The organism is Brachybacterium subflavum (assembly GCF_009299795.1).
Taxonomy (GTDB): domain Bacteria; phylum Actinomycetota; class Actinomycetes; order Actinomycetales; family Dermabacteraceae; genus Brachybacterium; species Brachybacterium subflavum.
Genome location: NZ_VIGP01000001.1, coordinates 113,311 through 227,456 on the forward strand (window position 1 = coordinate 113,311; position 114,146 = coordinate 227,456).

The following is a 114,146-nucleotide window of genomic DNA, read 5'->3' on the forward strand; positions in this document are numbered from 1 at the left end:
CAGGATCGTGCTCGACTCCTTGCCCGGCGGCGGCGGCAGCGGCAGGACTCCGAACCTCTTGTCCGGTGCGTTCTGGGTCAGGTTCATGACCTCCCAGACGCCCGACTCCCAGAACGCCGCGTAGCCGGAGGTGAAGGCCGAGACGATGTCGCCGTTGGCGGGGCGGGTGCGGGGCGTGGCGCCGGTGGAGACGGCGCGGCCCCAGAGCTCGAGCGCGGCGCGGGGACCGTCGGCGTCGAAGACCGGACTCTGCGTCTTCGGGTCGATGACGTCCCCGCCGGTCTGCCACACCCACGGGTAGAAGGTGAAGTTCTGGTAGTAGCCGGGGTCCACGTCGAGCACGAGACCGGTCGTGGAGCCCGTGCTGAGGGACGCGGCGAGCTCGAGCAGCTCGTCCCAGTCCTTCGGCAGGTCGCCCTCGGAGATCCCGTTCTTCTCGAGCAGGTCCGGGTCGTAGAAGAGGGCCAGCGGCTCCTGCTCCATGGGCAGTCCGAAGATCCTGTCCCCGTCGCGCCGCGTGGTGAGCGCCTCGGGGAAGTAGTCCGCGATCGCCTCCTCCTCCATGTACGGGGCGAGGTCCACGAGCACCCCTCCGTTGGCGTAGCGCAGATAGTCGCCGGGGGAGATGAGGAAGATGTCCGGGCCGTCGCCCGAGGCGAAGGCGACCGGCATGCGCTGGTTCATCTGGTCGCTCGTCATGTACACGGAGGTGATCTCGTGCTCGCCCGCGTCGTTCCAGCGGTCGATCGCCTTCTGGAACCAGTCGGACTGCGCGACGAGGTTCGGATCCTGCTGGGGCGCCGGGCTGTAGAAGTTCCAGAAGGTCAGCGGTCGGTCCGCGTCAGCGCCGCCGCACGCGCCGAGCAGCGGCACGCTCGCTGCCGCGGCGGCGCCTCCCGCCAGCAGCGAGCGCCGTGGGATCCGCCCGGCCGATCGCTGCGGGCGTCCGGTGGGCGGCGGCTCGAGCCGAGGCCGGGGAGAAGAGCGGCGGTGGGGAAGAGCAGGTGGCACGGGGTTCCTCCTCGAACCGCGTCGATGGTGCGGCGGAGACGGGTCCGCCGACGTGTGCTCCTCGGAGCGCCGCCGGTGCCCGGCACCGATGATGCCCGGGCACCTGCATGCTTCTGCTGCACTGCGCGAAGGGCCTCGAGGGGCCCGGCGCCGTGGGAGCGACTCCGTGAGGAAACGATTACCGGACACCGTACGAATGAGCCCGGGCCGCGTCAACCGTCCTTTCGTCCCGGGTTCGCCGTACCCGACGCGCGCCACCGTTCTCCTGCGGATCCTCGGCGAATCCGGATCGCGTCGGCGCCTTGACCTGCCGGGCGCACCTCCGTACAGTCCGAGTAAACGTTTTTCGCTCGACGGCTCCAGGCGTCGGCCCGCACCGTCCGCACCGCCGTGCGGTCACGAGGGCCCGAGCGCTCGCGAGGCCGTCGACCCCCGGCTCACGAAGGAGTGACCCCGTGTACGACCTCGCTGGTGCTTCCCCCGCTGCGCCTCCCACGACGCCCGCCGCGCCCGCCGCCTCCGCATCGTCGGGGCTCGCACGCCTGCGTCCCGTGCTCACCCGCTCCATCAGCCCGGAGAACTTCGACGGGGCCCCCGGCGGCGGCGCCCGAGCGACCGAGGGGACCGGTGCGGCCAGCGCCCGCGACCTCGGTGTGGGCTGGAAGGTCTCGCCGAGCGTCGACGTGAGGGCGGGGGAGACCTTCGACCTCGCGGACATCGACGGCGCCGGCGTCATCACCCACATCTGGATCACCACGCACACGGACAACTGGCGCACGCTCGTGCTGCGCGCCTACTGGGACGGATCCGACGAGCCCGCCGTCGAGGTCCCCTACGGCGACTTCTTCTGCAGCGGCTGGAGCAGCTTCGCGCAGGTCGACTCCCAGATGATCGCCGCGAACCCCCACGGCGGCTTCAACTCCTACTGGCCGATGCCCTTCCGCGACGGCGCGCGTCTGACCATCGAGAACACCTCCGGGGTCGACGCCCGCGTCTACTACCAGGTGACCTATGAGGTGGGCGGCGACCACAGCGAGGACGCCTACTTCCACGCCCAGTGGCGGCGCTCGAACCCGCTGGCGGACCGCACCCCGCACGTGCTCCTCGAGGGCATCGAGGGGCAGGGGCAGTACGTGGGCACCTACATCGCCTGGGGCGTGAACTCCAACGGCTGGTGGGGCGAGGGCGAGATCAAGTTCTACATGGACGACGACACCGAGCACCCCACCATCTGCGGCACCGGCACCGAGGACTACTTCGGCGGGGCCTGGAACTTCGACATCCCCGGCCAGGGGTACACCGCGTTCTCGACGCCCTATCTGGGCATGCCGCAGATCATCCGGCCCGACGGCCTCTACTCCTCCCAGCAGCGCTTCGGGATGTACCGCTGGCACGTCGCCGACCCGATCCACTTCGCGACGGGCCTGCCCAAGGTCGACATCCAGGCCCTCGGGTGGCGCTCCGGCTGGCGCTACCTGCCGCTGCGCGACGACATCGCCTCCACGGCCCTGTTCTACCTGGACCGGCCGACGACGCACCGTCCGCCGGCTCCCGACTTCGACGCCATGGAGGTGCACCTGGCCTCCGGCCCCGTGCCCGACATCGGCGCCACCCCTCCGCGCGACCCGCAGGACTGAGCACGCCGGCACCGCCCCGCACGCACCTCCGCACCCTGCCCCGAACGCACCCCGGCACCCTCCACTCCCGAAGGAGTCCTCAGATGACTGCCACCGCAGACCCCACCGAGTCCCGCACCTACGCCCTGCCCGAGCGCGCGCAGCGCCCGTCGGCCGCCGAGGGGGAGGTGTGGCTGATCCCGAGCGGTGACCTGCGCGAGAGCGCGAACACCGAGTCGTGGGGCGCGCAGCAGGAGCTCGAGCGGCAGGTCACGGAGGCGTTCGAGGTGGCGGGCGTGGGAGTGCGCCGTGCGTTCCAGGCGGATCCGGCCCTCGGGCACGGTTTCATCCGTTCGCAGCGGATGGGCATGGAGGTGTTCCGGTCGATCCCGGTGGATGCTCCGCTGGTGGTGGCGACGGCGAACTGGCAGTACAGCCATCACGTGCTCGCGGGCCTGCGCACTCACCAGGGGCCGGTGCTGACGGTCGCGAACTTCGCGCCGGAGTGGCCCGGTCTGGTGGGGCTGCTGAACCTCAACGGCGGGCTGACGAAGATGGGTCGGGAGTACTCGAGCATCTGGACGGTCGACGGGAGCGACGACTGGTTCCGCGAGGGCATCGCGACGTGGGCCCGCACCGGGACCCTCGAGCACGATGCCTCGCACGTGAAGGAGCTTCCCGCCCTCGCGGACACCCCGGAGTCGCGGCTCGGGGTGGCGCTCGCGGAGCAGCTGATCGAGGACAAGGCCATCATCGGGATCTTCGATGAGGGCTGCATGGGGATGTACAACGCGATCATCGACGACGAGCTGCTGAACCCGCTGGGGATCTATAAAGAGCGGCTCTCGCAGTCGGCCCTGTGGGCGGAGATGCAGACGGTCCCCGACGAGGAGGCCGATGCGGTGGGCCGCTGGCTCACCGAGGCGGGGATGACGTTCCGCCTGGGCACGGATGAGGCGACGGAGCTCACGGAGAACCAGCTGCGCTGGCAGTACAAGATGTACATCGCCGCCCTGCGCATCAGCGACGACTTCGGTCTGGACGCGGTGGGCATCCAGTACCAGCAGGGACTCAAGGACGTGTGCCCGGCCTCGGACCTCGTCGAGGGGCTGCTGAACAACCTCGAGCGTCCGGAGGTGACCAGCCGCGACGGGAAGCGGGTGCTGTGGGAGGGCAAGGCCCTGCCGAACTTCAACGAGGTCGACGAGGGCGTCGCGGTCGATGCGCTGATCACGAACCGGGTGTGGTCGGCGATGGGCATGGACCCGGCGACCACCCTGCACGACGTGCGCTGGGGAGAGGACTTCGACGGGCAGTACGTGTGGGTCTACGAGATCTCCGGCTCGGTGCCGCCCAGCCACCTGCCCGGCGGGTACGCGGGCGCGGAGGGATGGCGGCAGGGGCCGACGTTCTTCCCCGCGGGCGGGTCCACGATCAACGGGGTCTCGCGGCCCGGGGAGATCGTGTGGTCCCGCGTGTACATCGAGGACGGCGGGCTGCACGCGGACGTGGGCCGCGGCCGGGTCGTGGAGCTGCCGGAGGCCGAGGTCACGCGCCGCAAGGAGTCGACGAACCCCGAGTGGCCGATCGCGAGCGTGGTCCTGGACGGCGTCTCCCGCGACCAGTTCATGGCACGCCACAAGGCCAATCACGCCCAGCTGGTCTACGCTGACAGCGCCGCTGCGGCGGACCGGGCGCTGACCGCGAAGGCCGCCATGTTCGACCGCCTCGGCGTGCAGGTCCACCTCTGCGGCGACGCCACCGTCCTCCAGAGCTGACCGGCTCCGCCGCCCGCCGACCCGACCCGAGAAGAGCCCCGCGATGAACGTGCGCCGACCGACGATCCTGGATGTCGCGAGCGCGGCCGGGGTCTCGACGGCCACGGTCTCGCGCGTCGTGAACGGCGCGCAGAACGTCGACAAGGAGCTCAGCCGGCGGGTGCGATCGGCCGTGCGCTCCACCGGCTACGTGCCCAACGCCGCGGGCCGCTCCCTGCGCAGCGGCGCCTCGGCCCAGGTCGCCGTCGTCACGCCCGACGCCGAGAACCCCTACTTCACGCGGGTGATCAGCGAGGTCGAGCGGATGGCGCGCGGCCAGGGCTACTCGGTGATGGTCGCCCACACCGAGGACGACCTGGAGCGCGAGCGCGAGGTGTTCCCGCAGCTGGTCAGCAGACAGGTCGCCGGGGTCATCCTCACTGTGGTCGACGAGAACCTCTCGGACGTGACGCCCCTGCTCGCGGCCGGGACGCCCCTCGTGCTGGTGGACCGCCGCGTCCACGGGGCCGACGTCGACCTCGTGGTCACCGACAACCTCGATGCCGGCCGCCGCGGCGCCCAGCACCTGGCCGAGCAGGGATTCCGCCGGCCCGTCGTCCTCGCCGGACCCGAGGGCCTCACCTCGACCGAGGACCGCGTGCGCGGCTTCCTGGCCGAGTGGTCGCGGGTGGGAGGAGCCGACGGCGGCCTCGAGGCGCCGCGCGTGACCCGCGGGGATCTGCATCTGGACTCGGGCCGCGAGGCCATGGCGGCCGTGCTCGCCGAGGAATGGGCCGACGCCGTCTACGCGACGAACAATCGCATGTCGGCCGGTGCCTTCGAGGCGATGCGCGGGCTAGGGACCGCGCCGGGCCTGCTCGCCACCGACGACGACCTCTGGACCCGCCTGGTCACGCCCTCCGTGTCCGTGGTCCAGCAGCCCATCCGCGCGACGGGCCGCACGGCCGCGCGCCTGCTCGGCCAGCGCATGCAGGAGCCGGGGGAGGACCCCTCCACGATCCTGCTGCACCCGCGGATCCTCGAGCGCGAGTCCACGCGCCGCCGCGAGGGCTGAGGCGGCAGCGCCGCGACCCACCGAGAAGACGGAACGCGCCGCCGATCGGAACTTGTTCGCCCCATGTTCCGATCGACGGCGCGTGAAGGTCGCGACTGCTGGCGGGTTCCCACCGCGTCAGCGACATCCGTGGCACCTGTGGAGCGACTGCGACACGCTCCGTTCGGTGCGAGCACTACGTTATCCGCGCCGTCTCGGGTTTCGCAAGCCCTGTGTTGCGAAAAGTTCCGCGGGGTGGCCGGGGTTCGTCAGATGGACGCCTCGACCGCGCTCTCACCTGCGGCGTTACCCTTCAGGTATGACAGCGATCACGCGCCGCATCGGCTCCCTCTCCGTCTCGGCCCTCGGGTACGGGGCGATGCCCCTGTCCTACGGCCGCCAGAACCCGCCCACCCATGACGAGGCGATCGCGACGATCCATGCGGCGCTCGACGCCGGGATCACGCTCATCGACACCGCGGACATGTACGCCCCCAGCTGGGACACGATGGGGCACAACGAGAAGCTCGTCGCCGAGGGCGTGCGCACCTGGTCCGGCGACGCGAGCCGGGTCGTGATCGCCTCCAAGGGCGGCATCGTGCGCGGCCCGGGCAAGGATGGCGAGGAGGAGTCCAAGGGCAGGGACGGCTCGCTCGCCTATCTGCGCTCGGCCCTCGAGAAGACGCTGACGAACCTCGGCCAGGACTCGGTGGACCTCTACTACTGGCACCGGCCCGACCGCTCCATCCGCTACGCGGAGGGCGTCGAGGCCCTCGCGACCCTGCAGCAGGAGGGGCTGATCCGCGAGGTCGGCATCTCCAACGCGAACGTCGAGGAGATCGACGTGGCGCTCGAGGTGCTCGGCGAAGGCCGCCTCGCGGCGGTGCAGAACCAGTTCAGCCCGACCTTCTTCCACACGAGCCTCGGCGAGCTGCGCCATTCCCGCGAGATCGGTGCCGCGTTCGTGCCCTGGGGTCCGCTGGGCGGTGCCGGCGGCGGCGCGGCGGCCGTGGGCGAGAGGTTCCCGCAGATCGCGCGTGCGGCCGCGGCGCACGGGGTGAGCCCGCAGCGGGTGGTCCTCGCCTGGGAGCTGAGCCTGGGTCCGCACGTGGTGCCGATCCCCGGCGCGGCCCGCCCCGCCTCGATCATCGACTCGGCGCAGGCGCCGTCCCTGCAGCTGACGACGGCCGAGGTCGAGGATCTGAACTCGATCCTGGGGTGAGCGCGGGCCGCGCCTCCCGCCTCACCGCGCGGCCCAGAAGTACAGCTCGTGCTGCCCGCCTCCGATCCGTGTGGTGAAGCTCCGGGCGTGCGCGGATCCGGCGTCGCCCTTCCCGTGGTGCGAAGGGCGCTCGCGCTCGAGGCGCACGCGGGAGGAGCGGCCGGTGCGCGGATCGATGCGGCGCAGGTGAGCACCCCGCGGCGGCGCCACCTCCACGCGGATCTCCTGGGCGGTCTGCCAGTGCTGGCCGTCGTCGATGCGGGTGCGCTTCATCGTGCTCGGCAGCTGCGCATTTGCGATGAGGCCGTTGACCAGCATGAACGCGCTCGACGGGGCGCTCGTGAACACCCTGTCGAGCTCATGGGCCGTGAGGCCCTCGAGCGGTGAGAACAGCCCGAGCACGACGTCCCCGGGCAGTCCGTCGTTCGCGGTCCCGACGTTCGTCGCGTGCACGTCCGTGATGCCGTGCGCGGAGAGCTCGTCCGCGGAATCGTCGACCGACGCCATGCGGAAGCCGGTCGGAGCCGTCCCTGCGGTCTCCGCCTCGTCCTCCAGGTGCCGTCCCGGGGCGATCGCCAGGTGGTCGTGGTCCAGCGCGGTGAGGAACGGGCTGAGGCCGCGGACGCCGGCGAGGATCTCGGCCATCTCCCAGTAGGAGCGCAGCGGGGCGCCGTCGACGTCGAACAGGGGACTGCCGTCGAAGCGGTTGATCTCCATCCGGAACAGCGACAGCCACTTCATCCCGCTCGCCAGGGAGAGGCTGGTGACCAGGGACTTCTGGGACTGTGAGCCGTTGTGGTCGAAGGTGTCGAGGTACTGGCCGAACAGGATCGGCTCGCTGCCGTCACCGGTCAGGCCCTCGAGGGCGGCCTGGCGCTGGGTCTGCCAGATGCCCGTGGAGAGGATGGAGCGCACTGCCTCATGCGCTTCGGGCCCGCCGCTCCCGAACGCGCCGCCGCCCTGCCAGTAGTAGCGGTCGAAGCTCAGCAGGTCGGGCTGCGCGGTGCGCACGTAGTGGCGCATGTTCTCCAGCTCGTTCCAGGCGGAGCCGTCGTACTGGTTGGCGTGGGTGATCGCTTGCGGATAGGCGTCGCGGGAGAACGCGTACCAGCGGGCGAAGGCGTCCACCTCGGAGCTCGAGTAGCCGCCCTCGTCGCCGTACTGGGCGTCGATGAATCGCGAGGCATAGGGCTCCAGCGCCTCGGGGAGGTACTCATGCGGGTCTCCGGCCTCCTCGACGCCGTTGCTCCCGCCGGGCGCCTTCGCGATCCCCCAGGTGGCCTTCGGGTGGGAGGCGAAGAAGTCCAGGTTGCGGAACGGCGGATCGTAGAACTGCGCGGTGGGCTGCGCGAGGTCGTCGTACTCCCCGGGGTCCAGGGACCCCGCGGCGTAGCCGTCGGACGGGGACCACATGCCGACGACGATCCCGTGGTGCCGGGCGAGCTCCTGGGCTCGGGTCACGTGCGTGCCGCGCGGCACGAAGGCATGGTCCTGCGTGCCGTCCGCCGGGGCGCGGCGACGGGCGGGAGGACGTGTGCCGCGGGGCAGGGCGAAGACCTGCATCTCCTCGACGCCGAAGTCGTCGTCGAGGTCCTCGTCCATGGCGAGCAGGGTGATGCGGATGTAGCGGGAGTCGTAGTAGTCGCTGAGCTCCCAGTACAGGATGTCCTGGTCCTGGCGCAGTGTCGCGTGCTCGGCGGCTCGCGTGAAGTCCTCGCCGTCGACCGAGACGTCGATCGCGACATAGGTCTTCCACTCGTCGGGGTACCACGTCTTCTCGGGGGTGCGGACATGGCCCGCGATCCGGCCGACGCACCTCACCGTGCCGAGGTCCAGCGTGAAGGAGGTGACGCCCTTCTCGTCGCTGTCCCCGGCGACGAGCGGCCCCGCGGGATGCCAGGACGTGCCGCGGTCGCCGTCGCAGATCGCGGAGAGAGGGTGGTCCTCCGTCTCGCCGACCGGTGAGGTGGCGGTGACGCCGGTGACGAGCTCGCGCCCGCGGTGGTCGGTGTCGCGTCGGGTCACGACCACGGTGAAGTGCTGGGTCGTCCTCCCTGCGGTGACCGTGATCCGGATGCGGTTCTTCCCCGTGGAGAGCGGGACGCTCACGCGGTCGTGCTGATCCGGGTCGGGGGCTGCGCCGTTGACCGTGGCCTTCGCGCCCCCGCGGGTGATGGGGCGGATCGTGAGGGTCTCGAGGCTGCGGTACGCCGTGGCCGTGTAGTGGTGGACATCCGGGGAGAAGGCAGGGGTGATCCGCCCGACCTGGTCGAGGATCAGGTCCGCCAGTCCGGACTCCGGAGGCTCGCGCACCGTGTCCGCTCGGGCCGACGGAGGGTTCGTGAAGGCGGCGGCGCCGGAGACGGCGCCCGCGGCGGCGGTGCCGGTGAGCACCGTGCGTCGACGGATCGAGGGGGTGGAGTGGTCAGGGGATCGGGTCACGTCCTGCTCCTTCGCGGGATGGGGCCGTGCGCGGGGTGGGGTCCGCGTCGTGGATCGATCGCTGAGAGATGCTCAGGGTCAGGCCCGCACCCGTAAGAACCTACCTTTGCTGCTCCCGGTGCGGGGGAGTTCCCGAGAATCTCGGCAGGGGTGCAGTTCGAACGCAGGTGAGTGAGGGGTGCGGGGTTGTGCCCGGTGCAGAGATCGGGTGATTCGTCGGCCTCGGGTGTCCCCGTTGTTCGGAGTCGCCGAGCTGCGCGGCCCAGCTGCGTCAGCTCGCGCGGATGACGCGATCGGCGCGGGCGCGCGTCGCGGCGACCAGGCGCGCATTGGCCTCGTCGGGACCGAGCGACCAGGCGCGCGCGGCCTCCGGGGACTTCCCGAAGGTCTCGTGGCGGGCGATCAGCCGCTCGTGGCGCACGTCCTCGTCGACCTCGATGAACCAGCAGGCGTCGAGCATCGCGCCCACGGGGGCGAAGGGGCCCTGGTCGATCAGCAGGTAGTTGCCCTCGGTGATCACGAGCGGGATATCCCCGGGCACCTCGATCGCTCCGGCGAGGGGCTGCTCGAGGTCCCGTGCGAACATCGGCGCCCACACCGGCGGATCCTCGGGCCGGGCGGTCCGCAGGCGCTGCAGCAGGGCGACGTATCCCGCGGCGTCGAAGGTGTCCGGAGCGCCCTTGCGGTCCAGCCTGCCCAGGCGCTCGAGGGCGACGTCGGCCAGGTGGAACCCGTCCATCGGGACCACCACGCAGCTGCCCGCGGGCAGCGCCTGCTCGAGCAGCGCCGTGAGCGTGCTCTTGCCGGCGCCCGGCGCGCCCGCGATGCCGAGCAGGCGGCGACCGCCGCTGCGCCGGGCCTCGTCGAGGAGAACGCGTGCGGCCTGCACCGCCTGCGCTTCCGGGGTGTTCGGTGCGCGCTCAGGCATCCGCGCCGCCCTGCCCGGCGCCGGAACCGGAGACCGAGCGTGAGCCGGTGCGGGAGCCAGAACCGGAGCCGACTGCGGCGGGCTGCCCGTGCAGCTCGACCTCGAGGACCTCGCCGCGCAGCGGCAGGTGGATGAGGATCCGCGCCGGCGCACCGCCCGTGGCCTCCAGGGCCGCCGCGTACGTCGCCATCTGCCCCAGGTAGTGCTCGCGCACGTGGCAGACGGGGTCGGAACCCGGGTAGGTCTTGTGGTCCACGAGCACGCGGGAGCCGTCGGGCAGGGCCAGCAGGGCGTCGATCCAGCCCTCCATGACCTGCTCCTCCTCGTTCCACCAGGCGATCGGCTGCTCGGTGAGCACGCGCGCGCCGGGGAACTCGGCGGCGAGGAACTCCTGCCAGGCACGGCCGGCGGCGAGCAGCGTCTCGGCGCCGACGGCGCGGGAGACCGCCCAGCGCTCGACGAGCCGCAGCGCCGCCTGCTCCTGCAGCGCGGGCGCGAGCTGCGCGAGCGGCAGTGCGAGGAAGGCATGCACCGCCTCGCCCACGCGGTTCCAATCCCGGCCGCCGCCGCTGACCAGGGCGGGACCGATGCTCCGCGGCGCGTGCACGGTGCCCAGCGCATCGTCGGAGGCGACGCCCGAGGCCTGGAAGCGGGCCGCCGTGCCCGGGCCGCGGTGCTCGTCCGCGGTGCGGGGGCCGAGCGGCAGGTCGGTCATGGCCAGCGGGCTGCGAAGGCCACGGCGGGTGGCAGGGTCTGCGGCCTCCCCGGCCTCCCCGGCCCCGTCGATCGCCGTGGTGCGCACTCGCGCGGGCAGATCGCCGTGGCCGGAGACGTGGATGACCTCGGTCCCGTCCTGCCAGGAGAGCAGGGGCGCCTCGCCTTCGACGAGCGCGTCGAGAGCCGACCCGGTGCCGTCGCCGCTGAGCACGGTGACATCGGCCGCGCGGGTGAGCGCCACGTACTGCAGACGCCCCGCCTCCTCGCGCTCCTTGCGGGCGGCGCGCCGAGGATGCTCGGCCTCGGCGAGCTTCTCCTGCAGGGGCGCGTAGCTGTCGAGCACGCGCGGCCAGTAGCGCAGGGAGCGGCCGTCCAGGGGGCGCAGCACGTCGAGGTCCGCGGCGGGCACCACGAACACGCCGCCGGTGTGGGCGCGCTCGGTCGCCTTCGCCGGGAGCATCACGACCACGCGCGACCACTCGAGTCCCTTCGCGCCGTGGATCGTGCCCACCCACACGGTGTCGGGGATTCCGGTGAGGTCGGGGCCCGCCGCTGTCTCGTCGAGCACGGCACGCAGCCCCGTGAGGGTGGTGGGCACCGAGGCCGAGCGCGCCTGGTCGGCGTAGTCGGCCGCGAGACGGCGCAGAGCGTCCAGGGTGCGCAGGCGCTGCTCGGGCAGGGGCCAGGAGCGCAGCCGCTCGGGAAGGTCGAGGGCGTCGATGACGGCGGCGATCATCTCCACGGGGCTGAGGCCGATGCACTCCTCCCGCAGTGCGCGCAGTCCGGCGAGGGAATCGTCCTCCCACCAGGACTGCAGCACCTCCCGCCGCCCGTCGCGATCCTGCGGTGCAGTGAGGTCCCGGAACCAGCTCGCGTTCGCGCCGTGGTCCGGCAGCAGGTCCACGAGCTCGGTGAGCGCGAGGGAATCGGAGACGTCGAGGGTGATCGCGAGCGCGGCCCGCACCAGGCGGCCTTCACGGGTGCCCAGGATCGGGCCGCCCTGCCCGGAGGCGGGGACACCGCGCAACTGGAGGGCGGAGACGACCTCGGCGGCCTGCGCGTTGCTGCGCACCAGCACGGCCACGTCCCCGGGGCCGGCGCCGTCCTCGGCGAGCATGCGCACCACGCCGTCGGCGATGCCGGCGGCGTGCTCGGGGGCGCTCCTGTAGCGGTTGCTGAAGTCGGGGATCCAGGCCTCGATGCGGCCGTCGGTCCGGCCCTGCTCGGCCCGGCGCGCGGCCGCCTCGGGGGCCGCCGTGAGCACCACGCGCTCGCGCGGCAGATGGGGGAAGACCTGTGGGAAGACGGCGCTGACCAGCTCCAGGACCTGCTCCTGGGAGCGCCACGAGTGCTCGAGGTCGCGGATGGTCCCCTCGCCGAGGTCTGTCGTGCCCCCGCTCACCGTGTCGAGCACGCCGAGCATGAGGTCGGGGTCGGCGTCGCGGAACCCGTAGATGGCCTGCTTGGGGTCGCCCACCCAGATCAGGTCCTCAATCTGGCGGCCGAGCTCGAGGAACAGGGCCAGCTGGATGGGGGAGGTGTCCTGGAACTCGTCGACCGCGAGAAGGCGGAAGCGGGCGCCGATCGCGTAGCGGGCGCGCTCGCTCGTGCGCAGCAGGTGCAGGGCGAGCACCTCCTGGTCGATGAAGTCCATCAGGGCGAGCTCGTTCTTGAACTGGGCGTAGGCCTCGAGCGAATCCGCGGCGGTGGTGACGACGAGCTCGATGAGAGCGCGGATGTCGCGCTGCAGGACGGGACTGGCCGGCAGCTCCTCGGCGATCTCGATGGCGAGGCCGACGAGGGCGGTGTCCACGTCCTTGCTGTACACGTACTTGCCGGTGCCATCCGGGTCGCCGGCCTTGCCCGCGGCGACGCGAGCGAGCTTCGCCCAGGCCGACCACGGCGTGCGGGCGCCCTGGCCGAGGGTGCGGCGCAGCTGGTGCAGGGTCTCGAGGCGCTTGGCGATGACGCCCGCGGCCTTCTCCTCCTGCGGCGTCCCGCCGGCGGCTCCGTCGACCTGTGCCTGGAGTCCGTCCAGCACGGTGTCGAGGTGTCCGAGCCAGGCGCGGCGGTGGTCCTCGGCGCCGGGCTCGGGCAGCGCCGCGGCGCGGAAGTCCTCCCAGGAGTCCTCGGTGCTCCCGCGCAGCTGATCGGCGCCCACGTCGTTGGTGCGGGCACGGACGGCGAGGGCCTGCACGTGATCGCGCCAGAACGAGGACGGGGCGAACGGGTTGGCGGCGCTCTTCTCGCTGTCGTGCTCGGTGCGCGCGAGCAGGTCGCTCGCACGGTCGCCCGCGCGTGCGACGGCCTCGTCGATCGCGGCGTCGAAGGACGCGGAGGCGCGCTCCTGGTCGAGGACCTGCACCTCGGGCGAGATGCCTGCGTCCAGTGCGAACTCGCGCACGAGCTCGCCCGCCACGGCGTTGACGGTGCCGATCAGGGCGCTGTCGATGCCGCGGGCGGCCTCGGTCTGCCCGCGCTCGAGCAGCGTGCGGCGCACGCGGTCGGAGAGCTCGTCGGCCGCCTTCACGGTGAAGGTGGTCGCGATGAGCTGGGAGGGCTCGAGACCCGCGCTCATCCGGTCGGCGATCTCCTGGGTGAGCGTATGGGTCTTCCCGGAGCCCGCGGAGGCGTTGATCAGGGTGAAGCTCATCAGTTCCCTCCCGTGAGCATGCACAGCTGGGCGTAGTCGCTGCGGCCGCAGTGGTCCTCGATGAGGATCCGGCCGTCGGCCCGGGCGAGATCGCGCTGGGCGGCCACGGCCTTCTGCCGCGCCCGGTATGGGGCGTCGACGGGGATGCCGGTGTCCTCGAGGAGCTGCCGGCAGCCCAGGGCGACGGTGCCGGCCGCGATCTCGTCGAGTCGGGCCTGCACGCCCTCGACGAGCCGGCGCCATGCGTCGCCCACGTCCATCGGGCTGCGGCGGTGGGCGTCCAGGGCGCGGTTCGCGCTGATGAACTCGCCGCTGCGCAGCAGGAAGTAGCCGACGTCGGCCGGGTGCTGAGCATCGGCCGGGGAACCGGGGTCCTCGGCGAGCGACCAGGCGTAGGACGCCAGCTGGACGGCCGCGCTTGTGTCGAACAGATCGCCGTAGCGGGTGCGGGAGAACGACCACTTGAGGTCGATGACGGTGGGGCTGCCGTCCGCGTCCTCGGCGTCGAGATCACGGCTGCCGACGAAGGAGACCCCGCGCGGTCCGCTGGCCAGCTGCAGCGTCAGCGGTCGCTCGAATCCGGATTCGGTGCCGGTGACACGCAGGCCGGCGTCGGCGAGGCCGGCGAAGAGCTCGCGCAGGCTGCGCACCGCCCGGTCCCGGACCTCGGTGCGCTCGAAGGCGCGGCCGGGCAGGTCCAGCTCGGAGGCGAGCTGGGGGACCAGGGAGTCGAACACCTCGCCGATGCGGCGCGGGTCCGGCGGCTCGAGCGGCGCGCCGCCGAGGCCGGAGTCCATGCGCTCGTCCACGAGGGCCTCGACGACCGCGTGGACGAGGGTGCCGATCATCCGGGGGCCGGTGGGCAGGGAGGCGACGTGCGCGGGGCGGATGCCCAGCGCGTACTCGAGCACCCAGTGGTGCGGGCATTCCAGGAGCGTCTGGGCCTGGGTGAACGACAGCCTCTCGGGAAGCAGGTGGTCCAGGCGGTGACCCGCACTGCGGCGGGTGGTGGGCTCGGTGGACAGGTCCTGCAGGTCGGGGGTGCGCACGGAGAGCGTGCGGCCGGCGAGGGACCAGGAGACCCCGTCGACCAGCTGCGCGGGGGTGAGGCGGTCCCGCGCCGAGCGCCCCGCCCCGGCCTCGAGGTGGGTGAGCAGACCGCTGGGGGTCGGCTCCTTCTCGAGGCGGCGTCCGGGCAGCACGGCGATCAGGCGGCTCGCGCCGCGCAGCGCCCGCAGGGCCGCGCCGACATGCAGCGCCGACTCCTGCGCGGGCGGCAGCAGGCGGGCGCCGAACTCCTCGAGCGTCTGCACTTCGTCCGGGTCCCAGAGCATCGGGGAGGGTAGGGCGTCCTCGGCGGGTCCCCACCACAGCACGGTGCCGCCCTCGGCATGCAGCTGCGCGGGCCGCGTGGCGACCGACCACAGTGCGACCTCGGCGCGCGCGAGCGGGGAGCGGCCGGCGCCGCCGCAGGCGTCGATGATCTGCTGGAGGGTGCGGCGGCTCAGCGGGACGCCCGGCTCGAGCATCCCCAGCACCGTGCGCAGCGACGTCACCTGGGACAGGCTCGCGAGCAGATCGCCCTCGCCGCGGGCGACGGCGCGCAGGCGCTCTGTGAGCAGACCGAGCCGCTCGCCGAGCGCGCCGGGGAGCAGGGCGTCGGCCGACAGCGGGTCGCTGACCAGCCGATCGATCCCGCGGGCCGCCTCGAGCGCTCGGCGCTCCCGGTCGCGGGACTCCGCAGGGGCGGTCGCCGCCCTCTCCTCCAGACGCGCGAGGGCGTCCCGCCAGGCGGGGCCGATGCCGGGCTCGCGGGTGAGGGCGCGCAGCAGCTCGCGGCGCGCGGCGGCGGGGACCAGTCCGATCGGCTCGTCGTCCCGGTGCATCCCCGGCAGCACGCGCAGGTCCAGCAGGGCCGCGAGCTGATGGACGTCCACCGGTGCGGTCGCGACGTCGAGGAAGAGCCCGAGCACCTGATGATGGGCGCGGTCCGTCGAGGGATCGACGGCACCGATCGCGGGCATGCCCCGCCGGTGCAGGGCGCGGTCCAGCACGGTGGTGTCGGTCGTGGCGAGGACGCTCAGCGGCCGGTCGCCGGCTCCCACGGGATCGGCGGCATCGGTCCCGGGGTCCGCGGGAGCGCTGAGGAAGCGGGCGGCGACGTCCGCGGCGCTCCACTCGTCCAGGCACTGCACGACCTCGAGGTCGGGCGCCTCCTGAGGGCCGGTGCCTGCGTGGCGCAGGCGCACCCCTGCGGCGTCGAGGAGCTCGAACAGCCGCGGCCACAGTCCCGGCAGCGCGGTCGGGTACTCGGCGAGGGTGATGACGTCGATCCCCAGCGGCCACGAGGCGTCCAGGGAGTCGAGCTCGGTGAGGGTGTCGACGACCTCGCGCAGGTCATCGGCGGGTCCGGGGGAGAGGGTTGAGGCACGACCGCCGGGGCCGCTGGTCCCGGGCAAGCCGACGACCGCACGGTGCTCGAGGTCCCGCACCGCCGCGAGGCGCTCGGGCAGACGGTGGATCGGCTCCGGCGCGCTCCAGCCGGCCTCGATGCTCGCATCGCGCAGTCGCAGGAGGTGCGCGGCCGTGCTCCAGGGGTCGACGGCGAAGGAGGGCTCGGGCCAGAATCTGCTGCTGCCGCCGCCGCGATCGGTGCCCCCGGTCGCCCGCTCGGCGATGATCTCCCCGATCAGGCGCATGGTCTGGGCGATGCGCACGGCGTGCTCGACGGGGGGATGCGTGAGTGCGAGACGCCCCTGCAGCAGCGCGACGAGACCCCGCGGGCCCAGACGCGCATCCGGTGCACCGCCGTCGCGACCCGCGGCGTCGCGGTCGTCCGCCGGGGTGTCGACGCCGCCTGCCGGGCAGCCGGTCGACGTGCCCCCCGCGCGCCGCGCGGATGCGCTGGCCCAGTCCGCGCCGTCGGCCGTCCATCCGAACTCGATCTCCATGTGCGCCCCCTTCCGCTCACACAGTAGGGGAGCAGGCCGACAATCCGTGCCGCCATGTGCACGAACGAGATGTGGGGAGGACCGGTGACGGCGCGCCCGGCCTCGTCAGCCGCTCGGGGGACTCCTCCCGCCGCTGCGTCCGTGCCGTCACAGCCGCGCGAACTCCTGCACCCAGCTCGCCTCGGACTGCGGGGCGCGCCCGGGGACGAGGCGCCCGTCCTCGACGTACCCCTCCTCCCGGTCCGTGAGGGCCGTGACCAGCAGCCGGCGGTGCCGGGAGAGCTCGTCGGCATGGGAGGGGTCCGCGGCGAGGTCGGTGAGCTCGTGCGGGTCGGCATCGAGGTCGAAGAGCTGCTCGTGGCCGTCGCCGGAGAACCAGATGTACTTGAAGCGCGGCGTGCGGATCCACTGCATCGAATGGCGCCCGAGGGCACTGATCACGTGCTCGCCGTGCAGGTGATCGCGCACGCGCGGTACGGCCGCGGCAGCGCTCGACGGCGCGCCGTCCCCGTCGTCGGCCCCGTCCTCGGTCCCTGCCCGCAGGGACGGCAGCAGGCTCGCGCCGTCGACGTCCTCGGGGATCGGGACGCCCGCGAGGTCCAGCAGCGTGGGCATCAGGTCGCGCAGCTCGACGATCTCGTCGACCTCGCGCGGGGCTCCCGTGCCCTCGCGCAGGGATGCCGGCAGGTGCAGCAGGAAGGGGATGTGCGACGAGCCCTCGTACGCGACGGACTTGCGGTACATGTCGTGGTCGCCGAGCATCTCGCCGTGGTCGGACACGAAGGCGACCACCGTGTTCTCCAGCAGACGCAGATCGTGGAGGGTCTCCTGGAGCCTGTTCATCTGCAGGTCGATGAACTCGATGCTCCCGTAGTAGCCCGCGCGGACGTCGTGGTGCACCGACTCCTTGCGCGCGCCGAACTCGGCCTCGACCTCATGGTCGCGGCGGAAGCCGTCGAAGCGCGAGACCCAGGTGCCCATGGGCCGCTGCGCGTGCGGCTGGGCGCGGTACTTGTCCCACAGCCAGCCGGGCGGATCGAAGGGCGCATGCGGCCGGTGGAAGGACATGTAGAGGAAGAAGGGACGGGTGGGGTCGCGGCGCTGGAGGAAGCGGAAGGACTCGTCGGCGACCCAGCGCGTGGGGTGCAGCCGCTCCTCGCGCTCCCACGGGCGGGCCGTCATCGCGTTGCAGCCGATGCCGGTCTCCTGGTGGTCGGCGCGCGGATCGCCGGTCTCCCGGCGCAGCCAGTCGACGTAGTCGTCGCTCGCGCCCGAGGCACCGCCGGTGGCGCGCCGCGAGACGTGCAGGAAGCCGTCGTGCAGGAGCACGTCGTCGAATCCGCAGCGGGCCCGGTCGGGGAACACGTGCATCTTGCCCACGCCGAACGTCTGGTAGCCGGCCCCGCGCAGCGTCGAGGGCAGGGTCACGGGGTAGGCGGCGGGGAAGTCGATGCCCTCGCGGTATCCGTAGCGCCCGTGGGCCTCCTGGCTCTTCCCCGTCAGCAGGGCGACGCGGGCCGGGACGCAGGTGGGCGTCGCCGAGTAGGCCTTCGTGAAGCGGAAGCCGTCGCGCGCGAGCCGATCGAGGTACGGGGTGTCGATGTGCTCGTTCCCCGAGATGCCCAGGGCATCCGCGCGCATCTGATCGACGCACACCACGATGAGGTTCGGGCGGGAGGGGGAGGAGGACGTCGCTGTCATGTCTCCATTGTGTCGTGCAGGAAAAGATATGAGGGTGGCGAGCCGAGATCCTGCGATCTCTGTTCGCCACCCTCACATCTTCGAGGCGTTCGGCCCGCCCGGGCGGGCCGCCCGCGGGGTCAGCCCTGCTGACCGGGGTGGGCCCACGGCGGCTGCTGGCCGCCGCCCTGGCCCTGCTGGCCCTGCGCCTGGTCGCGTGCCCGCTGGGCACCGCGCTCGGCGTCGGCCTTGGCCTCCTGAGCGCGCTGAGCGGCGGCGCGGCGCGCGGCCTCGGCCCGCTGGCGGCGGCTCTCGTCGGCCTGTGCGGCGTCCGCGCCGTCGCCCGCATCGGACGCCTCCTGGGCGGCCTGCGCCTGGAGCATCGCGGTGCGGATCTCCTCGCCCATCGAGCCGACGGTGCCGGGGTTCGAGGGCAGGAACAGCACGTTGGAGCGGCCGTTGCGGGCCACGTCCTGCATCGTGTCGAAGTACTGCGTCATCAGCAGCAGCTGCTCGGCGCTGGACTCGATGCCCACCTTGCGCAGCATCTCGTACTGCTCGGCGATGCCCATGGCGATCGCCTTGCGCTGCGCTGCCACGCCCTCGCCCTGCAGGCGCTTGGACTCGGCCTCCGCCTCGGCCTGGGTGACGCGCTTGATCTTGTCGGCCTCGGCGAGGGACTGCGCGGCGACGCGGTCGCGCTGGGCGGCGTTGATCGAGTTCATCGAGTCGCGCACGCGCTGGTCCGGGGAGATGTCCTGGACCAGGGTGTTGACGATGTTGAAGCCGAACTCGCGCATGCGCTCGCTCAGCGTGTTCTCGACGCTGCGGGCGATGTCGTCCTTCGACTCGAACGCCTCGTCGAGCTCGAGGCCCGACAGCGCCGAGCGCACCGTGTCGAAGACGTAGGAGCGGATCTGGTTCTCAGGGTTCGACAGCCGGTAGTAGGCGTCGACGACCTGGTCCTCCTTGATGACGTACTGCACCGCGACCGGCACCGTGACGAACACGTTGTCCTTGGTCTTGGACTCGATGTTGACCTCGAGCTGCTGGATGCGCAGCGAGATCGGACGCGTGGTGCTGTCCACGAACGGCGCCTTGACGTTCAGGCCGGGCGTGGCGACGCGCTTGAACTTCCCAAAGCGCTCGACGATCACGTTCTCCTGCGTGTGCACCGTGAACATGATGCTGGTGCGCAGGCCCCCGAACAGAAGCGCCGCCAGGATGGCCAGGACGACCACCAGGACGACGATCACGATGAGGACGGCGATGGCCCCCTCCATGGGATCCCCTCTCGTTGTGCGTGTGCATCCCTGTGCGGGCGCACGGGATGGGACTCAGGTCACGCTATCAGTGCGGAGGAGGTCGCCCCGGGGCGCGTCCGGGCCGGTCGGGAGCGGTACGGACGCCGCAGCGGGGGCGTGGGAGGCGCGCTCGCGGGCTCAGGCCGCGTCGGCCCCGAGCTCCTCGCGGACCCTGCGCTCGATGCGCGAGGGCGGCACGGGCGGCGCATAGCGCCGCAGCACCCGACCTTCGGGGGAGACCAGGAACTTCGTGAAGTTCCAGCTGATGCGGCCCCCGATGAGTCCGCCCTTCTGCGTCTGCAGCCACGACCACACGGGGTGCGCCTCGGGGCCGTTGACCTTCACGGCGGAGAACATCGGGAAGGTGACGTCGAAGTTGTCGGTGCAGAACTCTTCGATCTGCTCGTCCTCCTCGAGCTCCTGATGGAACTGGTCCGAGGGGAAGCCGAGGACGGAGAAGCCCTGGTGGTGGTACCTGCGGTGCAGGTCCTCGAGGTCCTGCAGCTGCCGGGTGAACAGGCAGCGCGAGGCCGTGTTGACCACGAGCACGAGCTGCCCGCGGAACTGGTCGAGGGAGACCTCGTCGCCGGTGATCGAGGTGGCGGTGAAGTCGTGCAGGGTGAGGGTGCGCGGGGACGACGCATGGAGGTCGGGCTGTGTCGCCATGAATGCTCCTCCTCGATGGCGTGGTGGGGCGATAGCTCGGTGGGCGGGCCGATGGTGCGTCCGCGGCGGCGGGCGCCGCGTCGGCGCGCGAGGGCCGACGACGCGAGGGCGCCGCGGAGGATGTCGAAGGTGGGGGCTGCCGACGCGTGCGTCCGCGATCGGGCTACGCCATCGTAACGTGTCCCACTCCACAGATCCTGAGTGCGTCCGGCGGGCGGGACCGCGGATCGGCCGACGCGCTCAGCCGGGATCGCTCTGCCCACTCGCGCGCCCACTCGCACGCCCGCTCGCGCGAGGCTCACGCGAGGAAGGCGTCGACCTCCGCGCGGGTGGGGGCGGTCACGGGGCCGCGCCGGGTCACCTTGATCGCGGCGGCCGCGTTCGCGCGGGTCGCGGCGGTCTCCCAGTCCGCGCCGAGGGCCCGCTCCGCGAGCAGCACGCCGGTGTGGGTGTCGCCCGCGCCGTTGGTGTCGACGGCGGTCTGGGGGAAGCCCGGCAGCGAGGTGCCGCGGCCGTGGTGGAAGACGGTGCAGCCGCGCTCGCCGTCGCGCACGATCACGACGCCACCCGGGCGGATCCGCCGGTGGAGGGCCTCCGGGGTGTCCTCCAGGCCGTCGCGGTCGGTGAGCGCGAGCGCCTCATCGGCGTTCGAGGTCCACACGGTCACCCGGCGGAGCACGCGCTCGCGCAGCTCCTCGTCGAAGGTCGCGAACGGCGCCCCGGGATCGAGCACCACCTCGACGCCGTCGGCCACCTGCTCCAGCCATGCCAGGAGCGGGTCCCGGGTGGGCTCGAAGAAGCTGTAACCCGAGAGGCACAGCAGATCTCCGGGCCGGGGGTCCAGGCGGGAGAGCGAGTCGACGCTGATCCGGCGTTCGGCGCCGTACCCGGTGACGAAGGTGCGCTCGGCGCTCGGCTCGACCAGGACGATGCACTCGGCGGTGTCCTCGTCCGCGATCGGCTCGGTCGCGAGAGCGACCCCGTCGCCCGCGAGGGCCTCGCGCACCAGGTCCCCGTTCGGCCCGGTGCCGTGGGCGCCGCCGTGGACGGCCTCGGCGCCGGCGCGGGCGGCGGCGACCAGGATGTTCACGGCGCCGCCGGCGAAGCGGCGGGAGTCGGCGGCGTTCACGTTGCCGCCGCGCGGAGGCAGCGCGGGCACCTCGACGACGAGGTCCACGAGGGCCTGGGCGGTGTGCAGCACACGGGGCATGGCCCGAGTCTAGGGCGAGGGCCCCACGGGTGAGGGAAGAGCGCTCGCTAGCGGCGAGGGCCCGGGGTGATCTGCCGCAGGTGCGGCGGAGGAGGTATCAGGCCGAGGATCGTGAGCTCGTGGGAGAAGGCGATCATCAGCAATCGGCACATGATCGGCACCGCGAACGCGAGCCCCATCAGGACGAGCAGCATCGAGTTGGTCGCCGTCCCGGGGCCGAGCACCGGTGCGGGCACCAGGGAGAGGAGCCCGAGGACGGGAGTCGTGACGATCCCGCAGGCGCCGAGCAGGGCGAACAGCAGCCGGCGGCCTCCGCGCACCACGGCTCCGAGGCGTCCGGTGGTCAGTTCGAGGGAGCGCACCGCGACCAGGATGTCGAGCACGAGCGCCGCGATCGCGAGGAGAGCCGCGAGGACCAGGGCCAGCAGGTTCACGGCGACCCAGCCGAGGAGCACGTCGAATCCGTCGTAGGCCGATCCGGTGGAGTCTCCGGACAGCCGATCACCCCAGATGTCGAGCACGAGGGTCGCGGCCACAGGCACCGCGAGGACGAGGGTGAGCGCGATCCCCACCAGCGCGTCGGCCAGCACCAGCCGGCGGGTCCCGACGATCGCGCGCGCCGCCACCGCCGCGGGCGCTGCCCCGGCGGCGCCCGGCCCCGCCGTCGCGCGGCCGGCGGGCCCGGAAATCGGGCGGCCGGCGGGCCCGAGGGGCGGCAGGTGGTCGCTCACGCCCCCAACCTATCCGCCGGACCGTGCAGGTCCTGTGCATCTGTGGACGGATCCCAGCAGGGTGCAGGACGATGGGGCGCATGGCGCCTGCTTCCTCCCCCTCCGACCCCACCCGCACCCGACGTCGTCGCGGGCCGATCATCGCGGGGATCTCCGCCGTGGTGGTCCTCGCCCTGATCGCCGCCTTCTTCGTCATCCGCGATCGCGCGGGCGACGGTGGGAGGGAGGCGAAGGCGCTGGCCGCGGCCCTCGCGAGCGGCGACTTCAGCGGCGTGACGCTGACGGGCACCGATGCCGCGGCGGCGAAGAAGGAGCGCGAGAAGGCCCTCGGCGACCTCCAGGACGCCTCCGGGAAGGCGCCCAGCGTGGAGGTCGCGAAGGTCGAGAAGGCGGACGACGGCACGCGCACGGCGACCCTCGACTGGAGCTGGGCCCTCCCGCACGACGCCGGGATTTGGGACTACACCACCACCGCGTCCCTCACGAAGGACGGCGACACCTGGGCCGCGGAGCTCGACCCCGCCGAGCTCGCCCCGGACCTCACGGCCGACGAGACCGTCTCCCTGCGCACCGTGCAGGGGGACCTCGGCTCGATCACCGACCGCGACGGCGACGACCTCTACGGCCCGCGCGAGGTGCGCGTGCTCGGCATCGACAAGACGCAGGTCGACGCCGACCAGCAGCAGGACGCCGCGAGGAAGCTCGCCGACCTCCTCGGCATCGACGCCGACACCTTCGCCGACTCCGTGAAGAGCGCGGGGGAGAAGGCCTTCGTCCCCGCGCTCACGATCCGCGAGAGCGCGATCGACGACTACCCGCTCGACAAGGCGGCCGACGTCCCCGGGTACCACGAGCAGAAGGAGACCCAGCCGCTCGCGGTCACGAAGGACTTCGCCCCCGGCGTCCTCGGCTCCCTGCGCGAGGCGACCGCAGAGGACATCGAGAAGTCCGACGGGGACGTCGTCGAGGGGGACATGGTGGGCAGCGGCGGGGTCGCCGCCGCCGAGCGCGACACCCTGGTGGGCACCCCGGGCGTGCAGGTCGTCGCCTCGGACGCGAAGACCGGCAAGGAGCGCACCCTGCACGAGACCGACGCGACCGGCGGCAAGGACGTGGAGACCACGCTCGACACGGCCCTGCAGAAGAAGGCCACCGCGGCCATCGCCGACCAGGACTCCGCGAGCGCCGTCATGGTCATGCAGCCCTCGACCGGGGACGTCCTGGCCTCCGCGCTCGGGCCGACGGGCCAGTCCTACCCGGTGGGCCTCGTGGGCCAGTACGCGCCCGGGTCGACCTTCAAGACCGTGACCGCGCTGTCGCTGCTGCGCGCGGGCGACACCCCCGACACGAGCGTGGAGTGCCCGGCGACCGCGAGCGTCGAGGGCCGCTCCTTCAAGAACGCCGACTCGATGGACAAGAGCCTGTTCGGGAAGATGTCCCTGGCCACCGCGATCGCGCACTCCTGCAACACCGCGATGCTGCTGCAGTACGACACGGTCTCCCAGAAGAAGCTGGCCGACGCCGCGACCACGCTGGGCATCGGCCAGGACGCCCCCGAGGGCCTCAGCAGCGCCTTCATGGGGACCGTCGACCCCGACGACTCGGGCGTCGAGCACGCCGCGGACATGATGGGCCAGGGCCGCGTCCTCACCTCGCCCCTGAGCATGGCGACCGTGCTCTCGAGCATCCAGAACGGCTCGACCGTGCGGCCCCGGATCCTCGCCGACGACGACTCGAAGGCCCCAGAGGCCGACAGCCCGCTGACCGAGGACGAGACCTCCCAGCTCCAGAGCATGCTCCACGGCGTGGTCACCGAGGGCACGCTGAAGAGCACCTTCGGGGACGTCGGCGGCGACGAGATCATCGGCAAGACCGGCACCGCCGAGTGGACCGACGAGAACGGGGACGACAAGCTCCACTCGTGGGTCGTCGTCGCCCAGGGCGATGTGGTCGTCGTGGCCTTCGTCGAGGACGGCGGCTACGGCGCGACGACCGCCGGGCCCATCGCCAAGGAGGTCCTGGCCGCCGCCCAGAAGGACGGCTGAGCGCTGAGACGCGGCGACGAGCCCGGCCGCCCGCTCAGCCGAGGTCGGCGACGACCGCGGCGAGGTTGTCCGGGGCGCCCGCCTCGAGCGTCCGACGGGCCAGGTCCTGGGCCGTCTGCTCGGGGGCGGAGCCGGCGAGCAGCGCCTCGCCGAGCTCCTCCGCGGTGAGGACAGCGTGGATGCCGTCGCTCGTGAGCACGAGCCGGTCGTCCGCGGCGAGCGTGCGCACGATGAGGTCCGGCGCCGTCGGCGCGCCGGCCGCGAGCGCGCGGTTGAGCACGGCGCGCCGGGGATCGGCGGCGGCCTCCTCCTCCGTGAGGCGGCCCGCCGCGACCAGCGAGGCGACGTGCGTGTGATCCCTGGTCAGCGGCTCCACGTGTCCCTCGCGCACGAGCAGGGCGCGGCCGTCCCCGAGGTGGGCGAGCACGAGACGCTCGCCCTCGAGGACCGCCGCGATCAGGGCCGCGCCGGAGGCACCGTCGGCCGGGAGCAGGTCCGGCAGCGCGGCCCACGCGGATTCGAGCGCGGTGAGGACATCGGGGTCGTCGCTCCCGCCGAGCGCCGTGCCGAGGCTCGTGCCGAGCGCGTCGAGCAGGCGGCCGGCGAGCTCGTCGTCGCGGCCGAAGCCGTCGGCGATCGCGAGCAGCATGCGCTCGCCCGGCAGGTCCATTACGCGGACGGCGTCCTGCTGGCTCGCGCGCACGGCGCCCTGCTCGAGCACGTGCGCGACGCTCACGTGGCCGGATGCGGTCGACGTGTGGGTGGTGGGGTCGGTGGTCATGGGACTCTCCTTGGTCGGGAGCGTCCGGAGATCCGTGAGCAGTGAGGCCACCTCGGTGCTGCGGGTGCGGGCGTCGGCCTGCTCCTGCAGCCACCAGGAGCGCAGCTCCTGGCCGGCGGCGTCGGAGGGGAGGTCGCAGATCACGCGGATCCGCTCGAGCCCCATGCCGATCCCCCGCAGACGGGCGATGAGCAGGGCGCGCCCCACCTGGTCGGCGCCGTAGCGGCGGTACCCCGTGAAGGGGTCCACGTGCCGCGGCGGGATCAGGTCGGAGGCGTCGTAGAGGCGCAGCGCCTTCGGGCTGAGTCCGCTGCGGCGGGCCAGCTCTCCGATGCCGAGCATCTGCGCGGGCGCGGTGCGCCCGCGTGCGTCCTGTCCGTCGGTCCCGTCCATCGTGCGACTCCTCGTCGTCCCGGGCGGTGCGCCCGAGCATGATGCCCCGGATTCTCCGGTGCGGGGATCTCCCGCACCCCGCACGCTGGTCCCTGCCCCGAGGGGAGGGTCAAGGCGCTGCCCGAGCGCGGGAGCGGCAGCGGTCGCGCCCGGGAATGGTGTCGCGCACGAGGCCCCCGCACGGAGCGTGCACTACGCGTAGCAGGAGGTCGGGTGACCTCCATATATGCACGCCGCCCGACCTCTGACTACGCGTGGCGCACGGGGTCGCCTTCGCCGCCGCGGGCTTCGCCGCGCCGCATCATCCGGCCCACGGTGGTCGCGACCAGGCGGGTGGGCAGCACGCGGCGGGTCAGCTGCGCCATGGCCGTGTTCGCCATCCCGGGCACGACGGTCGAGGGCGGATTCCGCCGCTCCAGAGCCTTGAGGGCGGCTTCGACGACCTCGTCCGGCTCCATGCGCGGCAGGCCGGCCGCGGCCGCTTCTCCTGCGACCTCGAAGAACTCGGTCTTCGCGGGGCCGGGGCAGAGGGCGAGCACCCGCAGGCCGGCGGAGCGCGACTCCTCCCAGAGCGCCTGGGTGAAGTTCAGGACGAAGGCCTTGGAGGCGCCGTAGGCGGCGAGCCCGGGGTTGGGCTGGAAGGCGGCGAGGCTCGCGAGGTTCACGAGGATCCCGTTCCCGCTCGCGCGCAGGTCCGGGAGGAAGGTCGTGGTGAGGTCCACGAGCGCGTCGACGTTCAGGCGCACCATCTCCAGGGTGCGCTCGCGATCGACGTGGTGCAGGGCGCCGGAGTACCCGAAGCCCGCGTTGTTCACGAGCCCGGTGAGCGTGATGCCGCGCTCGCCGAGGTCGCGGCGCAGGGTCTCCGCGGCGCCCTCGCGGGCGAGGTCCATGGTCAGAGTGGTGACGGTGACGCCGTGGGCGGAGCCGATCTGCGAGGCGACCTCGGCGAGGCGGTCTGCCCGGCGGGCGACGAGCACGAGGTCGGCGCCGCGGGCGGCCAGCTGATGGGCGAACTCGACGCCCAGGCCGGAGCTCGCACCGGTCACCATCACGGTCGCGTTCTCGAGGTGCAGCGGGCGCATGGGCCGGTCCTTTCGGTGGGCGGGTGGAGAGGAGAGCGGTGGAGAGGGGAGCGGAGGAGAGGCGGAAGCGACGGAGAGGAGGAGGCGGAGGGCGGGGGCCACGGGCTCGACCGATCCGACGGGCGCGATGAACGCGTGGTCAGAGCAGTCCGAGCCGGTCCAGGGCGAGGGCGAAGCCGTTCCCGCTCGGCGGCGGGACCACGAGGTCGGCATGCTCGAGCAGGGCCGACGCGCCGCCGTCGATCGCGACCGCGGTGCCGGCCGCCTCGAGCATGCCCAGGTCGTTCGTGCCGTCGCCCACGGCGATCGCGACGGAGACGTCGGCCCCCAGGTGCTCGAGGATCAGCCGCATGCCGTCGGCCTTGTCGACGTCGGCCAGCTGCAGCTCCCCGGCATGGGAGTCGTCGGTGGCCACGGAGTTCGGCAGGGGCCGCAGCGCGGGTCCGATCTCCGCGGCGAGGACCTCCATCGGCACGGGGCTGCCCCACACGGAGATCTTCGCGAAGCGGTGCGCGGTGAGGTCATCGGGGGTCTGCACGGAGGCGAGGATCTCGCGGGCGTTGCGCTCGGCGCGTCCGTCGTCGGAGAGCCGCGCGCGCATCACCTCCGCGGTGCGCGCGGTCGTGAAGATCGCGTCGGAGGCCTCCAGGGCGAAGCCGACGCCGTGGGCCAGCAGCACCTCGGCCGCGCGTCGGCCGACGTCCTCGGGCACCAGGTGGTCGCACAGGCGCTCACCGCCGACCTCCACGACGGCCCCGGCCCCGGTGATCGCGCCGTCGAACAGTTCGCGCACCGCGCGCGGCACCATGCAGATCGCGCGCCCCGTGCTCAGCAGCACCGTGTGCCCGTTCGCCTGGGCGCGCCGGGTCGCCTCGATGTGGGCCTCGGGCACGACGCCGTGGTCGGCGAAGGTGCCGTCGAAGTCGGTGAGGACGATCCGCGGGGAGGCGGCAGCGGGCATGGCGTGGTTCCTCCACAGGATCAGGGACACGGCGCGGCGGCGCCGATCTGCACGGTAGCAAGAGGCGGGCGTGCCTGCCCGGGCACCACCGCGCGCCGGGCCCAACCGCGCGCTCAGAGCGCGGCGGCGGTCTCGACGGCCTGGCGGATGGCGCGCTCGGCGTCGAGCTCGGCGGCGACGTCGGCCCCGCCGATGACGTGCACGCGCGGCGCGTCCTCGCCCTGCAGGGCGAGCAGCTCGTCGGCGAGGGTGCGCTCGGAGACCTGGCCCGCGCAGATCACGACGGCGTCCACGGCGATCACGCGCTCGCGGGCCTCCGGCTCCTGCCCTTCGGGCTGGTTCTCAGGCCGTCCCTCGGGCCGTCCCTCGGTGACGTGCAGGCCGCCGGCGTCGATGCTGCGATAAGCGACGCCGCGGTGCTCGATGATCCCGGCGTGGCGCAGCTCGGCGCGGTGCACCCAGCCGGTCGTGCGACCCAGGCCCTTCCCGATCTTCGAGCTCTTGCGCTGCAGCAGGTGCACCTCGCGGGGGCGGGCCGGTGCGGCGAGGGGACGGGTCGCGACGGAGGCGGAAGCCTCCGTCCCGGGGCGGTCCGCGACGGCGAGGGTCGACGGGGCACGCCCCGCGGACGAAGAGGACGGCGTCGATGCGGCCCACGCGGCGAGGCCGCCGCGGAACGCGGCCGGGTCGGCCACTCCCCAGCGCTCGCGCCAGGCGGGCGGGTCCTCGGTGAGAGACGGCTCGGGCGCGGTGAGGAACTCGGCGACGTCCACGCCGATGCCTCCGGCGCCGATGATGGCGACCCGCTCACCGACCGCCGCGAGGGCCTCGTGGCGAGGCATCGACAGCAGCTGGGCGTAGCTCAGCACCTGGGGGCCCTCGGCCCCGGCCTCGTTCGTCGACGTTCCGTCCGCGCTGTCGCGCGCCGCCGGCCCTTCCGCCGTCGCGAATCCGGGGAGATCCAGCACGCGCGGACGGACCCCGGTCGCGATGATCACGTCGTCGAAGCCGCGCAGAGTCTCCGCGTCGGGCCGCGTCTCGAGCTTCACGTCCACGCCCTCGGCGGCCAGCCGCGACTGCCAGGAGCGCAGCGCCTCGGCGTACGCCTCCTTGCCGGGGATGCGGGAGGCGAACAGGAACTGGCCCCCGAGCTGCGAGGACGCCTCGAACAGGGTGACCACGTGGCCGCGCTCGGCGGCGGCGACGGCGGCCTCGAGCCCTGCCGGTCCGCCGCCGACGACCGCCACCTTCCGGCGCCGCGGCACCGGCACGGGCAGCAGCGTCAGCTCGGTCTCGCGGGCGGCCCGGGGATTCACCAGGCAGCTCGCCCGCTCACCGGAGAACACCTTGTCCAGGCACGCCTGGTTGCAGGAGATGCAGGAGACGATCTGCTCCTCCCGGCCGCTTGCGAGCTTCGCGGGCAGCTGCGGGTCGGCGAGCAGCTGGCGCGCCATGGAGACGAGGTCCGCGGTGCCGTCGGCGATCACGGACTCGGCGAGGTGAGGATCGTGCAGACGGTTCGAGGCGACCACGGGCACCTCGACGCTCTCCCGCAGGCGCCGGCTGACGTCGACGAACGCGCCGGAGGGGACGGACGTCGCGATGGTGGGGACGCGCGCCTCGTGCCAGCCGATCCCGGTGGACAGCACGTCGACGCCGATCTCCTGGAGCCGGCGGGCGAGCGCGAGCGTCTCCTCCCAGTCCTGGCCCTCGGGCACGAGGTCCAGCAGGGAGATGCGGTAGGTGAGCAGGGCGTTCGGGCCGATCGCCTCCCGGACGGCGGCGGCGACGGCGAGCGGCACCGCGCGGCGGTCCTCGGCGGTGCGGCCGTACCCGTCGCGCCGACGGTTGGTGCGCGGGGCGAGGAACTGGTTGAGCAGATAGCCCTCGGACCCCATGATCTCGATGCCGTCGTACCCGGCCTCGACGCCCGCCCGCGCGGCCCGCGCGAAGTCGGCTATCGTGCGCCGCACCCCGGCGCGGGTGAGCCCGCGCGCGCGGAACGGGGTGATCGGGGACTTCCCGGCCGACGGTGCCGCCGCGAGCGGGTGGAAGGAGTACCGGCCCGCGTGCAGGAGCTGCAGGACGATGCGTCCGCCCGTCTCGTGGACGTCCCGGGTGACCAGGCGGTGCGCGTCCATCCGGCGCGGCCGGATCTGCGCCCCGTGCGGGGTCAGGCGCCCGCTGAGGTTCGGCGAGAAGCCGCCGGTGACGATCAGGCCCACGCCGCCGCGGGCCCGCTCGGCGAGATGCGCGGCGAGCTTCGGGGCGTCGCTCTCCTCGTCCTCGAGGCCGACGTGCATCGACCCCATGACCAGCCGATTCGGCACGGTGAACGGGCCCAGATCCAGGGGCGAGAGCAGATGCGGGAAGGAGCTCGGGGCGAGCTCGGGCATAGGGACCTCCGGTGGGCCGGTGCGGAGCGACGTCCGATACAGGCTACGGGGACGACGAGACACCAGGGCACAAGCCTCCTTCGAGCTGGGGTCGATCCCGTCGGACCTGGGCATCTCAGCGCTTACCTTCGGCGGAGCCCGCCGAAGCCCGCGGCCTCCCGCCGGGCGACGGGATACAGACCGTCCGGTAAAGCGGCCGTGGGTGGGGCGCGCGTCCGACAGCGGTTCCCGCAACGTCCCTGAACATCCGGGATTTCGCACCGTCGCGACCCCCGGCTCTCCACGGACGAGTGCGAGCTCGAGCAGCCCGGCCTTTACAGGCGGTGGACCCCTCCCCGTAGCGTGGTCGTATGGCTGGATACACGACCACCAACCCGACAACGGGACAGACGATCAGGGAATATGACGGCCTGGACGAGGCAGGGGTGGAGAGGACCTTGTCGCAGTCGTCCGACGCATACCCGGAATGGCGGGATAAGGGGGCGTCAGAGCGCGCCGCAATCCTCGAGCGTGCCGCCGATGCCTACGACGAGCGGCAGGAGGAGCTCGGTCGGCTGATCGCCCAAGAGATGGGCAAGCCGCTCGCCCAGGGTATCGGCGAGGCGCAGCTCGCGGGTTCGATCTACCGTTGGTACGCGACGCACGGTCCCGAGATCCTCCGGAGCGAACAGCTCGACCCCCAGGGGGCACAGGAGTCGCTGGTCCAGACGGAGCCGATCGGCCCTCTCATCGGGGTGATGCCGTGGAACTTCCCCTACTACCAGGTCGCGCGCTTCGCGGCCCCGAATCTGGTCGCGGGGAACACGATCATCCTCAAACATGCCGAGATCTGTGCGGCATCGTCGTCGGTGATGGCGGACATCCTTCACCAAGCGGGCGCCGCCGCCGGTGTCTATGCGAATGTCTTCGCCGGTCATGAGCAGATCGCTGGCATGATTGCCGACCCGCGGGTGCGTGGGGTCTCTCTCACGGGGAGCGAGCGCGCCGGCGCTTCGATCGCCGAGACAGCCGGGAAGAACCTCAAGAAGGTCGTGCTGGAGCTGGGGGGCTCCGACCCCCTCATCGTCCTCGAGGACGCGAACATCGACGAGGTCGCCCGCACCGCCGCCACGGCTCGGCTCTCCAATGCCGGGCAGGCCTGCAACTCGCCCAAGCGAATGATCGTGGCCCATCACCAGGCGCAACAGTTCACCTCGAGGGTCATCGCGTCGTTCGAACAGGCTGTCGTGGGCGATCCGACCCATGAGGGCGTCGACGTGGGTCCGCTGTCCTCGGTCGGCGCGCGGGATACCGTCGTCGAGCAGGTGTCGCGTGCCGTGGAGCAGGGCGCGCACCTGCATGTCGGGGGCGAGGCGATCGAGGGTGACGGCGCGTTCATGCGTCCAGCCGTCCTTTCGGGCGTGACGCCGGAGATGGACGCCTATTCCGAGGAGATCTTCGGCCCCGTCGCCGTGATCCACGAGTACGAATCCATCGACCAGGCAGTGCAGCTGGCGAACGACGTGCCGTTCGGCCTGAGCGGATCCGTGTGGGGTGCCGACCTCGAGCGCGCGAAGGAGGTCGCAGACGGACTGCAGGTCGGTATGGCCTACATCAACGAGCACGGTACGACCCTTGCGGGGCTCCCGTTCGGTGGGGTCAAGCGCTCCGGGTTCGGCCGGGAACTGGGGCGCTGGGGCATGGGGGAGTTCGTCAATACTCGCCTGCGGCGCACCTCCGCTGCCTGATCTTCGGCTCCGAGCGCCCGCCGCAGGTATATCTGTGGACGCCCTGCTCACCGCATGGTCGACTGGCTCGCATGGAGATCACCGTGCGCCCGCTGAACGTCGACGAGCCCGGCATCCTCGAGCAGCTGAACTCCCTCGACGAGGCCTGCGATCGCGACCTGTTCGGCGCCGTCGAGAAGCACACCGTCGCCCAGCGCCGCGCGATCCTCGCCGACACCCCGTACTGGAAAGTGCAGCGGTGGATCGCGGAGGTCGAGCCGATGGACGGCGGTGCGAGCGTCGTCGGCCTGTGCACGGTCCACCTGGCGCTCGAGGAGAACCTCGACGCCGTGGATCTGGGCCTCGCCGTCCATCCCGCGTATCGCGGGCATGGCGTCGCGACCGCCATGATCGAGCGGGCGCTGCTGCCCGCCGTCGCGGACTCCGGCCGCCACCAGGTGTCGTACTGGGGCGAGATCCCCGCGAAGGGCGACCCCGATGATCCCGCGCTGCCCACCCGGCGCATCGCCGCGCGCATGGGTCTGGAGCGGCGGACGATGGGCGTGTGCCGCACCCTCGCCCTGCCGGTGCCCGAGGACCTCCTCGACGAGCTGGCCGCCGAGGCCGCTGAGAAGACCGACGGCTATGTGATCCGCCTGTGGGAGGACGCCGTCCCCGAGGAGCACCTCGAGTCCTTCGGCGTCGTGCTGCGCCAGCTCGACCTCGACGATCCCGACGAGGACTTCGAGTACGAGGCGCCGCAGTACACGCCCGAGCGGATCCGCATCTTCGAGAAGCGCCGCGCCGACGCCGGCACCCGCGTGCTGATCGCGGTCGCCCTCGCGCCGGACGGCTCGATCGCCGCGCACAGCGAGATCCACGTCCAGGGTTCCGCGGGGACGACCGTCGGCTGGCAGGAGAACACCCTGGTCATGCCCGGTCATCGCGGGCACCGCCTGGGCCTGGCCCTGAAGGTCGCGAACCATCGCCGCCTCCCCCAGGCGTTCCCGGAGCTGCAGCGCCTGGTCACCTGGAACTCGCATGTGAACCCCTGGATGATCAGCATCAACGAGAAGCTCGGCTTCGAGGTCGCCTTCCGCGAGATCGGCTTCCAGGGCGAGGCGCGCGCCGACGGGGCCTGATGCACAGGTGAACGGGCGGCGAACACGCTCGTCGGCCACAGGTCCCGCCCGTACGATCACTGCGTGTCCCCCGCATCGCAGGCCCGCTCCCGCCGCGCTCGCCGAGACCGGTGCTCGCCGCTGGTCCTCGGCGCGCTGGGTTCGGTCGGGATCGTGGCGGGTGTCCTCGCGGCAGGGGAGGTGCTCTCCGCTCGCGCGGCCCGTGCGGAGCGTGCGCAGCTCGAGCGCATCCGGCCCGGCGTGGGGCCGACGGGCGAGTCCGCGGGCCTCCGCGAGGTCATCGTGGTGCTCGGCTACGGCAATCCCGGCAGGCGCATCAACGCGGTGAACCGCTGGCGGGTCGACGTGGGCCTGCGCTCCCGGGACCCGCAGGCCACGAGCAGCCTGCTCGTGATGGCCGGCGGGGCCGTGCACGGCGAGGTCTCCGAGGCCGAGCACATGGCCCGCTTCGCCCGGTCCGAGCGCGGCTACGCCGGGCTCCTCGTCCTCGAGGACGAGAGCGTCACGACCTGGGAGAACGTGCGCAACGTGCTCCCGCTGCTCGAGGACGCCGATCGCATCGTGCTCGCGAGCGACCCCCTGCACTCGGTGCGCGCCGAGGGTTTCCTGCGCACCCTGCGCCCCGATCTCGCCGCCCGCCTCGCGCCCGCCGAGGGCAATCGGCTCGGCGAGCAGATCCTGCGCAAGCCCGCCTTCGTCGTGATGGGACTCGAGGGTCTGCGTCGCGCACGCCGCGACGGCCTCATCGTCTGAAGCCCTCGTAGCCTGGAGCGCGGTCCGGGGATCACGCCAGCACCTGATCCGCGAGCAGGCGCTGGAGGGTCGTGCGTCCCAGCTCGGCCATCGCAGGCAGCGTGCTCCGGTAGTACCAGACCAGACCCAGCGCCTGCTCGAGCGCCCACGCGGCTCCGCGCTCCCACTGCAGATCCGATGCCCCCAGCTGCTCACGCAGCACGGCCCGCCGGTCGGCGTCGAGCAGATGCCAGGCGACCACGAGGTCCAGCGCGGGATCGGCGGGGCCGAACCCGCCCGTGTCCAGCACGCCGACCAGGCGCGGCTCGACAGCGGCGCCATCGACGAGGAGGTTCGCGGGGATCAGATCTCCGTGGCACAGGCCGTCGGGATCCTCGCGCGGGAGCGAGCGGGCGCGCTCCCACATGCGTCGCAGATCGTCGACGGGGAGCAGGCCCTCGCTGCGATGGAGGCAGTGGGTGACCCAGTCGTCGTGATCGGGCAGGTGGCCGCCCCGTCCGGTGCCGGAGAACCGGCGCTCGCCGGCGTCCCCCTCCCGCAGCGTCCCGATCAGCGAGGCGAGCTGATGCGCGACGGACGCGGAGCGCTCGATCCCGCGCGGCGTCGTCGGGACTCCCGGCACCCAGGTCTGCAGGGACCAGGGGAGCGGGAACCCTGGCCCCGGCGCGCCGACCCCCTGCGGGACGGGGGCGGCCACGGGGGTCGCGAGGGCGAACTCGGCCATGGCGCGCTGCTCGTCCTCGAGGTCGCGGCGCACCTGCGCCGGGTCGGCCCGCCGGCGAGGGAACCGCGCCGCGAGGGAATCGCCGATCCGCACGATGCGGCTGGTCGTCCCCGCGGCGGGCAGGACCCGGACGGAACATCCGGCGAGGTCGGGCCGCATGCCGACGATGCGCGCGGCGGCCACGTCGGCCGACAGCGGGATCTCGTCCTCGTGCATGCTCATCCCGCGGAGGCTACGGGCCTGCACGGGGCCGGTCCATCGGTTATCCGGCCGCCGTCCCCACCCGCCGTCCTGGACTCCCGCGCCCCGCCGCGAGAGGATCACGGGGAGAGCGGAGGCGGGGCGCGAGGACGCGCAGCCCGCACGCGCCGAGCACCGATCCGCGAGGAGGCTCCGATGATCCGGGACGGCAAGTGGGTCGACGGCGCCATCGAGGAGGCCATGGCCCGCGGGGACTTCGATGATCTCCCCGGCAGCGGCAAGCCCCTCGAGCTGCCCACCCACCACGACCCCGACTGGTGGATCAAGCAGCGCATCGCCGAGGGCGAGGTCGATCCGTCGGCCCTGCTGCCCACGGTCGTGCTGCTGCGCCGCGAGTACGCCGCGCGCGACGAGACCCTCGCCGAGCTCCCCGACGAGGACGCCGTCCGCGCCTACGCCGAGGAGTTCACGCACCGGGTGATGGACGACCGTCTCGAGCACCCCATGGCCCGCATGATCTCCCCGACCCTCGAGACCGACGAGGCCCTCGCGCGCTGGCGCGAGCTGCGCGCCGCCCGCGCGGAGCAGGAGCGCGCGGACCTCGAGGCCGCCCGTGCCCAGACAGCCGCAGCGCCTCCGCGGACCTCCTGGTGGCGCAGGCTCCTGGGCCGGGGGGATGCGGGTCACGAGGCCTCTTCGGGGACGCCCGCCGAGCGGTAGCCGCCCGTAGACTCACGGTATGTCCCCGGTCCGTCTGGTCGCCTCCGATCTGGATGGCACTCTGCTCGACGATGCGGGCGCCCTCACCGAGCGCACCGCCCGCACCTGGCGGGCCCTGTGGGACCACGACATCGAGACCGTTCTGGTCACGGCGCGCCCGCCGCGCTGGGTCGATGCCCTGGCCGGGATCACCGGAGCCCACGGCGTGGTGCTCTGCCTGAACGGGGCGTTCGTCTACGACGCGGCGAACCGCCGGGTGCGCAGTCATCATGCGATCGCACCGGACACGGTGCGCGAGATCTCCGCGCGGCTGCGGCAGATCCCCGGCATCCGCTTCAGCGCGGAGCTCGCGGGAGGCGCCCACCGCGAGCCCGACTACCTGGGCGGCACCCCCGCCGGCGTGCTGCGCACCGAGGCGGCGTCCGTCGGCCCCATCGAGGAGGTGCCCGGGCCCGTCGGCAAGCTCCTGGCCCGCAGCGACGAGCTGGGGGAGCGGGAGTTCCTGGCGCGCGTGCGCGTGCTGCTCGGCGACATGGCGCTGCTGTCGACCTCGTGCGAGGGAGGTCTCGCCGAGATCGGCCCGTCGGGCGTGACCAAGGCGCGGGCCCTGGAGGCGTGGAGCGCGGACCTCGGCATCGCGGCAGGCGAGGTGTGGGCCTTCGGCGACATGCCCAACGACATCCCGATGCTGGAGTGGGCGGGCACCGGCTGGGCCGTCGCGAATGCTCACCCGGACGTGCTCGCGGTCGCCGACCGTGTGTGCGCCGAGAACAGCGCCGACGGCGTCGCCGAGGCCCTCGAGAGTCTGCTGCCCGAGCCCGCGGGGGCGTGACGCTCTCGAGCGCGCTCAGTCCATGCCCTGGGCGACGCGCTCCCGCACCGCCCGCACGGCCGTCGCATCGCCCGTGAGCTCGACGCTCTGCGCGCCCTCCTCGAGGACGTCGAGCGCGCGCTCCCTGCCCCACAGCCAGAGGTAGAGCGCAGGGGCGAGACCGCTCGCGACCGCGCGCGGCAGGGCGCCGACGGCGTCCGACGACTCGCCCCCGCCCCCGCCGCCCTGGCCCTCGCCGGGCAGCGGGCGGGCGAGCAGCTGCGAGAGCTCCTCGCCGTCGCGCGGGCGGGTACCGTGCCAGCGTGCGATCTCGACCTCGATGCCCGCGCGTGTCCCGTCGTTCTGGCCATCGCGCACCTGCAGGGTGAGCACGGCGAGCGACTCGACCTCCGCCCACTCGGGGATCCAGTCCCAGCTCGCGGCCCACATCACGCCGACCGCGTGATCGATGCCATCGGTCGCGACGTCCTCGCTGATCGCGGTGACCGGCACGTTCGCGGTGAGCTGCGCGTCGACGCGATGCACGGTCGCCTCGTGCACCTGCATGCGCCGGGTGAAGCCCACGGTCTGGTCGGCGGGGAACCAGGACCAGCAGGTCTCGGCGCCGCCGCGCGTGGTGAGCTGGGCGAGGAGCGCGGCGGTCGCCTGCTCGCGCCGTTCGACGAGCTGGTTGCGGGCGCCGGGGCCCTCGGGACGCGGGGCCTTCGCGGCGTCGATCGCCTCGGCGTCGGCGTCGGTGAGGGCGCCGCTGCCCAGCACGCCGGCCCAGAACTCGTGCACCTCGGTGAGGTGCCACAGCAGGTCGACGGAGGTCCAGTCGGGACAGGTGGGAACGGGGGCGGAGGGGTCCGGTCCGCGCAGGGCGTCGGCGAAGCGCTCGGCCTCCTCGGCGATGAGGTCTGTGGCCTGAGTCATGCCACCAGTGAATCACTCCGCGGAACGGCGGGCAACGGAGATCCGGCCCGCCTCCCCGCGTGCCTGTCGATCAGCTCTCGCGGAGCGAGTCGAGCGTGAGCAGGACGTTCGCTGCCGTCCAGGCGAGCGGTGCGACCGCGGCCGGTGAGCCGTCGGCGAGGACCTTCTCCGGCAGGGACCCGTCCGCCGTGCGGTGCTGATCGAGCCAGCCGAGCAGGTCGCGCGCGCCGTCGGCGTCCCCCGCGCGGGCGAGGCCGAGGGCGAGCAGGGACGTCGAGGGCGTCCAGCTGACCCCGTCGCGGCGCCACCGTGCACCGGGGGCGATGCCGCCCGCGGGACGTGCCAGGGATGTGCGCAGCGCGCGCAGCTGGTCGGCCCCGACGATGCCATGGCTGCCGGTCGCATCGAGGAAGGCGAGGGCGGAGTCGGCGCCGCCGCTGCGGGCTCGGCGCTGGAAGCCGTGAGGGCCGAAGGAGGTGACGAGGACGCGGCGGAAGGCCTCGGCCCCGTCCCTTACGGCTCCCTCCCCGTCGAGCCGCCCGGCGGCTTCGAGGCCCGCGAGGGTCGAGGCCATGATCCCGAGAGTCACCGCGCGCTCGCTGACCTCCCAGTAGTCGGGGGAGACCGGCGGCAGCAGGGTGCCGTGGTCGGTGGCGCGCAGCAGGGCGTCGCGACTGGTGGCGAGCAGGGGGCCGAGGCGACGGCGCGCCGACGCCCGGGCGCTCCCGGACCGCGTGCCGATCACCTCGGCGGCGGCCCAGAGAGCGAGGCCCGTGCCGTCGAACTGACGCGGGCGCTCGTCCGGGGCCTCGCCGGTGGTGGGGGAGTAGCGGGCCTCGAACCAGCCGTCGGCCGCCTGCAGCTCCTGCAGATGGGCGAGGTGGTCCAGGGCCGTGTCCACATGGCCGATGCGCGCGAGGGCGACCGCGCAGAAGGCGGTGTCGCGGGGCCAGATGAAGCGCCAGCTCCTCGACCAGCCGGCGACCGGGGCCGGCAGGCCGTCGCTGAGCGCCCACAGGTCCCAGACCGCGCTGCGCGCGAGTGCGGCGAAAGCGTCGGGAACCTCGGCGAGCCAGGTCGCGGCACCTTCCATGAATTCGTGGGCCCGGCGGGCGACGGGGGAGTCGGCGGGTGTCCCGGCGAGCAGCCGGGTGCCGGGCTCGAGGCGGGGTGAGGACGCGGCTGATCCGGCCGAGGGCGAGCCCGACGGCGGGGCGAGGAGGGTGCGCCGACCGTCTGCGTCGACGGCCACCGTGCTCGAGTACAGCGAGATCGTCGCGTTGCCCGGCAGATGCGCGCTGAGCAGGCGATGCGCCCCGGCCCCGAGTCCGCCGAGGGCGATCACGGCGCCCCCTGCGCCGAGGGTCTGCAGCGCGCGGCGGCGCGTGGGACGGGGTGTCGGGCTGTCCGGGAGCGCGGCGTCATGCGTCATCGAGCCCCCTTCCCTGCTCGGGACAGTATGCCCGAGAGCCGTGGTCCGCGCGTGTCGAGAGGACGGGGGATGTCCGCGGTCGGTGTCCGACGGACGTCGGGACGTACCGTAGGACCGCATGGGCATCCGCGATCATCTCGACTCCCGCCTCGGCACCGCTGCGTCGCGGGCGATGCACGACCTGAACGCCCGGCACCCGTGGAGCCACAACGACCACTTCCACAGCTGGATCCTGCACGAGCTGCCGGAGCGTCGGCGCGCGGCGCTCGACGTCGGCTGCGGGCGCGGCGGGCTGCTCGCCGAGCTCGCGCCCTGGTTCGATCGCGTCGCAGGCATCGACCGCGACGCCGGGATGCGAGAGGCCGCCGCGCGGCGCACGGCGGACCTTCCGCAGGTGGACGTCCTGGACACGCGCCTCCAGGACCTCGAGGGGCCCTTCGACCTGATCACGATGATCGCGGTGCTGCATCACCTGGACCTCGAGCAGGCGCTGACTCGGGTGCGGGAACTCCTCGCACCCGGCGGACGCTTCCTCTGCGTCGGCCTCGCACCGCCCGTCTCGGTGCGCGACCACGCCTGGGACATGACGTCGATGGTGACGAATCCGCTGATCGGCGCCGTGAAGCACCCCTGGCCCGCGCGGCACGATCCTGACGTCGCGGCGCGGACCGCGATCCCGGTCAGGGACCCCAGCATCCCGCTCGACGAGCTCGTGCGCCGGGCCGCCCCGATCCTCCCGGGGCTGAGGGCGCGACGCCGCTTGGCCTTCCGCCACACCCTCGAATGGACCCGAACCGTGTGAACCCTGTGCCATCGGGTCCTGCACCACGCGGCCGTGCCGCGGGCATAGCCTGGGGCGATGAGCAACTCCTCGCGCACCCGCCGGTTCCTCACCGCCCTGCTCGCCGGGGCCGGGGTCATGCATTTCGCGAAGCCCGCGCCCTTCGACAGCATCGTGCCCCCCGCGCTGCCCGGCGGGGCGCGGGCCTACACCTACGCCTCGGGCGTCGCGGAGCTCGCGATCGCCGGGATGCTGGCGGCGCGCCCCACCCGGCGCCTGGGCGGGGCGGCGTCCGTCGCGCTGTTCGTGGCGGTGTTCCCCGCGAACGTGCAGATGGCGTGGGACTCCCGGCACGGATCCCCGGTGCGGAAGGCGATCGCCTACGGGCGCCTGCCCCTGCAGGGCGTGCTCATCGCCCAGGGGATCAGCGTCGCGCGGGACGGCGCTCCCGCATCGCGATGAGCACCATCGCCGCGGCGGCCACCATCAGCACGACGCCCACTCCCGCCGTATAGGCGACGCCGGAGTCGAAGGCCTCCCTGGCCGAGTTCAGCAGCGCCTCGCCCGTCTCGCCGCCCATCGAGCGGGCCGCATCGGTCGCGCCGCCCAGGGTCTGCCCGGCGGCGTCGGCCGCTGCGCCGCTCAGTGCCGTCGGCACCTCGACATGCGCGCGGAAGGCCGCATTGAGGATCGAGCCGAGGATCGCGGTGCCCAGCACCGCACCGGTCTCGTAGGCGGTCTCCGAGATCGCGGACGCGGCGCCGGCCCTGCGGGCGGGCACGGCACCGAGGATCTCGTCGTTCGAGATGGTCTCGGCGGTGCCGACGCCCGCACCGACCACGGCGAAGGCGAGCACGAGCGCCCCGTCGGACCCGGCCGTGCCGGTGACCAGCACGATCCCGTAGCCGACGGCGTTCATGAGCAGCCCCGCCGCCATCGCGTGCGCGGGCCGGACCCGCGGCACCACGCGCACCACGAGCAGTCCGGTCACGATCGTCACCACGAGCCCCGGCAGCAGGAGCAGACCGGCCTGCATGGGGGAGCGGCCGCTCACGAGCTGCAGGTGCTGGGAGAGGAAGTACAGGAACCCGACCAGCGAGAACACGCTCAGCAGGTTCGCCGTGACCGAGGCGCTGAAGGCGGGGATGGTGAACAGGCGCACGTCGAGCATGGGCTCCTCGCGCGTGACCTGGCGGCGCACGAAGGCGACGCCCGCGAGGACCGCGACGCCCGCGGCGAGGACGACGGGGGTGGAGACGCCCGCGTCGGCCGCGGTCTTGATCGCCCAGACGAACGGGGTCATGGTCGCCATCACCAGCACGATGCTCAGCGGGTCGACGGGCCCCGGCTGCGGGTCGCGCGACTCGGGGACGAGGATCGGTGCGAGCGCGAGCAGCGGCACCAGCATCGGCAGGGCCAGCAGGAACACGGAGCCCCACCAGAGGTGCTCGAGCAGGAAGCCGCCCAGGATCGGGCCGAGGGCCGCTCCCCCCGAGAACGCTGCGGCCCACAGGGCGATCGCGGTGCGGCGCTCGCGCGGGTCCTCGAAGATGTTGCGGATCAGCGAGAGCGTCGCGGGCATGAGCATCGAGCCGAACAGGCCCATCGCCGCGCGCAGGCCGATGAGGGCGAGGGCGCTGGGTGCGAAGGCCGCGAGCGCGGAGACGGCCGCGAAGCCGGCGGCGCCGATCAGCAGCAGCCGGCGCCGGCCGATGCGGTCGCCGAGGCTCCCCATCGGCACCAGCAGGCCGGCCAGCAGCAGCGGATAGATGTCGACGATCCACAGCAGATCCGTGCCCGAGGGGCGCAGCGCCTCCGAGATCGAGGGCAGTGCGAAGGACAGCACGGTGTTGTCGACCGACACCAGCAGCACGGGGAGCATCAGCACCGCGAGGGCGGCCCAGCGGCGCCGCGGCGAGGTCGACGTGCCGATCACCGGGATGGGGCTCGTGATGGTCATGGTCTTCCTCCTTCGATGCGGTGGATGCGCGGGACGCGCTGGGTGTGCGGCCAGGTCTGGATGCCCGGGGCGCGGGATGGGGGCGGAAGCGGATGCGGGGCCGACGGGCGCGGAGCGCCTCGCGTCGACCCGTCCAAGACTAAACCGTCCAGACGGTACAGTAAACAGCGGGGCCTATGGTGTGGGTCATGTCCGCACGTGAAGACGTCCTCGACGCCCTCGAGCAGATCCTCATCCGCGACGGGGGGCGCGCCGCGACCCTCGACGCCGTCGCCGCCCAGGCAGGGGTCTCCAAGGGCGGGCTGCTCTACCACTTCGGCTCCCAGCGGGCCCTCGTGGAGGGTCTCGCCGAGCGGATGCGCGAGCGCGCCGCGCAGGATGTCGAGCTCATGGCCGAGGCGCCCGACGGACCCTCCGCCTACTTCGTGCGCACCTCCGTCTTCGAGGACACACCCTTCGACCGCACGCTCGTGGCCGCGACCCGCCTCTCCGGCAGGGACGATGCGCCCGTGCACCAGGCCTTCGCCGACATGCGCGAGGGATGGCTCGCGCTGATCCGCGAGGAGGTCGGCGACGACGCCCGGGCCGAGGCGATCATGCTGATCGGCGACGGGCTCTACTACAACGCCGTGCTCGATCCCGCCTTCCAGGCGGGTGACGTGGTGCGGGCGAAGGCCATGGAGGGGCTGCTCGGCGTGGTCGCGCAGCTGCGGGACGGCAGCGCGTGAGGGCGCGTCCGTGTGGTGAGCGCGGGGCCCGGGTGACGGCCGCCGAGCCGCCGGGAGCGGGCCGCCGGCACGGCGCCGCGCTGCTGCTGTCCTCGCTCGCGCTGGTCCTGCTGCTCGCCTCGACCTGGATCCTCGTTGCCGTCGCGCTGCAGGATGCGCCGGTCCCGCTCGTCTCCGCGGGCCGCAGCATCTTCGTCGTGATGGGGCTCGGCGTCCTCGCGGCCCTCGCCTCCCGCGGTCAGAGGGCCGACGGCGATCCGTCGTCCGCGGCGACGGCCGGCGATGGGCCTCGTCGTCATCTCGCGGACCCGCGCATCCGGCTGATCGGGGCCGCCGGACGACCTCAGGACTGCATGCCCTGCACCGAACTGAGGATCGCCTGGGCGGCGTCCTCGAGGGACTGGCTGCCGAAGTAGTAGGCCTGCGACAGCCGGGTGAAGTCGTCGGAGAAGCCGACGCCGGAGGTGGGCGTGACCCGCGGGGTGGGGGCGACCTCCTTCTGCATGTCCCGCGCGAAGTCCAGGCAGACGGTCTCGATCTCGTCGAGGTCCGGCTCGATCTCGTCCTGCACCTCGGGGAATCCCGTCACGCCGCGCTCGATCTTCAGCGCCTTGGCGGCGCCGGGGTCGGTGAGCAGGAAGTCCATGAGCACTCCCGCGTTCTGCGCCGATCGGGACCTCGAGGAGATCGACCAGTACATCGATGCCTTGTTCACCATGTGATGCCGGCCGCTGGTGAGGGCCGGCAGCCGCCACAGGGTCATATGCGCCTTGGACGACGTCTGGAACGTCTGGATCTGCGTGTGGAACTGCAGGTGGAATGCTGATCGGCCGGTGCCGAACAGGCCCTGCTCCACACCTGCAGCAGTGTCCTCGATCTGCGCCGAGACGGAGGGGACTGCTCCGGCGTCCACGAGCTTCTTCGAGTAGTCCAGGAAGGATGCGATCGTGTCCAGGCTGACCAGGGTCTCGTCCGACCGCGGGAACACCTGCTCGCCCGACTGGCGCGCCCACGCCGCGAGCTGGTCGCCGCCCTGTCCGAAGCCGTCCAGGCCCACGATGTCCCTGCCCTCCTCGGCCGCCCACTCGCTGATCCCGGCGGCGGTCCGCTGGAGGTCATCCCACGTCCACGAGGTGTCATGGGGTGCGTCGACCCCCGACTCCTCGAGGATGTCGGAGTTCACCCCGACCGACAGGATGCCCGTGCCCAGAGGCGCGCCGACGAGCGTGCCGTTCTCGAGGCGGCCCGTATCCAGCAGGCTCTTCTCCATGCCGGAGAGATCCAGGACGTCCCCGAGCGTCTCCAGGTCGAGCAGGGCGCCGCGGGTCCCGTAGGAGTCGATGTACTTCTCGTCCATCTGCAGGAGGTCCGGCATGCTCCCGCCCGAGGTCTGGGTCGCGAGCTTGTCCCAGTACCCGGTCCACTCGCTGTACTCGGGCGTGACCGTGATGCCGCTGTGGGAGCCCTTGAAGAGGTCGAACGCCTGCTGCGTCAGCTCATGGCGCAGATCGCCGCCCCACCAGTAGGTGCGCACCGTGTCCGGATCGCTGTTCGACCTCGACGGGAGGTTCGGGCCGCAGGCGCTCAAAGCCGATGCCGAGCCCAGGGAGCCCAGGAAGGCCAGGACGAGCAGGGTCTGGCGGCGGCTGAGCATGCGGGGCTCCGTTCCGAAGATGTCGCTGCCGGCGGCGGTGCCGGAGTCGTCTCGATCATGCGGCGCCCGTCGTGGCGGACCCGCGGGTGAGGAGCCGTCGGCGCGTCCTCATGGGACGAGCATGGTCGTCGGCCCGCGCATCATCAAGGACGGCCCGAGTCCTGGGCGGCGGACCGCGCCGCCTCGCGGCGGCTGCCGGATGACGGATTCTCCGAAAGTGCGCTGGAGTCTCGGACCCCGGCCCTCCTGCCCGGGATCAGGCGCGCGGAGTTCAGGATGAAGGCCGTCTCGCTGCCCACGTGCACGAGCGCTGCGGCCAGCGGATTCAGCACTCCGACGGCGGCCAGGACGATGCCCAGCAGGTCCACGGCGATCGTGCCCGCGAAGTTCGCCATCACGATGCGCCGCGCGCGCCGGGCGATGAGCAGGGTGCGCGCGAGGTCCTCCGGGTCGGAGCTGATCAGGACGACGCCCGCCGACTCCTGCGCCACGTCGGTGCCGCTGCCCATCGCGATGCCGACGTCGGCCCGCAGCAGCGCCGGAGCGTCGTTCACCCCGTCGCCGACCATCGCCAGTCGGTGCCCGGCGGCGATCTCCGCGTCGATCCGCGCGAGCTTCTGCTCGGGGAGCAGCCCGGCCTCCACGTTCTCGATGCCCAGCTCCCGTCCGATCGCGTGGGCAGTCGCCGGGGCGTCGCCCGTCAGCATGAGCACGCGCAGCCCGCGGGTGCGCAGGGCGCTGATCGCGCCGGCCGAGCCGGGGCGCACCGTGTCCGCGAGCTGGACCGATCCGATCCTCTCGCCGTCGGTCCGCACCTGGATCCGGGAGTCCCCGCCGCCGCCGATCTCCACGAGAGCACCGGCCACCCGGGCGCGGATCCCTCGACCGGGCAGAGCGGCGAAGTCCGTCGGCGCCTCGAGGGGGATTCCCATCTCGCGCGCCCTGCGGACCAGGGCGCGGCCCGCGGGGTGCTCGGAGTAGAGCTCGGCGCTGCCGGCGAGGCGCAGCAGCCGAGTGACCGACATCCCGTCGGCCGGGCAGACGGAGACGACCTGCAGGTCCCCGCTGGTGAGCGTCCCGGTCTTGTCGAACACGACCGTGTCCACCGCCGAGAGCGCCTCGAGCTGCGCGCCTCCCTTCACGAAGGCGCCCGTGCGCGCGGTCCGCGCGATCGCGGCGAGCACCGCGAGCGGCGTGCCGGCGGCGATCCCGCAGGCGCCGGCCACGAGGATCACGGAGATCGTCGCCGTGAGGTCGCGCGTGAGCAGGAAGGTGACCGCGGCGCCCGCGAGCGCGATGTAGACGAGCCAGGCGGCGAGGCGGTCGGCCAGACGCTGTGCGGGGGCCTCGGTCGACTGGGCCTCGCGCACCGCGCGCACGATCCTCCCGTACGAGGAGTCCTCGCCCACGCGCTCGGCGCGCACTTCGAGCGCACCCATCTGGTTCACCGATCCGGCGTGCACGCCGTCGCCGGGGCCGACGTCCACCGGCAGCGACTCCCCGGTGATGCGCGAGGCGTCCACGGCGGAAGCGCCTGCGATCACGGCGCCGTCCACGGGAACGCGGCCACCGGGAGGGACCAGCACCGTGTCACCGACGCGGACCTCCGCGAGCGGCACGTCCCGGAAGTCCGCCGGGGCGTCGACCACGGTGCTCGCTCCGCCGCCCGGTCGTGCGGCTGCGCCGTCCGCAGTGCCGTCCTCCTCCGCTGCTCCAGTGCGCCGCACCTGCACGGACTCGGGCAGGAAGGACATCAGGTCCGTGAGAGCCTCGCGCCCGCGATCCATGGAGAGGTCCTCGAGGATCTCGGCGGCGAGCACGAAGGCCGCGATGATCAGCGCCGTCACCCATTCGCCGATGGCTGCGGCAGCCGCGATCGCGAGCAGCATCGACAGCTCCATGCTCATCCGCCGCGCACGCACGTCCTCGAACGCCTCGCGCAGGATCGGCCAGAGCCCCACCACCAGGCCGACGAGCGCGATCAGGGGCATCCGCTCGAGCGGCCACGCGGGCAGCAGAGCCGTCGCGATTGCGCACGCCGCGACCACCGCGATGCGCGCGAGATCGGTGCGATCGATCCGCGCGAGCAGGGAGTCCGCGCTCATGCGCTCGTCCCTCGGTCCCGCGGGCAGCCGGCCTCGAGATCGTCCCGGTGATGCTCCGGAACCCCGCCCACCACGTGCTGCGCCTGCATGACGGCCTGGGTGACGAGCTGGCGCGCATGCTCGTCGATGAGGCTGTAGTAGGCGCGGGTGCCCTCCTGGCGGGCCTGCACGACCTTCCCCCAGCGCAGCTTCGCGAGGTGCTGCGAGATGTTCGTGGGCGACTTGCCGACGCGATCGGCGAGGTCGTTGACGGTGAGCTCGCCGCCGCGCAGCGCGAGGATGATCCGCACCCGAGTGGCGTCCGCGAGCAGAGAGAAGACCTCCGCCGCGAGGTCCGCGTACTGGCTGTGCTCGTCGAACGTGCATTTCTTCGTATCTTCGCGCATACGAAGATAATAAGGCCCCAGCGACCTGGTGTCGAGGGATGTCCGTAGGGGAGCGCCCGCACCTCATCCCCGCCGCTCCATGGCCTCCGTCCACCACTCCTCGGCGTTCGCGCCCCGCGGATCGGCGCCGTGGGCGCGCAGCCAGGTGCACACGTTCTCGCAGTCGCGGCGCAGGAAGTCGGGCCCGTTGGGGTTCGCGATCAGGTCGATCACCTGGGGGACGTCGATCACCACCAGGCGCTCGTCGGCGCTGCGCGGATCGACCAGCACGTTGTACGCCGAGAGATCGCCGTGGACGAGCCCCATCTCGGCGAGGCGCAGCACGAAGCCGCGCAGCTCACGGGTCCATTGCGCGGCCCGCTCGGCCGACGGCCGGCGCTCGTGCAGCCGGGGCCCGGCGACGGGCGTGGCGGGTGCCCCGTGCTCGCCCGGCTTCCGCACCGGGCCGGGTCCGCTGGAGGAGTCGGGACCGCTGGCCGCGTCGGCCCCGCCGACCACGTCGAGTCCGCTGCCCGCCCCGGGCCCGCCGACGCCGATGAACTCCATGCACACCTCGGTGCCCTGGATCTGCACGGGGTAGGGCACGGCGAGGCCGGCGGCGTGCAGACGCGCGAGGGTGTCGAACTCGGCGCGCGCCCACTGCCCGGCGGCGGCCCGCTTGCCGAAGGCGCTGCCGCGCGCGATCGCTCGGCCCTCGCGGGAATCTGTCACCCGCCTGCCCTCGGTGTACTGCACGGAGCGGTGGAAGGAGGTGTGCTCATCGGTGCGATAGCGCTTGGCGACCATGAGCGCGGCCTCGCCGGGCGCGCCCGTGCGGAGGTCAGGAGGCAGGGCGCGCTCGATCAGGAAGGCGTCGGCCTCCTTGCCGGTCTTCAGCACACCGAGCTCGGTGTCGATCGCGCCCTCGTGCTGGACCACCCAGTCGGGGAACGGCTGCGGGCCGCGGTCCAGGGTGTGGGCGGTCTCGGGCCAGGTCGACCAGCGCTGATCGGGCCCGGGGCCATCGGGGTCGTGGGGGAGGTCGTCGTCGGTCACGCCGGCGGTGACCAGAGAGGTGGAGTAGAAGGTGTCCCAGTCGAAGGACGATGCCATGAGGGGTTCTCCCGAGGTGGGGACCTGCGGCGCGGGAGCGCGGGCGCGCGATCGGCGCGGCGGCGGCCGTGGGGCCGACGGCGGTTCAGCAGGTCGGAGCGGAGCGGAGGACGGCAGGGGTCAGCGCAGTGGCAACCATCGGGTCCTCCTCACCTCGGGGTCGGCGCATGGCGGCCGACGCTCGGCAGCACCGTACGGCGCTCGGGGGAGCCGGGTCGAGCGATTTTTCGGAGGAGCCGGGGCGGGCGGGTCGGCGCGTTCGTCCCAGAGCGGAGAGCAGCCCGTTCCGTGGTTCGTATCAGCGCTGGTGAAGCGATTTACGCGTTGCCTGGCGCATGCCTTACCGTGGATCGTCGTCGGCCGTGTCCGCACGCGCCGGAACGACAGCACGAAGGAGTGGCAGTGACAAGCAGACGCACCGTGCTCGGAGCCGCAGGCGTCGCCGCGGCGGGAGGGGCGCTCGCGCTCTCCGGCTGCTCCTCGGGAGACGGCGGAGTCTCCCCGGAGCTCGGCGCGATGGCCGCCACGAGTGCGAAGGACTCGATCAGCTTCCAGATCTGGGACGCCGCTCAGGCTCCCGCGATGCAGCAGATCATCGACGCCTTCCACGAGGACTACCCCGGCATCGAGGTGACGATGTCGGTCGCCGCGTACGGGAGCTACTTCGAGCGCCTGCGCATCCAGGCCACGGGCGACGACCTCCCCGACGTGTTCTGGATCAACGGCCCGAACTTCGAGCTCTACGCCTCCCACGGGCTTCTCCAGGACCTCAGCGATCTCGAGGGGTTCGATCCGAAGAACTATCCCGAGAACCTCGTCGATCTCTACACCTACGACGCGGAGCCCTGCGCGATTCCCAAGGATTTCGACACCATCGGCCTCTGGTACAACCGGGAGCTGCTGCACCGGGCAGGCGTCGATGCGCCCGACGGCTCGTGGAGCTGGCAGCAGTACCGCGACGCCTCCGAGCAGGTGACCCGGAAGCTCCGGTCCGACCGCATCTGGGGCAATCCCGGCGGCATCGAGACCCAGGCGTACATCTATCCGCTCGCGCTGCAGGCCGGCGGCTTCATCGTCTCCGAGGACAAGAAGACCTCCGGGTACGACGACCCCGGGACGCTCGAGGCCTTCGAGTTCCTCCGCGGGATGATCGACGACGGCATCGCCCCCGACGTCCGCTACACCACCGAGAATCGTCCGCAGGATCTTTTCAGCGACGGCCGTGCGGCGCTCATGACCTCGGGCAACTGGCAGGCGGCCGTGCTCCAGGACTCCGTGGTCAAGGAGCAGATCGATGCCGCCCCGCTTCTCCATGGGAAGCAGGAGGGCAATGTCATCCACGGCATCGGCTACGCGATGAGCGCCCACAGCGCGCACAAGCCCGCCGCCTCGGCGTTCCTCTCGTTCCTGGGGTCGGAGAAGGCGAACCGCATCCAGGGCGCCGCGGGGGCCGCGAACCCGGCGTTCATCGGCACCAACGATAGCTTCTTCGACGCCCTCCCCGGGTTCGACCTCGAGCTCTTCGTGGACGCCGCGGAGAGCGCCCGCCCCTACCCCGTCTCGCAGAACACCTCGGCCTGGAACCAGCTCGAGGAGCTCCTGCTCCCCAAGATCGTCGGCGGCCCCGGTGACCTCGCGGAGACCGCGGGGGACCTCGCCGATCGGATGAACGGAGTGCTCGCCGATGAGTCATGAGACCACTGCGGCCGCGCCGCGCAGGAAAGGCCGAGGAGCAGACGGCTGGTGGCCGCTCGTCTTCCTCGGCCCGCTGCTCCTGGGCATCGCCGTCTTCTACTTCTGGCCGATCATCGCGACGGTCATCAACTCCTTCACCGTGTTCGGCCCCTTCGGCGGACGCACCTTCAACGGGCTCGCGAACTACGCGCAGCTGCTGCAGGACTCCTTCATCCCGAGGGCAGTCCTCAACACGCTGATCTACACGCTGATCGTGCTCTGCGGGATCCCGCTCGCGGTGTGCATCGCCTCGCTGCTGAACCAGAAGGGCCTGCGCTTCGCCCGCTTCTACCAGGTGCTGTTCTTCCTGCCCGCGGTCTCCATGCCGGTCGCGGTCTCGCTCGTGTGGCGGATGATCTTCAACAAGGAGTTCGGCCTGGTCAACTGGGTGCTCTCCCTCGTGGGCATCGACGGCCCGTACTGGGTGACCGCCCCCTGGTGGTCGCTGCTCGCGGTCTCGATCGTGGGCCTGTGGTCGAGCCTGCCGCTCGCGATCATCATCCTGGGGGCGGGGTTGCGCGGCATCCCCGCCGAGCTCTACGAGGCCGCGCAGCTCGACGGCGCCGGCACCGTGCGCCAGTTCTTCTCGGTGACCGTGCCGCTGCTGACCCCGAGCATCTTCTTCCTGAGCATCATCACCGCGATCAACGGCTTCCAGCTGTTCGACCTGCTCTTCGCGATGATGGGCCAGGCGAACCCCGCGATGGCCGACACCCAGTCCCTCGTGTACCTCTTCTACTCCGAGGCCTTCCGCCAGAACAACCAGGGGTACGCCTCCGTGATCGCCCTGCTGATCCTCGCGATCATCGGAGTGTTCACGCTGCTGCAGTTCCGCCTTCAGAGGAGGTGGGTCCACTATGAGTGAGACGCCCGCGCACGCACCTGCCACCACCCCCGCGACCCAGACGGCTGCCCGCGACCGTGCCCGCTCTCGTCGGCCCCGCTGGGCGACCCATGCGGTCCTGCTGATCGGCGGGATCCTGATGGTGTTCCCGTTCCTGTGGCAGATCAACATGTCGCTCTCCACGCAGGCGGAGGTCACCTCGGTCCCGCCCAGCTGGCTGCCCGCCTCGCCTCAGTGGCAGAACTATCCGGCGGTCTTCGCGCAGGTGCCGTTCCTGCACCAGTTCGTGAACACGGCGCTGGTGACGATCGCCCGCGTGATCGGGCAACTGCTGCTGTGCGCCCTGGCCGGCTACGCCTTCGCGCGGATGAGGTTCCGCGGCAGGAACCTCGTGTTCGCGCTGGTGCTCTCGATCCTCATGGTCCCGTACCAGATCTACCTCATCCCGCAGTACGGCGTGATCCAGAACCTGGGCCTGCTCAACACCATCGCCGGCATCGCCGCACCAGGCGTCTTCAGCGCCTTCGGCACCTTCCTCATGCGCCAGCACTTCCTGTCGATGCCCGCCTCGCTCGAGGAGGCGGCGCGCCTGGACGGCGCGAACCCGTGGCAGACCTTCTGGCGGATCATGTTCCCGCTCTCCGGGCCGGCGCTCAGCGCGGTCGCGATCCTCACCGCCCTCGCCTCGTGGAACGACCTCATGTGGCCGCTGATCGCCGCCACCTACGACGAGAAGACGACCCTCGCCGTCGGCCTCACGTCCCTGCAGGGCCAGTTCACGACGGACTACCCGGTGATGATGGCGGCGAGCTTCATGGCGATGCTGCCGCTGATGATCCTGTTCATCGTGCTGCAGCGCCGCGTCGTGGAGGGGCTCGCCCATTCGGGCATGAAGGGCTGAGCACTGGAATCGCGCGAGCACGGTGGTCTCAGCGGCCGAACCGCTGCTGCGCCGCCTGGCGGGTGGTGTCCAGGGCCGCACCGATCACGGTCCAGGAGATCCCTGTGTCCCGTGCGGTGGCGACAGCATCCCGCAGCTCCCGTTCTGCGCGCACCAGTCCCTCGCGCGCGGCGAGGATCCGACGGAAGGGTTCTGCATCCTGCGACGGAGTCGTCAGGGGGTCCAGAGAGTCCAGGCCGTTCGCCGTCGTCCTGTGAGCGGGGTCGAATGCCATGCGATCACCTCAGGTAGTCGTAGAAGGTCGGGCGAAGTCGGTCTGCGTGGATGACGAGGGCCGGGGCGTCCGTGGGAAGCGCGACCATCTCGAGCAGCATCCCGTGGCGATCCGGGCCGATGACCAGGAGACGATCCTCTCCGCGGTACTCGTACTCGACGAGTCGTACTGCGTTCCGCCAGGCATGGCGTATGTCGTGGTCGTCGATTCCGTGTCGGCGGGCTGATGCCGTGATGTCCACACGAGTCTCCTGCCGACTGGACGAGCTGTCAAGGATGACTTGACATGGGGTGACGAGGCGGCTCGTCTCGAATGCCCAGGGTGCCCACGGTGTGCGCCCTGCAGCGCGACGATGTGGACGGCGGGGGTGTGGGGAGGGTTGGCGGGTCCATCGGTTCCGGACTCTTCGAGGACTTTTCCGGCAAACCGCGCCACCCGCCGTCTCGTGCCCCCGACCCACCCTTCCCACGTGAGCATCCCGCGGTTACAGTGCAGATCCCCCACCTCCCACAGGAGTCGATGATGACCGTGGATCTGCCCCGCCCCGCCCTCTCCTCCCGCCCTGAGACGGCAGCGCCGACGCCCTCGACGTCCCGCTCGTTCACCCGCCGCACGGCGCTGGCCGGCGGCATCGGTGCCGCGGGCGCCGCCGCTGCCCTCTCGATCAGCGCCCCGTCGGCCGTCGCGGCGGGCCCCGCCCCCGCCGGCGGGCACCACGGCGGCCACCCCGGCGGTGCGGCCCCCGCCGTCCACTGGGAGCGCAGGCGCCTCTTCCCAACCTTCGACCGCGCCGCGGGCACGGTGCGCGTGGGCGACATGCGCACGCTCGACGGCTTCGACCGCCTGCTGCTGGTCACCCTGCAGGGTCTCGTGAACCGCGAGCGCCCCGAGGTCTACCTCATCGCCGACGACGTCGACGAGACCTGGATCCCCGATCTCCCCGCGCGCACCCGGGTCGAGAAGAAACCGCTCGACCTCGTCGGCCGCTACCGCAGGCGGATCGCCGGCGCCGTCGTCTACGACATGGACGCCCCGGACACCATCAACCTCGCGACCACCATCGCCTCCCAGCGCGGCGCGGTCGTCGCGACCGCGCAGCAGGCCTCCGACCACCACCTGAAGGTCGTCGAGGACCTGCGCGGACGCTTCGAGGACGACCCCGCCGCGATCTACGAGTACGCCATCGACCACCTCTGGGAGAGGAGCACCCACAAGGTGCTCGTCGGCCTCCCGCCCACGCACACCGTCGAGGTCGAGGGCGTCGAATGGACCGAGCTGGCGCGCGAGAAGGAGCGGGTCACCGACTCCTCGAACCTCGGCACCGTCACCGTGGACCTCACCGCCCACGTCGGCGACGGCGAGGTGTTCGTGCGCCTGTCCGACTCCTTCCCCGATGACGGCTGGGGGCCCTCGCTCCATCATGCGACCCTCACGGTCGACGGCGAGAAGACCGCCGACTTCGTGCCCGGCACCGACGACGAGGCGGAGTACCTCTTCGACGGCAGCGGTTCGCAGACCAAGGAGGGCCTGCGCTTCGCCGACGGCGGCTCCTCCTTCATCTATCGCTTCGAGGTCCCGGACGGCGCGAAGGCCGTGAGCGTCGACCTCGAGCTGGAGAACGAGTACGCCGTCTCCGCCACGTCCGCCGCACCCACGCGCGTCGAGCCCTTCTCGTCCTTCCGCGACTTCGCGATCGCCACGAGCGCGCTGATCACCTGGCTCCCGCCTTCGGGCGCGAGCGGCAGCCAGTTCTCCGAGCTGCTGGAGAAGGTCGACCCCGGCACCGTCTACGCCGGCTGGTTCGCGAACGACGTCGACGGCGAATGGTCGGGCGTGGAGCTGTGCAGCACCCACGGCGTCATCGTCGTGGCCGCCGACTTCTACATGAACGCGAGCGTGCTCTCCGGCATCCCCGCCCCGACCCGCGCGAAGCCCACGAAGCCCTCGCGCGGCCGCGTCGAGGACCGCACGTACGTCACGCTCACCTTCGGCGAGGGCGACAACATCCAGTTCTGCGAACGGCACATGCGCGAGCTCTGGGACGATCCCGCCCGCGGCTCCGTGCCGATGAACTGGACGATCACGCCGCTTCTCGAGGACATCGGCCCCGCCCTGCTGCACCACTTCCAGCACACCGCGACCGAGAACGACTTCCTGGTGTGCGGCCCCTCGGGCGCCGGCTACACCTACGGCGACTCCTGGCCGAAGGACCAGCTGGACGTCTTCACGAAGGCCTCGGGCCGCTACCAGTCCCGCACGGGGCTCGACGTGGTCTACGCCTACTCGACGCCCGAATCCGGCGAGCCCTCGCCGACCCTGCCCGACTGGGTGCTCGAGTCCTATGCGGACAACGTCGATCTGCGCGGCATCATGCAGACCGACGAGAAGGGCTCGATCAGCGACCCCGGCGCGGCCGTCCCGCTGATCGGCACGTTCTATCCCGCCGGCGGCGTCGACACCTACCGCGAGCAGCTGCTCGCGAAGATCGAGGAGGCCCGCGGAACGGGCGGGGGCGACGGCAGGGCCTCGTCCGGCGGCAACGGCTCGTCGGGAGGCCCTCTGTTCATCGCCGGGCTCATCAACGCCTGGAGCTGGACCCCGTCGGACGTGAAGGAGCTCGTCGAGAGCCTGCCGGAGGACGTCGAGGTCGTGCTGGCCGACGAGTTCTTCGACCTCTTCGCGCGCACCGCCTGAAGGCCCCAGCAGGGGCGGTCATGGCGGGCGTAGCCTGCCCGCCATGACCGCTCCCGCAGACCGCCTCATCGACGTCCACGCCCACTTCGTCACCGACGACTACGTCGCGGCCGCACGCGGGGCCGGGATCGAGCATCCGGACGGCATGCCCGGCTGGCCGCAGTGGGACCTCGCCGCGCAGATCGAGGACATGGATCGCCGCGGCATCGAGCACGCGGTGCTCTCGATCTCCTCGCCCGGGGGCCACTTCGGGGACGACGCGGCGGCGGCATCGCTCGCCCGCGCGGTGAACGACGCCGCGGCCTCGTTCGTCGCCGAGCACCCGCAGCGCCTCTCCTTCTTCGCCTCGCTGCCCCTGCCCGATGTCGACGCTGCCCGCACCGAGGCCCGCCGCGCGCTCGCGCTGCCCGGGGCTCGTGGCGTGATCCTCGAGTCCAACGCGCACGGTCAGTACCTCGGCGACCAGGCGCTCGAGCCCCTGTGGGCGGATCTCGAGGCCGCGGGCGCGATCGTGTTCGTGCATCCGACCTCGCCCGTCGGGGCCGACGGGACGGACCTCGGCCGGCCCCGCCCGATGCTCGAGTTCATGGCCGACTCGACCCGCAGCATCGCCGACCTCGTGCTCGCAGGTGTCCTCGAGCGGCACCCCGGGCTGCGCGTGATCGTCCCGCACTCCGGGGCGTCCCTCGCCCTGCTGTCCGACCGGGTCTCCATGTTCCAGGGCGGGTTCGGCCTGGGCGGCGTGCCCTTCGCCGACGCGATGCGAGGGCTCTGGTTCGACCTCGCGGGCACGCCCTTCCCGCACGCGGCACCGCTGCTGGTGGACGTCGCCGGATCCCAGCACGTGCTCTACGGCAGCGACTCCTGCTGGACCCCGGCCCCGGCGGTCGACGCGCAGATCGCGAGCATCGACCGTGCCCAGCCGCCCCTCGGGGCGACCAGCTGGCGGCGCCTGACCACTCGCAACGCGGAGACGCTGCTGGGCGAGATGTGAGGGCGCGTGCTCAGGCCCTGCCGATCCCGGCAGTCCACTCGCCGACGGTGGTCACCGTCGCCTGACGAGGGAACACCTTCTGCGTGAGCACCCGGTGCACCTCCTCGTCGGGGTCCGCGCAGGCGTCGGCGAGCACGGTGAGGCGGAAGTCCAGGTCTGCCGCCTGGCGCAGCGTCGAGAGCACCACGCCGCTCGTGGAGATCCCGGCGAGCACGAGCGACTCGGCCTGCAGGCCCCGCAGCAGCACCTCGAGGTCGCTGCCGGTGAACGCGCTGATCCGGCGCTTGACCACGACGGGCTCCTCCGGGCGCGGGGCGAGCGCCTCGTGGAGCGCGGTGGCGGGGGAGTCCTCGGTCATGCCCCTGTCGCCCGCGCGCTCGGCGATGCCGGCGAAACCCGAGGACGGAGCGATCTCGGGGTAGCCGGGACGGAATGCCACCCGCACCCAGAGGACCGGGATGCCGGCCGCGCGCGCCGCCTCGACCGCCTCGCGGGCGCGCTCGAGGACGCCGGTGCCGGTGAAGCGGTCGGCGATGCCGTGCTGGAAGTCCATGGCGAGCAGCACGGAGCGCGGGGCGAGGGCCGAGGCCTCGCGAGGAACGGTGGCGGATGAGGTCATGGGGGAGTGCTCCTCTGTCTGGACGGTGCGGGGCCGGGTCGGCCGACCCCTCATTTGCTCAATCAACATTGATCAATGTACGTTGACGATATGGATGCAGCAAATCGTCCGCCCTCCGCGGCGGAGGCCGCGCATGCCCTGCGCGGCGTCGTCGGCCGACTGCGGCGCCGCCTCCTCGCGGTCTCCGACAGCGACGCCCTCACGCCCGCGCAGGCCTCGGCCCTCACCCTCTTCGTGCGCGGCGACGCCGACTCGGGCACCTCGCTCGCCCGGGCCGAGCGCATCTCGCCCCAGGCCGCGGCCGTCACCGTGGCGGCCCTCGCGAAGGCCGGTCTCATCGAGCGCACGGCCGACCCGGCCGACGGCCGCCGCCAGATCATCGCCGTGACCGAGGCGGGCCTGGACTGCGTGCAGGGCGCGCGCGGGATGCGTCAGGCCTGGCTCGAGGAGGGCCTGGCCGAGGAGTACACCGAGGACGAGCGCGCGCAGATCATCGCGGCCGCCGCCCTCCTCGAGCGCCTGCTGGCGCGATGACGGCGATCGCCCGCCGCCCCGCACCCGCCGACCGCTTCGACCGGCGCCTGCTCTCCCCGATGATGCTCGGGTCGATCCTGAACCCGATCAACTCCTCGATCATCGCCGTCGCGCTCGTGCCCATCGGCGTCGCCCTCGGCGCTCCCGCCCGGGAGACCACCTGGCTGATCACGGGGCTGTACCTCGCCACTGCCGTCGGCCAGCCGCTGATGGGTCGCCTCGTCGACGCCTACGGCGCCCGCCGCATGTTCCTCATCGGCTCCGCGCTGACCCTGCTCGCCGGCGTGATCGGCACCTTCGCGCCGAACATCTGGGTGCTCGTGGCCGCCCGCGTGGTGCTCGGCTTCGGCACCTGCGCCGGCTACCCCTCGGCGATGCGGCTGATCCGCGACGAGGGCGATCGGACCGGGGTGGACAGCCCCGCCGCCGTGCTCAGCGCGCTCAGCATCACCACCCAGACCATCTCGGTGATCGGCCCCGTGCTCGGCGGCGTGCTCATCGACGTCGGAGGCTGGCGCAGCACGCTCGCGATCAACGTGCTGCTGGGCGCCGCGGGCCTCGTGCTGGGTCGGCTCTACCTGCCGCCGAGCCGTCGGCCCGTCGGCCGCGCGCGGATCGACGTGGCCGGGATCCTGCTGTTCACGGTCGCCCTGGTGAGCCTGCTGCTCCTGGTCATGGACCCGTCCGTCGGCCGGCTCTGGCTGCTCGTGCCTGTCCTCGCCGCCGGCGCCGGATTCTGGATCTGCGAACTGCGGCGCAGCGACCCCTTCATCGACGTGCGCATGCTGCGGGCGAGCCCCGCCCTCGTGCGCACGTACCTGCGATCGGTGCTCGCGGCGCTCGTGAGCTACGGCTACATCTACGGCTTCACCCAGTGGATGCAGGAGGCGCGCGACCTCAGCCCCTCGGTCTCCGGGCTCGTGCTGCTGCCCACCTTCGCCGTGGGCATCGCGGTGGTCGCCCTCACCGGGCGGCGCGAGGCGCTGCGCGGGAAGCTGATCGTCGGCTCCCTGGCGCAGATCCTCGCCTGCGCCCTGCTGCTCGCACTCGGCGACAGCTCGCCGCTCGCGCTGCTGCTCGCGATCGCCGTGGTGCTCGGCATCCCGCAGGGCCTGCTGAACCTCGCCAACCAGAACGCGGTCTACCGCCAGGCGCGCGGCGACCAGATCGGGGCGGCGGCGGGGCTGCTGCGCACCTTCATGTACCTCGGCGCGATCGGCTCGTCCTCCGCGAGCGGCGTGCTCTTCGGCCGACGGGCCGACACCGCGGGCATGCATGACCTCGGTCTGGTGATGCTCGGCGCGGCCGTGCTGCTGCTCGTGCTCGCGGTGGCAGACAGGGCGCTCGGCGGGACGGCGGCCCGCCGCGATTGATGCTGCGGGCCGGGCGCCCCACGGATCGGTCGTCAGCGCAGCTCGCGGTGCAGATCCGCGAAGCAGTCCACCCCCGACGTCCACTCCTTGTGCGCGCCGTCCCCGAAGTCGCCCAGACGCGCGACGGCGGTGCCGTCGCGCTGGGAGGGACGCGGGTGGATGCGCAGCGAGCCGTAGGTCAGCTCGAGGCGCAGCCCGATGCCCTGCTCCTCGTAGGTCTCCGTGACGTCCTGGCCGATCAGTGCGCGCAGGGCGCCCGCCCAGCGCTCGTCGTCATCGGAGACGATCGTGTGCCCCTTCAGCACGGTGGGCATCACCAGGCACTCCAGGAGCGGCTGCTCGCTCGAGCCGGCGGGGGACTCGAAGCGGATCCGCAGGCGCCCCAGCACGAAGCCGATCTCGCGCACCCGGTAGCCCCGGAGCCTCGAGAGGTCGAGGGTGCGGGGCTGCGTCGCCGTGCTGATGTCCGCCGTGGTGTCCATGAGGGCACTCTCCTTCCGGTCGTGGCTGCGATGCGGGCGGGCCGCCGCGGAGGGCGACCCGGGTCACAGTGCGGCACTGTAGACCCCTTGCCCGGAAGATGCCGACATGGCGTGCACAGCGGACACGAGGAGCACGCCGGGGGTCGATGCCGCGGGGCCGGACGGTCCGTGCGGAGGGCAGAATGCGCACCATGGACGAGACCCTGACCGACGCCGCCGAGGCGGCCCCGCGCGTGGTGAGCACGAGCCGCGTGATCGCGGCCCACCCGGGCGTGATCTTCGAGCACATCGCCGATCCGGCCCTGCAGAGCGCATGGGACGGCAACGACAACCTCGCCGAGGCCGCCTCCGGCCAGCGCGTGCGCGGGATCGGGGACGTCTTCGCGACGACGCTGACCACCGGCGCCGTGCGCGAGAACCACGTGGTCGACTTCGACGAGGGCCTGCGCATCGCCTGGCTCCCCGCCCCCGAGGGCGAGCAGCCGCCCGGCCACCTGTGGCGCTGGGACCTCGAACCGCTCGGCGACGGGCGCACCCGCGTCATCCACACCTACGACTGGACCGACCTCCACGACCCCGTGCGCGAGGAGCGGGCCCGCGCCACCACTGCCGAGAGCCTGCAGTCCTCGATAGACCGGCTCGCGGCGCTCGTCGAGCGGGGCGCCTGAGCGCCCGTCACCCCCGGCCTTCGCGGGGGAGCCGGCCCGGCCTCAGCGGGTGAAGGCGACGCGCCCGTCGACGATCGTCGCGAGCGGCCGCACCTCGCGCAGGCGCGCGGCCGCCTCCCTCGCCGCAGCCTCGACGAACAGGCCGTCGGCCCTTCGCGGCACGTCGGCGAAGAGCCCGTCGGCTCCCTGCGGCGCTGCGGCGACGAGTCCCGCATCCGCGCTGCCGTCGGCCCCGCGGAGATCGGTGCGGGCTCCTCCGGAGGGATCCAGGAGCACCAGGTCCGCGCGCCCGCCCGGCGCGGGCAGCACGCCGGCGCCGTCGGTCGAGGCGGCGAGCGCCTCGAGGGGCTGCACCTGCTGGGCGGGGAACCAGGACTCGCGCGCATCGGCGCTGCGATGCACCGCCACCGCCATGGCGAGCCAGGGATCCACGGGCGCGACGGGGGAGTCGGAGCCCATCAGCAGGTCGACGCCCGCATCGAGGAGGTCGCGGAAGCGGTAGGAGCGCTGCGCGTCGGCCGGCCAGACCTCCTCCGTGGGATCGCGATCGTCGAGCAGGTGGGCGGGCTGCACCGAGGCACCCACTCCGAGCGCCGCCATCCGCGCCACGTCCTCGTCTGCCAGCAGCTGCGCGTGCTCGATCCGCGGTCGGAGCGCGGTCGCGCTGCTCCCGCTCCCGGCGCCGGCCTCCGCGAGCGCGTCCAGGACCACCGAGGCGGCGGCATCGCCGATCGCGTGGACGGCGACCTGGAGGCCGCGCGCACCGGCCCGGGCGAGCAGCGCCGCGAGATCGTCGGCCATGTGGCTGAGCACCCCGTAGCCGCCGCCGAGCGGATGCGCCCCCGCCTCCCCGGAGAAGGCGTAGGGGTGGCGGCAGTAGGCCGAGCGGGAGCCCAGCGAGCCGTCGGCGATCACCTTGAGCGGCCCCATGGTGACGAGCCCCGAGGCGCCGATCGGCGTGCCCGTCGGCCCCGGGATCCCGTCGAGCCCGGAGGCGTAGGTCGCCGTGCGCACGCGGATCCGCGCCTCGCGGCGCGCCCACAGCGACGCGTTGTCGGCCCATTCCATGTCCGTGAGGCCGACGATCCCGCGCGCGAGGGCGTCCTCCTGCAGGCTCGTGACCCCGGCCTCGAGGTGCGCCGCGACGCCGGGCAGATCGTCGAGGTGGGCGACGGCATCGAACCACTCGTCCTCGGCGACGATGCCGCGCCGCGGAGGCAGCCCCAGGGCCCTCAGGGCGGCCGAGCTCATCCACGCGTGGTGCGCGTCGCCGCCGATCAGCACCACGGGCAGCTCCCCGGCGACGGCGTCGAGCCCGGCGACCGTCGGATCGCCGGCCATGTCCACGAGGCGATGACCGAAGCCGATCAGCGCCTCGGCCCCGGCGGAGCCCGCGGCGCCGGCCTGCCGTGGGGCGCCGGAACGGTCGCCGGAACGGTCGGCGGGGCGGGCGGCGATCGCGGCGGCGACCTCGCGCAGCACCTCGTCGACCGAGGCGAGACCGGAGGTGTCCAGTCGCGAGTAGCCCTGGGCGGTCTGCCCCACGTGCACGTGGTGGTCCCAGAGCCCCGGGACCGCGAGCGCCCCGCCCGCCTCGAGGATCTCCTCGCCCGGGGCCGCTGCGAGGTCCGGCCCGACCTCCGTGATCATCCCGTCGCGCATCCGGACGCAGACGGGGGAGACAGGTGAGGCGGGGGATGCGGGGGAGGGCGGCAGCAGGCGCAGATCACGGACGAGCACGCGGTGAGCCTATCCGCCCGCGCACGGGGGAGAATCGAGGCATGCGCGAGCAGTCCACCGCCCCCGACACCGCTCCCACCCCGGCTTCCCCGCGTGCCTCCGCGCCGTCCGCCGCCGCTCCGCAGGCCTCCCGCGACGAGACCGCCGCGCTGTGGTGCGCCGCGGGCGCGGCCGTCCTCGGCCTCGGTGTGGGCCTCGTGTCGCTCCGCGCGACCCTGCCCCTGTTCGGTCGCGGCTCGATCGGCGAGGTCGCGGCGTACGCGGGGATGGGCGCCGGCCTGCTCGGGTTCGTCCTGGCCGGTCTCACCATCACCCCGCGCTGCCAGCCCTGGCTGCGGGAGATCTCCCGTGTGCGCTGCGCGGCGAACATCCTCGCCCTCGGCGCGCTCCATGCGGTCTTCGCCTTCCTGCTGTGCAGCGCCCTGTACGGCGTGTTCTCCTCGGCCTTCCTGGGGCTCGCCCTGGATCGCTGGACAGGTGCCGTCTGGGTCGCCATCACCGCTGCGGCCTGCGCCTACGCGTGCGTGGAGAGCGCGCTCGCCCTCACCAGCGAGTCGCTGTCCGCTCTGCTGGCCGCGTTCCTGGTCACCGGCGCGCTCGCGGCGGCGCTCAGCGCGAGCGACCCCCACTGGTGGCATCACCACTTCTCCGCGCTCGGCTCGGGCCGGGACGGATTCACCTTCAACCTCACCCTGCTGCTCGCGGGTCTCGCGCTCGCCGCGATCGGCGACTTCGTGGGGCACGACGTCGCCCTCTGGTGCCGCGCGACCGGTCAGACCCGCGCCCCGGCGACCATCGTGCGCCTGGCCCTCATCATCCTCGGGGTGCTCGTGATCGCCGTCGCCCTCATCCCCGTGGACGCCGAGCGCACCTGGCACGACGCTGCCGCCCAGAGCATCGTCCTGGTCTTCGCAGCGGCCCTCGTCGGCTTCCCGATGCTGTTCCGGCGCCTGCCGGGCAGCTTCCTGGCGGTCACCGTGGGCGTGATCATCGCACTGATGGTCCAGCTCGTGCTCTGGAAGGGCGTGGGCTACCTGGGCCTCACGGCCTTCGAGATGGGGGCGGCCGCGACCGTCATGACCTGGCTCGTGCTGTTCGTGCGCACCGTGGCGGCCGCGGTGCGCAGCCTGCCCGCCGCCGACTGAGGCTGCCCGCCGCGGACCGTGCCCTGCGCGGGCTCCATGACAGCTGTCACGGGAGGGACGTGACGGCGCCCGATGGGTGCGCGGGCACGGCGCGGCGGAGGGTGGAGCCATGAACGAGACGACTCCCGACCCCACCCGAGCATCCGATGTCGCGATCGACTGCCGCAGCCTCACCAAGACCTTCGGCTCCCTCACCGCCGTCGACGACCTCGACCTCACCGTCCCGCGCGGACAGATCCTCGCGCTGCTGGGCCCCAACGGCGCCGGCAAGTCCACGACCACCGAGATGATGCTCGGGCTCGCGACCCCGGACGCCGGCGAGGTGCGCATCTGCGGCGCTGCGCCCACGGATGCGGCGCGCCGCGGCTTGGTCGGCGCGATGCTCCAGAACGGCGCCCTGCTCGAGGAGACCCCGGTGCGCGTGATGCTGAACCTCGTCGCCGGGGTCTGCGCGCATCCGCTGCCCATGGACGACGTCATCGAGCGGGCCGACATCTCCTCCCTGCTGCGCCGCAGCACCTCGAAGCTCTCCGGAGGCGAGGCCCAGCGGGTCCGCTTCGCGCTCGCGCTGCTGCCCGACCCCGAGGTCATCCTGCTGGACGAGCCCACGGTCGCCATGGACGTCGAGACCCGTCGGCGCTTCTGGGAGCGCATGCGCCACGTCGCCGCCGACGGCCGCACCATCGTCTTCGCGTCCCACTACCTCGAGGAGGCCGACCAGCAGGCCGGCCGGGTCGTCGTGATGGACGCCGGGCGCATCGTCGCCGACGGCACGGGCGCCCAGATCCGGGCCCGCATCGGCGGACGCGCGATCACCCTGCGCGTGCCCGACCCCGCTGCCGCCGAGCCCTTCGCCCACCTCGAGGGCGTGACCAGCGTCGACATGCTCGACGACGGCCGCCTGCGGCTAGCCACCTCCGACTCCGACGCCACCCTGCGGGGCCTCTTCACCGGGGAGGGCCTGCCTCGGGCGCACGACGTCGAGGTCACCACCCCGAGCCTCGAGGACGCGTTCCTCGCCCTCACCTCCCACTGAGCGCGCCCGGTGCGCCGGGCCCATCAGCCCCGGCGGCACCCTCGCCCCCGCCCCACGCACTCCACCAGAGCCACCCCCACCAGTCCCGCAAGTCCCGCTCCCACCCGCCAGGAGACGTCATGACCACCGCAGCAGCACTCACCACCACGGCCACCGCCGCCGCACCGGGCATCGGCCGCGGAGCCCCCGCGAGCCAGACGCGCCGCACCGTCCGCTTCGCGCTCTCGTCGACCTCGACGACCCTGCGCAAGGGCATGTTCCTGTTCTTCACGGTCGCCCTGCCGATCCTCATGTTCCTCATGTTCAACGAGATCTTCGGGAAGGAGGCCGTCGGCCAGGGCGGCGACACCGTGGGCACCTTGATCATGGTGCGCATGGCCGCCTACGGAGGGCTCGGCGCCGCGGTCAATGCGGGCGCGATCATCCAGCTCGAGCGCACGAACGGATGGCTGCGCCAGCTCATGGTCGCGGGCCTCACGCCGCGCAGCTTCGTGATCGGCAAGATGGTCGCCGCGATGGTGATCGTCCTGCCTGCGCTGATCGGCGTCTACCTCGCCGGTGCGCTCGTCGCCGGCATCCACCTGGACGCCCTGGAGGCGGTGCGCTCGCTGCTCGCCCTCTGGATCGGCATGCTGCCGCTGGTCCTGCTGGGCCTCGTCGTCGGGCTCGCCCTGAAGCCCAGCGCCGTCGGCGCCGCGACCACCATCGGCATGATGCTGCTCGCCGTCGCGGGCGGCCTCTGGTTCCCCTACGAGATGTTCCCGAGCTGGCTGCAGTCCATCTCGCGATTCACCCCGACCTACTGGGTGGGCGAGCTGGGCACCTGGGGCATCATCGGCGAGGACTTCCCTGTGCGCGGCGCGGTGACCCTCGCCGCCTGGACGCTCGGCCTCGCGGTGATCGCCGCCCTGCTGCTGGGCCGTGCCGCCCGCTCCGCCTCCCGACGCTGAGCGGCCGCCGGCGGTCCCGATCGGTCGCGACCCACGGTCCCGATCGATCACGATCGGGACCGTCGGACCGGACGGGACCGGCGGACGGATGTCGGTGCGGAGGAACGAGGAATGCTGGAAGAATCGCTGAACAGCTCGCGAGGAGGGGGAGGACCATGGCGCGGACACGACTGACCGGCTTCGCACGCCGCGGGCCCGCCGGCGCCACCGCACCGCCTCTCGAGCGCTGCGACGAGCAGCATCCGCGGACCCTGCGCGGACTGCACCGGGCGGCGGTCGATTCCGGCGCGATGTTCTACACGGCGCCGTCCCTGCTGTTCATGCTGTTCGTCATCATCCCGGCGTTCGACGAGCCCAGCGTGCTGCGCACGGTGGCCATCATCGTGCTCTCGCTCGCCTTCAGCGCGGTCTTCCTCTATCTCCCCGGGGTCAAGGCCTACGGGCCGAGCGTCGGGTACGCCTACATCGGCGTGGTCTGGGTGCTGGTCGCGCTGTTCGTCCCCGCGATCGGCGCGAACGTCCTGTACATGGTGATGTTCGTGCAGATCGCGCACACCATCGCGCTGCCCTGGCGCACCGCCCGCGTGGTGATCCTCCCGCTCACCCTCGCCGTGTGCCTCGTCGCGGTGCTCACCGGCGAGTACATCACGATCATCCTCGCGCTCGTCGGCCTCATGATCTCCCTGGGCGTGGGCTATGGGATCGAGCGCGAGATCCTCACCGAGCGCCTCGCCCGGGCCGAGCAGCGCAACGCCGTCCTCGCCGTCGCCGCCGAGCGCGAGCGCATCGGTCGGGACCTCCACGACATCCTGGGCCACTCGCTGACCACCATCACCGTCTCCTCGCAGCTCGCCCAGCGCCTGCTGGCCTCCGATCCGGAGGCCGCGCACGCCCAGATGGCCGAGGTCGAGCGGCTCTCCCGCCAGTCCCTGGCCGACGTCCGCGCGACCGTGAGCGGCATGCAGGAGGTGCGCGCGGCCACGGAGATCGCCTCGGCCCGCAGCGTGCTCGCGGCCGCCGGGATCGAGGCCGACGTCCCCGCGGCCCTGCCCGAGCTCGTCGACGAGCGCGCCGAGCTCTTCGGATACGTGATCCGCGAGGGCGTCACCAACGTGGTGCGCCACTCCCGCGCGACCCGCTGCACCATCCGTGTGGACGCCGGCAGCGCGAGCGTCGCCGATGACGGTGTGGGCATCCCGAGTGATCGCGCCCGCTCGGGCCTCGACGGCCTCGCGCGCCGCGTCGAGGAGGGCGGGGGAGAGCTCGAGATCTCCTCCGACGGGGACGGTGCGGGGACCGTGATCACGGCGCGGCTCGCGCCCGCCCTGCGACCGCTCGACGAAGGAGCCCACCATGCTTGACGCGTCCGCCGCACCTGCTGCGCCGATCCGCATCGCCCTGGCCGATGACCAGGCGATGCTGCGCTCGGGCCTCGCGGCGCTGCTGCGCCTGGAGGCCGACATCGAGGTGGTCGGGGAGGCCGCGGACGGCGCCGGAGCGCTCGCCGTCGTCTCCGAGCATCATCCCGACGTGCTGCTGCTGGACGTCCAGATGCCCGCGGGCATCGGCGCGGACGGCGCGAGCGGCCCGGCCGACGGGCTCGAGGTCGCCGAGCGCCTCCAGGGCTCCGGCACCCGGATCATCGTGCTCACGACCTTCGGCCGCGCCGGCTACCTGCGCCGCACCCTCGAGGCGGGGGCGGACGGCTTCATGGTCAAGGACGCCCCCGTGGAGCGGCTCGTCGACGCGATCCGCCGCGTCCACCGGGGACTGCGCGTGGTCGACCCCGAGCTCGCCGCGCAGTCGCTGGCCGCGGGACCGAACCCGCTCTCGGCGAAGGAGACGGATGTGCTGCGTGCCTGCGCCCGCGGAGGCTCGACGGCCGACGTCGCCGCGCGGGTGTTCCTCTCCGAGGGGACGGTGCGCAACCACGTCTCGAGCGCGATCGGGAAGCTCGGCGTCGGCAACCGCGCAGAGGCCGTGCGCCGTGCCACCGACAACGGGTGGCTGTAGCGGGAGAAGAATCTCAGCGGCAGGGGAGCCGCCGCGAGCGAGCCGCAGCGGCAGGAGAGCCGCTATCGGGCGGGCTCCATCACCGTGGCAGATCCGAGGGGTCTCCCGCCAGCCCGTGCAGGCGATGTAGCAGGAGGTCGGGTGACGTGCACATGTGCACGTCACCCGACCTCCTGCTACGCGTAGTGTGCGGGGGCCGCGGAGCCCCGCCTCGGATCCTCAGATCGTGGACGCGAAGGGGTCGAAGTCGACGGGGACCGTCGGCACCTCGGAGACCGAGCTCTTGACGGTCACGAACTCCTCGCTCGCGGCGGACTCCTCGGCCGAGAGCATGACGTCCAGGACGTGGTAGCCCAGCTCGCCGCTCGCGACGTGCGGACGGTCCTCGGCGATCGCGCGGACCATGTCCAGCAGGCCCAGGCCGCGGCCGGTGACCGTGCCCTCCTGCGGGATCTCGATGCGCTCCTGCACGGGCGGCGCCTCGCCGAAGGACTCGAAGGGCTTCACGTAGGAGATCGCGCCCTCGAACATGTTCGGGTCCGGCAGGAAGATCGAGCCCTCGGTGCCGTGGATCTCGACGATGCCCTGGCGGGCGAGCGGCGAGTCGAAGCTGACCAGCGAGTTCGCCTGCTGCCCGGCCTCGAAGCTCGTGAGCAGCGAGAGCGTGGAGGGCACCTCGACGGGGAAGGTCTCGCCGGCGCGGTCACCCACCTGGATGGTGCGCTCGAGCTGGGCGCGCAGGCCCATCGCCGCGACCTTGTCCACGGTGCCGAACAGGCTCACGAGCGCCGTGATGTAGTACGGGCCGATGTCCAGCAGCGGGCCCGCGCCCTTGGCGAAGAGGAAGCCGGGGTTCGGGTGGAAGACCTCGGGGCCCTGCCACTGCATGGAGGTCTGGGCGAACAGCGGGGTGCCGATGGTGCCCTTGAGGATCTCGCGCTTGGCGGTCTGGAAGCCCGGGCCCAGCACCGTGTCGGGTGCGCAGCCCACGCGCAGGCCCTTGGCCTCGGCGTCCTCGAGCAGCTGCGCGGTGGACTCGCGGTCCAGGCCCAGCGGCTTCTCGGTCCACACGTGCTTGCCGGCGGCGATCGCGCTCGCGGAGACCTCGGCGTGCACGGCCGGGATCGTCAGGTTGACGACGACCTGCACGCCCGGGTGGTCCAGGACGTCCTGGGCGGTGCCGGCGGCCGGGACGCCGTGCTTGGCGGCCTGGGACTTCGCGCGCTCCACGTCGAGGTCGCCGAGGATCAGGACCTCGACGTCGGGGAACGAGCCCAGGTTCTCCAGGTAGGTGTCGGAGATGACGCCGACGCCGATGAAGCCGACACCGATCGGGCTGCCGGTGGTGCTGGGGGTGGTCATGCGATGAAGCCTCCGTCGCGCAGGAACGCGTAGCTGGCGGCGACGTCCTCGAAGACGTCACCGGGGGTGTGGTCGTACTCGATGACGGCGTACTTCAGGGAGTCGCCGGCGGCCTTCAGGGCGTCCTCGGTGGGCACCTCGCCCTCGCCGGGGTGACGCTGGTCGAGGCTCGCCGAGTCGAAGTCGGGGGCGTCGGGCGCGAAGGGGTTCCCCTGCGGCGGGACGCCGTCCTTCACGTGGACCGCGACGAGGCGATCGCCGAGCGACCCCACGAGCTCGGTCGGGTTCTGCCCGCCCACGATCGCCCAGAACAGGTCGAGCTCGATGACGACGCTCGGATCGAGCAGGGAGACCATGTACTCGTACGCGGTCTTGCCGTCGAAGCTCGCGAGGAACTCCTGCGCGTGGTTGTGGTAGCCGACGCTCAGCCCGAAGGTCTTCGCGGTCTCGGCGGCGGCGTTCAGGCGCTCGGCGATGTCCTTGACGCCGTCCTGCGTGAGCCAGCGCTCGACCGGCACGAACGGATCGATGACGGTGGTCATCCCGATCTCCGCGGCGGCCTCGAAGACGACCTCGTTGGCGGGGGTGGGGATGGAGCCGTCCGGGGTCCACAGCTCGTCGGAGAGCAGCGGCGCGTGGCCGGTCGGGGAGGCGAGGCCGCTCGCGTCGAGCGCGGCGCGGATCTCGCGCGGCCGGCGCACGAAGTCGAAGGCCTCGACGTTCTTCAGGCCGATCGCGGCGAGCTTGTCGAGGGAGCCGCCCATGTCGTCGGAGAACTGCTGAGCGAGGGTGTACAGCTGCACGGAGCCGAGGGGGAGAGCCACGGTGCCCTTCTTTCCTGTTCGGTGATGGTCGGGTGCGTACGGAGTCACGCTAGCACGAAAAGTACCGCTTGGAGGTTTTGGGGCGGTAGGGTGCGGGACATGATGACCACGGGGCACGACGAGGAGGCCGGGGCGCCGCTCGAGGACCAGGCGACCATCGGCCGGCCCGGTGCCTATGCCAAGGGCATGGCCCGACGGCGACAGATCCTGGACCGCGCCATCGAGGTCTTCCGCGAGCGCGGGGCCGACGGCACGTCGCTGCGCCGCATCGCCGAGGCCATCGGCGTCTCGCACGCGGCGCTGCGCCACTACTTCGACTCCCTCGAGCAGCTGCTGGTGGCGGTCTACGCCCACGCGGAAGCCGCGCGCGACGACGACCCGGACCTGCCCGAGCCCTCGTCGGCCGTCGACGTCATGGTGCAGGCGGCCGTGCAGAACCTCGAGGTGCCCGGTCTCGTGCAGCTGTACTCGACGCTCGTCGCGGCCTCGCTCGAGGCGCGGTCGACCGAGGCCAAGGACTTCTTCACCTCGCGCTTCGAGCATCTGCGCGTCGCGCTCGAGGCGCGGGTGCGCGCGGAGCAGGAGGCGGGGGAGCTGCGTTCCGACGTCGATCCCGCGCAGATCGCGGCCCTGCTCGTCGCGGCGTCGGACGGCCTGCAGATCCAGTGGCTGCTGGAGCCCGGCATCGATCTCGAGGGCACGCTGAGCGCTTTCCGCACTCTGCTGCGTCCCTGAGGGCCGGTCCCGGAGGCCCGTGCCGGTGGGAGGATCCCCGCGGATGCTCGGGATGCTCGGGATGCTCGGGATGCTCGGGATGCTCGGGATGCTCGGGGTGCCCGGATGGTCGGGGTGCCCGGATGCCCGCCAGGGTCCGCGAGGCCTAGGCTGATCGGGTGCTGAGCGCGATCGAGGATCTGCTGGAGCTCGTCATCTCCATCTCCGTGCCCGCCTTCGCGATCGCGAGCATGCTCTCCATGGGACTGCGCACCCCGCTGGACACCTTCGCACGCCAGCTGCGGGATCGCCGGAGCGTGATCGCCGTGCTGATGGCCAACTTCGTGGTGGTCCCCGCTGTCGGCACCCTCATCGTCTGGATGCTGAGCCCCTGGGTGCCGAGCGGCGTCTCCGAGGGATTCGTGATCGTGCTGTGCGCCGCGGGCGCACCGTTCGTGCTGCAGCTCGGCGCGATGGCCCGCATCCCCTTCGACGAGTCCGCGGGGCCGATGGCCGTGCTGCTCCTGGGCACGGTCGTGTACATGCCGATCGTCGTGCCGCTGCTTATGCGCGACGTCGAGGTCGATGCCCTCGCCGTCGCTGCCCTGCTCCTGGGGACGATGTTCGCTCCGATGATCCTCGGGGTCGCCGTCGCCCGTGCGATGCCGCGTCGGGCCGACTCGCTGGGACGCCTCGCCGGCGGAGTCGCCGCGGTCGCAGCAGTCCTCATGTTCCTCTCGGGCTTCGGTGCGAACTCCGGGCTCGTCCTCGATCTGCTCGTCTCGCCCTCGCTGCTGGTCGCGATCGGGATCGTGGCCCTCGCCTTCGTCGCCGGCCGGATCGCCGGGGAGCAGGCGGGACCCACGCTGCGGGTTCCCGACGGGCCCGGGATCCTCACCAGTCAGCGCAACATCGCCGCCGCCCTGCTGGTCGCCCGCGGCGCCGAGCACCATGGAGAGATCGTCATCGCGATCCTGCTGACCAGCGCCGTCGGGTTCGCGATGCTCGTCCCCTACGCCTTCGCCACGGGGCTCGTGCGGCGTCGGCGCGCGGGGGAACGGACGACGCTCGGCCGATTGATCGGCACCAGCCGCTCCCCGGACGAACCCGGCGACTGACGGGTCACCGCGACGCCGCAGCCGCGTCTCCAGCGCGCGCCTCCAGCGTGCGCCGCAGCCGCGCGGCCCGGTCCGGGCTCAGGCGGACGCCGAGCTCCCGCACGGTCTCGACGGACTGCGCGGGCGTCAGCTCCCGGCGCTCCGTGGGGCGCCCCGCCCTGCGGATGGTCAGTGAGGTGTCCGCCAGGCTGCGGTGCCCCTCCGAGGTGAAGCGGGAGACGATGAGGCGGTGGGTGAACGGGCCCGCGTCCGGGTCCGTCGACGTGATCACGTGCCCGCCCCGCACATCAGCCGGCACCACGGGCAGGGTGTCGATCACGTGGGCGGTCTCGCCTCCCCGGCGCAGCTCCCAGGTCTCGGCCCCGCCGGCCTCGCCCTGGTGCAGCGAGTACTCCCCATGCGCCTCGTGCCGCACGGCACCGTCGGACATCCGTAGCGGGCCGGTGATCGAGAGCCCGAAACCGGGATCGCAGAGCATCCTCGAGCCCTCGAGCTGCACCTCGACGGCCATGTGGGTGCGGGTGTTGACCGGGCTGTGCACGCGTCCCAGGCGCCGGACGACAGTGAATCCGAGCGACTCGCACGTCGCGGCGAACAGCTGGGCGTGCTCGAAGCAGTACCCGCCGGTGCGCTCGACCAGCAGCCGGCGGGACATGGTCGCGGGCGCCACCCCCGGATGATCCCCCAGGAGCACATCCACGTTCGCGAACGGGAACGTGTGCACGTGCCGGCGATGGAGCTCGGCGAGCAGAGCGAGGTCCGGCTCCGAGCGCTCGAGCCCGAGGAGCTCGAGGTGGAGATCGACGTCGACGTCGGAGATATGCCAGGGATCGGGTGAAGACGTCATCGGACCGCGGGTCATGCGGCCAGCCTAGGGGCAGGGTGCGTGGACGACAGCATCCCGGCTTCGTCCGGAGCTTCGCTGGTAGCTGAGCGCCGGGCCCTCGGAGGAGCTCGGCACCTAGGCTGAACCGGTGTCGTCCCTCCTGCGCATCGTGCGCTTCACCCGTGAGCTGACCCCGCTCTATCTCCTCATCGTCCTCTGCTCGGTCGTCACCGCGCTGACCGGCCTCGCCGTCCCGTTCATCATCGGGCACGCGACCGACGTGGTCACCGGCGCCGTGGGCGGCAGCATCGACGCCGGCTCCGCCACCCGCACGGTGCTGTGGCTCGCCTTCGCACTGCTGCTCGCGGAGCTCGCCAACACGCTGCTGTCCAACCTCGGCGGCTACTACGGCGACCGCATGAGCAACCGTCTGCGCACGATCCTCTCGGTGCGCTACTTCGACAAGCTGCTCGCCCTGCCCCAGCGCTGGTTCGACACCGAGCTGACCGGCACGATCGTCTCGCGGCTGAACCGCTCGATCGCCGAGGTCTCGAACTTCGCGAAGACCTTCTCGAACTCGTTCGCGACGATGCTCATCACGACCTTCGCGGTCCTGGGCATCTCGGCCTTCTACTTCTGGCCGCTCGCGGTGCTGCTGCTCATCATCTTCCCCGTCTACGTGTGGCTGACCGCGCTGACGTCGAAGAAGTGGCAGAAGCTCGAGGGCGCCAAGAACGAGCAGGTCGATCTCGCGGGCGGACGCTTCGCCGAGGTCATCGGCCAGATCCGCGTCGTGAAGTCCTTCGTGCGCGAGCGCTCCGAGCTCGACGGCTTCCGCGGCCGCTTCGAGACGACGGACGATCTCACCACCCAGCAGTCCGCGCACTGGCACCGCATGGACGTGCTGCGCCGCGGCGTGCTGAACCTCATCTTCTTCGCGATCTACGCGATCATCTTCGTGCTCACCGCCCGCGGCCAGTTCTCCCTGGGGCAGATGGTCCTGCTCATCCAGCTCATGAACATGGCCCGCGACCCCGTGCAGTCGATGAGCTGGGTGATCGACTCGTCCCAGCGTGCGATCGCGGGCTCCCGCGACTACTTCCGCGTCATGGAGACGCCCGTGGATCCGCGCACCCCGCACGTGGCGGCCGCGCCCGGCGCCGACGGCCTCGAGGCGGAGGATCTTCCCGTGCCCGTCCTCGGCGCACCGATGATCGCCTTCGACGACGTCCGCTTCGCCTATGAGAACGGCGAGGACGTCCTGCACGGGGTCTCCTTCGACGTCGCCCGCGGGGAGAAGGTCGCCCTGGTCGGCGAGTCCGGCGGCGGCAAGTCCACGATCGTGAACCTGCTGCTCGGCCTCTACGAGACCCGCACCGGAAGCGTCGACATCGCTGGGCACCCTCTCACGGACCTGCCGCTGGGGCAGCTGCGCCGCGAGGTCGGCGTCGTCTTCCAGGACGCCGCCCTGTTCTCCGGCACCATCCGCGAGAACATCGCCTACGGTCGGCCCGACGCGTCCGATGAGGAGATCCGCGAGGCCGCGCGCCGCGCGAACGCCGACCGCTTCATCGAGCACTTCCCCGGCGGCTACGACACCGTGATCGGCGAGCGGGGGCTTCGGCTCTCCGGCGGCCAGCGCCAGCGGATCGCGGTCGCCCGCGCGATGCTCAAGGACGCGCCGATCCTCGTGCTCGACGAGGCGACGTCGGCCCTGGACACCAAGGCAGAGAGGCAGGTGCAGGCGGGTCTCGAGGAGCTCATGTCCGGCCGCACCTCGCTGATCATCGCCCACCGCCTCTCGACGATCGCGAGCGTGGACCGCATCGTCACCCTGCGCGACGGACACGTCGACGAGATCGGCGCCCCGGAGGACCTCGCGGCATCCGGCGGCATCTACGCCGAGCTGCTCTCGCTGCAGGACTCGGGCCGGAAGAAGGACCTCGCGAGGTTCGGCTTCCGCGCCTAGGGCGAGGCGGACGGGGCCGTGCGGCGGTCCTGCAGCCGCCCGGACGCCCCCACCCAGGCCGACGGCCCGATCCGCTCCGGCCGCCCGCGCGCGAGAATGGACGCGACAGCAGACCGGAAGAAAAGGACCCAGCATCATGACCAAGCGCATCCTCGTCGTCGGAGCCCGCGGGCTCATCGGATCGGAGGCGGCTTCCGCCCTCGAAGCTGCAGGCCATGAGGTCATCCGCGCCTCGCGCAGCAGCGGCGAGCACGTCGACCTCACCGCTCCCGCCTCGATCGAGGCCCTCTTCGAGCGCATCGGCGATGTCGACGCGGTCGTCGCGACCACCGGCGTCGTCGCCTTCAAGCCGTTCACCGAACTCACGCTCGACGACTTCCGGGACGGAGTGGCTGACAAGGCCCTCGGTCAGATCGCCCTCGTCACGCTCGGCGCGGCGCATGTGCGCGATGGCGGGTCGTTCACCCTCACCAGCGGGGTCCTCTCCGCAGAGCCCATCGAGACCGGCGCCGCCGCGTCGGTCGCCAACGGCGCGCTCGACTCGTTCGCGATCGCCGCCGCCGTGGGCCTGCCCCGCGGCATCCGCATCAACACCGTGAGCCCCAGCGTCATCGCCGAGGCCACCGGCTACCACGCGAGCTTCCCCGGCTTCCCGCAGACCCCCGTCGCCGAGGCGGCCCGCGCGGTCGTGCGGTCGGTCGACGGCGTGGAGACGGGCCAGATCTTCTCGATCTGATCCCACGGATGCGGGGCGCGCGCTGCCGGGCACCGGATGCCCCGCAGCGCCGCCCCGCACAGCCCCTTCTTCGGGAACTCCACAGCTCCTCCTCAGGGCGGTCGATAGCATGGCCGGCATCACATGACGACCGGCCTCCCGGGGGACGAAGGAGATCAGCATGGGCTTCATCCAGGCATTCAAGGGCGCCATCGGCGGCATGTTCGCCGATCAGTGGAAGGACTTCCTCACGGTGCCCGACGGGCTCCCGGCGACGGCGGCCCTGTTCCCCGCGGTCCCGCGCGGCACCAACGCCGGCCGCGGCTCGAACGTGCGCGGCTCGCAGTCGATCATCACCAACGGCTCGCGGATCCTCGTGCCCGAGGGGTACGGGCTGGTCACCGTGCTCGACGGCAAGGCGACCGGCTTCATCACCGAGGCCGGCGGCTACGAGTTCCAGGGCGATGCGCCCGACTCGAAGTCCGTCTTCGCGGGCGACGACATCATGTCCTCGACCGTCGGCATGAGCTGGGAGCGCTTCAAGTTCGGCGGACGCCCCACCTCCCAGCAGCTCGCGTTCTTCGTGAACCTCAAGGAGATCCCCGACAACCGCTTCGGCACCCAGTCGGAGATCTACTGGGACGACGCCTACCTCAACGCCCAGGTCGGGGCGCTGGCCCGTGGCTCGTACACGATGCGGATCCTCGACCCGCTGCTGTTCGTGCACAACTACGTTCCCGCCTCGTTCATCACCGAGAACGCCGGGGTCTTCGACTTCTCCGACCCTGACAACCCGGCCGGCAACCAGCTGTTCCGCGAGGTCGTGTCCTCGCTCGCCGCCGCGTTCTCCCGGTACACGAACGACCCCGACAAGGGGAACCGCATCACCCGGATCCAGTCCGACGCCGTCGGGTTCGCGCAATCCCTCGCGGCCGTCGTCGAGGAGGACTACCGCTGGTCGAGCGACCGCGGCCTCGCGATCGTCAAGGTCGCGATCGCCTCGATCGAGTACGACCAGAACACCCGTGCGCTGCTCAACGACGTCCAGAAGGCCGACGCCCTCTCCGGCAACCGCTCGCAGTCCTTCATGAACCAGGCCGTCGCCCGCGGCGTCCAGGGCGCCGGCGAGAACGGCGGCGGTCAGGGGATCGCGATGATGGGCATGGGCATGAACGCGACCGGCGGGATCGTGCAGCCCTCGCAGGCCCAGACCCCTCCCGGACTGAACTTCGGGAACCAGCAGGGTCAGCAGCAGGGCCAGCAGAACCAGCAGCAGGGCCAGCAGAACGCCGGCCAGCCTGCACAGGACCAGGCCGCGGGAGCCCCGGCAGGCGCTTCCGGAGGGGCTCCGGCCGACGGGGCCTCCGGCTCCGCGCCGGCCGCGGACGACCCGGTCGCGAAGCTCGGCCAGTACAAGCAGATGCTGGACCAGGGGCTGATCTCGCAGGAGGACTACGACGCGGCCAAGAAGAAGGCGCTGGGTCTCTGACCCGGCCGTCGGCCCCCTGGCACCTCGAAACCAGACCACGGAAGACCCGCGATGAGCCAGCAGCCCGGTGACCCCGCGCGTCCGACCGGACCCGCGGGACCTCCGCCTGCCCGGGGAACGCGGGGGACCCCGTCGGCCCCACCGCGCCCGGCGCAACAGCCCCAGGGGCGCACGCCCCAGATCCCCCAGCAGCCATCGGCCCCGCCCTCCGGGCCATCGGCCCCGCCGCAGTCCGTCCTGCCGGATCAGAGCGCCGGCCCCGCCGAGCAGATCCAGGATGCGATCGACGAGGCCACGTCGGGCGCCCGGGTCATCGACACCGATCGCGGCAAGAGCCACGGCCTCGACAAATGCCCGCGATGCGGGTCCTCCGATGTGCACTACCGGATCGAGTCCCGTGCGCTCGTGTGCGACTACTGCCGCAACCAGTGGAACGAGGACAACGCCGAGAAGGCGTTCCACCTCGACACCCCGATCCAGGAGCTGCGCGGCGACCACGTCGCCTCCGGCGCCCAGGATGTCCAGGCCGGCGATTCGATGGTCACCATCAAGTGCCAGGGCTGCGGCGCCGAGATCGTCGTGAAGTCCGACGAGACCCTGCAGGCCCGCTGCCACTGGTGCCGCCAGGTGCTCTCGATCAACCATCAGATCCCCAACGGCGCCGTCCCGGACGCGGTGCTGCCCTTCACGCTCACGCGCGAGCAGGCGGTCGAACAGATCAAGAAGTTCGTCGACTCCCGGCGCACCTTCGCCAACCGCACCTTCGTCAAGGAGTTCGTGCCGGACAACGTCAAGGGCGTCTATATGCCCTACATGGTGGTGGACGGGAACCTGCACACCGACCTGCGCGGCACCGGTGAGATCACCACCCGCACCTACACGGTCCAGCGCCGCGTCGGGAAGGACCAGACGGTCTCCGAGCGCTACTGGGACGCGAGCGTCCACGAGCTGGGCCGCAGCTTCGACGTGCTGGTCAACGACCTCACGGCCGGCTCCTCGCGGCAGTACGACCGCACCGACTCCTCGGCTGCGACCAACTACATCCTCGACGCGGTCCAGCCGTACGACACCCGCGAGGCGCTCGTGTTCAACCCGAACTACCTCTCGCGCTTCACCTCCGAGCGCCGCGACCTGGACATCGACGACCTCGACGAGCGGGTCGAGGACAAGTTCCTCACGATCGCGCGGGAGAAGGCGCGTCCCACGATCGCCCAGTACGACCGCGGCGTGCGCTGGGAGCGCGAGGGTGTCGCGGTCCGCGGCACCCGCTGGATCACGATGTACGTCCCGGTGTGGCTCTACAGCTATTACCAGCAGACGTCGAAGGGCAGCTACGTCCACTACATCGCGGTGAACGGCCGCACCGGCAAGACCATGGGGTCCGTCCCCGTGTCCCATCCGCGGATCTTCAGCCTGGCCTGCGCGGGCGGCGCGGTCGCGACCGCCGCCGCGGCGGTCGTGGGCTGGGGAGTCTTCCTCACCCAGGGATTCTGAGAGGAGCAGGCCATGGACACCATCCTCGCGGCGCAGGTGCTGCTGGCCGACGGCGGCAGCTCCGAGGGCGGGCTGTTCGCTCTCGCGCTCCCGTTCGTCGTGGGACCGGCCGTGTTCGGCGCGATCTACGGCGGCATCTACCGCTACTACCGCAACAAGGACAAGCGCTTCGGCTTCGAGCGCGAGACCGACATCCAGGTCGGCAACCTCCAGGCCTTCGATCACCATGTCGGCGAGAAGAACCGCCAGCGCAGCGCCACGATGTCGGGCGCGAACCAGGACGATCCGCTGAGCCGCGTGGGACGGCTGGAGGTGCGGTGAGCACCCCTCCCGCCGCTCGCCCCGCGGCGCATCAGCTCGCGGCCGACGCGATCGTCGTGGGCGCGGGCCTGGCCGGGCTCGTGGCCGCCTGCGAGATCGCCGACGCCGGGCGCGACGTTCTCCTCCTCGAGCGCGAGGGCATGGCGGACCTCGGCGGGCAGGCGCACTGGAGCTTCGGCGGCCTGTTCCTCGTGGACAGCCCCGAACAGCGCCGGCTGGGGATCCGCGACTCCCTCGCGCTGGCGCATCAGGACTGGATGGGCTCCGCGCGCTTCGAGCGGCCCGAGGATCACTGGCCCCGCGCCTGGGCCGAGGCCTACCTGCGCTTCGCCGCGGGGGAGAAGCGCGCCTGGCTGCACGGGATGGGCGTGCGCTTCTTCCCCGTCGTCGGCTGGGCCGAGCGCGGCGACGGCACCGCCGAGGGCCACGGCAACTCCGTGCCCCGCTTCCACGTCACCTGGGGCACCGGGCCCGGCGTGCTCGAGCCGTTCCTGCGCCGCCTCGCCGCGCACCGCGAGAGCGGCCGGATCCGCCTGCGCACCCGCCACGCCGTCGAGGCGCTGATCCTCGAGGACGGGCGCGCGGCCGGGGTGCGCGGGCACGTCCTCGAGGCCGACGCGACGCCGCGCGGGGTCGCCTCGTCCCGTCGGCCGACGGGCGAGTTCGAGGCCCGCGCGGGCGCCGTGCTGCTCGCCACCGGAGGCATCGGAGGCAACCCCGACCTGGTGGGCGAGCTGTGGCCGCAGCGCCTGGGCACCATGCCGAGGGACGTGGTGCGCGGCGTGCCCGCGAGCGTCGACGGCGCCGGCATGGTGATGGCGCGCGATGCGGGTGCGCACTGGATCAACGCCGACCGCATGTGGCACTACACCGAGGGGCTGCGCAACTGGGATCCCGTGTGGGAGGGGCACGGCATCCGCATCCTCCCCGGCCCCTCGTCGCTCTGGGTCGACGCGCGCGGGGAGCGGCTGCCCGCTCCCGCCTATCCCGGCTTCGACACCACGGGCACGCTGCGGATACTGCGCGAGCGCGGGGGCGAGCACTCGTGGTTCGTGCTCACCCGCAGGATCATCGAGAAGGAGTTCGTGCTCTCCGGGAGCGAGCAGAATCCAGATCTCACCGGCAAGGACCTGCGAGCGGTGCTGGGGAGGGTGCGGCCGGGTGCGCCGCCGCCCGTGCGGGCCTTCCTGGACCGCGGCGAGGACTTCGTGACCGCGAGCGACGTCCCCGGCCTCGTGCAGAAGATGAACGCCCTGGTGGGGGAGGAGCTCGTGGACGCCGAGCGGCTCGAGACGCAGATCCGGGCCCGCGACGCGGAGGTCGTGAATCCCTTCGCGAAGGACACCCAGATCACCGCGATCCGCGGCGCCCGCCGGTACGTCGGCGACCGTCTCATCCGCACCGCGGCCCCGCACCGTCTGCTGGATCCTGCGGCGGGCCCCCTCATCGCGGTGCGCCTGCACGTGCTGCTGCGCAAGACCCTCGGGGGCCTCGAGACCGACCTCGACGGCCGCGTGCAGCGCGCGCCCGCGGCGGGCGGCGGCGCGTTCGACGGGCTGTTCGCCGCGGGCGAGGCCTCCGGCTTCGGAGGCGGCGGCTACCACGGCAACTCGGCGCTCGAGGGCACCTTCCTGGGCGGATGCCTCTTCTCGGGCCGACAGGCCGGGCAGGGGATCGCTCAGGAGCTGGGCTGATCCCCGGAGCCGTCGTGCACGAACATCGCCGAGAAGTCATGCTCGCCGCGGTCCGCCTCCTGCTGCGCCTCCAGGGAGTCGAGAGCGGCGTGCAGCGCCGGCAGGTCCTCGTCCTCTCCCGTGTCCGCCACCGTGTCGAGCATGAGGCGGGCGTCCTTCGCGATCGCGTCGACCGTGAAGTCACCGCCCTCGGTGGAGCGCTCGCCGCGCACGAACGTGCCCTTCATGCCGGCGATGAACGCGAGGCCCGTCGAGCCCAGCATGTCGAGGGTCGCCTCGTCGGACACGCCGCACGCCGCGCCGAGGGCGAGCGCCTCCTTCAACCCCTGCGCGCTCACGGCGAGCGCGAGGTTCGCCAGCAGCTTCCCGGTCGCGGCCTCGCGGCCCGAGCCGACCTGGACGAGACGATCGGGGTCCGCCCAGGGGGCGACGAGATCGGCCACCTGCGCACGACGGTCCGCGTCGGCCGAGCCCACATAGACCCCGAGCATGCCCTTGCGCGCCGGGCCCAGCGTGCCCACGACGGGCGCGGCGACGTAGCCGGCGACGGCGCCGGCGAACTCATCGGCGTCGGCGGGGGAGACGGTCGTGGTGTCGACCCAGGTCACGCCCTCCGGGACCAGACCCGGACCGATGACCGCCTCTCGGACGGCACCCGGGCCGAACAGGCTCGTGACCACGACGTCCGCGCCCTCGACGGCCTCCTGGGGGGCGTCGACCACGCGGGCTCCGCCCTTCTCGACGATCCGCGTGCGCTCGCGGGTGCGGTTCCAGGCCACGAGCTCGTGGCCCGCGCCCAGCAGCTGCAGGGCAAGCTCCGTGCCCATCCGTCCGGTGCCCAGGAATGCGATCCTCATACCGACAGTCTGGCACTGCTCCTAGAGTGGCATCCATGACTCCCGCGCCCTCCCTGCCCCCGGTCATCGACATCGATCGCTTCCGCGCTCTGCGCGAGCAGCCCGGAGTGCGCGTCGCCGAGGTGCGCTGGGCGCTCGACGGGTCGAAGGGCCGCTCGACCTTCCTCGCCGGCCACGTGCCCGGCTCCGTGTACATCGACCTGGGCGCCGATCTCGCCGCCCCCGCAGGGCCCGACGCCGGGCGCCACCCGCTGCCGGACCCCGCCGACTTCGCCGCCGCCCTCGGCGCGGCGGGCATCGGGGACGGCGCCGCCGTGCTCGCCCTCGACGACACCGACGGCTCGCAGGCCTCCCGCCTGGTGTGGATGCTGCGCGCTCTCGGCGTGGACGCCGCGCTGCTGGACGGCGGGCTCGGCGCCTGGACGGCCGACGGCGGCGAGCTCTCGACGGAGGACCCCGCACCGGACGCCGCCACGTTCGCCCCGCGCCCGTGGGGGAGGGCCGTGACCGCGACGGCCGACGAGGTCGAGGCCGCCGCCGGGAGCGAGGGCTCGGTCGTCATCGACGCCCGCGCATCCGAGCGGTACCGCGGCGAGACCGAGCCCGTCGACCCGCGCGCGGGTCACGTGCCCGGTGCGATCAACGTTCCGTTCGCGGGGAACATCGCTCCTGGAGGCCGTTTCCTCGACCCGCAGGCGCTGCGCGAGCGCTTCGAGTCAGCGGGCGTGGGCGACGCGGACCAGATCATCGTCTACTGCGGCTCGGGCGTCACCGCGACCCACGACCTGCTGGCCCTCGAGCGCGCCGGCTTCACCGGCGCGCGGCTGTTCCCCGGCTCGTGGTCGCAGTGGAGCGCGGACGAGGGCCGGGAGGTCGCGACCGGCGAATGAGGGACTGGGACGGCGTCGCGGACGCCTGACCTCACCCCGCCCCCAGCCGCTGCTGGATCGCCCGCACCACACGCCCTCGGTCCACCGACGGGTCGAGACCGAGGACCGCGGCCCAGACCAGCACGACCTCCTCGTGGTAGCTGTGGCCGTGGCCGCCGTCGACCTCGGCCGAGAGCGGCATGTCCGCCGCGATCTGCCAGAAGGTGATCCATGGTGCCCAGCCGATGGCGCCGGTGACGTCCCTGCCCACGCGCTCTCGCAGCCAGTCGGGCTTCCTCACCAGGAGGGACGGCTGCCACCAGACGACGGGGTCCGAGGCGTGCTGAACGTAGGCCACGCGCGGCGGCAGCCAGGGCCCGAAGGCCGGGCCGCGGCCGTGGAAGGGGCGATGCAGATCGGCCGGCTCGGTGATGAAGCGGACGTGCTCGCCGTCGCCCACCACGGGTGCGATCTCCGGCGTGCCCGGCCGTCGCGCCTCGGTGAGCTCGCGCCAGATCGGCGTGAACCCCGGGGTGCCCGTCCACACCGCGCCGTCGATGCGCGCGAGCATCTCCGAGACGTCGCCGAACGCCGCGTGGCCGGCGAAGGAGCCGAGCGACTCCCCGGCCGCGAACAGGCGCGGGCGCTCGTGCGGGGGCATCGCGTCGAGCCTCCCGCGCACCGCCTCGAACAGCAGACGCCCCGCACGCTGCGGGGTGCGCCTGTCCAGCACGTAGTTCAGGGCGCTCGAGTAGACCGAGTACTGCAGGGAGGCAGTCGCGCAGTTCCCGCCGGTGAGGAACTCGACCGCGGACAGCGACCATTCCTGCAGCCAGCCCGTGCCGGTCCCGGTGAACAGCACGAGCACCTCGCGCTCCCACGCGCGGGTGCGGTCGAGCTCGGCGATCACGGCCGCGACGGTCTGCTCGAGCGTGCGGTCGGAGCGCTTGCCCGCGTACACGCGGATGGGCGTGCTCGCGCTCCTCCCTGTGGCCCGCGCGATCTCCTCGGCGCTCGCCGCGGAGGAGACGATGCGCCGTCCCGCGGCGCCGAGGGACTCCCAGCTCTCCTTCGAGGCGATCGAGCCGGACACCAGCTCGGAGGCGGGGCGGCGCAGGTCGGGGGAGAGCAGCCGGTTGGCCTGCTCGGCGCGCTCGATCATCCGCTCGAGCACCTGGCCGCGCACCAGGCGGTCGATGGCGACGGCGAGCGTCGCCGCGGTGAGCAGGGCGGAGCCGATGGCGACGGCGAGCGGAGGCAGGTAGGAGCGCAGCAGCAGCCGGTACAGGCGGGCCGTCGCGCCCACGACGCGGGACGCCATGAGCACTCCGGCGAAGATGCCGAGCCCCGCGGCGGTGCCGACCGCATGCGTGGCGAGGTTCTTCGGCTCGCGGTCCACGAGCACGCTGATCTCCCGCTGCCGCAGCGCCCCTCGGGTCCACGAGTAGGCGGTGATCCCGACCAGGGCGGCCGCGCCGCCCCAGCGCAGCGTCTCCCGGTTCCTGGGACTGAGGGGCTCGCGCGCCGCGGGATGGGGGAGGCGGCGCACGAGCATCCGTCCGGTGCGGCCCAGCACCACGCCCGAGGCGTATCCGTACGTCGTGGACAGCGCGTAGTTGGCCGCCCACATCCACCAGGTGCGCGGCAGCAGGCTCGGCGAGGTCGCGATCCAGCCGGCCATGCTCGCGCCCAGGAAGCCCGAGGCGCTCAGCGGGGTCGTGGTCGCCACGCGCCCCGCAGCGCGGCGGATCATGCGGCGCGTGGCCCGCGGTGCCACGTCGGCATGGACAGTGCGGGCGAGGCGGCCGACGGCGCGCAGCAGACGCCGGGAGGACGAGGTGGAGGGGGCGCGCGTGGAACGGGGTGCCGGGCCGATGCGCATGCGCCCAGGTTAGTGCTCGCGGGTGCCCCCGGGCGCTCTCCGGCGCTCTCGGACAGGTGCCCCCGGCCGGGTGATCCCGTGCGATGCGGTGTCCGGATCCGCCGTGGCGGCCCGCGCCTCCGGGCCCGACGTCCTAGCCTTGTGCCATGAAGATCCTGCTGCCGGATACGATGGAGCTCGACCCCGCCCTTCCCGAGGGGTGGGAGGCCGTCGTCGTCGACGCCCGCGAACCGATCCCCGCCGAGCACCGCGACGCCGAGGCCCTCGTGGTCTGGGGCTCCTCGCGCCGCCATCTCGAGTCGGCCGCGCGCGACCTGGGCTCCCTGCGCCTCGTGCAGTCCCTCGCCGCCGGGGTCGACGGGATCCTCGCCGCCGGATTCGCCGACGACGTGGTGATCGCGAGCGGCGCGGGCCTGCACTCGCGCACCGTGAGCGAGCACGCCCTGGCCCTGCTGCTCACGCTCGTGCGGCGCCTGCCCGAGGCGCGGATCGCCCAGGAGCACCACGAGTGGTCCCGAGAGCTCGGCGGCCTGCAGCCCCTCCACCCCGAGGGCCGCCTCACCACCCTGCTCGACGCCCGCGTGCTGATCTGGGGATTCGGGGAGATCGGGCAGACCCTCGCTCCGATCCTCGCCGCCCTCGGCGCGCACGTGCGCGGGGTCGCCCGCAGCGCGGGGGAGCGCTCCGGCTTCGAGGTCATCGCGGCGGACGACGTCATGTCCGCCCTGCCGGGGACCGATGTCCTCGTCGACATCCTCCCGGCCGCCCCGGAGACGGCGGGAGCCGTCGGCCGCGAGGTCCTGGACGCGCTGCCGGACCACGCGATCCTCGTGAACGTGGGACGCGGGGCGACGGTCGATCAGGGCGCTCTGCTCGACGCCCTCGAGGACGGGCGCCTGGGCGCCGCCGGCATCGACGTGACCGATCCCGAGCCGCTCCCGGCCGACGCCCCGCTGTGGGGAGCGCCGCGGCTGCTCATCACGCCGCACGGCGCGGGCGGGCGCCCCGTCGGCGCCGACGAGCGGATCGCGCGGAACGTCCGCTCGCTCGCGCTCGGCGAGGAGATCCTGCACACCGCCGCGCGCTGAGCCCGGCTCGATCCCGCTGGGCACGGTCGAGCCGGAGGCCGCGCAGACCGCCGCCGCCGGAGCGGTCACGGCGGTCATGCTGCTCGCGGGCGGCGATGATCCCGCGGATGCCGACGAGGAGGGGCGCGGACCAGCGCTGAGCGGCTCAGCCCGCCGCCACGGCCTCCAGCAGCCGGCAGACCGCGCGGGCCGACGTCTCGGCGACCACGTCGAGCTCGAGATGGAACTGCTCGTCGGCCGCGGGCCCGCAGAGATCCGAGATCGCGCGCATCGCGAGGAACGGCACCCCCAGCGACGAGCAGGTCTGGGCGATCGCCGTGGACTCCATGTCGGCGCTCAGGGCGCCGGGGAAGCGCTCGCGCATGGGCGCGGCGATCTCGGCGGTCACGAAGGCGTCGCCGGAGAGCATGAGGCCGCGGCGCACCCCGTGCGCGGTCGCCGCGTCCTCGGCCGCGCGCGCCGCGAGGTCCACCAGTCGCGGATCGGTGCGGAAGCGCTCGGGGCCGCCGGGCACCTGGCCGGGCGCATAGCCGAACGCGGTCGCGTCGGCGATCGAATAGGTGAAGGACTCCCCGATCACGAGCGTGCCCACGCCGATCCCGGAGGCGAGACCGCCCGCCGAGCCCGCGCTGATCACCAGGCGCGGATGCCGGGTGAGGATGCCCCAGGTCGCTGCGGCCGTCGCCGCGCTGATGCCGATCCCGCTGGTCGCGACCACGGCGTCGATCCCGCCCAGGGTCCCCGCCCAGGCGTGCGCCGGGGCCGACAGCGGGAGGTCCGCGCGGCGCGGTGAGAGCATGCGCTCGACCAGCGGGGAGGCCTCCTCGTCCATCGCGGCGAGGATCAGGACCGGACCGTTCCCGCGCAGGACCGGGCGCTCGGCTGCGGGGGAGTGCGCGCCCGAGGGTGTGGTGGAGGACGTCATGACGTGCAGGCTACCTGCGGCTCGGAGTCGCTAGGCTGGAGGGGACCGAGCCCACCGCACAGGAGACGTGATGAGTCGTATCCGCGACGCCGCGATCATGGCAGGACGCACCCTGCGCCGGCTGCCTCTGCCGAAGGCCTTCTACACCCATACGCTGCGCGAGGCCCGCCGCCCGATGCCCGGGGGCGGGGTCCTCAAGCGCCACGCGGTGGACGTGGAGATGATCGACCGCTCCCGCTGCGTCTGGCTCGACCGCCACCACGCCTCGAACGGCGTGATCGTCCACCTGCACGGCGGCGCCTTCCTCTCCGGCCCGTTCCCGGGCGACTGGGGGTGGCTCTCCCGGCAGGCCGACGCCCAGCAGTGCGCGGGACTGCTCGTCGACTACCGCACCGCGCCGGACCACCAGCATCCCGTCGCGCTCGAGGACGTCGAGGCCGTGCTCGCGCAGCTCGCCGGCTCCGGCGCGCTCGGCGAGGCGCCCTGGGTGCTCTCGTGCCACAACGCGGGGGCCGCGCTCGCGCTCGCGATCGTGCGTCGCATCCGCGACGGCGTCGGACCGCTGGCGGACATCCCCGAGCCGGCGCTGCTCGTGCTCATGTCCCCCTGGACGGACCTCGAGCTCGCCAACACCGGCATGACAGAGACCGGCAGGCGGGACTTCCCGCAGGAGCGGCGCCTGCTCACCCTCGCCGCGCAGTCCTACGCGGGCCGCACGCCCCTGGACGACCAGGACCTCTCCCCGGTCAACGCCCACCTCCACGATCTCCCGCCGATCCACCTCAGCGTGGGCACGGACGACATCTTCCTCACCGACGCCCGCGTGCTGCGCCTGCAGCTCGAGGAGGCGGGCCCCGAGGTCTCCTACCGGGAGATCCACGGGCGCCTCGCGTTCCTCTCGGGGCTGCGTCCGGGCGAGGAGATGGGGCGTCTGCTCACCGAGCAGCGTGCGGCGATCGCGAAGGCTCTGGGCACGGACTGAGCGGGTGGCCGGCCGGCTGGCGTGCCGGTCGGCGACCGTCCGGGCGAGCGACCCGTCGAACGATCGGGCGACGACCCGCGGCGATCAGCCCTCGATGATCACGAGCGAGGCGCCGCTGCTGGGCTGAGGGGCCCAGCGGCGCGCCGGCACGGTGCGCAGCAGTCCCAGCACCAGCAGGGCGTTGCCCGCGATGTAGGAGCCCATCACCCACAGGTCGGACTCGGGGATCCAGGCGCCCGGCAGGAACCAGGACATCCCCAGCACGGAGCTCGAGAGCAGCAGCAGGGTGCCGCCGATCCAGGTCAGAGGGTTCACGCCGGCCGAGAGGAAGGCGACGGCCGCGAGGACCAGCGCGTAGACGACCAGCAGCGGCAGCAGGCTCCCGGCGCCGCCCGCGCATGCGAGGAACAGTCCGATGACGACCCCGCCGTAGGGGATCGCGAGCAGCAGGTGCAGCCCGTCGAGCTCGCGCAGCCAGTACGGGGCCAGCGTGGCCGCGTAGACGACGAGCGCGAGCAGGAACAGGACGGACGTCGCGCCGTGCGCCCACGGCGTGAAGCCCGGGGCGATGTCAGCGAGGAACGCCAGGGCGAGCGCGAAGGTGAGGCGCTTGGCCATGCGGTGCGTGAGCGAGAGCGCGCTGAGGACCGCGACGATGAGCGCGGGCGCGAGAAGGGCCTTGGTGACCAGCGCGAGGGCACCGGTGTTCGTCGCGAGGGCCACCATGTGCATGATGGCCGCGACGATGTAGACCGCCCACGCGGCCGCATGCGTCCTCCGGCTTCTCACCACCGTCACAGGTTACGAAGCGCCGGCGCGTGATGACCAGCGACTTCTGTACCGCAGCAGGACACGGTTCGGTCACGAACGGACACGGTTCCGTCACAGAGGCGACGAACATGCACCCATGACCGGACATGCCGGAATTCCGTGCTCGTCGGCCGGGCCCGCGGTCACATGCGCTGAGGTGCGCGCACCCCCAGTGCGTCGAGCCCCTCGACGAGGACCCGCTCGGTGAGCTCGGCGAGCGCGAGCCGGCCCGCGCGCACCTCGCCGTCGGACTCCTTGAGGATCGGGGAGGCGTCGTAGAAGGCCGTGAAGGCCTGCGCGAGGGAGAACAGGTAGGCGCACAGGCGATGCGGCTCGTACGCGGCGCCGACCTGGACGAGCGTGGGGCCGAACTGCAGCAGCTCGAGGGCGAGCGCCCGCTCGGCGTCGTTCTCGACGCGCGGGGCCGGACCGGCGGTGATGCCCTGCTCGGCGGCGCGCCGCGAGATCGAGCGGATCCGCGCGACCGCGTACTGCAGGTAGGGGGCGGTGTTCCCGGTGAGGGCGAGCATCCGCTCGAGGTCGAAGACGTAGTCGGAGTCGTGCGCGGTCGAGAGGTCCGCGTACTTCACGCCGCCGATGCCCACGGCGTGCGCGATCTCGGCGCGCTCGTCCTCGGGCAGGTCGGGGCGCAGCTCGTCGATGACGCCGCGGGCGGTCTGCTCGGCCTCCTCGAGCAGGGACATGAGGCGCAGCGAGCTGCCCGAGCGGGTGCGCAGGATCTTCCCGTCCTCGCCGAGCACCGAACCGATCTTCACGTGCGTCGCCTCGACGGCGTCCGTGAGCCAGCCGGCCTCGCGCGCGGTCTCGAAGACCATGTTCAGGTGCAGCTCCTGCGCGGAGCCGATCACGTAGGCGATGCGGTCGGCGCGCAGGTCCTGGATGCGGTGGCGGATGGCCGCGAGGTCGGTCGTGCCGTACCCGTACCCGCCGTCGGACTTGCGGATGATCAGCGGCAGCGGCTTCTCGTCGCGGCCGATGAACCCCTCGGGGAACACGCACAGCGCCCCGTCGGAGATCCGGGCGAGCCCGTCGGCCTCGAGCTGCTTCGCGACGAGCTCGAGCTGGTCGTTGTAGCTGGACTCCCCGGCGAGATCGTCGTCCGTGAGAGTCACGTCCAGCATGTCGTAGATGCGGTGGAAGTACTGCTTGGACAGCTCCACCAGGCGGGTCCAGATCTCCAGGGTCTGCTGGTCCCCGGCCTGGAGGGTGACCACGCGGGAGCGCGCGCGGTCCGCGAAGGCGGCGTCGCCGTCGAACTTCGCGCGGGCGTGCTGGTAGAAGGCGTTGGGGTCGCTCTCCAGGAGCTTCGCCTCCTCGCCCTCCTCTCCCACGTCCAGCAGGTGCTCGATGAGCATGCCGAAGGGCGTGCCCCAGTCACCGATGTGGTTCTGGCGCACCACGGTGTGGCCGAGCTTCTCGAGGGTGCGGGCGAGGGCGTCGCCCACGACCGTGGTGCGCAGGTGCCCGACGTGCATCTCCTTGGCGACGTTCGGCGCCGAGTAGTCGATGGCCACGGTGTCGGCGTGATCGGGCGCGGGGATGCCCAGGTGCGACTCGGGGGCGGCGAGCTCGGCCGCCTGGTTCCCGATCCAGTCCGTGCGCAGGCGGATGTTGAGGAAGCCGGGCCCGGCGATCTCCGGGGTCTCGGCGAGGCCCGTGAGGTCGACGGCGTCCAGGATCTGCTGGGCCACGTCCCGGGGCTTCGCGCCCAGGCGCTTCGCGAGGCCCATCGCCGCGTTGCACTGGAAATCGGCGAACTGCGAGGGGCGGATGATCGGATCCGCGTCGCGGAACTCCTCCCCGAAGGCCTGGGCGAAGGCGGACTGGAAGCGCTCGGTGAGCGCGAACTCGGGTGCTGGCATGCCTCCCAGCGTACCCAGGCACGGCCCGCGCGAGCACGCCCGCGAGCAGGCATGCGACCGCGGACACGCTCCCGGCCCGTCGGCCGACGGCGCGCCCCGGACGGACGCACCGCCTCCCCGCCTAGAATCGGCCCGCAGAAGGCTCTGGAACCCGGCGTCGTCCGACGACGACGGACCGGGCAGGATCGGGGCCGCAGGGTCGAGGAGCAGGGAGGGACCGGATGGCGCGCGACCGCCGTGGCTCACGAGGCGGGGACGAGGACTGGATCTTCTCCGCGGATCCCGGGACGGTCCCCACCGAGAAGCTCCCCGGCCGCGAGGAAGTCGAGCTGCTCGCCGCCGAGCGTGCCGGCCATCCGCGGCACCGTCGGCCCGTGCGCCCCGCGGGGCCGGCGGGCGCACAGGAGGACGGGCAGACGGGCGACGACCTCCGCGACACCCGCACCGGTGCGCTCCCCGCGCTCGACGAGGACGGCGAGGTGTCCGCGGACGGCGCAGTCGAAGGGAACCGCGCTGGGACCGATGCCGGGAACGACGCCGGGACCGGCGCGGTGACCGATGTCGGGACCGACGCGGACTGGACCCGCGAGAGCACCGACGAGGACGCCGGCTCCCTCGCCCCGCACGGCGAGGACGTCCCCGCGCCCGTCGGCGGCTCCCCGGGCGCGGGGAGCGGCTCCTCCGCGACCTACGCCCGCTCGGGCACCACGCCGAACGCGGCCGACGCGCCGGGCCGCTCCCCGGCGATCCCCGCGCGCTTCGCCGACCTCGGCGCCTTCGACGCCCTGCGCGACGTCACCGCCTTCGTGTGCCTGGTCGCGGCCCTGTCGACCTCCTTCACCCACGCCGGGTACACACCTGTGGACCTCATCGGACGCATCGCGGTCGGCTTCGGCCTGCTCGTGCTCGTGGTGGTCCTGGTGCTGCGCTGGGCGCCGAAGTCCTCGCCGCTGCGGCTGGTGCGGACGGTCCGCGTGATCGGCCTCGCGCCCGTGCTGCTGGTGGCCGTCGGCACGATCGTCGCCGACCTCGTGACCTCGATCCCCGTCATGTTCTCACCGCTGCCCGAGGGTCCTCCCGTCGGACTCGGGGCCGGCGTCTCCCTGCTGCTCGCGGGCGCCGTGGTCGGCATCGAGCCGCGCGCCCACGAGGGCTACCTGCCCTCGGCGCTCGCCCGGCGGCGCTCTCGCACCGTGATCGCGGCGATCGCCCTGGCCGCCGCCGCATCCTTCGTGTTCGCCGTGGTCATGCTCGTGGGCCGCGTGTTCGTCACCGGCTGGGCGTACTCGCTCATCACCTTCGCGAGCGCGCTCGTCTCCGCACTCCTGCTGACGCTGCTCATCGGCGCGGCGCTGCGCCGCGACCGCTCCTGGTTCGTGTTCTGCGCGGGCGCCGCCTCGGGACTGGTGATCCTCGCGATCGCCGACAGCTCCCTGCGCCTCGAGTTCGCCGCCCCCACCTCGTTCGCCACGGACTTCGTCTACCTGCCCTTCGTGTTCGCCGCCTGGGGCGTGATGGTCTCGCGCTCGTTCGTGCGCACGATGCCGCTGAACTTCCAGCGCGTGGACTGGATCGTCTACGCCGTGCGCGCCTTCGAGTTCGGCGCGATCATGCACGGCGCGGCCATCGTGTGGAACCTGATCGCGGCCGTCGCCGCGGTCGGGGGAGCGGGCATGGGCGGTCCGGTCATCCACGTGATGGATGCGGTGATCTCCGCATGCTTCGTCGCGATCTCGCTGTTCGCGCGCCGCTCGCTGCTCGAGCGCCCGGCCGACGTGGCCCGCTCGAGCGCCGTCATCGCGGGCGTGGTCATGCTGGTCGTCGGCTTCCTCGACGTCATCGTGAACTCGCTCGCGACCGGCGCCGGGGCGGGGCTGATGACCGGTGGGGTCGCGCTCGCCGTCGGCGTCGTCGCCGCCCTCATGCTCACCGTGCCCGCTCCCGTGCGCGACGAGTACGGAGCACCGGACCTCAGCCGCATGTTCGCCGACTTCCGCACCCGCAACGAGCCCGCCACCGCGGCCTCCCCGGACCTGATCCCCGACGTCTCCGCGGAGCGTGCACGGATCAAGGTCTTCCCCGGCGCCGCGCGGCGCTGATCCGGTGCGCAAGCCGCTCCGGCCGCGCTGATCCGCCGGCCGCGCTGATCCGCCGGCCGCGCGGGCCAGCCGCCCTCGCTGACCCGCCGATCGACCCCGACCCGCCCTCCTCACCCCTGGAGCACCCATGCCCGTCTGGACCCTGCACGGCGACGGCCGCTCCGTCGCCCCCGATGCGATCGTGCGCCCCGAGGAGCGGCTGGCCTGGCCGCTGACCATCGGCATCGGCGCCCAGCATGTGGTCGCCATGTTCGGCGCGACCTTCCTGGTGCCGCTGCTCACCGGCTTCCCGCCCTCCACGACGCTGCTGTTCAGCGGCATCGGCACCCTGCTGTTCCTGGTGATCACCCGCAACCGGGTGCCCAGCTACCTGGGCTCCTCCTTCGCGTTCATCGCCCCGATCACGGCCTCGACGCAGGCCGGGTCGATGTCCGCCGCGCTCGGCGGAGTGCTCGTCATCGGCATCGCGATGGCGCTGCTCGGACTGCTGGTCCAGGCCGTGGGGACGCGCTGGATCGGGCTGCTCATGCCGCCCGTGGTGATGGGGTCGATCGTCGCGCTGATCGGCTTCAACCTCGCGCCGACGGCCTACGGCAACTTCCAGAAGTCCGCCGTGACCGCGACCATCACCCTGTTCGCCGTGGTGCTGTGCACGGCCCTGTTCAAGGGCATGCTGGGCCGCGTCTCCGTGCTGCTCGGCGTGATCATCGGGTACCTGGTCGCCGTCGCCCGCGGCGAGGTCGACTTCACCGCCTTCCACGAGGCGCGCTGGCTGGGCCTGCCCGAGCTCCACCACCCCTCCCTCGACCTGTCCCTGCTGCCGATGTTCCTGCCGGTGATCGTGGTGCTGCTCGCGGAGAACGTCGGCCACGTGACGAGCGTCGGCCTGATGACCCATCGGAACCTCGACCACATGGTGGGCCGCACCCTCGCCTCCGACGGCATCGCCACCGCGATCTCCGCCTGCTTCGGCGGCTCGCCGACCACCACCTACGGCGAGAACATCGGCGTCATGTCCGCGACCCGCGTGTACTCGACCGCGGCCTACTGGGTCGCGGGCGTGGTCGCGATCCTGCTCTCGCTCTCCCCGAAGGTGGGCGCCCTCATCAACACGATCCCGCCGGGCGTGCTGGGCGGGGTCACCTTCGTGCTCTACGGGCTCATCGGCATCGTGGGCGTGCGCATGTGGGTCGACGGTCGCGTGGACTTCTCCCGCCCCAAGAACCAGATCACCGCGGGCGTCGCCCTCGTGGTCGGCATCGCGAACGTCACCTGGACCTTCGGCGGCATCCAGCTCACCGGTATCGCGCTGGGCACCCTCGCCGCGCTCGTCATCTACCACCTGATGGCCGGGATCGGACGGCTGACCGGGACGGATCGGCCCGAGGTGCCGACGGACCACGAGCAGCCGCGACCCGGCGACGCGGAGCAGTGAGGGCGAGGACATGACGACCCCGCTCACCCGCCTCGCCGCACCCGCCGACCGGGACCTGGTCCGCACGCTGAGGCTGCGCACCCTGCGGGAGGATCCCGAGGCGTTCGGATCGACCTACGAGGGAACCCTCGAGCGCGAGCGCGAGGACCCGACCTACTGGGACCGCTTCCTCGCGCTCGGTGCATGCATCCTGGCGACCCCCGAGGGGAGCACAGCCCCGCAGGGCATCGCTCGGGTCGTCCCCGCGACGGAGCCGGGAGAGCCGGCCATGATCCTCTCGGTGTGGGTCGCCCCGGAGGGGCGCGGAACCGGTGCGGGCCGGGCCCTCATCGACGCCTGCATCGACTGGGCCGAGGAGCACCTTCCCGGGGTCCGGCTCCGACTGCACGTGATGCGGGAGAACCCGCCCGCCCGGCGACTCTACGAGCGCTGCGGCTTCGGGGAGATCGGAGCGGATCCCGAGGACCCCGCGCAGGTCGTCATGGAGCGCCGCTCGGGCCGCGCCCGTCCCGCCGTGCTGCTGCCCACCGCGCTCGTCGCCCGCTACCGGGCCGTCGACCGGGAGGTCGTCGGCTCCCCGCACCTGGACACGCCCGCGCACCTCGACGCGATCGAGGCCGACGCGCGCCTCCACGGCATCCGCAGCCCGCTCGACCTCGCCTTCAACGAGCAGTTCGCGACGCTCGACGGCAACCATCGCGTGGCCGTCGCCCTCCGGGTCGGCCTCGCGCAGATCCCCGTGCACGTCACCCGCCGCCTGCTCACCCCGCGTCCCGAGCACGCCAGGCCGATGCATGCCGAGGATCTCTCCGTGCTCGAGCAGGCGCTCGCGGGCGGGCAGCCCGGCTGACCCGCCGGGCTGCCCGCCCGCCGGACCCGCTGGGGTGATCGACGCGCCCCGTGTACGGTCCGAAGGGTGACCAGCGCGCTCAGCACGTACTTCGACCGGCAGATGCACGTCCTCGGCTCCGCCGTGCCCGACGGCGACATCCCCGACCTCGCCCGCCTCTCCGGCGCCCGCGAGGACCATCTCGCCGTCGCCCTGTGCATGACCGACGGCGAGATCACGACCGCCGGCACCGACCACTGCTTCCCGATCCAGTCGATCTCCAAGGCCTTCGCCTACGGCGCCGCGATCGACCTGCACGGACTCGAGTATGTGAACTCGATCGTCGACGAGGAGCCGACGGGCGAGCAGTTCAACGCTCTCAGCCTCGACGTGTGGACGAAGAAGCCCAAGAACCCGCTGGTGAACATCGGCGCGATCCGCACCCACGCGATGCTCGGCCCCACCCAGGGCGAGCGCACCGAGCGCCTGCGCTCCGTGCTCGAGGCGGCCGCCGGGCACACCCTCGCCCTGCACGAGGCGACCCGCCGCGAGGAGGCCCGCACCGCCGACCGCAACCTCGCGCTCGCCTACATGCTGCGCGCCGCCGGCTCGATGACGGAGGAGGCGCATGAGGTCGTCGAGGGGTACATCGAGGGCTGCTCGATCCTCGCCTCGGTCACGGATCTCGCCGTGATGGCCGCGACCCTCGCCTCGGGCGGCACCAATCCGCTGACGGGGGAGGAGGTCTTCTCCCGCGTCGCCGCCCGCAAGACCCTCTCCGTGATGCTCACCTGCGGGATGTACGACAACGCGGGCGACTGGGTGAGCGACGTCGGCCTGCCCGCGAAGTCCGGGGTCGCCGGGGGAATCATCGCGGCCCTGCCCTCCCGCTTCGGCATCGCGACCTACGCCCCGCAGCTGGACCTGCACGGCAACTCCGTGCGCGGCACCATGCTCTTCGAGCACTTCAGCGAGGACTTCGCCCTGCACATGCTCGACGGCGTGGAGCCCATGGACCTCGAGCGCCGCGCCGCCGAGATCGTCGAGGTGAGCGGGGAGCACTGAACGGGAGCACGGACGAGGAGCACTGAACGTGAGCCCTGACGGGGAGTCCTGAGACGCCCGTCCCATGGACACGGGGTGTGGTCGGACATGGGGGACGGTTAGGCTGTCCTTCATGACGACCGATCTCCGATCGACCGCCGTCGAGGAGAGGGTCATCCCCGCGGCGGTTCCTGCCGACGCCCGCCGTCCCGCCGCCGAGGATCCGGCCGCGCGCCGGCTCGACGCCGAGGGCCTCGTGCTGCGCTACGGTCGCAGCGAGGTCGTCCACGGCGTCGACCTGCAGATCCGTCCCGGCGAGGTCACCGTTCTGCTGGGCCCCAACGGCAGCGGCAAGTCGACCGTGCTGCGCGCCGTCTCCCGCCTGCACCCGCTGGCCCGCGGCGAGGTGCGCATCGCCGAGCGCGACGCGGCGCTGATGGGCGCCAAGGACTTCGCGCGCACCCTCACCCTGTTCTCCCAGAGCCGCGGCACCCCGCAGGGCCTCACGGTGCGCGAGGTCGTCGGCTTCGGCCGTCACCCGCACCGCCGCCGCTTCGCCGGTCTCTCCGAGGCCGACGAGGCCGCGATCGAGCGCGCCATGGAGCTGACCGGCACCGCTGTCTTCGCCGCCCGCGGCGTCGGTGAGCTCTCCGGAGGGGAGATCCAGCGCGTCTGGCTCGCCTCCTGCCTCGCGCAGGACACCGGCATCGTCCTGCTCGACGAGCCCACCAACCACCTCGACCTGCGCTACCAGATCGAGACCCTCGATCTGGTGCGGGACCTCGCTGCTGAGCACGGCGCCGCGATCGGCGTGGTCCTGCACGACCTCGCCCAGGCCGCCCGCATCGCCGACCGCGTCGTGCTGCTACGCCGAGGGGACGTCCACGCCGCCGGCTCCGTCGACGACGTCCTCACCTCGCAGCATCTCAGCGAGGTCTACGAGATCCCCATCGAGGTGAGCGTCGATCCCGCCTCCGGACGCCGACGGATCGAGGTCGCCGAGCGCTGTTCGCGCGCCCGCTGATCCCCGCCCCTCGCGCCCGCTGATCCCGTCCCCGCCCACCCGCGCACGCCGCTCCCGCATGTGCCGAGCGCGCCCCGAATCTTCGCCCCGCCGCAGCGCCCACCGCGCCGCACACCACCCCGCCCGCACCCGGCCGCCCGGCCGGCATCCCTCGGAGAACCATGACCACCACCTCGCTCCGCACCACCGCGTCCGCCGTCCGCTCCCGCCCCTCCGCGCTGCGCCGCCTCGGCGCCGTGCTCACCCTGGGGCTCACCGCGCTCTCGCTCGCCGCCTGCGGCACCACCGACGTCGAGGCGTCCACCGACGCCACGAAGGACGCCTCCGCCGTGTCCGAATCCTGCGCGGACGACTCCACCTCGACCGCGACCGGCGCCGTCGAGCTCACCGATGACTTCGGCCGCACCGTGACGCTCGATGAACCCGCGAAGCGCGTCGCCGTCCTCGAATGGCAGCAGACCGAGGACCTGCTCAGCCTCTGCGTGGCCCCCGTGGGCGTCGCCGACGTCGAGGGGTTCACCACCTGGGACACCGCCGAGAAGCTGCCCGACGGCGTCACGGACGTCGGCCAGCGCGGAGAGCCCGACCTCGACACCCTCTACGGCACGAACCCCGACCTGATCATCGTCGAGGCCTCGAGCAAGGACGACGAGATCATCGGCCAGCTCGAGGAGCGCGGGGTGCCCGTGCTCGCCACCCGCGGCGCCGACGCGAAGGACCCCATCGGGAACATGAAGGACCTGTTCTCCCTGATCGGGAAGGCCACCGGCCGCACCGAGCGGGCCGACGCGGTCCTCGAGGAGTTCGACCAGCACCTCGCCGAGGCCAAGAAGGAGGTCGAGGACGTCGACCTGCCCACCCGCGACTTCGTCTACTTCGACGGCTGGGTCGACGGCGGCAACGTCTCCATCCGCCCCTTCGGCAAGGGCGCCCTGTTCAGCGCGCTCGGCCAGGAGCTCGGGCTGAAGCCCGCCTGGACCGGGAAGACCGACGCGATCTACGGGCTCGGCCAGACCGACATCGAGGGACTCACCTCGGTGGGCGACGCGAACCTCTTCTATACGTCGACCGACGATCCGGCCGGCAACTACGTCACCGAGCTCGAGAAGAACGACATCTGGACGTCGCTGCCCGCCGTCGAGGACGGCCGCGCCCACCCGTTCCCCTCGAGCATCTGGACCTTCGGCGGCCCCCGCACCTCCGAGCAGGCGGTCGACGCCTACGTCGACGCGCTCACGAAGTGACCCGCCCGTGAGTCCCACGGCGAGCCCGACCACCACCCCCGAGAGCGGGCAGCGGGCCCCGGGCGCCACTCCGCCCCCGGCCGCCGCTCCGGCCCCGGCCGCGCGCCGGCGCCCGGGCGTCGGCGCGCTGCTCGCGGGCGGCGGCGGGCTCGTGGCTCTCGCCGTGGTGCTCGTGGTCGTCGGCGCCTGGCATCTCACCCAGGGGACCTCGGGCATCGGCCTCGGCGACCTGCTGCGCGCCGCCGTCGGGGCGGACCCCGCCGAGGGGGCGGGGGAGGCCGGCGTCCCGGTCTCCGCGATCTTCTCCGCCTCGCGCCTGCCGCGACTGCTCGCCGGCATCGCGGTCGGCTTCGCCCTCGGCGCGGCCGGCGCCGTCCTGCAATCCATCTCCCGCAACGCCCTCGCTTCGCCGGACACCCTCGCGGTGACCGCCGGGTCCTACCTCGCGATCGTCGCCGTCGCCGCCTTCGGCCTGGCCGTGCCGCTGTGGGCGTCCGGCGCCGTCGCCTTCGCCGGGGGACTGGCGGCCGCGGGCCTCGTGCTCGCGATCTCGGGAGGTGCGGGGACCTCCACCACCCGGCTCGTGCTCGCCGGGTCCGCCGTCGCGCTCGCCCTGCAGGCCGCGACCTCCGCCCTGCTCATCCCCTTCGAGGTGCAGACCACGGGCCTGTTCGCGTGGGGCAGCGGGTCGCTCGCCCAGCTGAACCTCGACGCCTCCCTGCGCGCGATCCCGGTGATCGTCGGGGTGCTCGTGGTGATGCTGCTGATCGCCCGGCGCCTGGACATCCTGGGGCTGGGCGACGACGCCGCCTCCTCTCTCGGGATCCCCGTGCGCCGCACCCGTGTGCTCGGGATCCTCGGCGCCGTGCTGCTCACCGCGATCGCCGTGACCGTCGCCGGGCCCGTCGGCTTCGTGGGCCTGGGCGCCCCGGTGCTCGCCCGGCTGCTCGCGGTGCTGCTGCCCGCCCTGCACCGCCACGTGCTGCTGATCCCCGCCTCGGGACTGCTGGGCGCGCTCGTCGTCATCCTGGCCGATGCGCTGCTGCGCGGGATCGCCGGCGCCGAGGCGGCGTCGAAGATCCCCACCGGTATCGCGACCTCCCTGCTGGGCGCGATCATCATGATCGTCCTGGCCCGTCGGCTGCGGGACTCGGGGCCCGCGAAGGAGCCGCCGCAGGCCCGCACCCCGCCCCGCTCCGGCCGGCGAGCCCTCGTGATCAGCATGCTCGTCCTTGTGGCGCTCGCCGGAGCCGGGCTCGTCGGGCTGCTCGCCGGGAGCCTCTGGCTGCGCACGGGCGACGTGGTCCTGTGGATCCGGCACGCGGCGCCGGCGCCCGTGCGGTTCGCGCTCGACGAGCGCCTCCCGAGGACCACCGCCGCGATCGTGGGCGGGGCGGCCCTCGCGCTCGCCGGCAGCGTCGTGCAGTCCACCGTCCGCAACCCCCTCGCCGAGCCCGGCATCCTCGGCATCACCGCCGGGGCGGGCCTGGGCGCCGTGCTCGCGATCGGCGCCGGGGGCGCGGGCGGCGCGAGCAGGCCCGTGATGGTGGGCGCCGCCATCGTCGGCGGCCTCGTCACCTTCGCCGTGATCTACCTGCTGGCCTGGCGGCGCGGCATCCGACCCGAGCGCCTCGTGCTCGTGGGCATCGGCATGGGCTTCGCCCTCTCCTCCCTCTCCACGTTCCTGCTGCTGTGGCAGAACCCGTGGGACACGCCGCGCCTGCTCACCTGGCTCTCCGGCACCACCTACGGCCGCGGCCTCGTCGACGTCGCGATCGTCGCGATCGCCCTCGTCCTCATCGCGCCCTTCGTGCTCTCCCGCTCGCGCGAGCTCGACCTGCTCGCGCTCGACGAGGACTCCCCGCGGATCCTCGGCGTGCGCCTCGAGCGCACCCGTCTCGCGGTGATCGCCTGCGCGGCCGTGCTCGCCTCGGTGAGCGTCATCGCGGTGGGCACGATCGGGTTCGTGGGGCTCGTCGCCCCGCACCTCGCGAGAGCCCTGGTCGGCGCGCGGCACGTGCGCTCCGTGCCGGTCGCGATGCTGCTGGGCGCGCTGCTGGTGAGCATCGCCGACACGATCGGCCGCACCCTCATCGCCCCCGCCCAGGTCCCCGCAGGGCTGGTGGTGGCGATCATCGGGGCGCCCTACTTCGTGTGGCTGCTCTGGCGCTCGCGCGCGTGAGGAGCCGGGGCCGACGGGGCTGACGAGGTCGATCGGGCCGACGAGCCGACGGGTCGGCGAGCAGCTCAGACGCGCGGCGCCAGGTGGATCCCGGCGATCATGCAGCGCACCGAGCCGCCCGCCGTCTCGATCGTCGGCACCTCGACCGCGCGCACCCGGCACGAACGCTCGATCCGGCGGAGCTGATCCGGGGCGAGCGCCGCCGCGGCGGTCGCGGACATCATCAGCGAGCGCTCGCCCGCGGCGTCGCCTGTGGCGTCGTCTGTGGCGTCGCCCCCGGCGCCGCCCGCCGGGCCGGCATCCGCCGCGACCTCGAGGCAGTTCCCCGCGAAGGCCCGCACCTGGCCCTCGTCCAGCTCGACGACCTCCCGGCCGCCCGCACACAGACGCTCCCGCACCGCCTCGCGCCGCGCCGGGTCCCGGATCATCGAGGCGCCCAGAACGGCGACCTCGGTCCCCACGCTCATCAGCACGTTCGTGTGGTAGACGGGCACGCCCGCGGCGTCGGCCGCATCGACGACGAGGGGCTCGAGTCCGAGATCCGCGCACACGTCCGCCAGCAGCGTCTCGTCGAGGCGCCGCGAGCGGCACGCGAAGGCGGTGCGCGTGACGTCGTCGAGCACCATCGCCCCGGTGCCCTCGAGGTAGCGCGCGTCGGCCTCGCCGTCGGAGTAGTCGACGACCCTGCGCACGTGGAAGCGCGTGCGCAGAGCGGCGACGATGTCCGCGCGGCGCTCGGCGCGGCGGCTGGGCGCGTACATGGGGAACAGGGCGAGCGTGCCGTCCGCGTGCGTGCTCAGCCAGTTGTTGGGGAACACGCTGTCGGGCGTCGCCGTGCCCGGATCATCGAACATCGTCACCGCGACGCCCGCCGCATCGAGCGCGTCCGCGAGGCGGACCACCTCGTCGTACGCCCGCCGGGCGAGGACAGCAGGATCCACGGCCCGCGCGGCGTCGAGGGACTGGAAGGCGTTGTCCAGCGCGGTCTCCGGGTTCGCCGTGAAGTGGTGGGGCCGCACCAGCAGGGCCCGCGACGGGGACTGCACGGGGAGCGGGGGCGACGTCCGCGCACCGGCGAGGGCCGGGGCACTCATCGCCCGCCGACCGGAGACAGCGAGCCGACCAGCGAGAACAGGTCCTTCGGGTCGCTCGGGGAGGCCACCAGGTCCACGTCGGAGACCAGGTCGGTGCCCGTCGTCGCGTCGCGCGCGCAGCGCAGGCCCGAGAAGTCGGAGATCGCGAAGCCCACCGAGTCGAACACGGTGATCTGCTCGGGCGAGGTGCGCCCCGCGGCCGTGCCCGTGAGCACCTCCCAGAGCTCGGTGACGGCGAAGTCCTCCGGCATCTGCTGGATCTCGCCCTCGATGCGGGTCTGCGGCGTGAACTCGACGAACACGTCCCCCGCCTCGAGGATCCGCGGATCCAGCTCGGTCTTGCCGGGGCAGTCGCCGCCGATCGCGTTGACGTGCACGCCGGGGCGCACGTCGGTCAGGTCCAGGACCCGGTTCTGGGCCTTGTCGGCGGTGCAGGTGGTGATGATGTCCGCGCCCTCGGCCGCCTCCGCCGCGGTCGCCGCGTCGTGGATGCGGAAGCCGAGCGGCTCGAGGTTGCGGCGGACCTTGTCGACCGCCGCAGGATCGACGTCGAACACGCGCAGCTCCTCGATGCCGAGCACTCCGCGGAAGGCGAGCGCCTGGAACTCCGACTGCGAGCCCGCGCCGATGAGGGCGAGCACGCGGGCGTCGGGCCGGGCGAGGGTGCGGGCGGCGAGGGCAGAGGCGGCCGCGGTGCGCAGCGCCGTCAGCAGCGTCATCTCGGACAGGAACACGGGGTAGCCGTTGTCGACGTCGGCGAGGACGCCGAAAGCGGTCACGGTCTGGAAGCCGCGCGCGGGGTTCGAGGGGTGGCCGTTGACGTACTTGAACGCGTACGTCTCGCCGTCGGAGGTCGGCATCAGCTCGATCACGCCGAAGGGCGTGTGGCTCGCGATCCGGGGGATCCGCTCGAAGCTCTGCCAGCGCCGGAAGTCGTGGTCGAGGTAGCCGACCATGGTGGTGAGGATGTTCTGGGCGCCGTCCCGCACGATCCAGCGGGCCATGTTCGCCACGTCGAGCAGCTGCGTCATCGTCATCGCTCCGTCTCTCGCGGTGTGCCTGGTGAAGCTCAGAGTAGATTTCGCAGATGGCAGGCGGAAGAGCAGGATCGCGCGAGATCTGCCAAGCTCATGCGCAATCTGAGAGCAGAGATCTAGCATTCTGCGCATGAACACTGCACAGGACGGCTCTGCGGACCGGCTGACGGATCTGGACCGGAGACTGCTCGCGGCGCTGCGCACCGACGGGCGCGCGCCGATCGCCTCCCTCGCCCAGCGGCTCGGCGTCTCGCGGGCGACGGTCTCGCACCGGATCGAGAAGCTCACCGCCCGGGGAGTCATCGTCGGCTTCTCGGTGCGCGTGCGCGACTACGCGCAGGCGGCGCCCGTGCGGGCGATCTCGTTCATCGAAGTCGAGGGGCGCACGACGGACCGGGCGATCGACGCCCTGCGCGGCTTCGTCGAGATCCAGAACCTCCACACCACCAACGGTGGCTGGGACCTGGTCGCCGAGATCGCCTGCGAGGACCTCGCGGCCTTCGACGGCGTGCTGCGCCGGATCCGCGGCATCGAGGGCGTGGTCAACTCGGAGACGAGCCTGCTGCTCAGCTCGGTGGTGCGCTGAAGGGGCCGGGACGTCGCGGTCGTCGCGGTCAGGGCATGGGCGGTCAGGGCATGGGCGGACCCGCAGGCAGCGCTCGCGCGCCTGCCGGATGGACGAGGTCCGGCGCCTGCGGGTCCGGGCAGCTCGGTGGGATTCGCTGCACGTCCCTCGATCTGGTGGTCGGCGGCGGTGCCGCCGGTCAGGTCGATGGTCGCCTCAGCGGCGAGCCACCTCACATGTCCGAGAGAACTTCATCTGTCGGATCACCTCCTTCCCTGTGTCCGACGAGCGTAGAACCGGACGCGAGAGGGCGGCAAGGGAATAAGAGCGGCAAGGGATTCACAGGAGCGGGCGGCACGGGTTCCACAGCGGAAGGGGAAGACGTGGCGTCTGCCTCCCGAGCGCCCCTCGAGCTCACCCCGCGGGCAGCACGAGGTCGAGGCGGAAGCCGCCGTCCACCCGCTGCGCCCTGACGTCGCCGCCGTGGGCCTCGGCGATGCCGCGCACGATCGCGAGGCCGAGGCCCGCACCGCCGGATCCGCCGAGGTCATCGGACTGCGTGCGCGCGGGATCCTCGCGCCAGCCGACCTCGAAGATCTGCCCGATGTGCTCGCTCGCCACGCCCGGTCCCTGGTCCAGGACGCTGAGGACCAGTCGGTCGCCGGGCAGGACATCGGCCGAGACCACGATCTCCCCGCCCTCGGGGGAGTGGCGCACGCCGTTGCTGAGGAGGTTCGCGAGCGCGCGCGTGAGCTCGCGAGGATCCGCCCGCAGCACGCGGCCCTCGATGCCGCGATGCACGATGCGGATGCCGCGCTGCTGGGCCACGGGCATCACGTCGGCCACGGCGTCGGAGACGAGATCCAGGAGCTCGACCGTCTCCCGCCGCAGCACGAGGGTGCCGGACTGCAGGCGGGAGAGCTCGAAGAGGTCCTCGACCATCGAGCTGAGGGTGTCCACCCGGCCGCGGATGCCGCGTGCATAGGCGACGGGGTCGTCGGCGGTGCCCGCCTCGAGCGCCTCGGCCATCGCGCGCAGACCCGTGAGCGGGGTGCGCAGGTCGTGGGAGATCCAGGCGATCGACTGCCGACGGTCCGCGTCCAGCGCCTCGATCTCCGCACGGGCCGAGCTGAGCCGGCGGGACGTCTCCGCGAGCTCGGTCGAGAGGGTCTCGAACTCCTTCCACCCGGGCCCGTCGGCCTCGACGCCGGGCCCGGCCCCGGCGCGGTCCCCGAGCCGCCGCGCCGAGTCCGCGAGAGCGGTGATCGAGGTGCGCACCCGCCGGCCCAGCAGCAGGCGCGCGGCCGCGATCGAGATCAGTCCGGAGACGGCGAGCACCCAGGCCAGGACCGTGAGGTCGTGCGCGGAGAAGTACATCTCCACGAGCACCGCGAGGGTCGTCGCCGCGATCGAGAGGACCGTCGCGACCAGCAGGATCACCGTCTGCGAGACGATGCTGCCGCGCCGGTTCAGATGCAGCGCCCACCAGGCGCCGCTCATCACGACGCCCGTGCACACGATCGTCGTCGCGACGATGAGCAGGTAGTCGATCGGGCTCAGCACGTCGGCCCCGATGATCGCGGCAGGGGCGGCGGCTGCGCCCGCCGGGGCGATCCGGCGTCCCCTGTCTCCAGGCGGTACCCGGCGCCCCATTCGGTGCGCAGGAAGCGGGGCGACGTCGGGTCGGGCTCGATCTTCTCGCGCAGGCGGCGCACGTGGACGGTCACCGTCGAGGCATCGCCCTCGCTCCAGCCCCAGACCTCACGGAGGATCTCGTCGCGCCGCACCACCTGGCCCTCGCGACCCAGCAGGAAGAGGAACAGCTCGTACTCGCGCGAGGTCAGCGCGATCTCACGATCGCCGATCCGCAGCCGGCGATGCGCCGGGTCCACGCGGAACGCGCCGGCCGTGAACGCGACAGGCGCCGCGTCGGGCAGGCGCCGACGCAGCAGGGCCTCGAGCCGCAGCTGCAGCTCGCGCAGGGAGAAGGGCTTGGGGAGGTAGTCGTCGGCCCCGTGCTCGAGCCCCTCGATGCGGTGGTCGACCGTGCCCAGCGCGGTGAGCATGAGGATCGGCACGTCGCTGATCCCGCGCACCCGGCGGCACAGCTCGTCGCCGCTGAGCCGCGGCAGCATCCGATCGAGCACGATCACGTCCGGGAGCCGCATGCACATCGCCTCCCACGCCGCATCTCCTGCCGCGAAGGGCTCGACCCGGTGTCCGGCCGCCCGCAGATGGTCGCCGACCACCGTGCGCACGGCCGGATCGTCCTCGACGATCATCACCCGTGCGCCCGTGCTCGTCCTCTCGCTGCCGGTCACGCAGCCAGCGTAGGCGCAGGGGGAGTCCGCGGACCTTACGGATCCGTCACCCGTCCTTACGGTTCCGTCATCGCGCTCACGGAGCCGTCATCCTCCTTCTCCGCGGGCGACGGGCCGGGTCGACTGGTCGTCATCGGGGTCGGCATCGGGCCGACGCCCGGGCCGGGAAGCATCCCGGCCCTCGACACAGGAGGAACTCCCATGCGCATCACCCGCACCCTGCAGCGCGCCGCCCTCGGCGCCGGAGCGCTCGCGCTCGCCGCCGGCCTCGCCGCCTGCGGCTCCGGCTCCGGCGGCTCGATGGACGACGGCGCGGCGAAGGACGGCTCGTCGGCGATGGAGTCGAGCGACGGAGGCGGCGACGCAGGCATGGCGTCCGACGGCGGAGGCGACATGAGCAGCGACATGGGCGGCGACATGGCCATGTCCATGGCCCACGGCAGCTTCGCCGGGGCGAACGGCAAGAGCGTCGCAGGAACGGTGAGCATCGAGGACGGGAAGCTCATGCTCAGCGGATTCTCCTCGGACGAGGGTCCCGACCTGCACCTCTACCTCGCGAAGGGCGATGACGAGGCCGCCGTCGGCTCGGGGATGGAGCTCGGCGACGTCGCGTACGACTCGGCCGAGCAGACGTTCTCCGTCGAGGGCGTCGACCTCTCGCAGTACGACCACGTGGTCGTCCACTGCGACAAGGCCAAGGCCGTGTTCGGCAGCGCCGCGCTGTCGTGAGCCCGGGGAGCGGGCGGGCGCATCGGGGGAGGCGCGCCGCGTCGGCCGCCGCCGGCGCGGCGCTGGTCGCGCGCCTCGTCCTGGCCGCGCTCTGGCTGGTCGAGGGCGCGGTGAAGGTGCATGCCGGATTCGGCGCAGCGGACATCGGCCTGGTCGTCGAGGGGGCGCGGTCCACTCCGCGCGTGCCCGAGGTGTTCGGCCTGTTCGCGGAGCACGTGATGGCCCCGCTGTCCGGTGTGTTCGGGATCGGGATCCCCGTTCTCGAACTGGCCCTCGGGGCCGGGCTCGCGCTGGGGTGGGGCGCACGCCTGCTCGCTCTCGCCTCCAGTGCGACGCTCGCCCTGTACTGGCTGTCCGATCAGCTCGTCGTGCAGTATCCCGTGATGATGCTGCTCGGCGCCGTGGTGCTGTGCCTGGCACGGGGCCCGGTACGGGCCCGCGCGCCCCGCTCCTCCGTCGGGCCGACGCATCGGTAGACTGGCGGGCATGTCGACGAGCTCACGAGACGCGCTGGTCCGCCGTCCTTTCGAGGGTCTGCCGCAGGAGCAGGATCTGGTGGCGATGCGCCAGCTGATCCCCGCCGCGACCATCAGCGCGCGGACCACCGCCGAGTACGGGAGCGAGGCCGTCACCCTCGCCACGATCCTGCCGATGAACTGGCCCGCGATCCGCCGCTCCGACGGCTCTGTCGTCGTGGGCCTGCAGGCGAGCGTCCCCGGCGGGGACCTCTCGCGCGCCTTCGGCCAGGCGATCGTGCAGGCGCTCGCGCTCGAGCCCGGATCGCCGGTCCCCACGGTCACCCTCGAGGACGGCTCCCCGCGCCTCCAGGACGTGCTGGACCTCGACGGCGACTTCGCGATCGAGGTCCACGACTCCTTCGAGTTCTGGGTCGATCCCGAGGCCGATCGCACCGCCGAGGTCGAGGCCTCCCTGCGGGAGGCGAACGACAAGATCATGCCGACCCGCCCCGTCGCGGGGCTCGAGCACGCCTACTGGGTCGACGCCGGCCCCAAGGAGCACCTGCGCTGGGTCCTCGATGCCGACGAGGACCGCGTCGTCGACGCCGTGGCCCGCCTGCACGCGCGCCGCGAGTCCGGCATCGGCGAGGGCACGAAGTACGTCGGCTCCTTCCGGGCCGAGGGGCTCACCATCCCCGTGTGGGACCTGCCCTCCGGGTTCGGGGCCGAGGGAGTCGAGGCACAGGCGGAGGCGTTCAGCGCCCGCTTCCTCGAGGCGCTCGGGACCACCGCTCCGCTCACCGTCATGGAGCGGCGGGCCCGGGGCGGCATCGTCGCGCGCCAGGTGACCCTGCGATGAGCGCGGCGGGGCCGCTCGCGGCCGACCGTCCCACGGCGGTCGCCGTGGTGATCCCCGCGAAGGACGAGGCCGACCGCATCGAGGCGACGATCCGCGCCGCCCAGCGCATCGACCGCGTGGACACCGTGGTGGTCGTCGACGACGGCTCGAGCGATGCGACCGCGGCGGTCGCCACGGGTGCCGGCGCGCTCGTGGTCCGCCACCGCACCAACCGCGGGAAGGCCGCCGCGATGGCGACCGGCGCGCGCGTCATCGCCATGCGCGAGGACACCGAGGCGGCCGACGGCGGCGCGGACTTCCGCGAGGAGCTCCACGCCGAGCCCCGCATGCCCGGCCACACGGGTCCGCTGCCCGTGATCTCCCCGTCGGACCTCATCTCCCGCGCGCTGCTGTTCCTCGACGGGGACATGGAGGACAGCGCCGAGAACGCCGCACCGCTCGTGGACGCCGTCCTCGACGACGGCGTCGACATGGCGATCTCCCTGCTGCCCCCGCAGAACGGCGCCGCCGGCTTCGGGATCGTGGTGCGCACCGCCCGCAACGGCATCCGCCGCATCACCGGCTGGGAGCCGCAGCAGCCGCTCTCGGGCACGCGCTGCATCACCCGCGAGACGTGGGAGGCGTGCCAGCCGCTCGCCCCCGGGTGGGGTGTGGAGACGTCGCTGACGATCGACGCGCTGACCGGCGGGTTCTGGGTGAAGGAGGTGCCCTGCGACCTGCGCCATCGCGCCACCGGCAAAGACCTCTCCGGACAGCTGCACCGCGCCGCCCAGCTGCGCGACGTCACCCGCGCGCTGCTGCGCCGTCGCACCGTGCATCCGCCCGAGGTCGCGGAGGAGCCGCCCTCCGACGTCGAGGAGTCGACGCTCGGTGTCGAGGAGCCCCCAGCGGACGCCGGGGAGTCGACGGAGGCCGCCGCGGAGTCGAGCGTCGTCGAGGAAACTGCCGATGCCGACGATGCGCCCTCCGAAGCGGATGTCGAGCCGATGGCCGCTCCCGTCGTGGATGAGCACGTCGAGCCCGCATCGCAGACGCTCGATGGAGCAGTGCCCGAGGATGAGCTCTCGCAGGTCGATGCGACCCAGCAGGTCGTGGGTGCCGAGCAGGTCGACGAGCCCTCGCAGGGCGACGCGACCGACCGGGTCGGCGTGGCAGAGCAGCTCGATGAGACCCAGCGGCTCGATACGACCGCGCACGCGGATGAGGCGGAGCCAGGAGCGGAGACGGAGTCCGCGCGTCTGCATCCCGCGCCCGCCAGCTACCCCGACGATGTCGATGCCTGGGGGATCGCATCCTCCGGGGAAGCGGTCGTGGAGGACGATCCCTCGGAGCCGGAGCCGGAGCCGGAGCCGGAGCCGGAGCCGGAGCCGGAGCCGGAGCCGGAGCCGGAGCCGGAGCCGGAGCCGGAGCCGGAGCCGGAGCCGGAGCCGGAGCCGGAGCCGGAGCCGGAGCCGGAGCCGGAGCCGGAGCCGGAGCCGGAGCCGGAGCCGGAGCCGGAGCCGGAGCCGGAGCCGGAGCCGGAGCCGGAGCCGGAGCCGGAGCCGGAGCCGGAGCCGGAGCCGGAGCCGGAGCCGGAGCCGGAGCCGGAGCCGGAGCCGGAGCCGGAGCCGGAGCCGGAGCCGGAGCCGGAGCCGGAGCCGGAGCCGGAGCCGGAGCCGGAGCCGGAGCCGGAGCCGGAGCCGGAGCCGGAGCCGGAGCCGGAGCCGGAGCCGGAGCCGGAGCCGGAGCCGGAGCCGGAGCCGGAGCCGGAGCCGGAGCCGGAGCCGGAGCCGGAGCCGGAGCCGGAGCCGGAGCCGGAGCCGGAGCCGGAGCCGGAGCCGGAGCCGGAGCCGGAGCCGGAGCCGGAGCCGGAGCCGGAGCCGGAGCCGGAGCCGGAGCCGGAGCCGGAGCCGGAGCCGGAGCCGGAGCCGGAGCCGGAGCCGGAGCCGGAGCCGGAGCCGGAGCCGGAGCCGGAGCCGGAGCCGGAGCCGGAGCCGGAGCCGGAGCCGGAGCCGGAGCTTGCGACCGAGCCTGCACCGGCGACCGAGTCCGAACCGGCGGCCGGGCCGTCCACCGAGCCCCCGTCGGCCGGCGGCTCGACCCCCGTCGCTCTCGACGACACGACCGGCGGAGCATCGTCGGCCCGCTCGCTCTCCGATCTCCCCGCATCGGGTCCCTTCGATGCCGAGGATGCGCGCGAGCTCGAGCAGGTCGATATCTCCGCCCTCGACGAGGATCTGCGCGCGCTGCCCGTCGACGGCCCCTTCGAACCCGAGGACGTGGTGCTGCTGGCCGGCGCCGACCTCCACGAGCTGGGTCGGCGCATGCACGAGGCCCCCGTGGACGGCCCCTTCGCCCCCGAGCACGCGGTGATCATGGCAGCGCATCTCCAGCGCCGCGTGCCGCGCGTGCCCGAGCGCATCAACCTGCCGATGGACGCCGGTGAGTACACCTCGCTCGTGGTCCAGTCGGCTGTCGAGGAGGCCGACGCCGAAGGACAGCGGGACCGCGGGCGCGACTGAGCATCAGCATCACGCGGCCGAGGTCTCAGGCCTCGGCCGCGACGTCCTCTTCCGCGGGCAGTACCGCTGCGAACGCGAGGATGCCGAGGCCCAGGACTGCGGCGATCAGCACCGGTCCGGTGTCGTTGACCGCGTAGCCCAGCCACCCGCCGGCGACGAGCGCGATCCGCACCGCGCGGGAGCTCGGATGCTCCCGGTCCAGCCTCGCGAGTGCGGCCCAGCGCAGATGCCGCGGCATGAGGATCGCGACCGAGGCGAGCAGCGCGAGGAGCACCACCAGCGCGAGCCCCGGATAGTCCACGAGCATCTGCAGGTTCTGGCCGAGCTTGCGCGCGATGACCGTGGTGAGACCGCCGGCGAGCACGTCGTCGATGAAGCGTCCCAGGTGGGAGCGGGAGGCGGGCGGACGCAGCCAGTCGAGCACCGACACCCCGACCACAGCGACCGCGCCCGCCGCATACAGGCCCAGCACGTGCCACCAGCGCAGGGGGATGCGCGAGACGAGCAGGGCGAGCAGACCGAAGGTCGGCACGCACACGAGCATCGAGCCGAAATCAGCACCCATCGACGGGGCGACGCACGCCGCCGAGACCACGATGCCCGTGGCCACCGTCGCGATCACCCGGGCCCGCGGCGTGCGCAGGCGCGTGAACAGGCAGCCCAGGGCGGCGAGCGTGCCCGCGAGCACCATTCCGAACAGGTGGTTCGAGAGGCCGTAGAAGCGCGCGCCCGAGATGGCGTTCGCGCCCAGGGGCGATCCCGTCTGCCATGGTGATCCGAGCGCCGACTCGAGCAGGATCAGGCCCGCCACCAGCGCGAACGCGACGCCCGGGGGGCCGAAGCGCGAGCGCCGCCAGGGCCCCGCGAGCACCAGGACCGACAGCACCGCGGACCCGGCCCACACCACTCCCGTCAGCGCCAGGGACGGATGATCGGACCGCCACCACGGGACGAGCGTCGACATCAGCGCGACGGGGAAGCAGAGCGGCGCGATGGAGAGCAGCGAGCGGGCGAGATGCCGCACGCGGTCGCGCCGGCGCAGCGGTGCGACCAGCATCAGCACCAGCCCCACGACTCCGAACGAGAGCCAGGAGAAGAACGCGGGCGGCGACGCGCCGTCGACGAGCCGCGCGGCGAGCGAGCGGTCCATCGCGAGCTGCGGGGGGCCGACGGGCGTGTCCGCGCCCTCGAAGGACTGCCCGGGCAGGGTGAGCGTCGGCTCGACGCCGTGGCTCTCGAGCACGGTGGGCAGTACGTCGGTGAGCACGACGAGCCCGTTCTGATGGGTGGAACCGCTGGTCAGCGCCTGCCCGGGGTGGCCGGTGTCCATCGCGACCTGCAGCCCGGCGGTCCGCGAGGCGATCGACCCCTGGGTCTCGACGGCCGCAGGATCGGCCGGATCGGTCGCGGCGACCGAGACCATCAGGGTGCGGGGGAGCTGCGCGGAGCCGGCCTCGCAGCCGCCCGCCGCGTCGAGGACCTGGCCCGCGCGCTCGTCGAGCGCGGCGAGATCCGAGGCGGAGGCGGAATCCGAGGTGGCTGCCGAGTCGGAGGAGGCGGCGGAGCCGAGATCCACGAGGAGGACGCCGACACCGCCGTCGCCCGCCGCATCACCGCCGAGCGCCGCGCTGATGCGGTCGACGGGCACGTCCTCGCTCGCGTCGACCTCCGTCGTGCCGCCGGGGATCCGCGCGAGCTGGTCCGTGGGAGGATTCGGGACGCCGGCGCTCGCAGGCGCCGTCGCGGCGAGCCCGCGGAAGCCGGTCCGCAGCGTCTCCTCACCCTGCCGGGTCGTGGAGACCACGGTGGTGGATGTCGTGTTCATGGCGCCCACGCCGGAGCTCTCGGCGAGGCACTGCAGGTGCGGTGTCTTCTTCGCGGAGACGTCCTCCCAGGTCAGACCGGAGGTCACGAGGACCAGGCGGACCGGCGCTTCGGTGCTCTCCGCGGTGCCGCCGGCGTCGGCCCGTGCGGCTCCCGTCGGCCCCAGAAGCAGGGCAGCCATGGCGAGCAGTGCGCAGAGCGCCGCCAGCACGACGGGTCGCAGGAAGGGGCCCCCGGCGGTGCGCAGCGCCCCCTGCGCACCCGCGCGGGGGGCCTCGAGGGCGGCCCGGCGCGAGAGGGGCGGACGGGGGAGAAGCACGTCAGCGATGGTAGGCGGCCGATCCGGGAGGAGCCTCACCGTCGACCCGGTCCGCTCCACCCGCCGGATCCGGGAGCATCGCCGTGATCAGCGGCACCGAGACCACGAGCGCGGCGAGCAGCAGCATCGCCCCGGTGTCGTTCGTCGCATAGCCGATGCCCGCCCCGACACCGAGGACGATGCGCACCGGCCGGGAGGCGGGGTACCGGGCGTCGAAGGCCGCCAGGCGACGCATGCGCGTGCGCCCCGGGACCAGCGAGCACAGCCAGAGCACGGCGGCCACCAGCAGCACACCCAGCAGCGGCCAGAACGTGGTGACCTGGTCGATGTTCTGCTGCGCCTTGCTGGCGACCACGTCGAGCAGCTCGCCGGAGAGCACCTGGTCCACGAACCGTCCCAGGTGCGTGCGCTGGGAGGGTGGGCGCAGCCAGTCGAGCACCGAGACGCCGCCGACGGCGATGACCGCCGCCCCGCCGACCGCGAGCACATGCCACCAGCGCACGCGGATCCCGCTCAGCATGAGCGCGAGCAGCCCGAGCGTCGGCACCAGCACCAGGACCCCGCCGAAGTCGGCACCCATCGTCGGCGCCGCGCTGACGCCCATCACCACGGCGCCGATCCCGATGACGGCGAGCACCCGCGAGCGGGGCCGCGCGAGGTGAGCGCACACGGCGAGCAGCGTGATCATCGTGCCCGCCAGCACCATCCCCGAGAGGTGGTTGGAGATCCCGTAGAAGCGTCCGCCGCGGATCGCCTGCGCTCCGAGCGGGGAGCCCAGCTGCAGGTGGGAGCCGGTCGCGGACTCCGCGAGGATGGCCAGGGCGAGCAGCGCCCCCGCCGCCCCTGCGGGACCGTACCGGGCGCGGCGCCAGGGGCCGAGCAGGGCGAGTGCCGCGAGCACCAGGCCGAAGCCCCACACCACGCCGGTGAGCGCGAGCGCGGGATGCTCCGCCCGCCACCAGGGCACAGCCCCCGCGAGCAGCCCCGCGGCCGGACCGAGAGGGAGGCACACGGCCGCCGCGCGTGCGAGGCCCGCGAGCCGGCGGCGTGCGGCCTGACGCGGGATCAGCAGCACCAGCAGGCCGAGCGCGGGCAGCACCAGCCAGGTGCCGAGCGCCCACCACGTCGCCCCGTCGACCAGCACGTTCGCCGCCGACCGATCGGTGGCCAGCCGCATGCCTCCGGTGTCGCGGACGACGGCACCGGAAGCGTCCGAGCCCTCGGAGCCGGCCCCGCCGGTGCTCGCCCCAGTGCCCTCGAAGACCTGCCCCGGCAGGCCCGCAGGCTCGCTCTCGCCGTGGCTCTCGAGGATCGTGGGCACCACGTCGGTGAGCAGCACGACGCCCTTCTGGTGGGTGGACCCGCTGGTCAGGGGCCCGCTGGCGAACCCGGTGTCCATCACGACCTGCAGCCGGTCGGGCCCGGGAGCGGGGGAGCGGCCCTCCTCGACCGCGGCGGAGTCCTCGGGGTCGTAGGGGGCGACGGAGACCAGCAGCACCCGCCCCATCGCCGCGCTGTCGCAGCCGCCGACGGCATCCAGCCGCTTCCCGACCTCGGCGTCGAGCGCGGCGAGCGCGCGACCGCGCTCCGACGCGGGGTCGACGGGGCCCTCGTCGGCCCCGCGCGCGGGCAGCGAGTCCAGGGAGACGACCTCAGGGGCGTCGGGCAGCGCGGAGACCAGGTCCTGCGCGGGCTGCGGGGAGCGCGCGGTGCGGTGGGACTGCGAGGCGAGCCCCAGGTGCCCGCTGGTCAGCGTCTCCATCCCCTGGCGGCGAGTGGGGGTCAGCGGAGTCATCGAGCCGATGCTCATCGCGGCGGTGCCCGAGCGCTCGGCGAGGCACTGCAGATGCGGCGTCGCCTCCGAGATGTCCTCCCAGTTCAGCCCGGCGCTCGCGAGCACCAGCTCCACGGGCTGGTCCGACGGGCCCTGCACGGCGGCGGGGGCGGCGGGTGCCGCGGTGCCCTTCGTGCCGTCGGCCCGGGCGGCCGCGGGAGCGAGCGCGGGCAGCAGCACGGAGGCGAGCAGGGCGAGAGTGAGGGCGAGCAGCAGCGGACGGGCCGCGCGGCCGAGCCGCCGGGGCGCGGGCGCCGAGGACGGGCGAGGGCGGAGGGCCGGCGGAGGGAAGGTCACCCGATGATCGTAGAAGGCCGCACGGGGCGGGCGCCCACCCCGTTGGTCGCGGCGCGGACGCGTGGTGCCGGTAGATTGCGCATCGTCGGGGGCGATCGGCGCCCCACCTCCGCTTCGGCCCGCTCCCGAGGAGCCTCGCATGATCCTGCACACCGTCTGCTTCACCCTCGCCCACGCGCCCGGCTCCGACGAGGAGCAGACCTTCCTGGACGACGCCCGGCGCATCCTGCCCGCGATCCCGGGCGTCGAGGAGTTCACCGCCTCCCGGCAGGTGGGGGAGCAGAGCGACTTCCGCTTCCAGTTCGCCATGCGCTTCGCGAGCCGTGACGCCTACGCCGCCTACGATGCCCACCCGGACCACCAGGGCTTCGTCGCCGAGCGCTGGGAGGCAGAGGTCGCCGCCTTCCAGGAGTTCGACTTCGTCCCGCTCGAGGGGTGACGCCGTTCTGATGGTGCGTCCGGAGGGAGCCGACGGGGTCGAACGCTCCGTGCGCCTCGAGCGTCTCGGGACACTGCACGCCGACGACATTCTCGCCGGGCAGGACCGGGCTCTTGCGCAGGAGGTCTTCGGCTGCCGGTGGGAGCGCGAGGGACTCGCGGAGTTCCTCGAGCGCGCGCAGCGGTGGCGGCCGGAGGGACCCGTCCGGGAGTTCGCGGCGCGCCCGATCCCCGCCGACCCATCGGCCGAGCCGACCTCCGAACCCAGGACAGGACCTACCGCCGGCCCCACCGGCGGGGTCGTCGGCGGGGGAGGACTGCACCTGCTCGGACCGGGCCTGGATCGCGGTCAGGCGGACATGAGCTACTGGGTGCTCGCCCCGCATCGTGGGCACGGCTGGGGCGCTGGGATCGTGCGGGCACTGCGCGAGGTCGCAGCGGGGGATCCGCGCATCCGCACGCTCATCCTGCGCATCGCACCGCAGAACGAGGCGTCCCGAAGAGTCGCCCGCGGAGCCGGGGCCAGGCCGACGAGCCGGTACGAACGCCACCCGGGTGACGCCCGGCGACGGGTCGAGCGCTGGGAGCTCGCGCTGGATCCGAGCGGAGAGGGCAGGCACGGCGGCACCGACAGCGGCGGCGGCAACGGCGGCGGGACTACCCTGGCCCGATGATCCGCCTGGTCGCCCCCGATCCCACCCATTTCGAGCCCTGGGCCGCGTGCGTGCGGGACTTCGCGGACGGCCCGATCGACGGCTCGGGCTACGTGGGCGGTCCGGCCCCCGAGCCCACGCCCGAGGAGTTCGCGCAGTACCTGGACCAGCGCCTCGCCGAGGGCGACATGGCGATCCCTCCGCCTCCCGGGCGCGTGCACTGCTCGTACCGGTGGATCGTCGACACGTCCTGGGAGGACGGCGGCCCGGTGCTCGGCTTCCTCGCCCTGCGCCATCGCCTCACCGCCTTCCTGCTCGCCCAGGGCGGGCACATCGGCTACTCGGTCCGGCCCTCCGCCCGTCGTCGTGGTGTCGCGGGCTCCGCGCTCGCCGCGGGCCTCGCGGAGGCCGCCGACCTGGGCATCGATCCCGTGCTGGTCTCCTGCGCGGAGACCAACGTGGCCTCGCGCCGCACGATCGAGCGCAACGGCGGGCAGTACGAGAGCTCGGTCGCCGGGCACCGGCGCTACTGGTTCGGGCAGGGCCCGTGGCCGCAGGAGTCCGATGTGTGACGCCGGCTCCGGCGCTCGGACGCTGCGGTGCTCCGGCGACCGGGCTCCCCACAGCTGAGGCCTGGACCGTGGCGCCGCACGGGGCCCGCCGCCGATACCCTGCACCCATGCGGTACGGATTCCTCGGCCCCGAGACGACCTTCACCCACCAGGCGCTCCTGCAGGCCCTCGCCGAGGTGCCCGAGGAGCAGCGCGCCGGCGCCGAGCTGATCCCGTTCACGTCGGTCGCGACGGCGACGAGCGCGCTCGTGGACGGCGAGATCGACGCGATCACAGCGCCGATCGAGAACTCCGTCGAGGGCGGGGTCTCCGGCACGCTCGACGTCCTGGCCTCGCACGATCGCATCACGATCATCGCCGAGCAGATCGTGCAGATCACCTTCGTGCTCGCCGCCAAGCGGCCCATGGACCTGTCCGAGGTGCGCGCCGTCGCCTCCCACACCCACGCGCAGGCGCAGGTGCAGGGCTGGATCCGCGAGAACCTCCCGGACGCGGCCGTCGAACCCGCCTCCTCGACCGCGGGGGCAGCCCAGGCCATCGCCGAGGCGAGCGAGGAGGAGGCCGAGGGCCTCGCCGCGATCTGCTCACCTCTCGCCGCCGAGCACTTCGGGCTCGAGGTCCTGGCCCGCGGCATCGAGGACACCAAGGGCGCCCAGACACGCTTCGTCGTCGTCACCCGCAACAGTCGCATCCCCGCCCGCACGGGCGCGGACAAGACGACGCTGGTTGTGCACCTGCCGCACAACCGCTCGGGCGCGCTGCTCGAGATGCTCGAGCAGTTCAGCGCCAACGGCGTGAACCTCTCGCGGATCGAGTCCCGCCCCATCGGCGATGCCCTGGGCCGCTACTCCTTCTCCATCGACGCCGAGGGCCACCTCGAGGACCGGCGCGTCGCGAGCGCCCTGCGCGGCCTGCACCGCATGTGCCCCAAGGTCATCTACCTCGGTTCCTACCCGCGGGCGGATCGGATGCGGCCGACGGTCGAGACCGCGACGGCCGACGAGTCCTACGACGACGCGAGCCGCTGGGTCGGCGAGCTGAGCAGGATGATCACGCCGGCTCCGTGACCGTGCGGCTCGTCGATCCTCCCGCGTGATCCGGCCGCTCCGCCGTGCGACCCGCCGGCTCCTCGGAGCGGTCCGTCGGCCCCTCCTCGGGGTCCGTCGGGTCCTCACCTCCGGCGATCGGCTCCGATTCCGTGACATGCGGTCCGACCTGCTGCTTCTCGGTCTCGACGGCGCGGTCCTCGACGGTCGACGGGGTGCGCATGATGAGTGCGCCGGGGTCGACCTCGGCGAGCAGGTGGGTCGCCTTCCGCTCCGTGTCCCCGTCGAGCTGCACGGGCTGGGGCTTGGATGTCACCACGCTCACGCTCGTGGTGAGCGCCTGCTCCATCGTGGAGAGCTGGGGCTTGGGATGCAGTGCGGGCTGGACGAGCCGCGCGATGATCTGGCTGAGCCCCGCCGCGCCGCGCCAGGAGAGCACGAGCACGTCGAGGCGGTGGTTGTCCGCGGTCGCGTCGGGCATGAGGACGATGCCGCCGGGCAGGCGGCCCACGTTGCCGATCAGCACGGTGCGGGCATCGACGTCGACGCTCCGCCCGGACGGTGTGGTGATCCGCGCGGAGAAGGCGCGGCCGGAGATCTTGTCGAGCCCCGCCACGACGTACGCGGGCCAGCCGATGCGCCTCTTCATCCTCGGGTCGGTCGAGCCGATGACCTCGGCGTCCGCGCCTACGCCGGCGATCACGAGGAACGCCATCTTCTCCGCCGTCGCGATCTCGGCCGACGAATCGCCGATGCGCATCCAGCCCATGTCGACCATGCTGTCGCCGCCCAGGAGTGCGACGCGCAGCGCCTTCTCGAGGTCATCGAGGGGGATGTCGAGATTCCGGGCGAGCAGGTTGCCGGTGCCCACGGGAAGGATCGCCATCCGCACGCCCGAGTGGGCGAGAGCCGAGGCGACCTCGCGCACCGTTCCGTCGCCCCCTGCCGCGATCACGAGGTCCGCGCCATCGGCGAGAGCCTGTGCGGCCTGCCCGTGGCCCGGGTCCTCACGCGTGGTGTCGTGGAAGTGCAGCTCCAGACCGGCGAGCCTCTCGGCGATCGTGCGCAGCCGCTCGCGGAACTGCTCAGGGTCGTCGTGCTTCGACGGGTTCATGACCACCGCGACGTGGGAGAACGCGGGCCCCTCGCTGGTCAGGGCCGCCCCGTCGCGCCGGGCGCGCGAGA

Annotated in this window: 96 protein-coding genes (2 of these 96 only partly in view); 54 read left to right on the plus strand and 42 right to left on the minus strand. The window is 72.8% G+C overall.

Annotated elements, in window-relative coordinates; genetic code table 11:
* Positions 1-1,011, minus strand: partial view of an ABC transporter substrate-binding protein gene (locus tag FHG10_RS00505; protein WP_193636140.1) — the 5' portion only. 396 nt of this gene lie to the left of the window's left edge; the window shows 1,011 of its 1,407 coding nt (coding positions 1-1,011); its start codon is at positions 1,009-1,011; the stop codon falls past the left edge of the window.
* 455 nt (positions 1,012-1,466) lie between these two features.
* On the opposite strand from FHG10_RS00505, the gene FHG10_RS00510 reads away from it, so the two are divergent.
* The 4 genes from FHG10_RS00510 (at position 1,467) to FHG10_RS00525 (ending at position 6,660) form a co-directional block, all read left to right on the plus strand.
* Entirely contained in the window at positions 1,467-2,648 is a 1,182-nt protein-coding gene (locus tag FHG10_RS00510) for a glycoside hydrolase family 172 protein (protein ID WP_152351396.1), read from the plus strand.
* Positions 2,649-2,731: 83 nt separating this feature from the next.
* On the plus strand, positions 2,732-4,405 hold the full coding sequence (locus FHG10_RS00515; RefSeq protein WP_152351397.1) for a fucose isomerase: 1,674 nt from the start codon (positions 2,732-2,734) through the stop codon (positions 4,403-4,405).
* Between the two features lie 43 nt (positions 4,406-4,448).
* Positions 4,449-5,459: a LacI family DNA-binding transcriptional regulator gene (locus FHG10_RS00520; RefSeq protein ID WP_152351398.1), complete on the plus strand. Its 1,011-nt coding sequence runs from the start codon at positions 4,449-4,451 to the stop codon at positions 5,457-5,459.
* Positions 5,460-5,757: 298 nt separating this feature from the next.
* Positions 5,758-6,660: an aldo/keto reductase gene (locus tag FHG10_RS00525; protein ID WP_152351399.1), complete on the plus strand. Its 903-nt coding sequence runs from the start codon at positions 5,758-5,760 to the stop codon at positions 6,658-6,660.
* A 21-nt stretch (positions 6,661-6,681) separates the two neighbouring features.
* Here FHG10_RS00525 and FHG10_RS00530 read toward each other — a convergent pair whose 3' ends face one another.
* The 9 genes from FHG10_RS00530 to FHG10_RS00570 form a co-directional block, all read right to left on the minus strand.
* Complete coding sequence (locus FHG10_RS00530) at positions 6,682-9,102, minus strand: cadherin-like beta sandwich domain-containing protein (protein ID WP_152351400.1); 2,421 nt, start codon at positions 9,100-9,102, stop codon at positions 6,682-6,684.
* A gap of 271 nt (positions 9,103-9,373) precedes the next feature.
* Complete coding sequence (locus tag FHG10_RS00535; RefSeq protein ID WP_152351401.1) at positions 9,374-10,030, minus strand: nucleoside/nucleotide kinase family protein; 657 nt, start codon at positions 10,028-10,030, stop codon at positions 9,374-9,376.
* On the minus strand, positions 10,023-13,400 hold the full coding sequence (locus tag FHG10_RS00540) for a UvrD-helicase domain-containing protein (protein WP_152351402.1): 3,378 nt from the start codon (positions 13,398-13,400) through the stop codon (positions 10,023-10,025). The genes FHG10_RS00535 and FHG10_RS00540 overlap by 8 nt, the downstream gene beginning before the upstream one ends.
* Positions 13,400-16,351, minus strand: a complete 2,952-nt coding sequence (locus FHG10_RS00545) for a PD-(D/E)XK nuclease family protein (protein WP_152351403.1) — start codon at positions 16,349-16,351, stop codon at positions 13,400-13,402. The genes FHG10_RS00540 and FHG10_RS00545 overlap by 1 nt, the downstream gene beginning before the upstream one ends.
* 147 nt (positions 16,352-16,498) lie before the next feature.
* Positions 16,499-18,052: an arylsulfatase gene (locus FHG10_RS00550; protein WP_152351404.1), complete on the minus strand. Its 1,554-nt coding sequence runs from the start codon at positions 18,050-18,052 to the stop codon at positions 16,499-16,501.
* A gap of 119 nt (positions 18,053-18,171) precedes the next feature.
* Positions 18,172-19,314 carry an SPFH domain-containing protein gene (locus tag FHG10_RS00555; protein WP_152351405.1) on the minus strand — a complete coding sequence of 381 codons (1,143 nt, stop codon included), beginning with the start codon at positions 19,312-19,314 and terminating at the stop codon, positions 18,172-18,174.
* 159 nt (positions 19,315-19,473) lie between these two features.
* The gene (locus FHG10_RS00560; RefSeq protein ID WP_152351406.1) at positions 19,474-20,001 is read right to left on the minus strand and encodes a glutathione peroxidase; all 528 of its coding nucleotides are present in this window, start codon (positions 19,999-20,001) and stop codon (positions 19,474-19,476) included.
* 298 nt (positions 20,002-20,299) lie between these two features.
* Positions 20,300-21,211: a PfkB family carbohydrate kinase gene (locus FHG10_RS00565; protein ID WP_152351407.1), complete on the minus strand. Its 912-nt coding sequence runs from the start codon at positions 21,209-21,211 to the stop codon at positions 20,300-20,302.
* Positions 21,212-21,258: 47 nt separating this feature from the next.
* A complete protein-coding gene (locus FHG10_RS00570) occupies positions 21,259-21,942 on the minus strand; it encodes a hypothetical protein (protein ID WP_152351408.1) in 684 nt (227 codons plus the stop codon).
* Positions 21,943-22,022: 80 nt separating this feature from the next.
* On the opposite strand from FHG10_RS00570, the gene FHG10_RS00575 reads away from it, so the two are divergent.
* Entirely contained in the window at positions 22,023-23,987 is a 1,965-nt protein-coding gene (locus FHG10_RS00575) for a penicillin-binding transpeptidase domain-containing protein (protein WP_152351409.1), read from the plus strand.
* Positions 23,988-24,021: 34 nt separating this feature from the next.
* Here the strand turns inward: FHG10_RS00575 and FHG10_RS00580 are convergent, their stop codons facing one another.
* From FHG10_RS00580 to FHG10_RS00595, 4 genes are all read right to left on the minus strand, one after another.
* A complete protein-coding gene (locus FHG10_RS00580; RefSeq protein WP_227487937.1) occupies positions 24,022-25,161 on the minus strand; it encodes a MerR family transcriptional regulator in 1,140 nt (379 codons plus the stop codon).
* Positions 25,162-25,409: 248 nt separating this feature from the next.
* Complete coding sequence (locus FHG10_RS00585) at positions 25,410-26,246, minus strand: SDR family NAD(P)-dependent oxidoreductase (RefSeq protein ID WP_152351410.1); 837 nt, start codon at positions 26,244-26,246, stop codon at positions 25,410-25,412.
* 139 nt (positions 26,247-26,385) lie between these two features.
* Positions 26,386-27,207 (minus strand): HAD-IIB family hydrolase, encoded by an 822-nt coding sequence (locus tag FHG10_RS00590; RefSeq protein ID WP_152351411.1) that lies wholly within the window; start codon positions 27,205-27,207, stop codon positions 26,386-26,388.
* Between the two features lie 113 nt (positions 27,208-27,320).
* A complete protein-coding gene (locus tag FHG10_RS00595) occupies positions 27,321-29,603 on the minus strand; it encodes an oxidoreductase (RefSeq protein ID WP_152351412.1) in 2,283 nt (760 codons plus the stop codon).
* Positions 29,604-29,953: 350 nt separating this feature from the next.
* Here FHG10_RS00595 and FHG10_RS00600 point away from each other — a divergent pair, with 350 nt between their 5' ends.
* The 3 genes from FHG10_RS00600 (at position 29,954) to FHG10_RS00610 (ending at position 33,204) form a co-directional block, all read left to right on the plus strand.
* The gene (locus FHG10_RS00600; RefSeq protein ID WP_152351413.1) at positions 29,954-31,330 is read left to right on the plus strand and encodes an NAD-dependent succinate-semialdehyde dehydrogenase; all 1,377 of its coding nucleotides are present in this window, start codon (positions 29,954-29,956) and stop codon (positions 31,328-31,330) included.
* Positions 31,331-31,401: 71 nt separating this feature from the next.
* Positions 31,402-32,451 carry a GNAT family N-acetyltransferase gene (locus tag FHG10_RS00605; protein WP_152351414.1) on the plus strand — a complete coding sequence of 350 codons (1,050 nt, stop codon included), beginning with the start codon at positions 31,402-31,404 and terminating at the stop codon, positions 32,449-32,451.
* Between the two features lie 63 nt (positions 32,452-32,514).
* Positions 32,515-33,204, plus strand: coding sequence for a YdcF family protein (locus tag FHG10_RS00610; protein ID WP_227487938.1), 690 nt, complete (start codon positions 32,515-32,517; stop codon positions 33,202-33,204).
* Positions 33,205-33,235: 31 nt separating this feature from the next.
* Here FHG10_RS00610 and FHG10_RS00615 read toward each other — a convergent pair whose 3' ends face one another.
* Complete coding sequence (locus FHG10_RS00615) at positions 33,236-34,150, minus strand: phosphotransferase (RefSeq protein ID WP_152351415.1); 915 nt, start codon at positions 34,148-34,150, stop codon at positions 33,236-33,238.
* Positions 34,151-34,324: 174 nt separating this feature from the next.
* On the opposite strand from FHG10_RS00615, the gene FHG10_RS00620 reads away from it, so the two are divergent.
* Both FHG10_RS00620 and FHG10_RS00625 read left to right on the plus strand, forming a co-directional pair.
* On the plus strand, positions 34,325-34,849 hold the full coding sequence (locus tag FHG10_RS00620; RefSeq protein ID WP_152351416.1) for a DnaJ family domain-containing protein: 525 nt from the start codon (positions 34,325-34,327) through the stop codon (positions 34,847-34,849).
* 19 nt (positions 34,850-34,868) lie between these two features.
* Positions 34,869-35,681: an HAD family hydrolase gene (locus FHG10_RS00625; RefSeq protein WP_152351417.1), complete on the plus strand. Its 813-nt coding sequence runs from the start codon at positions 34,869-34,871 to the stop codon at positions 35,679-35,681.
* A gap of 15 nt (positions 35,682-35,696) precedes the next feature.
* Here FHG10_RS00625 and FHG10_RS00630 read toward each other — a convergent pair whose 3' ends face one another.
* Both FHG10_RS00630 and FHG10_RS00635 read right to left on the minus strand, forming a co-directional pair.
* Positions 35,697-36,596, minus strand: coding sequence for a maleylpyruvate isomerase N-terminal domain-containing protein (locus FHG10_RS00630; protein WP_152351418.1), 900 nt, complete (start codon positions 36,594-36,596; stop codon positions 35,697-35,699).
* Between the two features lie 70 nt (positions 36,597-36,666).
* Positions 36,667-38,028: a glycoside hydrolase family 15 protein gene (locus FHG10_RS00635; protein WP_152351419.1), complete on the minus strand. Its 1,362-nt coding sequence runs from the start codon at positions 38,026-38,028 to the stop codon at positions 36,667-36,669.
* Between the two features lie 118 nt (positions 38,029-38,146).
* Here FHG10_RS00635 and FHG10_RS00640 point away from each other — a divergent pair, with 118 nt between their 5' ends.
* Both FHG10_RS00640 and FHG10_RS00645 read left to right on the plus strand, forming a co-directional pair.
* Entirely contained in the window at positions 38,147-38,830 is a 684-nt protein-coding gene (locus tag FHG10_RS00640; protein WP_227487939.1) for a class I SAM-dependent methyltransferase, read from the plus strand.
* A gap of 57 nt (positions 38,831-38,887) precedes the next feature.
* On the plus strand, positions 38,888-39,271 hold the full coding sequence (locus FHG10_RS00645; RefSeq protein WP_152351420.1) for a DoxX family protein: 384 nt from the start codon (positions 38,888-38,890) through the stop codon (positions 39,269-39,271).
* On the opposite strand, the gene FHG10_RS00650 is transcribed toward FHG10_RS00645, so the two are convergent.
* Entirely contained in the window at positions 39,234-40,769 is a 1,536-nt protein-coding gene (locus FHG10_RS00650; protein WP_152351421.1) for an MFS transporter, read from the minus strand. The genes FHG10_RS00645 and FHG10_RS00650 overlap by 38 nt on opposite strands.
* A 188-nt stretch (positions 40,770-40,957) precedes the next feature.
* On the opposite strand from FHG10_RS00650, the gene FHG10_RS00655 reads away from it, so the two are divergent.
* Positions 40,958-41,497 carry a TetR/AcrR family transcriptional regulator gene (locus FHG10_RS00655; protein WP_227487940.1) on the plus strand — a complete coding sequence of 180 codons (540 nt, stop codon included), beginning with the start codon at positions 40,958-40,960 and terminating at the stop codon, positions 41,495-41,497.
* Between the two features lie 32 nt (positions 41,498-41,529).
* Positions 41,530-41,913, plus strand: coding sequence for a hypothetical protein (locus FHG10_RS00660; protein WP_152351423.1), 384 nt, complete (start codon positions 41,530-41,532; stop codon positions 41,911-41,913).
* On the opposite strand, the gene FHG10_RS00665 is transcribed toward FHG10_RS00660, so the two are convergent.
* The 4 genes from FHG10_RS00665 to FHG10_RS00680 all read right to left on the minus strand — a co-directional run bounded on the left by FHG10_RS00665 (position 41,841) and on the right by FHG10_RS00680 (position 46,734).
* Entirely contained in the window at positions 41,841-43,151 is a 1,311-nt protein-coding gene (locus tag FHG10_RS00665) for an ABC transporter substrate-binding protein (protein WP_152351424.1), read from the minus strand. The genes FHG10_RS00660 and FHG10_RS00665 overlap by 73 nt on opposite strands.
* Positions 43,152-43,294: 143 nt before the next feature.
* Positions 43,295-45,256, minus strand: a complete 1,962-nt coding sequence (locus FHG10_RS00670; RefSeq protein ID WP_152351425.1) for a heavy metal translocating P-type ATPase — start codon at positions 45,254-45,256, stop codon at positions 43,295-43,297.
* Complete coding sequence (locus tag FHG10_RS00675; RefSeq protein WP_152351426.1) at positions 45,253-45,642, minus strand: ArsR/SmtB family transcription factor; 390 nt, start codon at positions 45,640-45,642, stop codon at positions 45,253-45,255. The genes FHG10_RS00670 and FHG10_RS00675 overlap by 4 nt, the downstream gene beginning before the upstream one ends.
* 63 nt (positions 45,643-45,705) lie before the next feature.
* Positions 45,706-46,734: a serine protein kinase RIO gene (locus FHG10_RS00680; protein WP_152351427.1), complete on the minus strand. Its 1,029-nt coding sequence runs from the start codon at positions 46,732-46,734 to the stop codon at positions 45,706-45,708.
* A 402-nt stretch (positions 46,735-47,136) separates the two neighbouring features.
* On the opposite strand from FHG10_RS00680, the gene FHG10_RS00685 reads away from it, so the two are divergent.
* From FHG10_RS00685 to FHG10_RS00695, 3 genes are read left to right on the plus strand one after another with little or no spacing between them, the layout of a single operon-like run.
* On the plus strand, positions 47,137-48,429 hold the full coding sequence (locus FHG10_RS00685; RefSeq protein WP_152351428.1) for an ABC transporter substrate-binding protein: 1,293 nt from the start codon (positions 47,137-47,139) through the stop codon (positions 48,427-48,429).
* Positions 48,419-49,333 (plus strand): carbohydrate ABC transporter permease, encoded by a 915-nt coding sequence (locus tag FHG10_RS00690; protein ID WP_152351429.1) that lies wholly within the window; start codon positions 48,419-48,421, stop codon positions 49,331-49,333. Before FHG10_RS00685 ends, FHG10_RS00690 begins: the two co-directional genes overlap by 11 nt.
* The gene (locus FHG10_RS00695; RefSeq protein WP_152351430.1) at positions 49,326-50,213 is read left to right on the plus strand and encodes a carbohydrate ABC transporter permease; all 888 of its coding nucleotides are present in this window, start codon (positions 49,326-49,328) and stop codon (positions 50,211-50,213) included. Before FHG10_RS00690 ends, FHG10_RS00695 begins: the two co-directional genes overlap by 8 nt.
* A 28-nt stretch (positions 50,214-50,241) precedes the next feature.
* Here FHG10_RS00695 and FHG10_RS00700 read toward each other — a convergent pair whose 3' ends face one another.
* Positions 50,242-50,487 carry a hypothetical protein gene (locus FHG10_RS00700; protein ID WP_152351431.1) on the minus strand — a complete coding sequence of 82 codons (246 nt, stop codon included), beginning with the start codon at positions 50,485-50,487 and terminating at the stop codon, positions 50,242-50,244.
* A 4-nt stretch (positions 50,488-50,491) separates the two neighbouring features.
* The gene (locus tag FHG10_RS00705) at positions 50,492-50,728 is read right to left on the minus strand and encodes a hypothetical protein (protein ID WP_152351432.1); all 237 of its coding nucleotides are present in this window, start codon (positions 50,726-50,728) and stop codon (positions 50,492-50,494) included.
* A gap of 281 nt (positions 50,729-51,009) precedes the next feature.
* Between FHG10_RS00705 and FHG10_RS00710 the strand changes: the two genes are divergently transcribed.
* Together FHG10_RS00710 and FHG10_RS00715 are read left to right on the plus strand one after the other, a co-directional pair.
* The gene (locus FHG10_RS00710) at positions 51,010-53,181 is read left to right on the plus strand and encodes a GxGYxYP domain-containing protein (RefSeq protein ID WP_152351433.1); all 2,172 of its coding nucleotides are present in this window, start codon (positions 51,010-51,012) and stop codon (positions 53,179-53,181) included.
* A gap of 43 nt (positions 53,182-53,224) precedes the next feature.
* On the plus strand, positions 53,225-54,175 hold the full coding sequence (locus tag FHG10_RS00715) for an amidohydrolase family protein (RefSeq protein WP_152351434.1): 951 nt from the start codon (positions 53,225-53,227) through the stop codon (positions 54,173-54,175).
* Between the two features lie 10 nt (positions 54,176-54,185).
* On the opposite strand, the gene FHG10_RS00720 is transcribed toward FHG10_RS00715, so the two are convergent.
* Complete coding sequence (locus tag FHG10_RS00720) at positions 54,186-54,794, minus strand: cysteine hydrolase family protein (protein WP_152351435.1); 609 nt, start codon at positions 54,792-54,794, stop codon at positions 54,186-54,188.
* Between the two features lie 75 nt (positions 54,795-54,869).
* On the opposite strand from FHG10_RS00720, the gene FHG10_RS00725 reads away from it, so the two are divergent.
* Both FHG10_RS00725 and FHG10_RS00730 read left to right on the plus strand, forming a co-directional pair.
* Positions 54,870-55,328: a MarR family winged helix-turn-helix transcriptional regulator gene (locus FHG10_RS00725; protein WP_152351436.1), complete on the plus strand. Its 459-nt coding sequence runs from the start codon at positions 54,870-54,872 to the stop codon at positions 55,326-55,328.
* Positions 55,325-56,701: an MFS transporter gene (locus FHG10_RS00730; RefSeq protein ID WP_152351437.1), complete on the plus strand. Its 1,377-nt coding sequence runs from the start codon at positions 55,325-55,327 to the stop codon at positions 56,699-56,701. Before FHG10_RS00725 ends, FHG10_RS00730 begins: the two co-directional genes overlap by 4 nt.
* 32 nt (positions 56,702-56,733) lie before the next feature.
* On the opposite strand, the gene FHG10_RS00735 is transcribed toward FHG10_RS00730, so the two are convergent.
* Positions 56,734-57,183 (minus strand): hypothetical protein, encoded by a 450-nt coding sequence (locus FHG10_RS00735; protein WP_152351438.1) that lies wholly within the window; start codon positions 57,181-57,183, stop codon positions 56,734-56,736.
* Between the two features lie 191 nt (positions 57,184-57,374).
* Here FHG10_RS00735 and FHG10_RS00740 point away from each other — a divergent pair, with 191 nt between their 5' ends.
* Positions 57,375-57,851 carry an SRPBCC family protein gene (locus FHG10_RS00740; protein ID WP_152351439.1) on the plus strand — a complete coding sequence of 159 codons (477 nt, stop codon included), beginning with the start codon at positions 57,375-57,377 and terminating at the stop codon, positions 57,849-57,851.
* A 42-nt stretch (positions 57,852-57,893) separates the two neighbouring features.
* Here the strand turns inward: FHG10_RS00740 and FHG10_RS00745 are convergent, their stop codons facing one another.
* Complete coding sequence (locus tag FHG10_RS00745) at positions 57,894-59,591, minus strand: amidohydrolase (protein ID WP_227487941.1); 1,698 nt, start codon at positions 59,589-59,591, stop codon at positions 57,894-57,896.
* A 41-nt stretch (positions 59,592-59,632) separates the two neighbouring features.
* On the opposite strand from FHG10_RS00745, the gene FHG10_RS00750 reads away from it, so the two are divergent.
* The 5 genes from FHG10_RS00750 (at position 59,633) to FHG10_RS00770 (ending at position 64,735) form a co-directional block, all read left to right on the plus strand.
* On the plus strand, positions 59,633-60,736 hold the full coding sequence (locus FHG10_RS00750) for a DUF998 domain-containing protein (protein WP_152351440.1): 1,104 nt from the start codon (positions 59,633-59,635) through the stop codon (positions 60,734-60,736).
* 109 nt (positions 60,737-60,845) lie between these two features.
* Positions 60,846-61,772, plus strand: coding sequence for an ABC transporter ATP-binding protein (locus tag FHG10_RS00755; RefSeq protein WP_152351441.1), 927 nt, complete (start codon positions 60,846-60,848; stop codon positions 61,770-61,772).
* A gap of 119 nt (positions 61,773-61,891) precedes the next feature.
* Positions 61,892-62,722, plus strand: a complete 831-nt coding sequence (locus FHG10_RS00760) for an ABC transporter permease (RefSeq protein ID WP_152351442.1) — start codon at positions 61,892-61,894, stop codon at positions 62,720-62,722.
* A 155-nt stretch (positions 62,723-62,877) separates the two neighbouring features.
* A complete protein-coding gene (locus FHG10_RS00765) occupies positions 62,878-64,083 on the plus strand; it encodes a sensor histidine kinase (RefSeq protein WP_152351443.1) in 1,206 nt (401 codons plus the stop codon).
* The gene (locus tag FHG10_RS00770; protein WP_152351444.1) at positions 64,076-64,735 is read left to right on the plus strand and encodes a response regulator transcription factor; all 660 of its coding nucleotides are present in this window, start codon (positions 64,076-64,078) and stop codon (positions 64,733-64,735) included. Before FHG10_RS00765 ends, FHG10_RS00770 begins: the two co-directional genes overlap by 8 nt.
* Before the next feature lie 219 nt (positions 64,736-64,954).
* Here the strand turns inward: FHG10_RS00770 and FHG10_RS00775 are convergent, their stop codons facing one another.
* Positions 64,955-66,097 carry a Gfo/Idh/MocA family protein gene (locus FHG10_RS00775; protein WP_152351445.1) on the minus strand — a complete coding sequence of 381 codons (1,143 nt, stop codon included), beginning with the start codon at positions 66,095-66,097 and terminating at the stop codon, positions 64,955-64,957.
* On the minus strand, positions 66,094-66,921 hold the full coding sequence (locus tag FHG10_RS00780) for a sugar phosphate isomerase/epimerase family protein (RefSeq protein WP_152351446.1): 828 nt from the start codon (positions 66,919-66,921) through the stop codon (positions 66,094-66,096). The genes FHG10_RS00775 and FHG10_RS00780 overlap by 4 nt, the downstream gene beginning before the upstream one ends.
* A 102-nt stretch (positions 66,922-67,023) precedes the next feature.
* On the opposite strand from FHG10_RS00780, the gene FHG10_RS00785 reads away from it, so the two are divergent.
* Together FHG10_RS00785 and FHG10_RS00790 are read left to right on the plus strand one after the other, a co-directional pair.
* The gene (locus FHG10_RS00785) at positions 67,024-67,656 is read left to right on the plus strand and encodes a TetR/AcrR family transcriptional regulator (protein ID WP_152351976.1); all 633 of its coding nucleotides are present in this window, start codon (positions 67,024-67,026) and stop codon (positions 67,654-67,656) included.
* Positions 67,657-67,814: 158 nt separating this feature from the next.
* Positions 67,815-68,753 carry a bile acid:sodium symporter family protein gene (locus FHG10_RS00790; RefSeq protein WP_227487942.1) on the plus strand — a complete coding sequence of 313 codons (939 nt, stop codon included), beginning with the start codon at positions 67,815-67,817 and terminating at the stop codon, positions 68,751-68,753.
* A gap of 4 nt (positions 68,754-68,757) precedes the next feature.
* On the opposite strand, the gene FHG10_RS00795 is transcribed toward FHG10_RS00790, so the two are convergent.
* Complete coding sequence (locus FHG10_RS00795) at positions 68,758-69,615, minus strand: arylamine N-acetyltransferase family protein (RefSeq protein ID WP_152351447.1); 858 nt, start codon at positions 69,613-69,615, stop codon at positions 68,758-68,760.
* Between the two features lie 112 nt (positions 69,616-69,727).
* Here FHG10_RS00795 and FHG10_RS00800 point away from each other — a divergent pair, with 112 nt between their 5' ends.
* The 6 genes from FHG10_RS00800 (at position 69,728) to FHG10_RS00825 (ending at position 77,261) form a co-directional block, all read left to right on the plus strand.
* Positions 69,728-71,548, plus strand: coding sequence for an ABC transporter ATP-binding protein (locus FHG10_RS00800; RefSeq protein ID WP_152351448.1), 1,821 nt, complete (start codon positions 69,728-69,730; stop codon positions 71,546-71,548).
* Between the two features lie 136 nt (positions 71,549-71,684).
* Positions 71,685-72,284: a short chain dehydrogenase gene (locus FHG10_RS00805; protein ID WP_152351449.1), complete on the plus strand. Its 600-nt coding sequence runs from the start codon at positions 71,685-71,687 to the stop codon at positions 72,282-72,284.
* A 160-nt stretch (positions 72,285-72,444) separates the two neighbouring features.
* Positions 72,445-73,752: an SHOCT domain-containing protein gene (locus FHG10_RS00810; RefSeq protein WP_152351450.1), complete on the plus strand. Its 1,308-nt coding sequence runs from the start codon at positions 72,445-72,447 to the stop codon at positions 73,750-73,752.
* Between the two features lie 51 nt (positions 73,753-73,803).
* Positions 73,804-75,246 (plus strand): TFIIB-type zinc ribbon-containing protein, encoded by a 1,443-nt coding sequence (locus tag FHG10_RS00815; RefSeq protein WP_227487943.1) that lies wholly within the window; start codon positions 73,804-73,806, stop codon positions 75,244-75,246.
* Between the two features lie 12 nt (positions 75,247-75,258).
* Positions 75,259-75,567, plus strand: coding sequence for a hypothetical protein (locus FHG10_RS00820; protein ID WP_152351451.1), 309 nt, complete (start codon positions 75,259-75,261; stop codon positions 75,565-75,567).
* Positions 75,564-77,261 (plus strand): FAD-binding dehydrogenase, encoded by a 1,698-nt coding sequence (locus FHG10_RS00825; RefSeq protein ID WP_152351452.1) that lies wholly within the window; start codon positions 75,564-75,566, stop codon positions 77,259-77,261. Before FHG10_RS00820 ends, FHG10_RS00825 begins: the two co-directional genes overlap by 4 nt.
* Here the strand turns inward: FHG10_RS00825 and FHG10_RS00830 are convergent.
* Positions 77,246-78,118, minus strand: coding sequence for an NAD(P)-dependent oxidoreductase (locus FHG10_RS00830; protein ID WP_152351453.1), 873 nt, complete (start codon positions 78,116-78,118; stop codon positions 77,246-77,248). The genes FHG10_RS00825 and FHG10_RS00830 overlap by 16 nt on opposite strands.
* A 35-nt stretch (positions 78,119-78,153) precedes the next feature.
* On the opposite strand from FHG10_RS00830, the gene FHG10_RS00835 reads away from it, so the two are divergent.
* Positions 78,154-79,008 (plus strand): sulfurtransferase, encoded by an 855-nt coding sequence (locus FHG10_RS00835; protein WP_152351454.1) that lies wholly within the window; start codon positions 78,154-78,156, stop codon positions 79,006-79,008.
* 31 nt (positions 79,009-79,039) lie between these two features.
* On the opposite strand, the gene FHG10_RS00840 is transcribed toward FHG10_RS00835, so the two are convergent.
* Positions 79,040-80,869: an alpha/beta hydrolase gene (locus tag FHG10_RS00840; RefSeq protein ID WP_227487944.1), complete on the minus strand. Its 1,830-nt coding sequence runs from the start codon at positions 80,867-80,869 to the stop codon at positions 79,040-79,042.
* Between the two features lie 146 nt (positions 80,870-81,015).
* On the opposite strand from FHG10_RS00840, the gene FHG10_RS00845 reads away from it, so the two are divergent.
* Complete coding sequence (locus FHG10_RS00845; RefSeq protein ID WP_152351455.1) at positions 81,016-81,957, plus strand: phosphoglycerate dehydrogenase; 942 nt, start codon at positions 81,016-81,018, stop codon at positions 81,955-81,957.
* A 145-nt stretch (positions 81,958-82,102) separates the two neighbouring features.
* On the opposite strand, the gene mtnN is transcribed toward FHG10_RS00845, so the two are convergent.
* Positions 82,103-82,882 carry a 5'-methylthioadenosine/S-adenosylhomocysteine nucleosidase gene (gene mtnN, locus FHG10_RS00850; protein WP_152351456.1) on the minus strand — a complete coding sequence of 260 codons (780 nt, stop codon included), beginning with the start codon at positions 82,880-82,882 and terminating at the stop codon, positions 82,103-82,105.
* A 70-nt stretch (positions 82,883-82,952) separates the two neighbouring features.
* On the opposite strand from mtnN, the gene FHG10_RS00855 reads away from it, so the two are divergent.
* A complete protein-coding gene (locus FHG10_RS00855) occupies positions 82,953-83,864 on the plus strand; it encodes an alpha/beta hydrolase fold domain-containing protein (RefSeq protein ID WP_152351457.1) in 912 nt (303 codons plus the stop codon).
* Positions 83,865-83,948: 84 nt separating this feature from the next.
* Here the strand turns inward: FHG10_RS00855 and FHG10_RS00860 are convergent, their stop codons facing one another.
* Together FHG10_RS00860 and argS are read right to left on the minus strand one after the other, a co-directional pair.
* A complete protein-coding gene (locus tag FHG10_RS00860; protein WP_227487945.1) occupies positions 83,949-84,653 on the minus strand; it encodes a lysoplasmalogenase family protein in 705 nt (234 codons plus the stop codon).
* A gap of 164 nt (positions 84,654-84,817) precedes the next feature.
* The gene (gene argS, locus FHG10_RS00865) at positions 84,818-86,557 is read right to left on the minus strand and encodes an arginine--tRNA ligase (protein ID WP_152351458.1); all 1,740 of its coding nucleotides are present in this window, start codon (positions 86,555-86,557) and stop codon (positions 84,818-84,820) included.
* A 221-nt stretch (positions 86,558-86,778) separates the two neighbouring features.
* Here argS and FHG10_RS00870 point away from each other — a divergent pair, with 221 nt between their 5' ends.
* From FHG10_RS00870 to FHG10_RS00900, 7 genes are all read left to right on the plus strand, one after another.
* Positions 86,779-88,656, plus strand: a complete 1,878-nt coding sequence (locus tag FHG10_RS00870) for a DUF7937 domain-containing protein (protein WP_152351459.1) — start codon at positions 86,779-86,781, stop codon at positions 88,654-88,656.
* Between the two features lie 127 nt (positions 88,657-88,783).
* A complete protein-coding gene (locus tag FHG10_RS00875; RefSeq protein WP_152351460.1) occupies positions 88,784-90,091 on the plus strand; it encodes a uracil-xanthine permease family protein in 1,308 nt (435 codons plus the stop codon).
* 10 nt (positions 90,092-90,101) lie between these two features.
* Positions 90,102-90,941, plus strand: coding sequence for a GNAT family N-acetyltransferase (locus tag FHG10_RS00880; protein ID WP_152351461.1), 840 nt, complete (start codon positions 90,102-90,104; stop codon positions 90,939-90,941).
* Positions 90,942-91,007: 66 nt separating this feature from the next.
* A complete protein-coding gene (gene glsA / locus FHG10_RS00885; protein WP_227487946.1) occupies positions 91,008-91,985 on the plus strand; it encodes a glutaminase A in 978 nt (325 codons plus the stop codon).
* A 112-nt stretch (positions 91,986-92,097) separates the two neighbouring features.
* Positions 92,098-92,988: an ABC transporter ATP-binding protein gene (locus FHG10_RS00890; RefSeq protein WP_152351462.1), complete on the plus strand. Its 891-nt coding sequence runs from the start codon at positions 92,098-92,100 to the stop codon at positions 92,986-92,988.
* A gap of 161 nt (positions 92,989-93,149) precedes the next feature.
* Positions 93,150-94,232: an ABC transporter substrate-binding protein gene (locus tag FHG10_RS00895; protein WP_152351463.1), complete on the plus strand. Its 1,083-nt coding sequence runs from the start codon at positions 93,150-93,152 to the stop codon at positions 94,230-94,232.
* Positions 94,233-94,239: 7 nt separating this feature from the next.
* Positions 94,240-96,414, plus strand: coding sequence for an iron ABC transporter permease (locus FHG10_RS00900; protein ID WP_152351464.1), 2,175 nt, complete (start codon positions 94,240-94,242; stop codon positions 96,412-96,414).
* A gap of 65 nt (positions 96,415-96,479) precedes the next feature.
* Here the strand turns inward: FHG10_RS00900 and FHG10_RS00905 are convergent, their stop codons facing one another.
* Positions 96,480-97,508 carry an arginine deiminase-related protein gene (locus FHG10_RS00905; protein WP_152351465.1) on the minus strand — a complete coding sequence of 343 codons (1,029 nt, stop codon included), beginning with the start codon at positions 97,506-97,508 and terminating at the stop codon, positions 96,480-96,482.
* Positions 97,505-98,539 carry an ornithine cyclodeaminase gene (locus tag FHG10_RS00910; RefSeq protein ID WP_152351982.1) on the minus strand — a complete coding sequence of 345 codons (1,035 nt, stop codon included), beginning with the start codon at positions 98,537-98,539 and terminating at the stop codon, positions 97,505-97,507. The genes FHG10_RS00905 and FHG10_RS00910 overlap by 4 nt, the downstream gene beginning before the upstream one ends.
* A 136-nt stretch (positions 98,540-98,675) precedes the next feature.
* Between FHG10_RS00910 and FHG10_RS00915 the strand changes: the two genes are divergently transcribed.
* Positions 98,676-99,131, plus strand: coding sequence for an Lrp/AsnC family transcriptional regulator (locus FHG10_RS00915; protein ID WP_152351466.1), 456 nt, complete (start codon positions 98,676-98,678; stop codon positions 99,129-99,131).
* Positions 99,132-99,524: 393 nt separating this feature from the next.
* Here FHG10_RS00915 and FHG10_RS00920 read toward each other — a convergent pair whose 3' ends face one another.
* Positions 99,525-100,673: a sensor histidine kinase gene (locus tag FHG10_RS00920; protein ID WP_152351467.1), complete on the minus strand. Its 1,149-nt coding sequence runs from the start codon at positions 100,671-100,673 to the stop codon at positions 99,525-99,527.
* Entirely contained in the window at positions 100,667-101,431 is a 765-nt protein-coding gene (locus FHG10_RS00925; RefSeq protein WP_227487947.1) for a response regulator transcription factor, read from the minus strand. Before FHG10_RS00925 ends, FHG10_RS00920 begins: the two co-directional genes overlap by 7 nt.
* Before the next feature lie 201 nt (positions 101,432-101,632).
* Here FHG10_RS00925 and FHG10_RS00930 point away from each other — a divergent pair, with 201 nt between their 5' ends.
* From FHG10_RS00930 to FHG10_RS18425, 4 genes are read left to right on the plus strand one after another with little or no spacing between them, the layout of a single operon-like run.
* Complete coding sequence (locus FHG10_RS00930; protein ID WP_227487948.1) at positions 101,633-102,160, plus strand: DM13 domain-containing protein; 528 nt, start codon at positions 101,633-101,635, stop codon at positions 102,158-102,160.
* The gene (locus FHG10_RS00935) at positions 102,157-102,636 is read left to right on the plus strand and encodes a DoxX family membrane protein (protein WP_193636141.1); all 480 of its coding nucleotides are present in this window, start codon (positions 102,157-102,159) and stop codon (positions 102,634-102,636) included. Before FHG10_RS00930 ends, FHG10_RS00935 begins: the two co-directional genes overlap by 4 nt.
* A 10-nt stretch (positions 102,637-102,646) precedes the next feature.
* Positions 102,647-103,477, plus strand: coding sequence for a DUF5926 family protein (locus FHG10_RS00940; protein ID WP_152351469.1), 831 nt, complete (start codon positions 102,647-102,649; stop codon positions 103,475-103,477).
* Positions 103,474-105,978 (plus strand): glycosyltransferase, encoded by a 2,505-nt coding sequence (locus FHG10_RS18425; protein WP_319803194.1) that lies wholly within the window; start codon positions 103,474-103,476, stop codon positions 105,976-105,978. Before FHG10_RS00940 ends, FHG10_RS18425 begins: the two co-directional genes overlap by 4 nt.
* 25 nt (positions 105,979-106,003) lie before the next feature.
* On the opposite strand, the gene FHG10_RS00955 is transcribed toward FHG10_RS18425, so the two are convergent.
* Entirely contained in the window at positions 106,004-108,121 is a 2,118-nt protein-coding gene (locus FHG10_RS00955) for a hypothetical protein (protein ID WP_227487949.1), read from the minus strand.
* Between the two features lies 1 nt (position 108,122).
* Positions 108,123-110,252, minus strand: a complete 2,130-nt coding sequence (locus tag FHG10_RS00960; protein ID WP_152351470.1) for a hypothetical protein — start codon at positions 110,250-110,252, stop codon at positions 108,123-108,125.
* A gap of 139 nt (positions 110,253-110,391) precedes the next feature.
* Between FHG10_RS00960 and FHG10_RS00965 the strand changes: the two genes are divergently transcribed.
* The 4 genes from FHG10_RS00965 (at position 110,392) to pheA (ending at position 112,982) form a co-directional block, all read left to right on the plus strand.
* Positions 110,392-110,691 carry a Dabb family protein gene (locus FHG10_RS00965; RefSeq protein ID WP_152351471.1) on the plus strand — a complete coding sequence of 100 codons (300 nt, stop codon included), beginning with the start codon at positions 110,392-110,394 and terminating at the stop codon, positions 110,689-110,691.
* Positions 110,692-110,701: 10 nt separating this feature from the next.
* Complete coding sequence (locus FHG10_RS00970) at positions 110,702-111,364, plus strand: GNAT family N-acetyltransferase (RefSeq protein ID WP_152351472.1); 663 nt, start codon at positions 110,702-110,704, stop codon at positions 111,362-111,364.
* Positions 111,361-111,915 carry a GNAT family N-acetyltransferase gene (locus tag FHG10_RS00975; RefSeq protein ID WP_152351473.1) on the plus strand — a complete coding sequence of 185 codons (555 nt, stop codon included), beginning with the start codon at positions 111,361-111,363 and terminating at the stop codon, positions 111,913-111,915. The genes FHG10_RS00970 and FHG10_RS00975 overlap by 4 nt, the downstream gene beginning before the upstream one ends.
* A 107-nt stretch (positions 111,916-112,022) precedes the next feature.
* Complete coding sequence (gene pheA, locus FHG10_RS00980) at positions 112,023-112,982, plus strand: prephenate dehydratase (protein ID WP_152351474.1); 960 nt, start codon at positions 112,023-112,025, stop codon at positions 112,980-112,982.
* Here pheA and FHG10_RS00985 read toward each other — a convergent pair.
* A protein-coding gene (locus tag FHG10_RS00985; RefSeq protein ID WP_152351475.1) for a diacylglycerol/lipid kinase family protein crosses the window boundary here: on the minus strand, positions 112,966-114,146 show its 3' portion. 115 nt of this gene lie beyond the right edge of the window; only the last 1,181 of its 1,296 coding nucleotides appear in the window; the start codon falls outside the window, past its right edge; it ends in the stop codon at positions 112,966-112,968. The genes pheA and FHG10_RS00985 overlap by 17 nt on opposite strands.

Bases quoted from the DNA above. Each gene is read 5' to 3' on its own strand.
- FHG10_RS00585 (WP_152351410.1), bottom strand. From the start codon at position 26,246: ATGCGCCCGCTGCACCTCGAGAACGCGACCGTGATGGTGACCGGTGCG.
- FHG10_RS00655 (WP_227487940.1), top strand. From the start codon at position 40,958: ATGTCCGCACGTGAAGACGTCCTCGACGCCCTCGAGCAGATCCTCATC.
- FHG10_RS00650 (WP_152351421.1), bottom strand. From the start codon at position 40,769: ATGACCATCACGAGCCCCATCCCGGTGATCGGCACGTCGACCTCGCCG.
- FHG10_RS00600 (WP_152351413.1), top strand. From the start codon at position 29,954: ATGGCTGGATACACGACCACCAACCCGACAACGGGACAGACGATCAGG.
- FHG10_RS00710 (WP_152351433.1), top strand. From the start codon at position 51,010: ATGACCGTGGATCTGCCCCGCCCCGCCCTCTCCTCCCGCCCTGAGACG.
- FHG10_RS00680 (WP_152351427.1), bottom strand. From the start codon at position 46,734: ATGGCATCGTCCTTCGACTGGGACACCTTCTACTCCACCTCTCTGGTC.
- FHG10_RS00690 (WP_152351429.1), top strand. From the start codon at position 48,419: ATGAGTCATGAGACCACTGCGGCCGCGCCGCGCAGGAAAGGCCGAGGA.
- FHG10_RS00715 (WP_152351434.1), top strand. From the start codon at position 53,225: ATGACCGCTCCCGCAGACCGCCTCATCGACGTCCACGCCCACTTCGTC.
- FHG10_RS00670 (WP_152351425.1), bottom strand. From the start codon at position 45,256: ATGAGCGCGGACTCCCTGCTCGCGCGGATCGATCGCACCGATCTCGCG.
- FHG10_RS00940 (WP_152351469.1), top strand. From the start codon at position 102,647: ATGTCGACGAGCTCACGAGACGCGCTGGTCCGCCGTCCTTTCGAGGGT.
- FHG10_RS00625 (WP_152351417.1), top strand. From the start codon at position 34,869: ATGTCCCCGGTCCGTCTGGTCGCCTCCGATCTGGATGGCACTCTGCTC.
- FHG10_RS00540 (WP_152351402.1), bottom strand. From the start codon at position 13,400: ATGAGCTTCACCCTGATCAACGCCTCCGCGGGCTCCGGGAAGACCCAT.
- FHG10_RS00795 (WP_152351447.1), bottom strand. From the start codon at position 69,615: ATGACCCGCGGTCCGATGACGTCTTCACCCGATCCCTGGCATATCTCC.
- FHG10_RS00560 (WP_152351406.1), bottom strand. From the start codon at position 20,001: ATGGCGACACAGCCCGACCTCCATGCGTCGTCCCCGCGCACCCTCACC.
- FHG10_RS00875 (WP_152351460.1), top strand. From the start codon at position 88,784: ATGCCCGTCTGGACCCTGCACGGCGACGGCCGCTCCGTCGCCCCCGAT.
- argS (WP_152351458.1), bottom strand. From the start codon at position 86,557: ATGCCAGCACCCGAGTTCGCGCTCACCGAGCGCTTCCAGTCCGCCTTC.
- FHG10_RS00740 (WP_152351439.1), top strand. From the start codon at position 57,375: ATGGACGAGACCCTGACCGACGCCGCCGAGGCGGCCCCGCGCGTGGTG.
- FHG10_RS00720 (WP_152351435.1), bottom strand. From the start codon at position 54,794: ATGACCTCATCCGCCACCGTTCCTCGCGAGGCCTCGGCCCTCGCCCCG.
- FHG10_RS00895 (WP_152351463.1), top strand. From the start codon at position 93,150: ATGACCACCACCTCGCTCCGCACCACCGCGTCCGCCGTCCGCTCCCGC.
- FHG10_RS00515 (WP_152351397.1), top strand. From the start codon at position 2,732: ATGACTGCCACCGCAGACCCCACCGAGTCCCGCACCTACGCCCTGCCC.
- FHG10_RS00755 (WP_152351441.1), top strand. From the start codon at position 60,846: ATGAACGAGACGACTCCCGACCCCACCCGAGCATCCGATGTCGCGATC.
- FHG10_RS00615 (WP_152351415.1), bottom strand. From the start codon at position 34,150: ATGAGCATGCACGAGGACGAGATCCCGCTGTCGGCCGACGTGGCCGCC.
- FHG10_RS00565 (WP_152351407.1), bottom strand. From the start codon at position 21,211: ATGCCCCGTGTGCTGCACACCGCCCAGGCCCTCGTGGACCTCGTCGTC.
- FHG10_RS00605 (WP_152351414.1), top strand. From the start codon at position 31,402: ATGGAGATCACCGTGCGCCCGCTGAACGTCGACGAGCCCGGCATCCTC.
- FHG10_RS00760 (WP_152351442.1), top strand. From the start codon at position 61,892: ATGACCACCGCAGCAGCACTCACCACCACGGCCACCGCCGCCGCACCG.
- FHG10_RS00810 (WP_152351450.1), top strand. From the start codon at position 72,445: ATGGGCTTCATCCAGGCATTCAAGGGCGCCATCGGCGGCATGTTCGCC.
- FHG10_RS00910 (WP_152351982.1), bottom strand. From the start codon at position 98,539: ATGACGCAGCTGCTCGACGTGGCGAACATGGCCCGCTGGATCGTGCGG.
- FHG10_RS00870 (WP_152351459.1), top strand. From the start codon at position 86,779: ATGGCGCGCGACCGCCGTGGCTCACGAGGCGGGGACGAGGACTGGATC.
- FHG10_RS00840 (WP_227487944.1), bottom strand. From the start codon at position 80,869: ATGCGCATCGGCCCGGCACCCCGTTCCACGCGCGCCCCCTCCACCTCG.
- FHG10_RS00700 (WP_152351431.1), bottom strand. From the start codon at position 50,487: ATGGCATTCGACCCCGCTCACAGGACGACGGCGAACGGCCTGGACTCT.
- FHG10_RS00750 (WP_152351440.1), top strand. From the start codon at position 59,633: ATGCGCGAGCAGTCCACCGCCCCCGACACCGCTCCCACCCCGGCTTCC.
- FHG10_RS00730 (WP_152351437.1), top strand. From the start codon at position 55,325: ATGACGGCGATCGCCCGCCGCCCCGCACCCGCCGACCGCTTCGACCGG.
- pheA (WP_152351474.1), top strand. From the start codon at position 112,023: ATGCGGTACGGATTCCTCGGCCCCGAGACGACCTTCACCCACCAGGCG.
- FHG10_RS00975 (WP_152351473.1), top strand. From the start codon at position 111,361: ATGATCCGCCTGGTCGCCCCCGATCCCACCCATTTCGAGCCCTGGGCC.
- FHG10_RS00930 (WP_227487948.1), top strand. From the start codon at position 101,633: ATGCGCATCACCCGCACCCTGCAGCGCGCCGCCCTCGGCGCCGGAGCG.
- FHG10_RS00830 (WP_152351453.1), bottom strand. From the start codon at position 78,118: ATGAGGATCGCATTCCTGGGCACCGGACGGATGGGCACGGAGCTTGCC.
- FHG10_RS00820 (WP_152351451.1), top strand. From the start codon at position 75,259: ATGGACACCATCCTCGCGGCGCAGGTGCTGCTGGCCGACGGCGGCAGC.
- FHG10_RS00915 (WP_152351466.1), top strand. From the start codon at position 98,676: ATGAACACTGCACAGGACGGCTCTGCGGACCGGCTGACGGATCTGGAC.
- FHG10_RS00735 (WP_152351438.1), bottom strand. From the start codon at position 57,183: ATGGACACCACGGCGGACATCAGCACGGCGACGCAGCCCCGCACCCTC.
- FHG10_RS00765 (WP_152351443.1), top strand. From the start codon at position 62,878: ATGGCGCGGACACGACTGACCGGCTTCGCACGCCGCGGGCCCGCCGGC.
- FHG10_RS00880 (WP_152351461.1), top strand. From the start codon at position 90,102: ATGACGACCCCGCTCACCCGCCTCGCCGCACCCGCCGACCGGGACCTG.
- FHG10_RS00520 (WP_152351398.1), top strand. From the start codon at position 4,449: ATGAACGTGCGCCGACCGACGATCCTGGATGTCGCGAGCGCGGCCGGG.
- FHG10_RS00630 (WP_152351418.1), bottom strand. From the start codon at position 36,596: ATGACTCAGGCCACAGACCTCATCGCCGAGGAGGCCGAGCGCTTCGCC.
- FHG10_RS00545 (WP_152351403.1), bottom strand. From the start codon at position 16,351: ATGGAGATCGAGTTCGGATGGACGGCCGACGGCGCGGACTGGGCCAGC.
- FHG10_RS00855 (WP_152351457.1), top strand. From the start codon at position 82,953: ATGAGTCGTATCCGCGACGCCGCGATCATGGCAGGACGCACCCTGCGC.
- FHG10_RS00580 (WP_227487937.1), bottom strand. From the start codon at position 25,161: ATGGACGGGACCGACGGACAGGACGCACGCGGGCGCACCGCGCCCGCG.
- FHG10_RS00555 (WP_152351405.1), bottom strand. From the start codon at position 19,314: ATGGAGGGGGCCATCGCCGTCCTCATCGTGATCGTCGTCCTGGTGGTC.
- FHG10_RS00590 (WP_152351411.1), bottom strand. From the start codon at position 27,207: ATGCCCGCTGCCGCCTCCCCGCGGATCGTCCTCACCGACTTCGACGGC.
- FHG10_RS00595 (WP_152351412.1), bottom strand. From the start codon at position 29,603: ATGCCCGAGCTCGCCCCGAGCTCCTTCCCGCATCTGCTCTCGCCCCTG.
- FHG10_RS00770 (WP_152351444.1), top strand. From the start codon at position 64,076: ATGCTTGACGCGTCCGCCGCACCTGCTGCGCCGATCCGCATCGCCCTG.
- FHG10_RS00645 (WP_152351420.1), top strand. From the start codon at position 38,888: ATGAGCAACTCCTCGCGCACCCGCCGGTTCCTCACCGCCCTGCTCGCC.
- FHG10_RS00525 (WP_152351399.1), top strand. From the start codon at position 5,758: ATGACAGCGATCACGCGCCGCATCGGCTCCCTCTCCGTCTCGGCCCTC.
- FHG10_RS18425 (WP_319803194.1), top strand. From the start codon at position 103,474: ATGAGCGCGGCGGGGCCGCTCGCGGCCGACCGTCCCACGGCGGTCGCC.
- FHG10_RS00695 (WP_152351430.1), top strand. From the start codon at position 49,326: ATGAGTGAGACGCCCGCGCACGCACCTGCCACCACCCCCGCGACCCAG.
- FHG10_RS00970 (WP_152351472.1), top strand. From the start codon at position 110,702: ATGGTGCGTCCGGAGGGAGCCGACGGGGTCGAACGCTCCGTGCGCCTC.
- FHG10_RS00805 (WP_152351449.1), top strand. From the start codon at position 71,685: ATGACCAAGCGCATCCTCGTCGTCGGAGCCCGCGGGCTCATCGGATCG.
- FHG10_RS00535 (WP_152351401.1), bottom strand. From the start codon at position 10,030: ATGCCTGAGCGCGCACCGAACACCCCGGAAGCGCAGGCGGTGCAGGCC.
- FHG10_RS00785 (WP_152351976.1), top strand. From the start codon at position 67,024: ATGACCACGGGGCACGACGAGGAGGCCGGGGCGCCGCTCGAGGACCAG.
- FHG10_RS00640 (WP_227487939.1), top strand. From the start codon at position 38,147: ATGGGCATCCGCGATCATCTCGACTCCCGCCTCGGCACCGCTGCGTCG.
- FHG10_RS00965 (WP_152351471.1), top strand. From the start codon at position 110,392: ATGATCCTGCACACCGTCTGCTTCACCCTCGCCCACGCGCCCGGCTCC.
- FHG10_RS00905 (WP_152351465.1), bottom strand. From the start codon at position 97,508: ATGAGTGCCCCGGCCCTCGCCGGTGCGCGGACGTCGCCCCCGCTCCCC.
- FHG10_RS00775 (WP_152351445.1), bottom strand. From the start codon at position 66,097: ATGACCACCCCCAGCACCACCGGCAGCCCGATCGGTGTCGGCTTCATC.
- FHG10_RS00620 (WP_152351416.1), top strand. From the start codon at position 34,325: ATGATCCGGGACGGCAAGTGGGTCGACGGCGCCATCGAGGAGGCCATG.
- FHG10_RS00635 (WP_152351419.1), bottom strand. From the start codon at position 38,028: ATGACGCATGACGCCGCGCTCCCGGACAGCCCGACACCCCGTCCCACG.
- FHG10_RS00815 (WP_227487943.1), top strand. From the start codon at position 73,804: ATGAGCCAGCAGCCCGGTGACCCCGCGCGTCCGACCGGACCCGCGGGA.
- FHG10_RS00575 (WP_152351409.1), top strand. From the start codon at position 22,023: ATGGCGCCTGCTTCCTCCCCCTCCGACCCCACCCGCACCCGACGTCGT.
- FHG10_RS00835 (WP_152351454.1), top strand. From the start codon at position 78,154: ATGACTCCCGCGCCCTCCCTGCCCCCGGTCATCGACATCGATCGCTTC.
- FHG10_RS00890 (WP_152351462.1), top strand. From the start codon at position 92,098: ATGACGACCGATCTCCGATCGACCGCCGTCGAGGAGAGGGTCATCCCC.
- FHG10_RS00725 (WP_152351436.1), top strand. From the start codon at position 54,870: ATGTACGTTGACGATATGGATGCAGCAAATCGTCCGCCCTCCGCGGCG.
- FHG10_RS00845 (WP_152351455.1), top strand. From the start codon at position 81,016: ATGAAGATCCTGCTGCCGGATACGATGGAGCTCGACCCCGCCCTTCCC.
- FHG10_RS00665 (WP_152351424.1), bottom strand. From the start codon at position 43,151: ATGCTCAGCCGCCGCCAGACCCTGCTCGTCCTGGCCTTCCTGGGCTCC.
- FHG10_RS00550 (WP_152351404.1), bottom strand. From the start codon at position 18,052: ATGACAGCGACGTCCTCCTCCCCCTCCCGCCCGAACCTCATCGTGGTG.
- FHG10_RS00675 (WP_152351426.1), bottom strand. From the start codon at position 45,642: ATGCGCGAAGATACGAAGAAATGCACGTTCGACGAGCACAGCCAGTAC.
- mtnN (WP_152351456.1), bottom strand. From the start codon at position 82,882: ATGACGTCCTCCACCACACCCTCGGGCGCGCACTCCCCCGCAGCCGAG.